The 115,343-nt window shown below is 52.7% G+C and carries 104 protein-coding genes and 2 pseudogenes (2 of these 106 only partly in view); 31 read left to right on the top strand and 75 right to left on the bottom strand.

Annotated elements, in window-relative coordinates:
- The 8 genes from JOD55_RS04385 to pdxR form a co-directional block, all read right to left on the bottom strand.
- Window positions 1–115, bottom strand: partial view of an HAD family hydrolase gene (locus JOD55_RS04385; RefSeq protein ID WP_204398867.1) — the start only. The gene continues 791 nt to the left of window position 1, outside the view; the window shows 115 of its 906 coding nt (coding positions 1–115); the start codon lies at window positions 113–115; its stop codon lies beyond the left edge, outside the window.
- A gap of 9 nt (window positions 116–124) precedes the next feature.
- Window positions 125–1,900, bottom strand: a complete 1,776-nt coding sequence (locus JOD55_RS04380) for a glycoside hydrolase family 3 protein (RefSeq protein ID WP_204398866.1) — start codon at window positions 1,898–1,900, stop codon at window positions 125–127.
- Window positions 1,901–2,007: 107 nt separating this feature from the next.
- A complete protein-coding gene (locus JOD55_RS04375; RefSeq protein ID WP_204398865.1) occupies window positions 2,008–3,459 on the bottom strand; it encodes an MFS transporter in 1,452 nt (483 codons plus the stop codon).
- Window positions 3,460–3,930: 471 nt separating this feature from the next.
- A complete protein-coding gene (gene sucD, locus JOD55_RS04370) occupies window positions 3,931–4,854 on the bottom strand; it encodes a succinate--CoA ligase subunit alpha (RefSeq protein WP_204398864.1) in 924 nt (307 codons plus the stop codon).
- Window positions 4,855–4,866: 12 nt separating this feature from the next.
- Complete coding sequence (gene sucC / locus JOD55_RS04365) at window positions 4,867–6,039, bottom strand: ADP-forming succinate--CoA ligase subunit beta (RefSeq protein WP_204398863.1); 1,173 nt, start codon at window positions 6,037–6,039, stop codon at window positions 4,867–4,869.
- A gap of 167 nt (window positions 6,040–6,206) precedes the next feature.
- On the bottom strand, window positions 6,207–8,915 hold the full coding sequence (locus JOD55_RS04360; RefSeq protein ID WP_204398862.1) for a UvrD-helicase domain-containing protein: 2,709 nt from the start codon (window positions 8,913–8,915) through the stop codon (window positions 6,207–6,209).
- Window positions 8,916–8,966: 51 nt separating this feature from the next.
- The gene (purF, locus tag JOD55_RS04355; RefSeq protein WP_204398861.1) at window positions 8,967–10,415 is read right to left on the bottom strand and encodes an amidophosphoribosyltransferase; all 1,449 of its coding nucleotides are present in this window, start codon (window positions 10,413–10,415) and stop codon (window positions 8,967–8,969) included.
- Between the two features lie 77 nt (window positions 10,416–10,492).
- Window positions 10,493–12,094, bottom strand: coding sequence for a MocR-like pyridoxine biosynthesis transcription factor PdxR (gene pdxR, locus JOD55_RS04350; protein WP_204398860.1), 1,602 nt, complete (start codon window positions 12,092–12,094; stop codon window positions 10,493–10,495).
- A 171-nt stretch (window positions 12,095–12,265) separates the two neighbouring features.
- Between pdxR and pdxS the strand changes: the two genes are divergently transcribed.
- The 3 genes from pdxS to JOD55_RS04335 all read left to right on the top strand — a co-directional run bounded on the left by pdxS (window position 12,266) and on the right by JOD55_RS04335 (window position 17,355).
- On the top strand, window positions 12,266–13,141 hold the full coding sequence (pdxS, locus tag JOD55_RS04345) for a pyridoxal 5'-phosphate synthase lyase subunit PdxS (protein ID WP_204398859.1): 876 nt from the start codon (window positions 12,266–12,268) through the stop codon (window positions 13,139–13,141).
- A gap of 21 nt (window positions 13,142–13,162) precedes the next feature.
- Window positions 13,163–13,792, top strand: a complete 630-nt coding sequence (gene pdxT, locus JOD55_RS04340) for a pyridoxal 5'-phosphate synthase glutaminase subunit PdxT (RefSeq protein ID WP_204398858.1) — start codon at window positions 13,163–13,165, stop codon at window positions 13,790–13,792.
- 248 nt (window positions 13,793–14,040) lie between these two features.
- A complete protein-coding gene (locus JOD55_RS04335) occupies window positions 14,041–17,355 on the top strand; it encodes an integrin alpha (RefSeq protein WP_204398857.1) in 3,315 nt (1,104 codons plus the stop codon).
- A gap of 430 nt (window positions 17,356–17,785) precedes the next feature.
- On the opposite strand, the gene JOD55_RS09330 is transcribed toward JOD55_RS04335, so the two are convergent.
- Complete coding sequence (locus JOD55_RS09330) at window positions 17,786–20,374, bottom strand: hypothetical protein (RefSeq protein ID WP_204398856.1); 2,589 nt, start codon at window positions 20,372–20,374, stop codon at window positions 17,786–17,788.
- 435 nt (window positions 20,375–20,809) lie between these two features.
- Between JOD55_RS09330 and JOD55_RS04325 the strand changes: the two genes are divergently transcribed.
- A complete protein-coding gene (locus tag JOD55_RS04325; protein WP_204398855.1) occupies window positions 20,810–21,493 on the top strand; it encodes a copper homeostasis protein CutC in 684 nt (227 codons plus the stop codon).
- Window positions 21,494–21,497: 4 nt separating this feature from the next.
- On the opposite strand, the pseudogene JOD55_RS09325 reads toward JOD55_RS04325, so the two are convergent.
- From JOD55_RS09325 to JOD55_RS04295, 5 genes and pseudogenes are all read right to left on the bottom strand, one after another.
- A pseudogene (locus JOD55_RS09325) lies at window positions 21,498–22,202 on the bottom strand (nucleotidyl transferase AbiEii/AbiGii toxin family protein).
- A 116-nt stretch (window positions 22,203–22,318) separates the two neighbouring features.
- A complete protein-coding gene (locus tag JOD55_RS04310; RefSeq protein ID WP_239539107.1) occupies window positions 22,319–22,834 on the bottom strand; it encodes a type IV toxin-antitoxin system AbiEi family antitoxin domain-containing protein in 516 nt (171 codons plus the stop codon).
- Window positions 22,835–23,047: 213 nt separating this feature from the next.
- Window positions 23,048–24,619: a glutamine-hydrolyzing GMP synthase gene (gene guaA, locus JOD55_RS04305; RefSeq protein ID WP_204398851.1), complete on the bottom strand. Its 1,572-nt coding sequence runs from the start codon at window positions 24,617–24,619 to the stop codon at window positions 23,048–23,050.
- A gap of 139 nt (window positions 24,620–24,758) precedes the next feature.
- Window positions 24,759–25,160, bottom strand: coding sequence for a (deoxy)nucleoside triphosphate pyrophosphohydrolase (locus JOD55_RS04300; RefSeq protein ID WP_204398850.1), 402 nt, complete (start codon window positions 25,158–25,160; stop codon window positions 24,759–24,761).
- A gap of 68 nt (window positions 25,161–25,228) precedes the next feature.
- Window positions 25,229–26,191 carry a pseudouridine synthase gene (locus JOD55_RS04295; RefSeq protein ID WP_204398849.1) on the bottom strand — a complete coding sequence of 321 codons (963 nt, stop codon included), beginning with the start codon at window positions 26,189–26,191 and terminating at the stop codon, window positions 25,229–25,231.
- Window positions 26,192–26,491: 300 nt separating this feature from the next.
- Between JOD55_RS04295 and pta the strand changes: the two genes are divergently transcribed.
- From pta to JOD55_RS04275, 4 genes are all read left to right on the top strand, one after another.
- Window positions 26,492–28,123 (top strand): phosphate acetyltransferase, encoded by a 1,632-nt coding sequence (gene pta, locus JOD55_RS04290; protein WP_338022195.1) that lies wholly within the window; start codon window positions 26,492–26,494, stop codon window positions 28,121–28,123.
- A 20-nt stretch (window positions 28,124–28,143) separates the two neighbouring features.
- Window positions 28,144–29,316, top strand: a complete 1,173-nt coding sequence (locus tag JOD55_RS04285) for an acetate/propionate family kinase (protein WP_204398848.1) — start codon at window positions 28,144–28,146, stop codon at window positions 29,314–29,316.
- A gap of 182 nt (window positions 29,317–29,498) precedes the next feature.
- Entirely contained in the window at window positions 29,499–30,005 is a 507-nt protein-coding gene (locus JOD55_RS04280) for a GNAT family N-acetyltransferase (RefSeq protein WP_204398847.1), read from the top strand.
- Between the two features lie 127 nt (window positions 30,006–30,132).
- Entirely contained in the window at window positions 30,133–31,809 is a 1,677-nt protein-coding gene (locus JOD55_RS04275) for a fumarate hydratase (protein WP_204398846.1), read from the top strand.
- Between the two features lie 196 nt (window positions 31,810–32,005).
- Here JOD55_RS04275 and JOD55_RS04270 read toward each other — a convergent pair whose 3' ends face one another.
- Window positions 32,006–33,118 (bottom strand): GuaB3 family IMP dehydrogenase-related protein, encoded by a 1,113-nt coding sequence (locus JOD55_RS04270; protein ID WP_204398845.1) that lies wholly within the window; start codon window positions 33,116–33,118, stop codon window positions 32,006–32,008.
- A 116-nt stretch (window positions 33,119–33,234) separates the two neighbouring features.
- Here JOD55_RS04270 and JOD55_RS04265 point away from each other — a divergent pair, with 116 nt between their 5' ends.
- The 8 genes from JOD55_RS04265 (at window position 33,235) to JOD55_RS04230 (ending at window position 41,917) form a co-directional block, all read left to right on the top strand.
- Window positions 33,235–33,930, top strand: coding sequence for an exonuclease domain-containing protein (locus JOD55_RS04265; protein ID WP_204398844.1), 696 nt, complete (start codon window positions 33,235–33,237; stop codon window positions 33,928–33,930).
- Between the two features lie 23 nt (window positions 33,931–33,953).
- Window positions 33,954–34,946, top strand: a complete 993-nt coding sequence (locus tag JOD55_RS04260; RefSeq protein ID WP_204398843.1) for an extracellular solute-binding protein — start codon at window positions 33,954–33,956, stop codon at window positions 34,944–34,946.
- On the top strand, window positions 34,933–36,549 hold the full coding sequence (locus JOD55_RS04255; protein WP_204398842.1) for an ABC transporter permease subunit: 1,617 nt from the start codon (window positions 34,933–34,935) through the stop codon (window positions 36,547–36,549). The genes JOD55_RS04260 and JOD55_RS04255 overlap by 14 nt, the downstream gene beginning before the upstream one ends.
- The gene (locus JOD55_RS04250) at window positions 36,536–37,735 is read left to right on the top strand and encodes an ABC transporter ATP-binding protein (RefSeq protein WP_204398841.1); all 1,200 of its coding nucleotides are present in this window, start codon (window positions 36,536–36,538) and stop codon (window positions 37,733–37,735) included. The genes JOD55_RS04255 and JOD55_RS04250 overlap by 14 nt, the downstream gene beginning before the upstream one ends.
- A gap of 16 nt (window positions 37,736–37,751) precedes the next feature.
- Window positions 37,752–38,546, top strand: coding sequence for a sensor histidine kinase (locus tag JOD55_RS04245; protein WP_204398840.1), 795 nt, complete (start codon window positions 37,752–37,754; stop codon window positions 38,544–38,546).
- A complete protein-coding gene (locus JOD55_RS04240; protein ID WP_204398839.1) occupies window positions 38,543–39,271 on the top strand; it encodes a response regulator transcription factor in 729 nt (242 codons plus the stop codon). The genes JOD55_RS04245 and JOD55_RS04240 overlap by 4 nt, the downstream gene beginning before the upstream one ends.
- Window positions 39,272–39,449: 178 nt before the next feature.
- A complete protein-coding gene (locus tag JOD55_RS04235; RefSeq protein WP_204398838.1) occupies window positions 39,450–40,832 on the top strand; it encodes an MFS transporter in 1,383 nt (460 codons plus the stop codon).
- Between the two features lie 245 nt (window positions 40,833–41,077).
- Entirely contained in the window at window positions 41,078–41,917 is an 840-nt protein-coding gene (locus JOD55_RS04230; protein WP_204398837.1) for a formate/nitrite transporter family protein, read from the top strand.
- A 126-nt stretch (window positions 41,918–42,043) separates the two neighbouring features.
- Here JOD55_RS04230 and rbsK read toward each other — a convergent pair whose 3' ends face one another.
- From rbsK to guaB, 6 genes are all read right to left on the bottom strand, one after another.
- The gene (rbsK, locus tag JOD55_RS04225) at window positions 42,044–42,964 is read right to left on the bottom strand and encodes a ribokinase (protein WP_204398836.1); all 921 of its coding nucleotides are present in this window, start codon (window positions 42,962–42,964) and stop codon (window positions 42,044–42,046) included.
- 1 nt (window position 42,965) lies between these two features.
- On the bottom strand, window positions 42,966–43,985 hold the full coding sequence (locus JOD55_RS04220) for an aldose 1-epimerase family protein (protein ID WP_204398835.1): 1,020 nt from the start codon (window positions 43,983–43,985) through the stop codon (window positions 42,966–42,968).
- Window positions 43,986–44,004: 19 nt separating this feature from the next.
- A complete protein-coding gene (fucP, locus tag JOD55_RS04215) occupies window positions 44,005–45,366 on the bottom strand; it encodes an L-fucose:H+ symporter permease (protein ID WP_204398834.1) in 1,362 nt (453 codons plus the stop codon).
- Window positions 45,367–45,368: 2 nt separating this feature from the next.
- Window positions 45,369–45,995: a deoxyribose-phosphate aldolase gene (gene deoC / locus JOD55_RS04210; RefSeq protein ID WP_239539102.1), complete on the bottom strand. Its 627-nt coding sequence runs from the start codon at window positions 45,993–45,995 to the stop codon at window positions 45,369–45,371.
- Between the two features lie 211 nt (window positions 45,996–46,206).
- Window positions 46,207–47,190 carry a sugar-binding transcriptional regulator gene (locus tag JOD55_RS04205; protein ID WP_204398832.1) on the bottom strand — a complete coding sequence of 328 codons (984 nt, stop codon included), beginning with the start codon at window positions 47,188–47,190 and terminating at the stop codon, window positions 46,207–46,209.
- Window positions 47,191–47,295: 105 nt separating this feature from the next.
- Window positions 47,296–48,804 carry an IMP dehydrogenase gene (guaB, locus tag JOD55_RS04200; RefSeq protein ID WP_204398831.1) on the bottom strand — a complete coding sequence of 503 codons (1,509 nt, stop codon included), beginning with the start codon at window positions 48,802–48,804 and terminating at the stop codon, window positions 47,296–47,298.
- A 560-nt stretch (window positions 48,805–49,364) separates the two neighbouring features.
- On the opposite strand from guaB, the gene JOD55_RS04195 reads away from it, so the two are divergent.
- Together JOD55_RS04195 and JOD55_RS04190 are read left to right on the top strand one after the other, a co-directional pair.
- Entirely contained in the window at window positions 49,365–49,625 is a 261-nt protein-coding gene (locus tag JOD55_RS04195) for a WhiB family transcriptional regulator (protein WP_338022194.1), read from the top strand.
- Between the two features lie 284 nt (window positions 49,626–49,909).
- A complete protein-coding gene (locus JOD55_RS04190) occupies window positions 49,910–51,067 on the top strand; it encodes an SGNH/GDSL hydrolase family protein (RefSeq protein WP_204398829.1) in 1,158 nt (385 codons plus the stop codon).
- 296 nt (window positions 51,068–51,363) lie between these two features.
- Here JOD55_RS04190 and groES read toward each other — a convergent pair whose 3' ends face one another.
- Complete coding sequence (groES, locus tag JOD55_RS04185; protein WP_204398828.1) at window positions 51,364–51,660, bottom strand: co-chaperone GroES; 297 nt, start codon at window positions 51,658–51,660, stop codon at window positions 51,364–51,366.
- Window positions 51,661–51,897: 237 nt separating this feature from the next.
- Here groES and JOD55_RS04180 point away from each other — a divergent pair, with 237 nt between their 5' ends.
- The gene (locus tag JOD55_RS04180) at window positions 51,898–53,097 is read left to right on the top strand and encodes a THUMP-like domain-containing protein (protein WP_204398827.1); all 1,200 of its coding nucleotides are present in this window, start codon (window positions 51,898–51,900) and stop codon (window positions 53,095–53,097) included.
- A 98-nt stretch (window positions 53,098–53,195) separates the two neighbouring features.
- Here the strand turns inward: JOD55_RS04180 and rbsD are convergent, their stop codons facing one another.
- The 17 genes from rbsD to glmS form a co-directional block, all read right to left on the bottom strand.
- Window positions 53,196–53,591: a D-ribose pyranase gene (gene rbsD / locus JOD55_RS04175; RefSeq protein ID WP_204398826.1), complete on the bottom strand. Its 396-nt coding sequence runs from the start codon at window positions 53,589–53,591 to the stop codon at window positions 53,196–53,198.
- The gene (locus JOD55_RS04170) at window positions 53,592–54,509 is read right to left on the bottom strand and encodes a PfkB family carbohydrate kinase (protein ID WP_204398825.1); all 918 of its coding nucleotides are present in this window, start codon (window positions 54,507–54,509) and stop codon (window positions 53,592–53,594) included.
- Complete coding sequence (locus tag JOD55_RS04165) at window positions 54,506–55,453, bottom strand: D-ribose ABC transporter substrate-binding protein (RefSeq protein WP_131280920.1); 948 nt, start codon at window positions 55,451–55,453, stop codon at window positions 54,506–54,508. Before JOD55_RS04165 ends, JOD55_RS04170 begins: the two co-directional genes overlap by 4 nt.
- 46 nt (window positions 55,454–55,499) lie before the next feature.
- Window positions 55,500–56,492, bottom strand: a complete 993-nt coding sequence (locus JOD55_RS04160; RefSeq protein WP_204398824.1) for an ABC transporter permease — start codon at window positions 56,490–56,492, stop codon at window positions 55,500–55,502.
- Complete coding sequence (locus JOD55_RS04155; RefSeq protein WP_204398823.1) at window positions 56,492–58,099, bottom strand: sugar ABC transporter ATP-binding protein; 1,608 nt, start codon at window positions 58,097–58,099, stop codon at window positions 56,492–56,494. Before JOD55_RS04155 ends, JOD55_RS04160 begins: the two co-directional genes overlap by 1 nt.
- Window positions 58,096–59,208 (bottom strand): LacI family DNA-binding transcriptional regulator, encoded by a 1,113-nt coding sequence (locus tag JOD55_RS04150; RefSeq protein WP_204398822.1) that lies wholly within the window; start codon window positions 59,206–59,208, stop codon window positions 58,096–58,098. The genes JOD55_RS04155 and JOD55_RS04150 overlap by 4 nt, the downstream gene beginning before the upstream one ends.
- A 476-nt stretch (window positions 59,209–59,684) precedes the next feature.
- Complete coding sequence (locus JOD55_RS04145; protein ID WP_204398821.1) at window positions 59,685–64,601, bottom strand: beta strand repeat-containing protein; 4,917 nt, start codon at window positions 64,599–64,601, stop codon at window positions 59,685–59,687.
- A 361-nt stretch (window positions 64,602–64,962) separates the two neighbouring features.
- Window positions 64,963–65,694: a succinate dehydrogenase/fumarate reductase iron-sulfur subunit gene (locus JOD55_RS04140; protein WP_204398820.1), complete on the bottom strand. Its 732-nt coding sequence runs from the start codon at window positions 65,692–65,694 to the stop codon at window positions 64,963–64,965.
- Entirely contained in the window at window positions 65,691–67,661 is a 1,971-nt protein-coding gene (locus JOD55_RS04135; RefSeq protein WP_204398819.1) for a fumarate reductase/succinate dehydrogenase flavoprotein subunit, read from the bottom strand. Before JOD55_RS04135 ends, JOD55_RS04140 begins: the two co-directional genes overlap by 4 nt.
- 17 nt (window positions 67,662–67,678) lie before the next feature.
- Window positions 67,679–68,389: a succinate dehydrogenase/fumarate reductase transmembrane subunit gene (locus JOD55_RS04130; RefSeq protein WP_204398818.1), complete on the bottom strand. Its 711-nt coding sequence runs from the start codon at window positions 68,387–68,389 to the stop codon at window positions 67,679–67,681.
- 229 nt (window positions 68,390–68,618) lie between these two features.
- Complete coding sequence (locus JOD55_RS04125) at window positions 68,619–69,086, bottom strand: GNAT family N-acetyltransferase (RefSeq protein ID WP_204398817.1); 468 nt, start codon at window positions 69,084–69,086, stop codon at window positions 68,619–68,621.
- Complete coding sequence (gene tsaB / locus JOD55_RS04120) at window positions 69,067–69,786, bottom strand: tRNA (adenosine(37)-N6)-threonylcarbamoyltransferase complex dimerization subunit type 1 TsaB (RefSeq protein WP_204398816.1); 720 nt, start codon at window positions 69,784–69,786, stop codon at window positions 69,067–69,069. Before tsaB ends, JOD55_RS04125 begins: the two co-directional genes overlap by 20 nt.
- The gene (locus tag JOD55_RS04115; protein WP_204398815.1) at window positions 69,761–70,921 is read right to left on the bottom strand and encodes a hypothetical protein; all 1,161 of its coding nucleotides are present in this window, start codon (window positions 70,919–70,921) and stop codon (window positions 69,761–69,763) included. The genes tsaB and JOD55_RS04115 overlap by 26 nt, the downstream gene beginning before the upstream one ends.
- A 16-nt stretch (window positions 70,922–70,937) precedes the next feature.
- On the bottom strand, window positions 70,938–71,546 hold the full coding sequence (gene tsaE, locus JOD55_RS04110; RefSeq protein WP_338022193.1) for a tRNA (adenosine(37)-N6)-threonylcarbamoyltransferase complex ATPase subunit type 1 TsaE: 609 nt from the start codon (window positions 71,544–71,546) through the stop codon (window positions 70,938–70,940).
- A 22-nt stretch (window positions 71,547–71,568) separates the two neighbouring features.
- Window positions 71,569–72,720, bottom strand: coding sequence for an alanine racemase (alr, locus tag JOD55_RS04105; RefSeq protein ID WP_204398814.1), 1,152 nt, complete (start codon window positions 72,718–72,720; stop codon window positions 71,569–71,571).
- 1 nt (window position 72,721) lies between these two features.
- Window positions 72,722–74,458: a bifunctional ADP-dependent NAD(P)H-hydrate dehydratase/NAD(P)H-hydrate epimerase gene (locus tag JOD55_RS04100; RefSeq protein WP_204398813.1), complete on the bottom strand. Its 1,737-nt coding sequence runs from the start codon at window positions 74,456–74,458 to the stop codon at window positions 72,722–72,724.
- Between the two features lie 51 nt (window positions 74,459–74,509).
- Complete coding sequence (gene glmS / locus JOD55_RS04095) at window positions 74,510–76,369, bottom strand: glutamine--fructose-6-phosphate transaminase (isomerizing) (RefSeq protein ID WP_204398812.1); 1,860 nt, start codon at window positions 76,367–76,369, stop codon at window positions 74,510–74,512.
- A 148-nt stretch (window positions 76,370–76,517) separates the two neighbouring features.
- Here glmS and coaA point away from each other — a divergent pair, with 148 nt between their 5' ends.
- Window positions 76,518–77,483 carry a type I pantothenate kinase gene (coaA, locus tag JOD55_RS04090; RefSeq protein WP_204398811.1) on the top strand — a complete coding sequence of 322 codons (966 nt, stop codon included), beginning with the start codon at window positions 76,518–76,520 and terminating at the stop codon, window positions 77,481–77,483.
- Window positions 77,484–77,508: 25 nt separating this feature from the next.
- Here the strand turns inward: coaA and glmM are convergent, their stop codons facing one another.
- Both glmM and JOD55_RS04080 read right to left on the bottom strand, forming a co-directional pair.
- Complete coding sequence (gene glmM, locus JOD55_RS04085; protein WP_204398810.1) at window positions 77,509–78,843, bottom strand: phosphoglucosamine mutase; 1,335 nt, start codon at window positions 78,841–78,843, stop codon at window positions 77,509–77,511.
- Between the two features lie 155 nt (window positions 78,844–78,998).
- Entirely contained in the window at window positions 78,999–80,021 is a 1,023-nt protein-coding gene (locus JOD55_RS04080) for an L-lactate dehydrogenase (RefSeq protein ID WP_338022192.1), read from the bottom strand.
- A gap of 397 nt (window positions 80,022–80,418) precedes the next feature.
- Here JOD55_RS04080 and JOD55_RS09320 point away from each other — a divergent pair, with 397 nt between their 5' ends.
- Together JOD55_RS09320 and JOD55_RS09090 are read left to right on the top strand one after the other, a co-directional pair.
- A complete protein-coding gene (locus JOD55_RS09320; protein ID WP_204398809.1) occupies window positions 80,419–80,811 on the top strand; it encodes a helix-turn-helix domain-containing protein in 393 nt (130 codons plus the stop codon).
- A gap of 74 nt (window positions 80,812–80,885) precedes the next feature.
- Window positions 80,886–81,626: pseudogene (locus JOD55_RS09090) on the top strand (IS30 family transposase).
- A gap of 480 nt (window positions 81,627–82,106) precedes the next feature.
- On the opposite strand, the gene rpsI reads toward JOD55_RS09090, so the two are convergent.
- The 3 genes from rpsI to JOD55_RS04050 form a co-directional block, all read right to left on the bottom strand.
- Complete coding sequence (gene rpsI / locus JOD55_RS04060) at window positions 82,107–82,595, bottom strand: 30S ribosomal protein S9 (protein WP_204398806.1); 489 nt, start codon at window positions 82,593–82,595, stop codon at window positions 82,107–82,109.
- 34 nt (window positions 82,596–82,629) lie between these two features.
- On the bottom strand, window positions 82,630–83,073 hold the full coding sequence (rplM, locus tag JOD55_RS04055; protein ID WP_204398805.1) for a 50S ribosomal protein L13: 444 nt from the start codon (window positions 83,071–83,073) through the stop codon (window positions 82,630–82,632).
- Window positions 83,074–83,317: 244 nt separating this feature from the next.
- Window positions 83,318–84,313, bottom strand: coding sequence for a tRNA pseudouridine synthase A (locus JOD55_RS04050; RefSeq protein ID WP_204398804.1), 996 nt, complete (start codon window positions 84,311–84,313; stop codon window positions 83,318–83,320).
- On the opposite strand from JOD55_RS04050, the gene JOD55_RS04045 reads away from it, so the two are divergent.
- From JOD55_RS04045 to JOD55_RS04005, 9 genes are all read left to right on the top strand, one after another.
- The gene (locus JOD55_RS04045) at window positions 84,312–85,229 is read left to right on the top strand and encodes an ROK family protein (protein ID WP_204398803.1); all 918 of its coding nucleotides are present in this window, start codon (window positions 84,312–84,314) and stop codon (window positions 85,227–85,229) included. The two genes, JOD55_RS04050 and JOD55_RS04045, sit on opposite strands and share 2 nt — an antisense overlap.
- A 78-nt stretch (window positions 85,230–85,307) precedes the next feature.
- Window positions 85,308–86,189: a phosphoribosylaminoimidazolesuccinocarboxamide synthase gene (locus JOD55_RS04040; protein ID WP_204399702.1), complete on the top strand. Its 882-nt coding sequence runs from the start codon at window positions 85,308–85,310 to the stop codon at window positions 86,187–86,189.
- 201 nt (window positions 86,190–86,390) lie between these two features.
- Entirely contained in the window at window positions 86,391–86,879 is a 489-nt protein-coding gene (gene purE, locus JOD55_RS04035) for a 5-(carboxyamino)imidazole ribonucleotide mutase (protein WP_204398802.1), read from the top strand.
- 109 nt (window positions 86,880–86,988) lie between these two features.
- A complete protein-coding gene (locus JOD55_RS04030) occupies window positions 86,989–90,831 on the top strand; it encodes a phosphoribosylformylglycinamidine synthase (protein WP_204398801.1) in 3,843 nt (1,280 codons plus the stop codon).
- Window positions 90,832–90,852: 21 nt separating this feature from the next.
- Window positions 90,853–91,911: a phosphoribosylformylglycinamidine cyclo-ligase gene (purM, locus tag JOD55_RS04025; RefSeq protein WP_204398800.1), complete on the top strand. Its 1,059-nt coding sequence runs from the start codon at window positions 90,853–90,855 to the stop codon at window positions 91,909–91,911.
- Window positions 91,908–92,534, top strand: coding sequence for a phosphoribosylglycinamide formyltransferase (gene purN / locus JOD55_RS04020; RefSeq protein ID WP_204398799.1), 627 nt, complete (start codon window positions 91,908–91,910; stop codon window positions 92,532–92,534). The genes purM and purN overlap by 4 nt, the downstream gene beginning before the upstream one ends.
- 147 nt (window positions 92,535–92,681) lie before the next feature.
- Window positions 92,682–93,923, top strand: a complete 1,242-nt coding sequence (purD, locus tag JOD55_RS04015) for a phosphoribosylamine--glycine ligase (protein ID WP_204398798.1) — start codon at window positions 92,682–92,684, stop codon at window positions 93,921–93,923.
- A 207-nt stretch (window positions 93,924–94,130) separates the two neighbouring features.
- The gene (locus JOD55_RS04010) at window positions 94,131–94,709 is read left to right on the top strand and encodes a TetR/AcrR family transcriptional regulator (protein WP_204398797.1); all 579 of its coding nucleotides are present in this window, start codon (window positions 94,131–94,133) and stop codon (window positions 94,707–94,709) included.
- Between the two features lie 111 nt (window positions 94,710–94,820).
- Window positions 94,821–95,816, top strand: coding sequence for a DUF5692 family protein (locus JOD55_RS04005; RefSeq protein ID WP_204398796.1), 996 nt, complete (start codon window positions 94,821–94,823; stop codon window positions 95,814–95,816).
- Window positions 95,817–95,885: 69 nt separating this feature from the next.
- On the opposite strand, the gene JOD55_RS04000 is transcribed toward JOD55_RS04005, so the two are convergent.
- The 31 genes from JOD55_RS04000 to rplD form a co-directional block, all read right to left on the bottom strand.
- On the bottom strand, window positions 95,886–96,479 hold the full coding sequence (locus JOD55_RS04000) for a hypothetical protein (protein WP_131281001.1): 594 nt from the start codon (window positions 96,477–96,479) through the stop codon (window positions 95,886–95,888).
- Window positions 96,480–96,600: 121 nt separating this feature from the next.
- Window positions 96,601–97,146, bottom strand: coding sequence for a 50S ribosomal protein L17 (rplQ, locus tag JOD55_RS03995; RefSeq protein ID WP_204398795.1), 546 nt, complete (start codon window positions 97,144–97,146; stop codon window positions 96,601–96,603).
- 30 nt (window positions 97,147–97,176) lie between these two features.
- Entirely contained in the window at window positions 97,177–98,178 is a 1,002-nt protein-coding gene (locus JOD55_RS03990; protein ID WP_131281015.1) for a DNA-directed RNA polymerase subunit alpha, read from the bottom strand.
- A gap of 136 nt (window positions 98,179–98,314) precedes the next feature.
- Window positions 98,315–98,710, bottom strand: a complete 396-nt coding sequence (rpsK, locus tag JOD55_RS03985; protein WP_124054078.1) for a 30S ribosomal protein S11 — start codon at window positions 98,708–98,710, stop codon at window positions 98,315–98,317.
- 52 nt (window positions 98,711–98,762) lie between these two features.
- Entirely contained in the window at window positions 98,763–99,134 is a 372-nt protein-coding gene (gene rpsM, locus JOD55_RS03980) for a 30S ribosomal protein S13 (protein WP_131281017.1), read from the bottom strand.
- A 140-nt stretch (window positions 99,135–99,274) separates the two neighbouring features.
- The gene (gene rpmJ, locus JOD55_RS03975; RefSeq protein ID WP_131281020.1) at window positions 99,275–99,391 is read right to left on the bottom strand and encodes a 50S ribosomal protein L36; all 117 of its coding nucleotides are present in this window, start codon (window positions 99,389–99,391) and stop codon (window positions 99,275–99,277) included.
- A 50-nt stretch (window positions 99,392–99,441) separates the two neighbouring features.
- On the bottom strand, window positions 99,442–99,663 hold the full coding sequence (infA, locus tag JOD55_RS03970; protein ID WP_124054081.1) for a translation initiation factor IF-1: 222 nt from the start codon (window positions 99,661–99,663) through the stop codon (window positions 99,442–99,444).
- A gap of 299 nt (window positions 99,664–99,962) precedes the next feature.
- A complete protein-coding gene (gene map / locus JOD55_RS03965) occupies window positions 99,963–100,802 on the bottom strand; it encodes a type I methionyl aminopeptidase (protein ID WP_204398794.1) in 840 nt (279 codons plus the stop codon).
- A 3-nt stretch (window positions 100,803–100,805) separates the two neighbouring features.
- Entirely contained in the window at window positions 100,806–101,384 is a 579-nt protein-coding gene (locus JOD55_RS03960; RefSeq protein WP_204398793.1) for an adenylate kinase, read from the bottom strand.
- Entirely contained in the window at window positions 101,381–102,667 is a 1,287-nt protein-coding gene (gene secY, locus JOD55_RS03955; protein WP_204398792.1) for a preprotein translocase subunit SecY, read from the bottom strand. Before secY ends, JOD55_RS03960 begins: the two co-directional genes overlap by 4 nt.
- 479 nt (window positions 102,668–103,146) lie before the next feature.
- On the bottom strand, window positions 103,147–105,690 hold the full coding sequence (locus tag JOD55_RS03950) for a hypothetical protein (RefSeq protein ID WP_204398791.1): 2,544 nt from the start codon (window positions 105,688–105,690) through the stop codon (window positions 103,147–103,149).
- Window positions 105,691–105,847: 157 nt separating this feature from the next.
- The gene (locus JOD55_RS03945; RefSeq protein ID WP_204398790.1) at window positions 105,848–106,963 is read right to left on the bottom strand and encodes an IS1249 family transposase; all 1,116 of its coding nucleotides are present in this window, start codon (window positions 106,961–106,963) and stop codon (window positions 105,848–105,850) included.
- A gap of 248 nt (window positions 106,964–107,211) precedes the next feature.
- The gene (gene rplO, locus JOD55_RS03940; RefSeq protein WP_131278879.1) at window positions 107,212–107,688 is read right to left on the bottom strand and encodes a 50S ribosomal protein L15; all 477 of its coding nucleotides are present in this window, start codon (window positions 107,686–107,688) and stop codon (window positions 107,212–107,214) included.
- Window positions 107,688–107,867: a 50S ribosomal protein L30 gene (rpmD, locus tag JOD55_RS03935; protein WP_131278881.1), complete on the bottom strand. Its 180-nt coding sequence runs from the start codon at window positions 107,865–107,867 to the stop codon at window positions 107,688–107,690. The genes rplO and rpmD overlap by 1 nt, the downstream gene beginning before the upstream one ends.
- Window positions 107,864–108,571 carry a 30S ribosomal protein S5 gene (gene rpsE / locus JOD55_RS03930; protein WP_131278883.1) on the bottom strand — a complete coding sequence of 236 codons (708 nt, stop codon included), beginning with the start codon at window positions 108,569–108,571 and terminating at the stop codon, window positions 107,864–107,866. The genes rpmD and rpsE overlap by 4 nt, the downstream gene beginning before the upstream one ends.
- Window positions 108,572–108,596: 25 nt before the next feature.
- Window positions 108,597–108,968, bottom strand: coding sequence for a 50S ribosomal protein L18 (gene rplR / locus JOD55_RS03925; RefSeq protein WP_131278885.1), 372 nt, complete (start codon window positions 108,966–108,968; stop codon window positions 108,597–108,599).
- On the bottom strand, window positions 108,968–109,504 hold the full coding sequence (gene rplF, locus JOD55_RS03920; RefSeq protein WP_131278887.1) for a 50S ribosomal protein L6: 537 nt from the start codon (window positions 109,502–109,504) through the stop codon (window positions 108,968–108,970). Before rplF ends, rplR begins: the two co-directional genes overlap by 1 nt.
- Before the next feature lie 17 nt (window positions 109,505–109,521).
- Window positions 109,522–109,920 (bottom strand): 30S ribosomal protein S8, encoded by a 399-nt coding sequence (gene rpsH, locus JOD55_RS03915; RefSeq protein WP_131278889.1) that lies wholly within the window; start codon window positions 109,918–109,920, stop codon window positions 109,522–109,524.
- Between the two features lie 54 nt (window positions 109,921–109,974).
- Window positions 109,975–110,160, bottom strand: a complete 186-nt coding sequence (locus JOD55_RS03910) for a type Z 30S ribosomal protein S14 (protein ID WP_131278891.1) — start codon at window positions 110,158–110,160, stop codon at window positions 109,975–109,977.
- Window positions 110,161–110,162: 2 nt separating this feature from the next.
- A complete protein-coding gene (rplE, locus tag JOD55_RS03905) occupies window positions 110,163–110,729 on the bottom strand; it encodes a 50S ribosomal protein L5 (RefSeq protein WP_204398789.1) in 567 nt (188 codons plus the stop codon).
- Window positions 110,726–111,070 carry a 50S ribosomal protein L24 gene (gene rplX / locus JOD55_RS03900; RefSeq protein WP_131278895.1) on the bottom strand — a complete coding sequence of 115 codons (345 nt, stop codon included), beginning with the start codon at window positions 111,068–111,070 and terminating at the stop codon, window positions 110,726–110,728. Before rplX ends, rplE begins: the two co-directional genes overlap by 4 nt.
- Window positions 111,070–111,438 carry a 50S ribosomal protein L14 gene (gene rplN, locus JOD55_RS03895; RefSeq protein ID WP_131278897.1) on the bottom strand — a complete coding sequence of 123 codons (369 nt, stop codon included), beginning with the start codon at window positions 111,436–111,438 and terminating at the stop codon, window positions 111,070–111,072. The genes rplX and rplN overlap by 1 nt, the downstream gene beginning before the upstream one ends.
- Window positions 111,439–111,530: 92 nt before the next feature.
- Window positions 111,531–111,797 (bottom strand): 30S ribosomal protein S17, encoded by a 267-nt coding sequence (rpsQ, locus tag JOD55_RS03890; protein WP_131279557.1) that lies wholly within the window; start codon window positions 111,795–111,797, stop codon window positions 111,531–111,533.
- A 20-nt stretch (window positions 111,798–111,817) separates the two neighbouring features.
- Window positions 111,818–112,051, bottom strand: coding sequence for a 50S ribosomal protein L29 (gene rpmC / locus JOD55_RS03885; RefSeq protein WP_239538962.1), 234 nt, complete (start codon window positions 112,049–112,051; stop codon window positions 111,818–111,820).
- Window positions 112,048–112,464: a 50S ribosomal protein L16 gene (gene rplP, locus JOD55_RS03880; RefSeq protein ID WP_131278901.1), complete on the bottom strand. Its 417-nt coding sequence runs from the start codon at window positions 112,462–112,464 to the stop codon at window positions 112,048–112,050. Before rplP ends, rpmC begins: the two co-directional genes overlap by 4 nt.
- 5 nt (window positions 112,465–112,469) lie before the next feature.
- Window positions 112,470–113,300, bottom strand: coding sequence for a 30S ribosomal protein S3 (gene rpsC / locus JOD55_RS03875; protein ID WP_204398788.1), 831 nt, complete (start codon window positions 113,298–113,300; stop codon window positions 112,470–112,472).
- A 2-nt stretch (window positions 113,301–113,302) separates the two neighbouring features.
- Window positions 113,303–113,668: a 50S ribosomal protein L22 gene (gene rplV, locus JOD55_RS03870; RefSeq protein ID WP_131278905.1), complete on the bottom strand. Its 366-nt coding sequence runs from the start codon at window positions 113,666–113,668 to the stop codon at window positions 113,303–113,305.
- A 33-nt stretch (window positions 113,669–113,701) separates the two neighbouring features.
- A complete protein-coding gene (gene rpsS, locus JOD55_RS03865; RefSeq protein WP_131278907.1) occupies window positions 113,702–113,983 on the bottom strand; it encodes a 30S ribosomal protein S19 in 282 nt (93 codons plus the stop codon).
- A gap of 17 nt (window positions 113,984–114,000) precedes the next feature.
- Window positions 114,001–114,837, bottom strand: coding sequence for a 50S ribosomal protein L2 (gene rplB, locus JOD55_RS03860; RefSeq protein ID WP_204398787.1), 837 nt, complete (start codon window positions 114,835–114,837; stop codon window positions 114,001–114,003).
- 30 nt (window positions 114,838–114,867) lie between these two features.
- Window positions 114,868–115,185 (bottom strand): 50S ribosomal protein L23, encoded by a 318-nt coding sequence (gene rplW / locus JOD55_RS03855; RefSeq protein ID WP_204398786.1) that lies wholly within the window; start codon window positions 115,183–115,185, stop codon window positions 114,868–114,870.
- Window positions 115,182–115,343 carry the 3' end of a 50S ribosomal protein L4 gene (gene rplD, locus JOD55_RS03850; RefSeq protein ID WP_204398785.1) on the bottom strand. Its footprint extends 486 nt past the window's final position, so 162 of the gene's 648 nt are visible here — the last part of the coding sequence; its start codon lies beyond the right edge, outside the window; its stop codon occupies window positions 115,182–115,184. The genes rplW and rplD overlap by 4 nt, the downstream gene beginning before the upstream one ends.

Here is a 115,343-nt window from a genome sequence, read left to right as displayed (position 1 = left end):
CGTAGTGCTTAATATCCATCGCGTCAATCGCACAACCATCGGAGTCGATCCCGATGAAGAAATCCTTTTCAGGTTGGAAATCAAGAAGTACCTGAGCAGCAGCTGGAATATTCATTGTGTGTCCTCAGATCTGTGCGTCAATTTTTCCGCAGAAAGCATCAACAGGGCTGATCCCTACGAATTCAGACTTACCCTCGAGCTTGTCAAGTAGCAAATCCAGCGTGAAGTCTTTGTCGTCGTAAGTGTTGATGTACGTCTTGACCTGGGGAACGTCCACCAATGCATAAGGCGTAGCAGTAGAAACATAAATGGTAGGAATTTCGAATACGTACCATGGGATATCCACTGTGCCTTTAGTAGCGGGCCACATCACGCGCTCGGTTGGCTGCATCATGCCATCAATCTTTGAAATTAATAGCACGAGGTCATAGTTCTTCGTGAGATTAGCGATAGGTGCCTTTCCTGCGTAAACGTTCTTCACCGCCGTCGCCTGCTCCTCAGGGCTCATCTGCGCCAATTTATCGAGCAAAGACTCGTGGCGCGTCACCTCGTAACCGCGTTCGCGCAGCTTATCGGCAACACGATCAGCAGGGTGCACGTTTTCGCCGCCGCCGCCAAATGCGCGCGAGATCGGATTGCTTGGACCAGACACCGAAACTACCAGCACCCGCTTCGTCTTTTCCGGGCTAAGCGGCAAGTTCTGAGGCTGCTTGTTCTTCACGAGCGTGATCGCACGATCGGTGAGTTCGCTCGCAATGGCAACGTTTTGCGGCATACCAATCCGCTGCATAGCCTCTGCTTTTGGAGGAAGAATCTGTTCGCGCGGCGTCGAATGTAGACCTAATCGCGCTTTCAAGCCAAGGATTCGCTCCAGAGCTTCTTGCAAGCGCTCTTCGGTGATAATGCCGCGGCGGTAGCCATCAAACATCCACTCAAAGTCCTCATCCGGATCGTTGAAGAACAAGAAAAGGTCGCAACCAGCAGCAATAGCCGTCGGGAGCAGGTCGCGGCGTGGCATCGCGCCCGTGAGTCCTACCATATGCGAAGCATCTGTTACGACGACGCCGTTAAAGCCGAGCTTTCCGCGCAACAGATCCGTCAAAATTTCTTTGCTCAAGGTAGCTGGCAAGAGATCGTCAATCGTCATGTTCGGATTGAAATGCTGCTGGTAACTCGGCAGCATAATGTGCCCTACCATGAGCGAGGGCAGGCCGTCGTCGATAAGACCTTTATAAACTTTGCCAAAGGTGGCGTCCCATTCCTCAGTTGAATAGGAATTTACCGACGCCGAAAGGTGCTGATCGCGTTCGTCAATGCCATCACCTGGGAAATGTTTGGCAGCTGGCAAGATGCCCGATTCCATAATGCCTTTCATGTAGGCACGAGACATTTCTAGAACCAGATCAGGATCAGCACCGAAGGAACGATTAGAAATAATCGGATTGCGCCAATTGCGCATGATGTCCACAATTGGAGCGAAAGACCAGTTACAGCCGATGGCACTTGCTTCAATACCCGATACACGTCCCATTTCATAGGCCCACTTAGGATCGTTGGTAGCGCCTACTTTTACTTCAAAGCCCACATAGGTACCATCTGTGCAGGCACCATTGCCGCCGGCTTCAGTATTAGCGGCAATGAGCAGCGGAATCTTAGATTTGGTTTGCAGAATATAATTCTGCTCCCATACTTCCTCAGCAGTACCTGGATTGTAGCGAACTGCGCCAATGTGGTAGTTATCGAGCACCTCAGTGAGATATTCCTCGGTGCGCTGCGCACCCATATTGACGAAAAGCTGTCCAATCTTCTCCTCAATACTCATCGCGTTAATCGTCGAACGCACCCAAGCGATTGCGTCGTCGTCCAAATTAAACGGCGCGGCAGTTAGATCCACCATCATTGGCTCCTTCGAAAACCTTGTAAGTTATCCAGCTAGTAAAAACTTGTTATTGAAGAAAGGAGGGCCGCCTGAATTTTCCATTCACAGCAGCCCTCCGAAAGGTAGCGTCAGTCGACGGCGTTCGCTGCGGCAGCTGCGCGACGTTCGTTGAGCGTCGCCACATTTGCCTCGATCTGCTTCTTCTTCAACGGGTAGAGGAAGATGAGTGCCAAACCAACCAAGATACAGCCGATACCTGGGACGAGGTTAGCTGTGGTGTAGACGCCATCAATTACCTCTTGAGCTTGGGCCACGCCGGATTTGGCAGCTTCGGCGTTGTAGCCAATCCAGCCCAGTGCCCAGCCGGTAAGTCCGCCCGCGAGCGCCTGCCCGAGCTTGCGTGCCCAGGAGTAGACGGCGTAAACCGTAGCGTCGTCGCGCTGACCAGTACGCACTTCCTGGTAATCGATTACGTCGGTGATGAATGCCCACACAAGGTAGTTGAATACGGAGATAAAGAACATGGCGATACCGTAGAAAATGATCCACACAGTTGCGCTCTTGATGTACATGAAATTGGCCGCAACAAGCACGACGCCGGCAATGAGCATGGAAATCGCGCCCACTTCGGTCTTGCCCCACTTCTTCGACGCCCACGGAGCAATGAAGATCAACGACAGCGCAGGAAGCAGGCCAACCAGCGTGGCTGCAGACTGGATCTTTCCGTTTCCGAAGTACGACATGAACAAGAACGAAAGCATTCCGCCAAGGAACAGGTTAGCAACCAGCAAAAGAAGAGCTGCCACAATGAGACCGAGCAAAGCACGGTTAGTGAAAATCGCCGAAAGCATCTTGCCAATGCCATTGCCGCCTTCAGACTTCGATTTCACAGTTGAAGGTACGCGCTCTTCAACGTTGAAATAGCACAGCACGTAGCACACTACTGCAAGCACGGAACAGATAGCAGCGGAAACGGTCATGCTGGTGCCATCCATGACTGCGACGCCCTTGGCATTCTTCGTGAAAGCAACCAAAGGTAGCACCGTCATAATCACTAGCTGTGCGAGCGTCGCGCCGGTAGTGCGGTAAACGGAAAGCTGAGCTCGGTGATCTGGGTTTGAAGAAACCACCGACGCCATTGAGCCATAAGGAATATTAATCGCAGTGTAGAAGATAGATCCCCACAAGAAATATGTGGCGCACATCCACACCAGCTTCAGGGTGTAGCTTGAGAAATCGCCAACAAACGACATATACATCAGTGCCGAAGCCACAGCCACAGGAATTGCAATGAATTTGATCCACCGCTTGAACTTGTGTCCACCATCTTTGACCGGGAGTCGGTCCACCAAAATGCCCATGCCCACGTCAGTAAAACCGTCGACGACGCGCGCTACCAGGAGCAAAGTACCAACATGTGCTGGATTAATGCCTACAACCGTGGTGTAGAAAACCATGAAGAACATGGCTTGCAAGATGAACGTGAAATCGTTTCCGAAATCGCCAAACATGTAGCCGATCTTGTCTCGGAAACCAAATGGACGAATTGAACGTCCGTTGAGCGCAGGCGTTTGTGCCATCGTCTCTCCTTCTGAAATCACCGTTGATGGTGGTTGAGCATCAAGCATCACTGCTTGAGCGCAGCCCTTTTCTGCTATGAGGGCAGTTCACAACGATGTGTGGCCCTGTTGGCAATAATCCTTACACGGCACGAAACGGAGAAAATGATGTTGCCAAAAGTTGCCAGAAGTTCTCCTGCCAGCACGGCAACAAACGGCAACACCTGCGATAGAAGAGTGTTGCTCTCACCTGTAAGAGCAACACTGAGCGGTGGGGCGGCACTTTCTGCAGTCGGTAGAAAGTGCCGCCCCACCGCCAAGTGGCAATTGAAAGCGGGGTGGGAGCGCGACGCTAAGATGTCTCGTCGCGTTCCCACCCCGCCTTACGTTACGTCAAGCCAAGCTACTCCAAGCTAAGCTGAGCCAGTGTGTTCACTGCATTAATGCAGTGAACACATCACTTTGAGCTAATCAGCCCTTAGTCCTCAGCGCTCAGCGCTTATTAAGGATTTCCCGAGCTAGATTGGCAGTCTCAGTAGGAGTCTTTCCAACTCGAACTCCCACAGCTTCAAGTGCCGCTTTCTTGGCTGCCGCAGTTCCGGACGATCCGGAAACGATGGCACCGGCGTGCCCCATCGTTTTACCCTCCGGAGCTGTAAAGCCTGCCACGTAACCAACTACTGGCTTAGTCACGTGCTCTTTAATATAAGCAGCGGCACGCTCTTCGGCATCTCCCCCGATCTCACCGATCATCACGATCAATTCCGTCTCGGGATCTTCTTCAAAAGCCCGCAAAGCATCGATATGCGTGGTGCCAATAACTGGGTCTCCACCAATACCAATGCAGGTAGTGAAACCAATATCAGACAGCTCGTACATCATCTGATAGGTGAGCGTTCCGGATTTGGACACCAACCCGATCTTGCCTGGTCCAGTAATGTCTGGCGGGGTAATTCCCACATTGGACTGTGCTGGAGAAATGATTCCTGGGCAGTTCGGGCCAATGATCTGCACGCCATGCGCCTGCGCATATGAGAAGAATTCCGCGGTGTCTTTCACCGGCACACCCTCAGTAATCACCACCACAAGCCGCATACCAGCGTCCACAGCTTCAATCACCGCAGCCTTGGTAAATGCCGGCGGCACGAAAATTACCGAGACCTCAGCTCCCGTAGCTGCTTTTGCATCGGCCACCGTGCCATAGACCGGCACGGATACCACTCCAGCTTCCCGGTTTTCCTTGCCGTAGCCAATCGGCTCAACCTCAAAATCAACTGACGTTCCAGCTTTGCGAGGATTCGTTCCAGCGACGATTTTCGTGCCTGCTCCAAGCATACGACGCGTGTGCTTCGAGCCTTCCGAACCCGTCATGCCCTGAACGATTACTTTGTCGTTTTCAAATAAGAAAATTGCCATCGTTATTTCACCCTACTTCGCAGCTAATTCGGCGGCTTTAGCAGCGGCGCCATCCATTGTATCGACCAAAGTGACGAGCGGATGATTAGCTTGCGCCAAAATCTCGCGTCCACGCTCCACATTATTTCCATCAAGACGCACCACAATAGGCTTCTTTGCGTCCTCGCCCAAGATTTCCAGCGCCTTAACGATTCCTTGAGCTACCTGGTCACACGCCGTAATTCCGCCGAATACATTGACGAAAACGGAGTGGACGTCGTCGTCATTCAAAATCACATCGAGTCCATTAGACATCACCGTAGCATCAGCGCCACCACCGATATCGAGGAAGTTAGCTGGCCCAACACCATATTTCTCACCAGCATAGGCAACAACATCGAGCGTGGACATAACCAATCCAGCCCCGTTACCAATAATTCCGACCTGCCCGCCCTCGAGCTTCACGTAGTTCAAACCGAGCGCTTTAGCTTTGGCTTCCAGTGGATTTTCAGTAGCTTTGTCTACCAAAACTGCATGATTCTCGTGGCGGAAGCGCGCGTTATCGTCGACCGTCACCTTACCGTCAAGGGCGATAATTTCTCCCGACGCCGTTTGCACCAGTGGATTTACTTCAACTAACGTGGCGTCCTCACCCGCATAAACACTCCAGAGATTTTCGATCACTGGCACGATCTTTGCACCAAGTTCGCCGTCAAATCCTGCTTCGCGAACGATTTCCTCCGCTTTTCCTTTATCTATGCCTACTCGCGGATCAACCGGCACTTTTGCCAATGCTTCAGGGCGTTCAGCAGCGAGTTTCTCGATTTCCATGCCTCCTTCTTTGGAGCACATGGCCAAGTAACGCCGCTCAGAGCGATCGAGGAGTACCGAGAAATAGTACTCTTGTGCAATTTCAGCACCTGCAGCAATGAGGACTTTATGCACCGTATGACCCTTAATATCCATACCCAGGATCTCTTGAGCTTTCTCGCGGGCTTCGTCCACTGATCGCGCTAATTTCACGCCGCCAGCTTTTCCACGACCACCTGTTTTGACTTGTGCTTTTACAACGACGAGGTCGCCATGTTCAAGGAGCTGCTGCGCTGCTTGAGCCGCTTCGTCCGCTGTGGAGGCAACGATGCCTGCCAAGACGGGAACGTCGTATTCCGCAAAAAGATCGCGGGCTTGGTACTCATATAAATCCACGGAGATTCCTTCCGATCTACTTTACGTTTAGGCGGCATTACTCGTACGAGCTAACCGTTCAACACTTATAGCTTAGGACTTTTTGCCTAGCTTTTGGGAGTTTTTCGAATATTGCGTTCGTGAATGTCGAAATTCCACCACCACATGAATCGTTGTGATCAATGCCTTTAGCACTTCTCAAGCGGAGCAAACCGCAGCATTAAGCGCTTTGTAGCACCGTTCTTGAACTTGACTTTCGCCACTGTAGATTTGCCTTGCCCCTCGAAAGACACCACCACGCCTTCACCAAAGGACTTGTGCCGTACCTTATCGCCTACGCTGAGTCCGCCGGTATCTGCCACCGCCACAGACGCCGTCTGCCCCGCAGATCCCGCAGCGCTTTCGTCTCCGCGTTGCACTGCTCCTTGCCCTGAAGCACTGCCCGATCCCGTTTCTAGTTCAGCTTCACGATCCTTTTGTGCAGCATGAATGTCGATCTCTTCGCCGAGTTTGCCAGGCACAAATTTTCCGCTGCCAACGGGAGGAGCGAAATCGTCGTCGTCAAAGAAACGAGTAGAACGACCGCGCCCGTATCCGCTGCCAGATCCACTACCGTATCCACCTGCAGAGCGTATACCCCACGAACCATAACCTGATCCGCGCAAAGATTCGATTGACGACGTCTCGCGCTTCCATTCAATGACCGAGGCCGGAATTTCTTCCAAGAATCGCGACGGCGGAAGCTCTTGCGGAGCGCCCCACTGCGAACGCGTGGCCGCCCGGGAAATGTACAGGCGTTCACGTGCTCGAGTCAGCGCGACGTATGCTAGACGCCGTTCTTCGGCCAACTCCAAGCTCGATCCCAAAGAGCGAATATGAGGAAAAGTGCCATCTTCCATGCCAGTGACGAAGACTACCGGGAATTCCAAACCTTTAGCGGTATGAATGGTCATAAGCACCACTTCACCCTCAGATTCGCCACCGCCGTCTGGCAGCTGATCTGAATCTGCCACTAGCGAGATCTGATCGAGGAAATCGCCGAGGGTGCCATCAGGATTGAGTACCCGGAAATCAGATGCCACCGAATGAAGTTCAGCCAAGTTTTCCAAACGCACTTCATCTTGTGGATCAGCCGAAGTCTGCAAGGCTTCTAAATATCCAGACGCATCCATCACTTCGTCGAGAATATCGGCTGGTGCAGCGCCCGCAACAGCTTTTTCGCGCAGCTGTTCAAGCATCGTGACGAATGTAGACATCGCATTGCGAGCACGCGGAGTTAAACCAGACACTTCCCCACGTTGCGGATCAGGATGCACAATATCGCCGAGCGCTGCTCCAAAAGAAATATGCCAACGATTCGCATGAAATGCCACCATATCCTGGGCTTTTGCTCCAATTCCCCGCTTGGGTTCATTGATCACGCGGCGCAACGAGACCGTATCATCCGGATTCACTATCGCCTGCAAATATGCCACTGCATCTTTGATTTCTTTACGGTCGTAAAACTTGGTGCCGCCAACCACGCGATATGGAATTCCTGATCGCACAAGGAAGTCTTCTATCGAGCGAGACTGAGCATTGGCTCGGTAGAAAACGGCCATGTCAGAGTACTTATAGCCGCGATCGTGCAAGCGGTCGATTTCATCAATAACGAAGCTTGCTTCGTCCGATTCCGCATCAGCCACATAACCAACAAGTTTGTGTCCATCGCCCGAATCGGTCCAGAGTTTTTTCACGCGTCGGCTCTCGTTATGCGCAATCACCGAGTTAGCCGCGGTGAGAATATTTTGGGTTGACCGGTAATTTTGCTCAAGCAAAATAGTGGTGGCATTAGGAAAATCTTCCTCAAAACTCTCAATATTGCGAATCGTAGCGCCACGGAATGCGTAAATGGATTGATCGGCGTCTCCGACCACGGTGAGTTCGCCATGCACGGCCTCGTCTTCCTCGCCGACTAAAGCGCGCACGAGCTGGTATTGAGCCGTGTTGGTATCTTGATATTCGTCGATCAAAACGTGCCTGAACCTGCGCCGGTAGTGCTCAGCAATGAGCGGATTTTCGCGCAGCAAAACCACAGTTTGCATAATGAGATCGTCAAAATCCATCGCATGTGCAGCGCGCAGCCGCTGCTGATAAGCCATATACGCCTGCGCAAGCACCAGCTCTTCTTTATCGACTGCCTGGCGGGCAAATTCATGAGGATCAATCATCTCGTTTTTGAGATCAGACACCTTATGAGAAAGAGTTTTCGGAGGAAATTGCTTGGAATCTATATTTTCCTCAGCGCAAATCATCTTCATTAAGCGCTGTGAATCAGCAGCGTCATAAATGGTGAAGGTTGAACGCATGCCAATGGCTTTGTGTTCAGCGCGCAAAATCCGCACACACGCGGAGTGGAACGTCGAAATCCACATGCGCTGCGCGACCGGCCCGAGCATCGTTTCTAGGCGCTCACGCATTTCTTTAGCAGCTTTATTTGTAAAGGTGATCGCCAGAATTTCCCCTGCTTGAACCTGGCGCGTGGCAATGAGATAAGAAATCCTGGTGGTGAGAACGCGCGTTTTACCTGATCCCGCGCCCGCGATAACAAGTAAATGCCCGCCACGGTGGACCACCGCTTCACGCTGGCGCGGGTTCAAACCGGCCAGCATCGAATCAAGATAAGCCTGCTGAGCAGTCGATAAGTGCGCGCCTGCCGCGCTGCCATCCCGATCGTCCCTACCGTGATTCTGTCCCACACCATTTGCGCCGACGCCGCGATGAGTCGCCTGCGCTGGTTCGCGAGCCAAATCGGAAGGCGACGACGAACCCGCCGTCTCTTGAGCAGCTGCAACTCGCGCTCGGAGACGTTCCATCGCTGCCGAAAATGCATCTTGAGAATTCTGTGAAGCGTTCATAACATCTCTAAGAGTACGCTACTGCTCCTGCCAATTTTGATTGCGACTGTACTAGCAACCAGAAATGCGTGCGGTATGCACGTCAACTGGAATCGGATAATCCCCGTTAAAGCAGGCAAAACACAGTTTATCTACCGGCAACCCGATCGCCCGAACCATACCTTCGTGCGAAAGATAACCCAAGCTATCGGCTCCAATTTGCTCACAGATCTGCTCAAGATTCAAAGAATTGGCGATGAGTTCAGCTCGCGTGGGGAAATCGATTCCGAAAAAGCATGGCCACTGAACTGGCGGTGAGGAAATTCGCACATGCACCTGCGCAGCCCCTGCTTCTCGCAGCGTTTTCACCAAAGCGTACTGCGTATTGCCTCGCACAATCGAATCGTCAACTACCACAATCCGCTGCCCTTGGATCACCTCGCGCAATGGATTGAGTTTGAGGCGAATTCCGCGTTGGCGCATCTCTTGGGTGGGCTGGATGAAGGTGCGCCCAACATAAGCGTTTTTCACAAGCCCCTGCGCGTATGGAATACCAGATTCTTGAGCGTAACCAATGGCTGCAGGCGTACCCGAGTCTGGAGTCGCGATCACAATATCCGCATCGACTTTGTGCTCACGCGCGAGAATTCGGCCCATTTCATTGCGAACAGAATTGATATTTCGCCCAGAAATCACCGTATCTGGCCGCGAAAGATACACGTATTCGAAAGCGCAACCACGCGGTTTCGATGCTGCGAACGTACGCGAGCGCACGCCGTCGCCGTCGATCACCACAAATTCGCCCGGCGCGATTTCTCGCTCAAATTTTGCCCCGACGATATCGAGAGCTGCGGTTTCAGACGCAACTACCCAACCGTCGTCCAGACTTCCTAGCACCAACGGGCGAAATCCTTGCGGATCGCGAGCTGCGTACAGCTTCTGTTCATCCATAAAGACGAGCGAAAATGCACCTTTGAGCAGCGGGAGCGTGTCCATCGCTACGTCTTCAATGCTTGCCTTGCCGCGTGTGGCACCTAGTAGAGCGGTGACGACGGCGGTGTCGGTTGACGATCCATGCCCAATTTCTCCACGCAAATCGGCGCCAGAGATTTCCTGCACTTGTGCGATTAACTCAGGAGCATTGACCAAATTTCCGTTATGCGCCAAAGCGATTGTGCCAAATTCGGTGGCTCCTAAAGTGGGCTGTGCGTTGACCCACGAGCCTTGACCTGTGGTGGCATAGCGAACGTGCCCGATGGCGAGGTGACCATCTAGCGAAGCGAGGGCCTTTTCGTGAAATACCTGGGATACTAAACCAATATCTTTATAGATGAGGATATTTTCACCGTTGCTCGTCGCGATTCCGGCAGCTTCTTGCCCACGGTGCTGGAGTGCGTAGAGTCCGAAGTACGCCAGATGTGCGACTTCTTTGCCGGGCGCCCAAACGCCAAAAACACCACATTCATCTTGGCCTTTATCGCTGGGGTCTAAGACGTGGCTGAGACGACCATCGCCATTCATTGCTTACCTCTTAGAGTGTAGGAGTCCATGAGCACACCGAAAAGGCTAATCGAAGCACAGAGAAGATTCCTTACGTCTCATAAATCGGTCAGATTTTGGCCACTTCGTGGACTCATCGCTGTCTCGGAGGCGGACCGCCCCTCACTTCGCAGTACACAGCCCTCTCGCAGCTCACGCACAGCCTCGCTCAAAGAGTCCACCACATAAGGAATTTCGCTCTCCGCCAAGGATCCATAACTCACCACAAACCTAGATTCGCGCTGGTTATCGTCTATTTTTTGATAGAAACGATTCATCGGCATCAGCCGCACACCCCGTGCCAACATTCGTTCACAAATCGCATCTTCTGCAGCCGGCACTTCAACACGCAATTCGAAGTGCAAACCCGCATCTTGCCCCTTGACAGCACACAACTCACCAAGCCCGCTGGCAGCAATCTCACCTAACAAAGAGTCACGAATCGCTCGGTATTTTCCACGCAGCCGATTGATATGCCGCTCATAAGCGCCCGTCTCAATAAAACGCGCCAGCGTGAGCTGCTCAATCGTAGAAACTGTGCCGCTATAAAAGCTGAACTCTTTGCGAAAACGCTGCGCAAGCGGCATAGGCAACACCATATACCCGATGCGAAACATCGACCCCAAACTCTTCGAAAACGTATTTACATAAATCACACTGCCTGTGGCGTCCATACCAAAAAGGCTCGGGATCGGCCGGCCTGCCAGCCTAAACTCGACGTCGTAATCGTCTTCAATTAGGTACCTTTGCCTCTGCGCCGCCCAGGCCAATAACTCATATCGCCTGCTGATCGACGTCACCGTGCCAGTTGGAAATTGATGTGAGGGCATCACATGAGCTACGTCCACATCCATGAGCTGCAAAATATCGGTGCGTATACCGTCGTCGTCAAGCGGAACATAAGTGAGGGACACGGCGTTGGCCTGGTAAATCTCCGTTAATCGCCAGTATCCTGGGTCTTCAACCGCATAACTCCTGTGGCGCCCTAAGAGCTGAATGAGCAGACTATAGAGCGTTTGAGCGCCTGCCGCCACCACGATTTGCTGCGGATCGACGTCCATTCCCCGAAATTCGTAAAGATAACTTGCGATTTGCTCGCGCAATGCTGGCGCGCCGCATGGGTCTACCTGCGCAAGGATTTGCGTTTCTTCCGTTTGGCTAAGTACGTCGCGCACAGTTTTTGCCCACCTTTTATAGGGGAAGACGCCGGTAGGCATCGCGTTCGAGCGCAGGTCGGCACGAATGTCCACGGTGTTTTGCGCACACTCGGGCACTCCGTGTGCCAGAACCTCACTTCTGGCAGCGCTGGGCGAGTTACCGAGTACGTCGCCACTGTGCGGATGGCTATTCGTCGAGGCATGGAGATGGTGGGGACGGCTATTAATATGAGGCGCTTGCGCGTAATTTCCAAGTGAGACGTAATAGCCGCTGCGTGCCCGCGCATTCACATATCCTTCTGCAACCAGCTGGGCATAGGCGTTTTCAACAGTGATCACCGATATGCCAAGATGCTGGGCAAGGCGCCTTTTCGATGGCAATTTTTGACCAAATGCTAATCTGCCTGCTTCAATGTCGCCTTTGATCTGGCTATAGAGGAATGAGTACAAGCTTTCGCCGCCACGGCCTTCAAGGCTATACGTAAGGATTTTTTGTTCTGCCATCGCAGCCTACTTCCCACAGCAATCAAACTGACCACATAACTGACCTTATCAATTTTATCTATTCTGAATCTTTTCACAAGATCAGTTAGTCCATATACTTTCCGGTAATGGCCTGAGAAAAGTAACGCAGCCATACAACCCGAAGTGAATACTGCTCAACAAGGAAGTACCATGACCGAATCACGCTATGAACTCAACAAACAGCTTGCCCAAATGCTCAAAGGCGGCGTCATTATGGACGTCACCTCAGCAGAGCAGGCACGGATTGCCGAAGAAGCAGGAGCCTGCGCCGTGATGGCTCTCGAACGTATTCCTGCCGACATTCGCGCTGCTGGCGGAGTTTCTCGCATGAGCGATCCGCATCTAATCAAAGAAATCCAAGACGCCGTGAGTATCCCAGTAATGGCAAAGGTACGAATCGGGCATTTTGTGGAAGCCCAGATTCTCGAAGCCTTGGAAATCGACTATATCGACGAATCCGAAGTACTCTCCCCAGCCGACGGCGTCTTTCACATCAATAAAACAGACTTCAAGGTGCCGTTCGTGTGTGGAGCAAAGGATCTTGGCGAAGCCTTACGGCGCATTGCTGAGGGCGCCTCCATGATTCGCACTAAAGGCGAACCAGGCACGGGCGATGTAGTGCAAGCAGTGACGCATATGCGTTTGATCCAGTCACAAATGCGAAAAGCGCAAGGTTTGCGATCCGATGAACTTTTCGAGGAGGCAAAGCAACTGCAAGTGCCGCTTGACCTGCTGCGATTTGTGCATGAGCACGGCAAACTCCCAGTGGTGAACTTTGCAGCGGGCGGTGTAGCCACTCCAGCCGATGCCGCACTGATGATGCAGCTCGGCGCAGAAGGAGTTTTCGTTGGATCGGGCATTTTCAAGTCCGGAAATCCAACCAAGCGCGCCCAGGCTATCGTCAAAGCCGTGACAAATTTCAAAGATGCCAAGCTCATCGCACAACTTTCAGAAAATCTCGGCGAAGCCATGGTCGGAATCAACGAATCCGAGATCGAACTGCTCATGGCCGAACGTGGAAAGTAGTTATTCACTCAAGGAGTTCGCGTGAAAAGAATCGGAGTACTCGCCGTGCAAGGTGCATTTATCGAGCATTGCCGCCGCGTGGAAGATTTGGGGTTCGATGCCGTTGAACTGCGCAACGGCGCCGATGCCGCACAAGATTTAGATGGAATCGTGCTGCCAGGCGGTGAGAGCACCGTTCAGAGCAAATTGCTGCACGAGTTGGGCATGTTTGACGCGCTGCGCGCAAAGATTCTGGATGGCACACCAGTGCTTGGCACATGCGCTGGACTGATTTTGCTCGCACACAAGGTAGAACGCGGCAACGGAAGCGGATTGGCACATGTGGCAACGACGTCGTCGCGCGTTCCGATCACCGGTTTCGCGAGCCTGCCGGTGACGGTTGTGCGCAACGCTTACGGTCGCCAGCTGGGCAGTTTCCGCACCACAGGAATAGCTACCGGCACAGGATCTGCCGCACCCGAAAATTCTATTCCGATGACTTTCATTCGCGCTCCACATATTGCCGATATTGGCCAGGGCGTGGAAACTGTGGCACGCCTGGCCGACGGCACACCCGTAGCTGTTCGATATGAGAATCAGATTGGGGTCACTTTCCACCCTGAGCTCGACGATCACCCACACATATATTCACTATTCACCAGTTTAATCTAGAGATTAACCCCACATACTGGGCGGAGATCTGCTTAAGATAGGCAGATTTCCGCCCTTTTTGGTGCCAAGCGGCAGCACCAAGACCTGCATAAAACGCCAAAATCCATACATATAGGACTTTCCTCATAGACTCCCCCGCCCAACAAACCTAACCTATTACTTAGGTTACCCTTACCTAATTTTAGGGCATTGGTAACTCGCAAAAATTATCGAATACCCGCGCATATGTGAAAACTAGTTAGGAAGTTATGACGGTTAAGCGACGAGCTCATCACGCATGCTCATTCCTGTGTTCTGCCATATTTACCATTGGACTGCTCAGCAGCGCCCCCACAGCAGCACAAGCAACAAGCTCACCTCAAGAAGCCACCGTTGCCGATTCCGATGCCCGCATCTGGGGCGGAATTGACGGCACTCGCTATGGAGATTCGATTCGGAAAACTGCGCGCGTAACGTACACCGACGCCGGCACCGCACCTCCCGCGAGCTGCGACGTCGTTGCAGATAACCGAAACGACGCAATTTTCGTCAATTCGGAACGCAGCGAACTCAATATCATCCCTTTTATTCCATATGGTTCTGATTCCGACGACGTCTCCCACCCGATTTCCGAGCAGGCAAAAGTTCTTCGCTTCTCACTTCCCGTAGCGAATTCCCCTGCCTCAGAGAAATCTCAGCCGTGGCAAGTCAGCTGCGTGAAAATTGCTCGTGGAGAAAAACACGGGCTGCTTTTAGCTCACGATCATACGGTTTACGTGGCAAGCACTCGCGCAGATGGCGCGCTTACTACTCAAGATGGTTCGCTCGCTCCACAGCTCAAAGTGCACGCAATCCATCATTTTGACGCACCCGTGAAAGCAATCTCGGCAACGTCTCCGGCCTTTGAAGAGCCAGAATTTGCCGCTGTGGCGGGATCCAAGCTCCATTATTTTTCGAGCATCGAGGCTCAGCAGCCCGCTAAAACCTGGGAACTTGGCAGCAACGAACGCGCCACTCTTAGCGCGATAGGCAGCGTTTTCAACGATTCCAATACCCTTGGCCTAGGCCTGCCCGATCAAAATCTCGTCTATGCCCTTAATCCCAGCAGCGCACAAATCGGAGATATCAGCCAGGCAGCTGTGAAAATTACTGGCATGAGCTCGGAAAACAAAGACGCGTTTGGAACTTCGATCGTCGGCATTGCAGACGTCAATAATGACGACGTCGACGACTTCGCCATCGGTGCTCCCGCAGCAAATAACGCGACGGGAGCCGTCGCCGTCGTCTTTGGAAAGAAAAATCAATCACTAGAGAAGCCGCACGAAATACGTGCGCAACTCGATTCCGTCACCGACGTAACGGTCACTCACAATGGTGAGAAAGCAGGTACGCTCATTCGTCAAACGGTTAAAGGGCGCATTGGAATTTCGCTGGCGTATGTGCAAGGATACGACGTTGCCAATCCCGGCGCGCTCGTCATTGGGCGGCCAGACAACGAAGAACATCCCGGAGCTATTGTCGTCTCCAGCCCTGCTTTAAGCAAGGATTGGAATACGTCTCTGGGCTTGGATTCTATTCCAAGTAATCAAAGCGCCTGGCTTGCCAGTGATGAACACGAGGGAAGCGGCGGCACATTCGTAGGAACAATCCCAGCTTTCGATTCTGACGAAAATCTCACTGGAGTGCTTACCGCAGATTCTCACGGGAAAATCGACCTATGGACCGTCGATATGCGGCGCCAACACGAAAAGACTCCACCAGTGAAACCGCTATATCCGGCGCCAGTCACTCCACTACAACCCGCGGCAATTTCTCCGATAAACACACCAGTTCAAAAGCGCTGGGTGGGCGAATTTTCCAATGGATTAGGAAGTTCGATTGCGCGCGGAAGCTGTGACGTAACCGGAGACAGGGTGCCAGATATCGTAACTGCAAGCCCCGTGCGCTCCGAATGGAAATTTGACGTTCATTATGAGGATTCCACTCCCACTCACGGCTGGTTACTCAATGTGACTGGTCAAGTGCAGATTATCCCTGGCGGAACGGCCGGAAGCGCACTGCCAGATTCTTCGGTGATTACGATTTTGGGTCCAAAGGCTACGGAAGATCCGGCCGTTGACGCAGCAGTTGGCCTATCAGTTGCTTGCATTGGTGACGCCAATGGAGATGGCATAGACGATATTGCCGTCAATTCCCACACAATGGGAAGAGTGTGGGTGCTTTTTGGTGGCTCTACCTTGCCTTATGTGGATCTCAACCACCTCAATCCACGGCATGGATACTATGTGCAGATGCCGTTTGATAAGGGTGCTGCTGGTTATCAAGTATCGAAAGTCGGAGATGTTAATCATGACGGTTTGGCTGACGTAGGTTTCGTGATTTCCAATACTCCATACTCGCGTGGCGAAAAGGGAGCATACGGCACTGCACTAATCGTGGCGGGCAAGCGCGATGGAGAAATTATTGATCTGCGCGATTCGTACAAGAGCCGGTCGGTGCTGTTTGAGGCGCGCACTCCAGATGCACATACACTCAGCGCTTTTACACCGGTTGGAGATGTTAATGGGGATGCGCTTACCGATTACGCGCTGGCAGATTTCAATTCTTTCTCTGATCGAGCAACCGTTCCTGGAACTGCTTGGGTAGTGTTCGGTTCGCACGAAACCACATTATTCGACCTGCAAAAAGGAGCGCCTGGCTACACACTTTCGATTTCGGACGATGCTTCGTACCGTTTAGGTGCAGGAAATTCGATAGCTGCGGTTGGAGACGTCGATCATGATGGTTTCGGAGATTTCGTTATCGGTTACGACGGCGGTCAGATCACCAATACGACGACGGGTGGCGTTGCGTTGGTTTATGGTTCCGGTGCGGCCACAACGACGCTCGATCGGCGCATCGTACCCACTTCTGGAGCTTCACGAGTAGGCGATTCTGACCGCGCATATGCCAGTGGAGTCGAGTCTGGACCTTTTGACGACGGACGCATTTCCGTGCTCACCGGCTCTGAAACTGAAAGCGGTTTTGGTTGGGCAGTAGACGCACTGCCAGAGAAATCACTACTTGCGATAGGAGCGTGGGGTGAAAGCGGAAATGGAGCCGTATTTGTGCTGCATACCAGCGATATTCCGGCTGGTATCACGCATATCTCTGAGTTGGGCGCGAAAGTGAAGAGGATAGATACTGATGCGCAGCGTGCCCGATTTGGGCGATCAGTAGCTTTTATTGGTGATTTCCTCGGATCAGAGACGCTTGCGATTGGCGCTGACGGAGTGATTGATGATCCAGCAGCTGGTCAAGAGGGGTATTCGCATGCCGCACACCTTTTAGCACTGGATGTGAATACTCTCTTCGTAGACACGCAGCCAGTTTCACCGCTCGACGATCCCCATTCGGCTACCTCGCAGCAGTCCGAAAAGAATAGCTCTGGCATTGGCCCGACGACGCAGGGAAATTCTCAGAACCTTAGCCTTGCTACCAGCGGATCCAAGACTTTTGCGCTTGTTGTTCTGCTCGTGGCGTTGATCGGCGCAGGAGCGCTGATCTCAAGTAGGCATTGGCTACTCCTCCGACGCTCGGAGTAGTATTGCTTGCTTATATGAGGGGGTGGGAGTGGGCTTAGCCCACTCCCACCCCTGTTTTGGTTCTTCCTGTCCCCATGGCTGGTATGTTTCATGACCAAACCCGGTTATGACTAGGAATATTGTTGAGTGTGACTACTAAGAAACACACTGTGTCTCCTTGGGTGTAGCAGCCTCACACAACCAGACACACACCACACGCAACACGTTCCACGCACTACGCGCAATATGCGCCGTCATTAGCGCAGCACACGCAACCAGCCCCGCACCAGTAACAAACCAGCACACGCAACCAGCACGCACGCCACGCACACCATCAGCAACACCCACACAACACACACCACACGGCATGCACACCCCTCACAGGCGTTCTTGCACTACCAGGCATTGCTTCATCACACAACACAACTGTTGCTGATATCAGGTATAACACTCAGGCGTTTTTGCGGCGTGCCGTAACAGCTCCGACACCAGCAAGGCTAGCCATCATGGCAATCAGGCCAAGACCAAGACTGGTCGAACCAGTCTTAGCAAGACCACCAGCCACACCAGCACCACCGGCACTAGCATCGCCGAGTGCGATCGAGTCAGCAATCACTTCCAACTGACCTTGCTGCTGGACAAGATAACCACCAGCAGACACAGCCATCACATGATGTACACCAAGCTCAGCCGACGCTGGCACGGTAAAGGTAACTGTTGCCATTCCCTTTGCATCAATCGTCACGTTCTGAACCAGTCCAATAACGGAGGAGTGTAGTTCAAGCGATACCACTTCCCCAGCCTTGAAACCAGACAACGAAGCAGTCACCTGCTCACCACGATGAACACGGCTCTTATCAAGCGTCAACTGGTACGGGAAGGACCGTGAATCAAGCGGATCAGTACCATGCGTAATCTCATCACCATCATTGACACCATCACCGTCAGTATCAGGCTTCAATGGATCGGTACCCTTAGTGATCTCATCACCATCGTTCAGGCCATCACCATCAGTATCAGGCTTCAATGGATCAGTACCATGCGTAATCTCATCACCATCATTGACACCATCACCATCAGTATCAGGCTTGAGCGGATCAGTACCCTTAGCGATCTCATCACCATCATTGACACCGTCACCATCAGTGTCAGGATTCTTCGGATCGGTGTGATACTTATTGACCTCATCACCATCAGACAAGCCATCACCGTCAGTATCAGGCTTCAATGGATCAGTACCCTTAGCGATCTCATCACCATCAGACAAGCCATCACCATCAGTATCAGGCTTCAATGGATCAGTACCCTTAGCAATCTCATCACCATCATTGACACCGTCACCATCAGTGTCAGGATTCTTCGGATCGGTGTGATACTTATTGACCTCATCACCATCAGACAAGCCATCACCGTCAGTATCAGGCTTCAATGGATCAGTACCCTTAGCAATCTCATCACCATCGTTCAGGCCATCACCATCAGTATCAGGCTTGAGCGGATCAGTACCCTTAGTGATCTCATCACCATCAGACACGCCATCACCATCAGTATCAGCCTTGTTCGGGTCAGTACCCTTAGCAATCTCATCAAGATCAGACACGCCGTCACCATCAGAATCGAGCAGGTTATACACGTAGTACACCTCAGTCATACCCGAATCAGGGAACGCTACCGTACCAGCAGCAGTACGAATATTGGCCTGTGGTTGGCCGATAGCTGTAGCAGCTTTCGCCGCATCAGTTTCCAAAGCGTAACCATTGATGGTCTTCGGAGCAACAGCCTGATCAGGAGTCTTCGCACCTGTTGCTGGATCAGGATTCGATGCCGGGTAACCATAATAGTTATCCACCGTACCAATCGCATTACCTTTAACATCAACATAATGCACCTTCACAGCCGTCTGACCAACAGCCTGATTAAACACAGGAGAATCAGAAATTGTGGTAGACGAAGTACCTTTAGGAGTTGTTACCTCCATTGTGGCAGACTCTTTCAAAGCAGGGTCAGAGAACACAAGGTTGGTCGAAAGCAACGCGGTAGAAAACATCAGATTCTGCTGTTTCATAAGATTGAAAGCATTAACAGTGTTCGTATCCGTTGCCGGAATCGTATCACCATCAGCCGGGCTAAATGCTGTGCCGCCCACGCGCGAACCAAAGTTTACAGCGTACGTCCATGAACCATCAGTATTTTTCACGATTCCAAACTGACCTGGCTTCAATGCAGTTTGTGCTTGACTATAAGTCATATCCGGATTAATCGAGACTTTGGTAGGATTCACCGACGTTGAAACCTGCATCCACACGTTAGAGAGTGAATCATTGGTAGCAGATACTCCCTGCATAGCAGCTATGAAACCTGAATAATCCACAGATGTAATGGCACTTCCAGCAGCCGGAGTGAACTTGCCCAAGAGAACTTGATCTTGCGAAGAATCAGCAGGATACGGTTGGTTTGTAATCCCAGCAAGCAAAGTCACAGTCGAATCCTCGGTGGCATTAATTTGCACACTATTTGCAAATGTGTAAGGATCCATTACGATTTGATCGCGCGTCCAATAAGGGGTTGCTGGAATATTGTATGCAATCTTGTACTGATTAACACCAACACTGAGAGCAGCCGTTCCGGTAGCACCAGTATCAAACGTGCTATCAGCTACCCACAGCCAGCCAAGCACATCCGCGGTGAAATCAAGTGCCCCACCACCAGCAAGACTGGTACGAGTCAAGGTTATACAATTACCACTATTCACCGAAGCAGTGAAGATCGGATTCGTTTGAGGAATATTAGGTGCCACACTCTTGAAGTTCACGTTAAATACGCTAGATTTATCGTTGGCAACACAAATATTTACCTGATCGCCAGCCGCATAAGCTGAATAATCATTAATATGCGCCGAAATCTTGTAGCGCGCAGGTATGCGACCAGTAAATGGCGTGGTTTCCGTATACGTCGTAGCACCATCAAGAGACGTGATCGTGTCGATTTTCGCTGTGCCACCATTAGTAGCAACAAGATCATACGTGGCAGCGTGAGCCACTGGGGAAATCGAGAACAGACCCGCAAAAACAACAGCCGACGCAGATGCACCAGCTAAAAGCCTTTTACGAAGCCCCCCCCCCGCAATTTTCGTGTAAACATACACCCTCCATGTGGGAAACGAAGAATCGATTCCAAAATAACCATAACAATTGGAATCACCAATAAATCTATATGCTAATCAAATATTTATCTACTTATTTCAACATTTAATGACTAACGGCCTATAAAATAACCGACAAATTATCCATTACTATCCCAAACGAGTTCTCCCCGGCATCACAACACGCCAACGCCTTGTTTCCACCCCCCCACTGAACAGCGGGCATAAATACACAAAGCGAGATACGCCACTAGTTCCCGCACAAATGAGCAGATAGACTGAACGCCAACAACGCAACTCAACACCGGCGTCGTCCACAGAAAGGTAGCCACAATGCTCGAAGTTATTTGCCTCAACGCAACCGATGCCATCGCCACCGAAAAAGGCGGCGCCCACCGGATTGAACTCGTTGGCACAATGGACTCCGACGGTCTTTCGCCAACACCGGGACTCGTACGCGAGGTATGTAACGCCGTCGATATACCTGTGCGCGTGATGTTGCGTCATTGCGAGGGCTTCGAAATACGCAACCGGTCTGAGATCGCCGAACTTGCAACGCTTGCCCAAGATTTTTACGATGCTGGCGCGAACGGCGTCGTGCTGGGCTTCCTCAAAAACGGAACAATCGATAAGGCTCGTATCGACAACCTCTTGAGCTCGATAAATATGGCTGCGCCAAATTATACCTTCCATCGCGCCATCGACCACGCACAGGATTACGTGCAAGCCTGGAATGCATTGGAAAGCCTGAGCTATACACCAGATACCGTGCTCACGGCAGGCTCGGCGGCGGGAGTCACCGCGGGGCTAAATAACCTGCTCAGCCTGGCAAAAACAAACCACTGGGCAGCCGACCGCATACTCATTGGAGGCGGGCTGAGCCTCGGACTCGTCCCACCTTTGAAAGACGCCGGCTACCGAAACTTCCACATAGGGTCGAAAGTACGTGCAGGGGGCAGCTTTGATGAACCAGTATCCGCCGAGCTTGTGCGCGAGTGGGTTGAGGCAATCGGGTAAGTACTTAATGCGCATTATTGATTCGGTCAATAAGCAGATTGACCCATTCGATCGCTTCGTCGAGAGTTTGTGCTACTGACATCCCCTCAGCATGCTCCATATATAAACTTTCCCAGCCAGGCTGTTTGATAATTTCCGGCGGCCACGTCTGGGCTCTTCTGTAGGCAGATAAGCGTTCACACGTCTTTCGTGTCACTACGAGGTCTATCTCAGACCTATTAAGAATAAGTTGAAGATCTACAAGGTCTCGAGCCCTATCACCTCGGCTTGAAGATGCGTGTAGTTTCTGAGCAATCTGATGATCTAGTGACATGACTGCAATACGCCCTGGAACTAGAATACCTATCTTGTCAAAGATTGCAGCAATATCTGAGACTTGAATCCAATCTGGTGCTTGCGCATCACCTATCTCATCATGTCCAACTTCCAGCAGCACTGTACACCAAGATCTACCTAGGTACGTGAGCTTCACATCATACGGTTACATAATATAGTCTTCTGGAATTCCGGCAGGAGATGCGGGTTCTTTGGGGATTACGCGACCACCAAAGCCTTCCCAACCTTCGCGAAACGCTTCACTTAAATGTTGAATATATACAGACACATCCATGCTCGTAGCCGTGTCGAGGTCGGTGGTGAAGCGGGTAGTTGCATCGCCATAGCGTAGCTTAAGCGCACTTCCGCCCTTTATCACACCAGCTGGAAGCATACTCGCTACAATAACATTCGCTATGGCAGTACGAACACGAACAAAATCTTGTGGAGAACCACCGACAATTCTCCGTATAGCGTCATCCAAATGGCGCATACTATTTGGCTTTTTGCTCATTGCGTCAGCTTTCCACTAATCACCTTCATCTCCTCGTTGGTAAGAATTCCTTGAGCCAGTGCTTCGCGCGCCGCATCAAACGCCCTACTCACACCCATCGTTGGCGCAGCTGCTACGATCGCCTCCACAACCGACTGGCAAGGAATGCCTTCAATCCAACAAGGATTAACTTCATTTGTTCGAATCAGCACCGTGCCACTGCCTAAATTGCGCCTAATGCGTCTTGTGGAAGCAATCCACATCTTTGTCGGATTCGTTGGGGCAAGGCCCAAAAGTGCGATTACAGATTCACCATAAAGGAATGCATTTTCTCCAGCTGCCTTAACCGCAATTGCATAAGGAGCCTGCGGTTGGAAAGGCCACACCGGCATCCGATAGATTCCACGCGCAACGCGAACTAGCTTTCCCATGTGTGCATATTGAACAAGTTCCACATTGGACACGCCGAGTTTTGCAGCTTCAGCCGAGCTTATCAGGCCAAAGTCGTCTACCGCTTCATACACCGCATCCATTTTAGACACGTCAAAAGTATAGCGTATTCACTATAGTCTTGACTGTCTACATAACATTAGCAACTCTCATTCAACGTCCAACTCTCACTCAACGTCCATAAGATTTGTAAATAGTACTTAAACTCTGGTAGCTACCCCATATAAAAAGTGATTCTGGAGCCTTTCAACAACTCCAGAATCACTCAGAAAACTATCTCACAATAATATGCGGTCTTATTCCCACTCGATCGTCCCTGGTGGCTTAGACGTGCAGTCCAACACCACTCGGTTCACTTCGGCAACCTCATTGGTAATACGGTTCGAAATCTTGGCCAGCAAGTCATACGGCAGCCTGCTCCAATCGGCGCTCATTGCGTCCTCCGATGACACCGGCCGCAAAACGATCGGATGCCCATAAGTGCGCCCATCGCCTTGCACACCCACCGAACGCACGTCGGCCAGCAACACCACTGGGCACTGCCAAATCTCACGATCCAAACCTGCATTAGTGAGTTCTTCACGCACAATCAGATCTGCAGCGCGCAAAATCTCCAAACGCTCGCGCGTGACTTCGCCAATGATGCGGATTCCCAAACCTGGCCCTGGGAATGGCTGACGCCACACGAGCTTCTCCGAAAGTCCAAGCTCAAGACCAATAGCACGCACTTCGTCCTTGAAAAGATCACGCAGCGGCTCAATCAGTTCAAAATCGAGATCCTCTGGCAAACCGCCCACATTGTGGTGCGACTTAATATTGGCAGTACCTTCACCGCCACCAGACTCAACAACATCTGGGTAAAGCGTGCCTTGTACGAGGAACTTCACCTCGCGCCCTTCCGCGCCAGCTTCAGCAATCAACTTACGCTGTGCAGCTTCGAACGAACGAATGAACTCGCGGCCAATAATCTTGCGCTTTTCCTCCGGCTCCGTCACGCCCGCGAGCGCAGTCAAGAAACGCTCTGACTCATCCACAGCCATAATCTTCATGCCACGAGCTTCTGCATAGTCATTGATGACCTGCTCAGCTTCGCCGCCACGAAGCAAACCGTGATCAACGAACACACAGGTGAGCTGATCGCCAATCGCGCGGTGCACGAGCGCTGCCGCAACCGAGGAATCCACACCACCCGAAAGCGCGCAAATCACGAGCGAATCCCCCACTTGCGCACGAATTTTCTCGATCTGGTCGTCAATAATTCCCGAGGAATCCCAGTTCGTTTTCAATCCAGCACCGTCGCGCAAGAAGCGCAAAATCATCTCATTGCCGTGCTCAGAATGCACAACCTCAGGATGCCACTGCACACCAAACTGCTTCGCTTCAACATTCTCGAACGCCGCAACGGGCGCGCCCGGCGTCGTCGCAATTACGGTGAAACCCTGCGGCGCAACCGTGACAGCGTCTCCGTGGCTCATCCACACGTTTTCGACGCCGTCGTCGCCCGGGAGTAAAACGTTCGGGGCGACGACGCTCGCTTCAGTAGCGCCATACTCGCGCTGTCCGGTTTGGGCAACGACGCCACCCAAGGCTTGCGCCATCTGCTGGAAACCGTAGCAAATACCCATAACTGGGATACCTGCTTGCAAAAGCGCAGGATCAAGCGCTGGCGAACCTGGCGCATACACCGAGGCAGGACCGCCAGAGAGAATAATCGCCGCCGGATTCTTAGCCAAAATCTTTTCAACTGACCATGAATGCGGCACGAGTTCGGAGTAATAGCCCACGTCACGAACACGGCGCGCAATCAACTGGGCGTACTGGGCACCATTATCAACCACTACAACTGGGCGAAGTTCATCTAAAGTCACGGAACTAGCCTATCGGAGGGCACAGCTCAGCGCGAAATAATTTCGCAAAATCTCATATGTAAGCTTGGTTCAGTGTCAAAGAATGGACGGCGTTCGGCGCAGATTTCCGTTAATCTGCGTGGAGTTGCGTCAGCCTGCGTTAACCGGCCTGGAGCTTGCGTCGCAGCTCCTCAATAATCGGAATATCGGCCGGCGCCCACTGCACGTCGAACAGTTCGTCAGCGCTCAACCACCGCATCGCTTGATGTTCCGTGAGCTGCGGCGAAGAGCCGACGACGGTGCAAAAATAAGCGTCCAAACGCACAGTTCCGAACTCGTATTCGTGCTCAGAACGAGCAACGAACGCTCCAACGTCAACCTCCGTGAGCAATTCTTCGCGCAACTCACGCGCTAAGGCTTGCTGAGGGCTTTCGCCGTCTTCAATCTTTCCGCCTGGGAACTCCCAAAACCCCGCTAACGAGCGCCCCTCACCTCGCTGAGCCGCTAAAATGCTTCCATCACGGACGCACACTGCGCCAACAACGTGAATCAACTTCTTCAATCTCGCACCTCCTGAGCACTCGCCTTATCGTCTTATCGTCTTATCGTCTACAACCTCGCTTGATTTCCTCAATACCCGTTTGGTAACTCCAAACGCTGGCGAGACTCGAAGCAATATTCGCGTTTATCAACCGGGTCAATGAAACTCAAACGCGCAGCTAGCAGCTTTAAGAAATGTCCACGTTTCGCCTCATCTTCCAGGCTCAACCTCACCGGATAGAGCGGATCGCCAAAAATCGGCGCTCCCACATGATTCATCGTAGTGCGCAGTTGGTGGGTGTAACCCGTCGTCGGCTTCAAAATAAAATGGGCGTAACGCTTGGCTACATCGACGTATTCGAGCATGCGCACGTCCGTCACGCCATTTGCCTGCTCAAGCGGTGCGCAGTCATCAAGCACGTCCACATGCATTTGACCAGGTGGGCGGCCAAGCCGAAATTGAAAATGGTGCCAAGCGCCGTCGGCAAAAAGATCACTCGCAGTCGCAATAGCTGCATATTCTTTCGCGATTTCTCGGCGCTGGAACATATCTTGGTAGAGGCTGCGATACTCAATCTTTTTCGTAAGTAGCACCAAACCGGCCGTTTCCAAATCTAAACGATGTGCACATACCAGTTCGTCATTAGCAAACTGCCTGCGTGCGGCCACCGTCACCGTATTGGCAACGTGTGAGCCACGCGGGATCGTAGCCATCCCATGCGGCTTATCCACTACGATAAAACGCTCATTTTCTGCAAGCACATCGAGTGCAATCGGCGTATCGGGTTCATCAAGCACCGGGCGAAAAATCCAAATCCGCGAGCGCGCAACGTATGGCGTATCGGGACCGAGCACCACTGCACCGTCGGCAAGAAAATCTCCATGACGAAAGGCCTCCCACACGTCGTCGCCAAAACGAAAATGCGCCCACTGCCCCAGCGTGGCCCAATCTCCATCGGGCAACACGATCCGCGAAGCATTAATCCCTCGCCGCAACGGCGGCCGCACCTCGCGTATCCTGCGAGAACGCCGCACATTTCGCTTCTTACGCATACGCTCCCTTTCAAAACTCCCCCGAAGCGTATCACGCAAATCACACGCAATACGTGAGAAACTACAGATTTTTCAACTTAACACACATTTTGTAGGACATTGGTGCGAAGATGGAATAGAAATAGGAAATCGCACGTAGCTCCACCACTTGCATGATATATGCATAGTGGCGGCTGCCACCCAGCAGAGCACGCTACCTCAAGCAGAGCACAACGAGCGTGCCCGGCAACCAGGGACGTGCCTGGCTACCAGCGGTTTCACATTTATTGAAGCGCAACCCGCTTCAGGGAGGAAATTCTCGTGACGAAGAGCGTCTATTTGACCGCGGCAGAAGGAAACGCCGGAACCCGCGGAGTAGTTCAAGCTTGCCTCGAAAAACTCAATGAGCACTACGAAAACCTTGGCGTATTCCGCGCATTTACCAATGGTCCGATTGAGGACGATATCGCTTTCCGCGAGCTGCTCGAAGCCGTTGGTCGCCCACAAGATCTCGATCTGGCCTGGGGAAGCACCCGCCAGGCTTTAGTGGCAGACGAAAACGAAGCAATGAACGCGCTGGTCAAACGTTACACAGACTACGCACACAATTTCGACGCAGTGCTCATCGTCGGTTTGCTTGACGGCGATCCGCTCTACCCCGGCGTTCTTGCACGTACTGGACGCGCAGCTGCCAACCTTGGCACCTCCGTGCTGCCAATTCTTTCCGGCGCGCTTCGTTCCAGCGAACAAATCGGAACAATCGCGCACCTCATCGCCAACGAAATCTCGGACGAGCACGCCCCGATTTCCGGCATGATCATCACCGATGCGCCTGCAGATTTCGTAGAGAAAACTCCACAAGATCTCGATCACAACACCGTGATTTCGCTGCCTGACGGCGCGCCGCGTGAGTTCGGTGCGCAAGCCGTTGCAGCTCTCAAGACAGCGATGGAACACGGCTCGGATGTGATCACCCCACTGAGCTTCACTGCTTCGCTCATTGGCCGCGCTCGTGCAAACCGCAAGCGCATTGTGCTGCCAGAATCCACTGACGACCGCATCTTGCTCGCGGCCGATGAACTGCTGGCTCGCGAAGTCGCCGACATCACCTTGCTTGGCGATGCCGAAACAATTCACGCTCGTGCAGCTCAGCTCAATCTTGACCTCTCCCAGGCAGTGATCGTCTCCAATGAAGACCCTGAGCTGCTCGATAAATACGCCACTGAGTTCGCTCGCCTGCGCGAAAAGAAAGGCGTAACGTACGAGCAAGCTTATGAAACGGTCAAAGATCTCTCCTACTTCGGCACCATGATGGTTCATATGGGTGACGCCGATGGAATGGTTTCGGGAGCCATCAATACCACAGCTCACACCATTGTTCCATCGTTCCAAATCATTAAGACGAAGCCCGGCGCTGATCTCGTATCCTCCTGCTTCTTGATGCTCATGGAAGACCGCGTTTACGTTTATGGCGACTGCGCAGTTACCACTAATCCAACGGTAGAGCAGCTGGCCTCAATCGCCATTTCGTCGGCAGAAACCGCAGCTCAATTTGGCGTCGACCCTCGAGTGGCAATGCTTTCCTACTCCACCGGCACCTCTGGCAAAGGACCAGACGTTGACGCCGTCGTCGAAGCCACCCGGATTGTGCGCGAGCGCAAGCCTGAGCTCGTCGTCGAAGGTCCAATCCAGTACGACGCCGCTGTGGATGCGAAAGTTGCAGCTACCAAGCTTCCTGATTCCCCAGTTGCAGGCAAGGCAAATGTGTTCATTTTCCCGAACCTCAACGCTGGAAATATCGGTTACAAGGCCGTGCAACGCTCAGCTGGAGCTGTGGCTGTAGGCCCAGTACTGCAAGGACTAAACAAGCCTGTCAACGATCTCTCCCGTGGAGCGCTCGTTGAAGATATCGTCAATACTGTTGCCATTACTGCGATTCAAGCGCAGGGCTGAAAAATATAGAAAGTGTGTTCATGACTGTTCTCGTTATTAACTCGGGTTCATCTTCGATCAAATACCAGCTCGTAGACCCGCAGACCGGCGATTCGCTCGCTTCTGGACTCGTGGAACGTATTGGCGAAGAAATCGGCCACATCGAGCATAAATACAATGGCCAAGAGGTCAACATCGACGAAACCATTCCAGACCACGGCTATGGCCTGCGCAAGGTTCTCGATCTGTTCGATTCGGTTGGTCCAAAGCTCGCCGATGCGAATATTAAGGCCGTTGGGCACCGCGTCGTGCAAGGTGGCAAGTACTTTAGCAAAGCTGCTGTGATTGACGACGCTGTTCAAGCCAAAATCGAAGAACTGTGCCCGCTGGCACCACTTCATAACCCTGCCCATTTGAAAGGCATTGAAGTAGCTCGTGAGCTGCTTGACGTGCCGCACGTGGCAGTTTTCGATACGGCGTTCTTCCAGCAGCTTCCAGCCGAAGCCGCCGTCTATGCGCTCGACCGCGAGGTGGCAGAAAAGTACGAAATTCGCCGCTACGGCGCACACGGCACCTCACACAAGTACATTTCGGAAAAGGTTTCCGCGATTTTGGACCGCGAGGATCTTAAGCAGATCGTCCTGCACCTGGGCAACGGCGCATCTGTTTCCGCCGTCGTCAACGGTCATGCAGTAGACACCTCGATGGGATTGACGCCGCTTGAGGGCCTGGTGATGGGCACTCGTACCGGTGATATCGATCCAGCCGTGGTATTCCATCTCCAGCGCGTTGCCGGGATGAGCACCGACGAAGTGGACACCCTATTCAATAAGAAGTCGGGCTTGAAGGGTCTGACCGGCGATAACGATATGCGCAAGGTTTGGGAGCGCGCCGATTCGGGCGATGCCAATGCCATCGAAGCTCTTGACGTGTACGTGCACCGCCTGCTCCATTACATTGGCGCATACACAGCGGTTATGGGTGGGCTCGACGTCATCACCTTCACTGCCGGTGCTGGTGAAAACGACGATCGCCTCCGTGCAGCTGTGTGCAAGCGTCTCGCTGCATTCGGTATCAAGATCGACGACGCCCTCAACAGCGTCCGTTCAAAGGAACCTCGCACGATTTCCACCGAAGATTCATCGGTGCGCGTAATGGTCGTTCCAACGAACGAAGAGCTTGCTATCGCTCAGCAGGCAATGGAACTCGTCTGAGTTCTATAGCAACTGGGCCAGCTGACCTCTAGCAAAGCTGAGTTTGTACCGCTCGTGTTGATGTGCTTGCCTATGCGTTAGGCGTGGCATATTGACACGAGCGGTTTCTCTTACCAGAGTGAGCAGTAAGTGTAAGTAAGCCCTTGTGCCCACTTGACACGCACATAATTGAAAGGATCACTATGCCTGTAGAACTAGTCGAAGACGCCTCACCCGAGCTTGAAAGTGCATTTGCCAAGCTAATCCCACAGCTCTCACGTTCATCAGCGCCCATGAATATTGAACAGCTCGAAGATTTTTTGGCGCAAGACAATATTTACCTCTTTGTCTACCGAGGCGAAAAGGGCGACGACGAGCGCGGCGTCGCGACTGGTAGCGAGCATGACGTGACCTCTGGTAGCGAGGGTGGCGACGGCGTCGTCGCACCTATCTTGGGTATGCTCACCTTGGTGACGTTCGAGATTCCTACCGGCTGGCGTGCGTGGATTGAGGACGTCGTGGTTGATGAGGCAGCTCGCGGTCAAGGAGCTGGCCAAAAGCTTGTGGAAGCAGCGATTGACCTCGCGCAGAAAAAAGGTGTGAAGTCGGTTGACCTCACCTCTCGCCCGAGCCGCGAGGCAGCAAATCGACTATACCGGCGAGCAGGTTTTACGCAACGCGAGACTAACGTATATCGCTATAACGGCTAGATTGCACCGTTTTAAGCCATTTTAAGTGGCGTGCTCTTCGGCGGTGGGGCGGTTGTACCCAGTATTTCAACCGCCCCAGAATTATCCTTGTATATGAATAGATATAGAGCGTCATCAGGAGAGTTCCATGACTGAAATCAAGTACAAGGACATGCTTCCAGTGGGTCCGGATAAAACGCAGTACCGCCTCATTTCCACTGAGGGCGTGAGCACTGTAGAAGGGCCAGACGGAATGACTTTTCTCAAAGTTGAGGAAAGTGCACTTGAGCTGCTTGCAGAAACTGCTTTCTACGAGATCAACCACTTCTTGCGCACCGAACATCTCAAGCAGGTTGCCAAGATTACTGAAGATCCGGAAGCTTCACCAAACGACCGCTTCGTGGCAAAAACGCTGCTGCGCAACGCCAATATTGCAGCCCAGGGCGAGTTGCCAATGTGCCAGGATACCGGCACGGCGATTATCAAGGGCGAACGCGGGCAGCATGTGCTCACTCCTGGTGTAGATGAAAAAGCGCTCTCCCAGGGCGTGCAAAACACCTACGAAAAGTACAATCTTCGCTATTCGCAAAATGCGCCGCTGTCGATGTTCGAAGAAAAGAACACCGGCACCAACCTACCTGCACAAATTGAGCTTTACGCAGATACTCACCCTGGTCACGAAAACGAATACCACTTCCTGTTTATGTCTAAGGGCGGTGGTTCAGCCAATAAGTCGTACCTGTACCAGGAAACCAAAGCTATTTTGAATCCAGACTCGATGATGCCATTCCTTGAGGGCAAGATTCGCTCGCTCGGCACTGCCGCCTGCCCGCCATACCACTTGGCGATCGTCATTGGCGGCACCTCGGCAGAATTTGCGCTTAAGACGGCAAAATACGCCTCGGCAAAATACCTCGATGAGCTGCCCACCAAAGGTGGCGAAGAAGGTTTCGGCTTCCGCGATGTGGAGATGGAAGAAAAAGTTCTAGACATCACCCGCAAGATCGGGATTGGAGCGCAGTTTGGTGGAAAGTACTTCTGCCATGATGTGCGCGTGGTTCGTCTCCCCCGCCACGGTGCATCTTTGCCGGTGGCAATAGCCGTCTCTTGCTCGGCGGATCGTCAAGCTAAAGGAAAGATCACTCCTGAGGGTATCTTCATTGAGCAGCTTGAGCACAATCCAGGGCAGTTCTTGCCTGCCACCACTGACGCTGAGATCGGACATTCGGATAATAGCGACGTGGTTAATATCGACCTCAACAAGCCAATGGCTGAGATTCTGGCGGAGCTGAGCAAATACCCTGTTAAGACACGTCTTTCACTCACCGGCCCAATGATCGTTGCACGCGATATTGCTCATGCAAAGATTCGCGAGCGCATCGAAAATGGTGGCGAGATGCCACGGTATCTGAAAGATCACCCAGTTTACTATGCAGGACCTGCAAAAACTCCTGCTGGTAAGCCATCTGGTTCTTTTGGTCCGACCACGGCTGGCCGTATGGACTCCTATGTGGATCAATTCCAGGCGCTCGGTGGCTCAATGGTCATGCTCGCTAAAGGCAACCGCTCACAGCAAGTGACCGATGCTTGCCACAAGCATGGCGGTTTCTACCTCGGTTCTATTGGCGGCCCAGCAGCTCAGCTCGCTGAGGACTGCATTAAGAAAGTTGAGCAGCTCGAGTTTCCTGAGCTGGGCATGGAGGCTGTGTGGCGCATTGAAGTGGAGAATTTCCCGGCGTTCATCGTGGTAGACGACAAGGGTAACGACTTCTTCGCCGGCTCACAAGAAATTAGCGTTACGCTGGGCAAACGTCCAGGCATGTGAGCCTTAGGCCGCGGGGCGTATATGACTCTGGGCGCGGCATGTGTCGCCTTGGGTGACGTGCCAGCTCAGGCCGGGCATATCACCTTGGGCGTGGGAACGCGCACGAGTACGTGCGCGTTCCCACGTGCATAATTTTGGGGCGTTTTTGGCAACATCTCGATATATTTCGAGATGTTGCCAAAAACGCCCCAAAAAGTTACTGTCCTACGGAGATGGGCACTCGCTGGAATTCTTTAACGTCCGAATAACCAGTCATCGCCATGGCATGCCGCAATGCACCAATCAAGTTCGTAGTGCCCGAAGCATCGAGCGACGGACCGTTGATGATCGTCTCCAAACTGCCAACTTGCTCAACTTTCACTCGCTCACCACGCAGTAGAGTCTTATGGTGCGCTTCTGCTCCCCAATGATAGCCCCGACCAGGCGCTTCATCGGCACGCGCAAGCACCGTACCGAGCATCACGCCGTCGGCTCCGCAAGCAATAGCTTTCACCAAGTCACCGGACGTCGAAATTTGCCCATCAGCAATCACATGCACGTATCTACCACCGGTTTCGTCCATGTACTCACGACGCGCGGCGGCGACGTTCGCCACCGTCGTCGCCATCGGAACGGCAACACCCACCGTGCGGCGATTCGCCGTCGTCGCTCCTCCACCGAAACCAGCAAGCACACCCGCAGCACCCGTGCGCATCAGGTGCAGAGCAGCAGTGTACGATGCCGCCCCGCCAACGACGACCGGAACGTCAAGTTCGTAAATGAATCGCTTGAGATTCAAAGGCTCACGGTTTGAGGACACATGCTCGGCAGAAACCGTGGTGCCGCGAATGACGAAAAGGTCGACGCCAGCGTCGGCCACCGTGCGCCAATACTCTTGCGTGCGCTGCGGCGATAGTGCACCAGCAACCGGAACGCCTGCTTTGCGAATTTCTTCCAATCTTGCGGTGATGAGCTCAGCTTTTACCGGCTCTCGATAAATCTCTTGCATGCGCTGAAACACCTGGTGATCGGGCAATTGCGCAATTTCTTCCAAGAAAGGCTCTGGATCTTCGTAGCGAGTCCATATTCCCTCGAGATCGAGCACGCCGACCATGCCCATTTTGCCCATCGTGATTGCCGTGGCCGGCGACGTCACGGAGTCCATCGGCGCACCAATAATAGGAGCATCCAAAAGATAAGCATCTAGCTGCCATGATACCGATACATCGGCGGCGTCACGCGTGCGCCGAGAGGGCACAACGGCAATATCGTCAAAAGAATATCCAACGTTGGCACGCTTTCCGCGGCCGATTTCAACTTCATTACTCACATGATTAGCCTATCGTTTTCGCTGTCAAAAGTGGAGATGAGGAGGTCAGACAGGCGGCAACGAAATTTGGCAGGAGTTACGTCGTATACTTATTTACACGAAAAGAAAGAGGAATCATGTGGTCACACAATCCAATTGTTGGTTTTGATACGGAAACTACTGGCGTGGATCCTACCGAGGCGCGCCTCGTGACGGCATCTGTGGTCGTCATTGATAGCGAGCGCGTCACGAAACACTACTGGCTAGCAGATCCTGGTGTGGAGATTCCTTTGAATGCGCAGAGTGTACACGGCATCTCTACTGAGAAAGCTCAGCGTGAGGGACGCCCAATTCGAGAAGTGCTGAGCGAATTGGCTGAGCTGCTTCACTATCATCTCCAGCAAAACCATGCGATCGTGGCCTTTAATGCCTCGTATGATTTGACGTTAATCGAAACAGAACTGGCACGTCATGGCCTCCCCACACTCGAGGAACGGCTCGAAAGGTCGGTATCACCAGTGGTTGATCCGTTTATTCTCGATAAGACTCTCGACCGCTGGCGTAAAGGAAAACGCACCCTTGAGCTCGTGGCTCAGCACTATGGTGTCTGGGAGGACGACTCCTTCCACAACGCCGAAGCCGATGTACTGGTAACGTTGCGGGTACTCGGGGCTATGTTGCGCAAATTCCCTGACGCTGCCAGCTGGAGCCACGATGAACTCATGCGTAAGCAATCTGAAACGTATATCGAATCAGCAAATTATTTTGCCAAACGAGCAGCTGAACGCGGTAGACCCTATACGCAGCCAGTTGGCTGGCCTATAGCGAAGTAGCCAGCTGTGGATATGGTGCGGATATGGTGAAGTCTCGCTGGCTCCTGTCGATGATCCCGCGCTTTGCGATTGCGGCTGTTGTACTAGTGTTCTTCTTGGTGCTTGGAATCGTGGCGCGCCCAGCTGCCTCGGATCTTAAGGTTATGTGCTCTAATAACCTCGATTCATGTGAAGCTCTGGCACAGTCTTTTGAAAAACGCACGCATAAGAAAGTGTCAATCGTCCGTTTGCCCACTTCAGAAGCTCTGGCTCATGTGAAGAACGTGCGGTATCGCAATGACTACGACGTCTGGTTCGGCGGACCAACTGAAGCCTACGTTATTGCTGATGAAGCGGGCTTGCTTGACGTCAGCCGTGTTCAAGGGCTCAATCAGACCTGGGTTGGCATTTATGGCGGTATCTTGGCGTTTTGCGTCGCGGATACCGTTGATGCTCCTCATAGTTGGGAAGAACTCGTACGCACGGAAAATATCTCGCTGGCCGCTCCTAATCCCGCTACCTCTGGAACAGCAGGAACCATGCTTTGGGTGCAATACCTGCGGATTCATTCAACATATGAGATGAACCGTTTCTTGGAGCAACTTGATCAAAAAGTATCGACGTACACCGACTCAGGAATAGCCCCAGCAAAACTCGTTGCCCGAAATAAAGTCGACGTAGGCATCACATTCGCTCCTTATTGCGAGCGCGAACGCGCCCGAGGTGCCAAAGTCACCACTATCTATCCCCGTGACGGCACCAGCTATGAAATCGGAGGAATATCGAAGCTGCGCAACGCGCCCAATCCGGCACTGGCAGAAAAGTTTGTGCAGTATGCAGCATCTGATGAAGGACAAGAGATCAGCGCGCGTTCTGCACTGCAGAATCCGATCTCGCCGAATCTTCCCAACAATCTCAAAAATGCGCTCGATAACATGAACGCTCCAGTCTACACAGACCGTATTACTACAAGTGCGCATCTTCGTGAACACTTGATTTCTAATTGGATTAGGCAGGTGCGCAATGGTCAGTATTAAGCGTCCTTTAGCCTTGCCGCGATCATTAGTGACGCGCGTGCACCACGCACAAAAACTCATTACGGCACTTTTGTGCTGCTCTTTTGTACTCTTTATGGTGCTCTTTCTCTTCTTTCCGCAGTACTTTGGAAAAGCCTTCGCCCGCAATTTCGCATATTCACTCGCCATTACGTCTCTCACTAGTGCCATAGCTACCCTCTTTGCCTTGCCACTAGCGATTACTCTGCTCACAGTATCTGCAAGAAAACTCATTGCCTGCCTAGGGCTTTTATATGTTCCACTCACGATTTCTCCGCTCGCATTAGCTTCTATTTTGTGTGCGGATTTCATTCACTTATCGCCTTATGGAGAAGCAGTTATTTATGTAACTCAGTTCATCTCGATCTTCCCACTGGCAGTGTTGCTTGAGTTTTTCGTTTTCGATCGGCTCAGTTCATTGATGCTTCTTCACGGTTTGCAGCTTTCTCTAGGCTCCGTGCGATGGACCTGGAAAGCCCATCGTTCAGCCATTATCCGGGCAGGAATGCTATCTTTCGTTCTCGGCACAGGGATACTCCTAGCCGACCCATCGTTACATCTAGTTTTTGGCGGAACGACGCCGTTTTTGTCCAACCACATTTTGCACGTGTTGAGTTCGGGAGGTTCGCAAGCAGCTGCTATCCCACACGTCGTTTCGCTGATCGTGTTATCAGTTGTAGCCGCCGTGCTACTTGCAGACACGCTGCAACATTCTGGAAACAATAGCAAAGCCGTGTCCGACGACGAACGCGCAGCATTCGCAGCAGTGCCACTTACTCGCGGGATCGGTCGTGCCGGAATTTTTGTAGGAAGTATTTACGCTGCGTTAACGGTGTTTATCGTTGTCATGATAGCAAAAAACGGCATCGTGCACATGCTTTCGCTGGCTCAATCGAACGTGCCACAGGCGTTTGGTCAAGCAATCTGGTCCACTACTATCGCGGTGGTGCCAGTGATCCTTCTCGCTTGGATTTTCAGCCTCTATTCAGCATCAATAGCGTTTTGGCATCCGCGGTTTGCCGCAGTGTTTAACACCTGCATGGTTGTGTTTTTGCTGATTTCTTTAACTACTGGTGGAATACTCATAGCTTTTATCCATCAAGACTGGATTAAATTCGGCAGTTTCTACCTCATTCCACCATTGGTCGGAAATGCCGGTTATGGAAATGGCTATCTTGCAATAGCGATGTCTTATATGAGCATCGCATTTCCTATCGCCCACCTCGTGAGTTATTCAGTTTTTGAATCTTACCGGCCCGCAGTTCTAGCTGCCCGGGATCTTGGCGCAAAGCGCACCCGAATATTCTTCACAATCATTTTGCCAACAATCATTCCCGTGTGGATTCCTGCTTTCGCGCTACTCATTGGCTTGCTGATCGCACGCAATACGCCCGCCGTCTTTGTGAACTCTGCTTCGTTCCCGCAGGTAGGGCCTAGTATCCTCAATGCGGCCGAAGAAGGCCATGACGCCGCAGTTTATGCATTGACCACCAGCGCCTCATTACTATCAATCTTGCTTTTCATCGTAGGTATCGCCGGTGTACTTCTGTTCTCACATCGGAGGGGACACTATGAAACTATTTAAGAGTTCATCACAAGTTTCCCATGAAAGCGAACGTGGCTTGAGAGTTAATGGATTGACCGTCTTTCGAGGAGACCGATCAGAGCCTACTGTGAGCAATATTGATCTGGAAGTCGAACCGGGAAAAGTTTTATCGCTCGTCGGCCCATCTGGCTCCGGAAAGACGACGCTCGTGCAAGCAATAGCCGGATTGCTTAAAGCATCGTCTGGTTCTATTTCTATTGATTCACACGATATAAGTTTCTGCCCGATTGATAGGCGCCCCTCGGGGTACGTTTCTCAAGATCCGACTCTTTTCGAAAATATGACCGTTTGGCAAAACGTTGCATATGGTCTTGATGATCCAGCCATACCAGATCGTAAATATCGGGACATGATCGATATTGCGCTTGCCGAAATGAATATTTCGGGAATCGCACAAGCTAAGCCCCCGCAGCTTTCAGGAGGACAGCGCCAACGTGTGGCGCTAGCACGAACTTTAGTTCGACGCCCGCGGCTCTTATTACTTGATGAGCCACTGACCCATGTTGACGATGCCATCCGAAAAGTCATTCGCAAAGATATTCTCCTGCAAATCCAAAGACTGAATATTGCCGCAATCTACGTGACTCATGACGTCGACGAAGCCTGCGCTCTTGGTGATTCCGTGGCCGTTATGAACGCGGGGAAAATCGTTCAGTGCGCCAATCCACAACAAGTCTATGAGCAGCCGAATTCACGCTTTGTTGCGCGCTTTATGGGAATTCCCAATATTGTTGACGTATGCACAGATCCAAACTCTCCTGAAAATGGCGTGCTGCTCGGGCATAAAAAATGCATCTTCCCTGGACACACGCATGCGGAAAAATCCGCGCTATGTATACCTGCTGAACGAATTAGAATTACGTCGGCTGAGCAAGCTAGCACAGGTACGAGCGCTAAACTGAGCACCAGCCCCAGTAACCCGCACCCAAGCGCAAGCGTCAGCGCCCCAAGCACCAGCGCAAACAGCAGCAACCTCGCTCGGCTAACTGGAAAAATTATCAACAGATATTTCGTGCGCAGCTATTATCAATATGAAGTCGAAACAGAAGTAGGTACGCTCGTGGTACACGAAGTGTCACATCACGGAGCGAAACGCATTGGCGACGTCGTCCATCTCGATATCGAATACGGCTGGCGAGTTCCACACGAAGAATTTGGAGAATAAAACGGTGAATCCAATCATGATGGTATTAACGGCGCTGCTCGTCATGCTCGTGCTCGTGATTCTAGCTTCGCAATGGCGCAGTAATCGCGATTTGCATCGAGAAGTCCACCAGCTCAAAGAGCGCAACGATTACCTAGAAAAACGCCCGGCTATGATCTCACACGAGATTCGCACGCCGTTGTCGCTCGTACAAGGAGCTGCAGAGTTACTAGCCGAAGAAACGCCTGGGCCGCTCAACGATCTCCAAAGGTCATTCATCGAAACGATCTCCGAAAATTCCCGGCAAGCCATCGACATCGCCGAAAACTTTCTTATCGACCTCAATATGGACACTCGCCCGCTCCAACTCCAAGAGATTGATATTCGAGCTATTGTGGCTGATACTGCAAAAGAGATCAGGAAAATTTTCTCGATACGCATCGACGTCGATGCCGCCGGAGGACTACTGCCCATCCACGCAGACAAGCAGCTCATTCGGCAACTCATCTGGAATCTGATCAACAATGCTGCACGTCATGCCCATAGCGAGCATCCGATCATCGTCCGTATTGAAAACGGTGAAGGCAGTGGTGCTCATATCTCAATCACAGATCGAGGAGGCGGCATGAACAACCAAGACCTCGAAAAACTCTTCACGCCATTCTCCTCCGGAAGCACTCGCCGTCCAGGTAGCGGCATCGGAATGATGGTTTCAAAGAAAATCGTTGACGTTCACCACGGCAAAATACTAGTAGACTCAGCTGAAGGAATCGGAACAGTGATCCATATTCTCCTCCCCCAACATATTGTTGAAAGCAAAGGCCCTCAATGAAGAACCCAGTAGCATTGGTAGTCGATGACGAAGCGCAGATGGTATCCATCGTCAAATTTGCTCTTGAAACTCAAGGATTCGAGTGCCTAAGTGCTAAAAACACCGTTGAGGCCTGGAATATCATTCAACGGCATTGGATCGACCTCGCAGTTTTGGACGTCATGCTACCGAACGGTTCAGGAGTCGAACTCACGAAGAAAATTCGGCACAACCGATTGAAGTTCCCAATTATCCTGCTCACCGCACTCGGAGATGAAGACGATCGGATCGCCGGGCTTGAAGCAGGCGCAGACGATTACGTGACGAAACCGTTTTCTCCACGTGAACTGGCCTTACGTGCCTCAGTAGCAGTGCGACGTTTCAGCGATCACGACGTATTCCCAGCTGTAGACGTCGGTGACCTCAGTGTTCGCTCCGCCGAAGGTGCTGTTTACTGGCGAAACACGCGGATGGATCTCACTGAAACACAGGTTCGCTTACTTGACGTGCTGGCTCGCAACTATGGCGACGTCGTCAGCCATCGTGACATTCTCTCCCAGGTTTGGAATACAGCGGAAAGCAGCGGCGGCCGCGAAATGATCAAAACCTCTATATACCGCCTACGCAGGGATCTTGTGCTCCAGGGCATCACCGATATTGAAATTATTTCGGTGCGCTCACGCGGGTATACTTTGGAAGTTACGTCGGCGAGCGAAGAAAGCGAAGAATTGCAGCTGCCCCAATAATTTCTACCGCCATTCCAATAATTTCCAATGCCGTCCCTTTAATTTCTACCGCCACCCCTTTCGGTAACAGTTCTGTTACCATATGTAACCGAGCGACGGTAACACCGTTACCTATTGCCATGCATCCTTGAAGGTGTCATTGAAACATTGAGGTTTCAACCAATTTGAAGGAGCAAACATGGCAAGCAGCCTCGGATTTTTGTCCGCACCCGGACCAGCGCCGCGTTTACCAGAATCACAGATCGCGTCCGTTTACAAACGGGCACGCTTCAACGCCTTTATGGGCATTTTTATTGGTTACGCTGGCTTTTATCTGATCCGAAACAACGTTTCACTCGTCTCAGCAATGCTGAAAGAGTACGACATCCTCAACACTGTGGGAATCGGTATCGTAGCTAACGCGGTGTTGTTCTCTTATGGTCTGTCCAAATTCTTTATGGCAATGCTCTCCGACCGAGCCAACGCACGGTACTTCCTGCCTCTAGGTCTTGCACTGTCTGCGATCACAAATCTTGCAATTGCTTTTATCCCAGCTATCTCGGCCAGCGTGGGCGTATTTGCCACGGTCATGTTCCTCAACGGTTGGTTCCAGGGAATGGGCTGGCCTCCCTCGGGCCGCGTGCTCGTCCAGTGGTTCTCAACCTCCGAGCGCGGTTGGAAGACATCGATCTGGAACTGTGCACACAACGTCGGTGGCGCCGGCGTCGGCGTCGCTGCTGCTTATGCACTCGCACATTGGCAGCGTGACAAGGCTGACTGGACGCCAGCATTCTGGTTCCCAGCAATTATTGCACTCGTGGTTGCAGCAATTGCATTCCTGCTCATTCACGACAATCCTGAGGCTCTTGGCCTGCCTCCAATCGAGGAATACCATAACGATCCCGCTAAAGTATCGGATACTGGCGCGGAAGTCGAAGGCTCATGGTTGAAAGTGGTGTGGACGCATGTGCTCACCAATCCAGTAATCGTGCTGCTAGCAGTGGCAAATGTGTTTGTGTACACCCTGCGTTATGGCGTGCTGAACTGGATTCCGATCTACCTCACTACCGAGCTGGGCGTTACCAATACTGAGGGTGGCATTCTCGGATTCTCGATCTACGAAATCGCCGGAATTATCGGCACCCTTTTGTGTGGTTGGATTTCGGACAAGGTGTTCAAGGGCTGGCGGTCGGGAGCTGGAATGCTCTTCATCGCTGGCGTGGGCATCGCCCTCGTGATCTACTGGCAGCTGCCAGCTAGTGCACCGGCATGGCTGTTCTACCTCCTCATTGCAGTTATCGGCGGTTTGATTTACGGTCCGGTTATGCTCATCGGCCTGCAAGCTATTGACCTCTCGCCAAAGAGCGTTGCTGGTACTTCCGCTGGATTCACCGGACTTTTCGGTTACCTGCTAGGAGCATCGCTCGCATCGACCGGCGTCGGCCTGCTCATTCACAACTTCGGCTGGAACGTCACCTACATCTGCTTGGTGGTAGTGGTGGCACTGGCTTTCATCTTGATGATGATTGTGGGCAAGTACGAGCGCAAGCTCATCGACGAGCACGCAGCTCGCAACAAGTAAATACTCAGAGAATCACACCACGCTCTAATAATGTGATTCTTGGCGGTGTGGATTACCCACACAAATGGGGCGGTATCGGGATGGGGGTACCGCCTCATTTATTTGTTTGATGCCTTTATTTGCCCGCTGCTCAGAGTGCGCACTCACGACCTGCTGTGAACGACTAAGACCAATGTGAACAATCTGACCCTATTTTCAGCAAGGAGTCCTAGGCATTTCAGCTGAAAGTCAGAGAAAATAACTAGGTGATCTCGCTAAATAATAATCTTGCTATCCAAATGAAGTCCGGCCACCACAAGGCTCACGAAGTTCATAAGCCCCTAACCTTTATGATTTCCACGATGATGGCAGGTGCTCTTATCGGAGTTGCAGACATCGCCATGTTCGCAACCGCCGGTCCGTTTTACGTAGCTCATCAGCCTGCAGCTATGCTCATTGCCGGTTTGTCTTTCGGTGTGGGACTCATTTTGGTAGTCACTAGCGGTTCTAATCTTGCTACTTCGGCCATGATGGCCTTGCCCCAAGCAGCAGCTGGCAGGCTTATTACCTGGCGTCGCGCCGTCGTCGTACTACTCTTGATCTTCATCGGCAATTTGCTCGGCGCGATTGTGCTTTCGGCGATCGTCACCGGCACTCACGCTTTCCAAGGCGACACCCCTGCCCAGGGAATGCTGGAGATGCTCGTTGCCGCAAAGGCAGGGAAATCATCGTTAGCGCTGTTCACACGCGGAATTATGTGTAACGTCTTGGTATGTTTTGCTATCTGGAGTCAGTCTCGCACCAAGAATGATGCCGCAAAGATGATCATTATTTTCTTGTGCGTGGCAGCTTTTATTTCTTCGGGATTCGAGCACGTTGTAGCTAATATGACCACCTTCTCACTTGGACTGATGCATGGAATGCCAGCAGCCACCTTCGCCGAAGCGGCTCGAAACTTCCTGTTTGTTGGCCTAGGCAACCTCGTTGGCGGCGGTTTGCTTGTGGGCGGTTCGATGCTCGCGTTGTCTGGTTCTATCCGCGAGGCTGCGCAAAAAGCTCCGCATATTTCCGACGACGGCGTTGTCGCTGTTCCTTCTGAGGCGTAGTACTTTCCCAAAATCTAACAAAATACGACTGTGCCCCAGATACGATGCCAATCGCTCCATCGTATCTGGGGCACAGCCCATGCGGGCTCACGCCCTATTCCATCCACTAATGAGGATTAGCTATTCTCAGATTTCTTGATCAGGGAACGCGGCGAGGAACTCATCGCGCGTCGCGTAGGAGGTTTGAGTTCCAAGCTTAGTCACCGAATCAGCAGCATAGAGATTAGCCATCCGCAAGGAAGCCTCCACATCTCCGGTTTGTACCAGATGATGGCTGAAGCAACCGATGAAAGCGTCGCCTGCGCCAGTAGTATCTTTCGCGTTGACCTGCGTACCTGGAATGAGCACTTCTTTATCAGCACTCACCCACAGCACACCACGCCAGCCCAGCGTCACGATAACATTCTTCATACCAGCTTCTAGCAGTGCGCCAGCAGCATTGCGTACGTCGTCAACCGTATCCACCGGCATTCCAGTGAGCAGCGAAAGCTCCGATTCATTTGGAACGAAATACTCACAGTCTTTCACCTCAGCCAAAACTAAGTCCGGCTGTGCAGGAGCAGGATTAAGCAGCACTGGGATGTTGTGCTCCTTACCGAAGCGGATTGCGGCATACACAGTCTCAAGCGGCACTTCGAGCTGCAAAACAATCAGCTTACACTTGGAGATATCGTCTTTAGCATTTTCGATATCCTGCGGCGAAAGCTGCGCATTTGCGCCCTTAACGATAATGATCGAATTGTGCGATTCAGGATCGACGAAAATCGGGGCAACACCCGAGGTAGCGTCCGTGCGCAGCACATACTTCGTATCAATGCCGTTAGCCTCAAAATTTTGGATTGTATTATCAGCAAATACGTCATTTCCCACTCGGGTGAGCATAAGAACTTTCGATCCAAGACGCGCAGCTGCAACGGCCTGATTCGCTCCTTTTCCACCACACCCAAGCTTGAAATCCGGTGCTTCAATCGTTTCGCCCTCTTTAGGCATCCGGTGAATATAGGAAATCAAATCCACCATATTTGAGCCGATTACTGCAATATCCACCCTAGTTCTCCTTAATTCCGGTGGTCACTGAGAATGACTTTGTTGCGCCAGCCTCAAGTTCAATCAACATACCTGCTGCTTTCGCTGCCAAGAAACCTTCTGGACGCGACGTACCTGGAAGTACAAAAGCTGCAACCTGCTGATCAGCATTAACTAAAATCCAACGCGTTGCAACCGGGAACGAAGCGGTATCAAACTTAGTCACAAACGTGGTGCCATCTGGCGCTTCCAACTCGAACTCGGCCTTTTCACCATATTGCGGCAAGTCATCAGCAAAGAACACGATCTCTGGATCAAATTCGCCAGCTTGTGCAAGTGAATTCGCATCGATCTTCCCTGCCAAAATTTCCTCATTAATCTCCGTCCAACGCGGAGTCGGATTAACATGAGCTGGAACTGAACGACGCAACTGGAATGCACCCTCAGGCAAAGACTCACGCATCATGCCATCCTTGACGAACGCGTAGTTCATATGGCACATGTACTGTAGCGGCATCGACGCATATTCTGAAAGGTTGGTCACCTCAAGCTCAATGTCAAACAGCGCAGACTTAGCACTCATCCGTACAGATGGCTGTGCCCGGTAATGCGCGCCAAAGCCTTGCACGTACTCGTAGGACGAAACGATCCGAACGTCGTCGCCCTCGATCTCCAACCAAGCTTCATCCATCGTCGCCGTCGGGAATTCACCGTGCAACGGGTGCGTATCCTCAGGGCTTGGGCAGCCATTAGCGAGCAGACCGGAATGGAAAGCGAAGCAGCCGTACGTATCAACGATCTCCTTACACGGCTGAGGTGCTGTGAACATGTTCTTCATACGCAAGGACTTTCCATCGAAGAAAGCGTCCCAAATGATCTGCCCCATGAACGGCAAGACTTCAACATATCCGCGCGAGTTTTCAATACGTACCGACTCAATACCCTTAGGGTAAGTAAAGGCGACGACGTTAAACTCTTCGTTACGTGCAACAACACTCTCAGTTTGTGTGAACGAGCTGCGATGCAATGGAATACGTAGCATAATTATTCACCCTCTCCAATCATGCGTTCTTCGAAGCCTTGTAGCGGCGCAGGAAGTAAACCAGTACTGCCACGAAGCAAACGAGCGATACCGAGAATGCCATCTGCATCGAACCGAGCTTGTCCGATACAAGACCCTGGATAACTGGAATCACAGCTCCACCAATAATCGACATAACGATCACAGCTCCACCAGTTTCGGTGTGGCGCTTATCCTCAATCGAATCGAGGGTGCGGGCGTAAATCGTTGCCCAGCATGGGCCAAACAGACCAGAGGTGAGAATGGCTGCGTAAACAGCGGTCATATTAGGCACAGCGATCACGTAAGCGAGTGCGAGCACACCAGCAACCGAGTAACCAATGAGCACGAGATCAGCATTGAACTTGGTCATCAAGATATTTGCAAGCACCTTACCAAGGAAGAACGCGATAAACGCTGCCACCATGTAGTTCGATGCTGCACGTTCGTTGAGCGAATCGTCAAGGTTCAACGCAAGGCGAATCGTGAACGACCACACCGCCGTCTGCATACCAACATAGAGGAACTGTGCCAGGATGCCCTCGCGGAACTTCGCATTCTTAACCAGGTAAGACAGCGTTTCACCAATGCTGGCTTTCACTTCGTGATGTGCGCGCATCGGCTTGCAGTGTGGGAACTGCGTAATAGCCACGATGATGAACAAAATTGCGAGCACGATGATAATGAAGCGGTAAGGCTGCAAGGTGCGCTGAAGCATCTCATTAGCAAACTGCGTACGCTCAGCACCAGTGAGTTCACCGAGCTGCTTGTGCAATGCATCGCCCTCGGTGAAGATTAGGTACTTGCCCAACAGAATTCCGAAAATGGAACCGAGTGGGTAGAACGTCTGGGAAATGTTGAGACGCAGTGTTGCCAGACGACGTGGGCCAACCATCGAGGAGTAGGTGTTGCACGAAGTCTCGAGGAACGAAAGACCAGTTGCAATAGCGAAAAGTGCCGCCAAGAACACCGTGTAGGTAGCCATATGCGAAGCTGGGAAGAACAGCGTGCAGCCGATAATGTAGAAGCTCAAGCCCACCAAAATACCCGACTTGTAGCTCCACTTGCGAATAACGCGCGAAGCTGGGATAGCGAGCAAGAAGTAGCCGCCGTAGAATGCGGACTGCACGAATGCTGAAGCGAAATCAGACAGTTCGAAGATGGCTTTGAACTGGGTGATGAGAATGTCGTTCAAGCTCGCGGCTGCGCCCCACATTGGGAAGCAGATCGAGAGCAAAATGTATTGCAAGATCGGCGTCTTGTTGAGGTAGCCGTCCGATAGCTGTAGGGATGGATCTTTAATCAATCCAAAGGTTTCGTTCTTTACGCCCTCTTCAGGAGCGTTGGTTTCGATAGTTGTCATTTTCACTCTCCGATGAGTACTTTGCCAGCCGACGCACCAATGCGGTTGGCTCCTGCTTTTACCATTTCATTAAAATCAGCGGCGGTGCGGATTCCGCCAGAGGCCTTGACGCCGAAGTCAGGCCCAACTGTGTCCCGCATGAGCGCTACAGCATGTGCTGTGGCTCCACCGGTTGAGAAACCGGTGGACGTCTTAACGAAATCTGCGCCAGCAGCAACAGCAGCTTGGCTTGCACGCACGATTTCTTCGTCCGTCAGAAGGCAGGTTTCCAAAATAACCTTGACCAAAGCGCCTGCTGAGGCTTTTACGACTGCCGCAATATCGGACTCAACCAATGCCCAGTCGCCATCTTTCACTGCGCCGATGTTGATCACCATGTCCACTTCGGTCGCTCCGGCTGCTACGGCGTCTTTTGCCTCGCAGGCTTTCGCTTGCGTCGTCATCGCGCCTAAGGGGAAGCCGACGACGGTGCAGATGTTTACGTCCGAGCCTTGCAGCAAGTCGGCACAGGTTGTGATCCATGTTGGATTGACGCACACTGCGCCCATCCCCCACTCAATTGCCTCAGAGCACAATTGTGCTACCTGGGCGCGAGTTGCATCGGGCTTAAGTAGGGTGTGATCGATCATTTTCGATTTATTCACCGTGGAAACTCCTTTGTTCGTGATGGTTATCCACAACTTAACAAGGCAAAGCACGGTTGGGAAGAGCCAGCACACGGAAGCACGATCTGAGAAAAATAGCTGTTTATCAGTATAAACAAGCCCTAAAGCCCGATTTTTTCACAAAAACTCGCCCATAAGTTCCTAAGCAGAACATATGTGCCGCAGGGCAAATCGATTAAATAACCTGCAAATACGATTGAATACTTGAACTTTGAACGATGGCACGCGCAGTTTCTACATCGGTAACGAGCCGGTTTACGTAACCATTTTCGAGCGCAGCGCGAATAGCTTTCACTTTGCTCGGGCCGCCCGCCACAAGTATCTTCTGTTCCTTGTGACGCAAATCAGGCAAGGATATACCGAGCGTGCGGTTATTGAAATCAGGCAAGCACACTCTCCCTGATTCATCCACAAAACGGGAACAAATGTCGCCCACCGCTCGTGCGAAGAGTTCTTCTCGATCGTGCTGAGTGAGCGGGCTTCGCTCAATAAGGTGCCGATTCGTGGCAATATCCCCAACCGTATACAGCACAATACGCGCGCGAACTGCAAGATCTAGCACCCGGCGAAACTCAGGAATTTTCATCAATCGGTTCTGCACAGCAACCGAACCTAAAAAAGTCGGTGCAGTGAGCGCCACACATCGCGCGTCAAAAGCGTGTGCCAAGCGCTGCATCGTCGTCGGCTGCCCGTCGGCGGTACGCGGTTCAGATAGTCCATTAGAAACTTGCACCACAGTTACATCGCGGCGCGGGAGTCTCTCAAGATGATCCGCGAGCGCAGCGACCGTCCGTGAGGGCACGACGCCGATCATGTCGCCGTCGCGCACCAAAGATTTCAGCAGCTTCGCACCCGCTTGCCCGAGCGACTGACGCAAGGAATCTTCATCAGGGCGTGCTGGACTCACCAAAATCAGATCGAGCAGCTGGTAACGCTGAATCAACGTATCGACGAGCATCTCGTCGCGCTCGCGCGGATCAAGGACTTGCACCCGAATGAAACCGCGCTTTTCGGCATGAGCTAAGAGTTTGGAGACGGTAGGGCGCGCCACGTGCAGCTTATCTGCAACCTCGGCTTGCGTCATACCGGAGTAATACAATTTCGCCGCATCGATCGCTTGAATATCGCGCGGTTGTAGGGAAATTGATTTCTCAGACATGCTCTCTCAGCCCACTGAATTAGACGATACGACTGTGGGTGGGCAAGTCAAACTTGCCCACCCACAAATGACTTCTCTTAGTCAGTGTAGAACTATGCTCGAAATTTAGCGATTTGAGTGCGAATAGTTAGGTGCTTCAACCGTCATCTGTACGTCATGTGGATGCGATTCACGCAACCCTGCGGAGGTGATCCGAACGAATCGACCGTTCTCCATGAGTTCTGGAATTGTGCGCGCACCCGTGTAGAACATCGTCTGGTGTAGACCGCCAACGAGCTGGTAAGAAACCGCACTGAGCGGGCCACGGAACGGCACCTGTCCCTCAATTCCCTCTGGAATGATTTTGTCGTCAGTTGAAACATCTGCCTGGAAATACCGGTCTTTGGAGTACGAAACTCGACCACGCGAGCTCATCGCTCCCAAAGAACCCATACCGCGGTAATTCTTGAACTGTTTTCCATTCACGAATACCAGTTCACCTGGGGATTCTTCACAACCCGCGAGCAGCGATCCAAGCATCACGCTCGAAGCTCCAGCTACCAGGGCTTTACCGATATCACCGGAATACTGCAGTCCACCGTCAGCGATGATCGGCACTCCGGCCGGCTTACAAGCCAGTGAGGCGAGATGGATTGCGGTCACCTGTGGCACACCAATACCAGCGACGACGCGCGTTGTACAGATCGATCCTGGTCCTACGCCTACTTTTACTGCGTCCACGCCAGCATCAATGAGCGCTTGTGCTCCCTCACGTGTTGCCACGTTACCGCCAATAACCTGGATATTGGCAAACTTAGGATCGGCTTTGATGCGCGAAATCATTTCAAGAGCGAGCTTAGCTTCGCCATTGGCAGTATCGACGACCAGCACGTCTACGCCAGCTTGTGCAAGTGCTTCGGCACGCTCCCAAGCGTCGCCCCAGTATCCGATGGCGGCGCCGACGCGAAGCCTGCCTTCGTCGTCTTTCGTGGCATTGGGGTACTGCTCAGTCTTAACGAAGTCTTTTACTGTGATAAGACCAGCGAGTTTACCCTCGTCGTCAACCAGCGGCAATTTCTCGATCTTGTTCTTGGCCAGGAGCTTTGTAGCTTCTTCGTTGGTAATACCGATCTTTCCGGTGACGAGCGGCATTGGCGTCATCACTTCTTGAACGGTCAGATCACCCCAAGTAGCTGCAGGAATGAAACGCAAGTCTCGGTTGGTGATGATACCGAGCAACACATTCTCACTATCGACTACCGGCAGTCCTGAAACGCGGTATCGACCACACAGTTCATCTAGCTCAGCGATCGTCGAATCGGGACGAATGGTTACCGGATCGGTGACCATTCCTGATTCTGAACGCTTCACGATGCGAACTTGATTCGCCTGATCCTCGATCGAAAGATTGCGGTGCAAAATACCGATTCCGCCTTGACGGGCCATCGCAATTGCCATGCGAGACTCGGTGACGGTATCCATTGCTGCTGATAGCAAAGGGATTTTCAACTCAATCTTTTTGGTCAGTTTCGTAGTGGTGTCAACTTCCGAGGGCACAACATCCGTCGCGCCGGGAAGGAGGAGAACGTCGTCATAAGTTAAGCCGATGAGGGCAAAAGGATCTTTTTCAGTCACGATTCCAGTCTATTCGGATTTGCTCCAGATTCGTATTTCGCATTCTGGGTGTTCCACCACATGGTTGTTCCTCCGCGAAAATATTTCACATAATGATTGGCTCGATTTAATTTTGGTTAAGACGACGACGCGCGGGTGGTCACGTTCGAAAGCTGAGTTTTTTTGGGGGGGGCGAAGGTTGGGCACAAAGTTGGGGCATAGGTTGTGGCACGGTTTTGACAGGTAATTGGGCATGCGATTTGGTGCGAGGTTTGGCACGAAAATTGGTACGACATTTGGCACGAAACGAAAGAAATATTGAGAACTTCTTTAACCTCGACCCGGCTCCCAGATAATAATTTTGCTGATAGCGCGATTATCGCCCGAGATTCTTGCCAAAAACAGGACCAAGGAACTAATGTTAAGAACAGCTAGTTCAAAATTGAACAAAGTATCACCGATACCATATTTAGCGGCAAATGAGCCATAAGTATGTGTTTCAACGGTGGTAAGCATGCGCATCTGGCGCAGGAAGGACGTGACCATTGGTTGCTCACATCAGAGATGTGCAAGGAGCCCTTGTGGACTTTTGGGATTGGCAGATTCTTGGAAGCTGCAACAGCCTTGACCCCGAGTTCTTTTTCCACCCCGAAGGTGAACGTGGTGGCCCGCGTCGCCGCCGCATTGAGCGCGCAAAGCGTATTTGCCAAAACTGCCCAGTGATTGAACAGTGTCGCGATTACGCACTATCACACCACGAGCCTTATGGCGTGTGGGGTGGTCTTTCTGAAGAAGAGCGTGGACGCATTCTTCAACAGCGACGACGCACTAAAACAGCTTGATTTTTAGACAGCTAGATTTTACTCTCAGCCGAATCGACTCCACGGATTGGGCGATCTGAAATCTGAAGTAAGCCGGCATGAATTTCCCATCAATTCGCCGTTTCTAGATCGTTTTGCCTGGTCATTCTCAATCGAAAAACTACTAGCCTGAGCAGTTTTCTTATTTTGAAAATTGCTCAGGTTTTTCTTTTTATTCACTTTCATGACGTAAAGTACCTACAAGAACAATTCATTGTTCTTATTATAACACATGCCGCGGCACATTTGAAAGAAAGGTGCTCCCCATGAAAAAACAATGGAAAATCTTCGCAGCATTTGCAACATTTTCCCTGTTCGCAGGACTTGCTTCACCTCTTGTAGCACAGGGAGACGAAGCGTCATCAATACCGAAAAAACTCAATTTTGTCCAGCTAGGAGATTCGTATTCCTCTGGAAATGGCGCTAACAGCTACTATGAGCTAAATTGTCACCGATCGTCCGAGAACTATGGCATCAAAGCAGCCAGCACACTTGCGGCGTCGTACCGCAACGTGGCCTGTGGAAACGCTGTAGGAGCAAACCTAATCGACACTCCTCAACATTTAGGGAAGAAAGCCTTCATCACACGAAGCTATATGATTCCTACAGCCCAATATCCCGATCAGGCAGCCGAATGGTTGAGGCGCGTCAAAGCGGAACATTTGTGCGGCGATGTACCCCTCGATAACGGTTTTTGGGAATATCGCATGCTTGCACCCGCTCCTGCTGGAAACCTCTTCACTGCCTCCGTGGAATGTCACTTATATAACGATGCCCAAGTGAAAGCAGTCAACGAACAAACAGACGCAGTATTCCTAACCATCGGCGGTAACGATGCAGATTTTGCTGGAATCGTCACTCACTGCTTCGTTTTGCGCGCCGCTAACAGCTGTTATCAAAGAATTCAGAACGGGAAATACGTAGCGAGCACAAAAGGGCCTGATCTACTAGTTAATCTTCTACAAGAAATCGACAAGCGCTCCAAAGGACGAGCCCACGTTTACTTGCTGAACTATCCAGATTTGCTCAGTACCGAGTCTTACTCCCTCCCCGAGGGTAGCCCTGCTGGTTACGACGTGGGGCGCGATCTACGCGGACTGCAAGCACAATACGATAACGTGGAGAAATACGCAGTTGACAGGCTCAATGAACTCACAGATTCAAAACGTTTCCACTTCGTGAACGTGAAAGACGCTTTCGCCGGTCACGGACTCAATCCAAACCGTTGGGCCGATCAAAGCCATTCATGGATTGTGCCACCACTGAGCAATTTCACAATAGCGAGCTATATGCATCCCAATCAGACCGGTTGGAATGTTGAGGGAGCTATCTTGACTCAGCATGTGAAGCGAGATTTCGACGCCGAAAATGCGCCGAGTCTCAATTCAAACGACTCGGCTTTAATCGAGGGTTATCGGCCATAAACTCACAATAAATAAGACTGACTAAATACTGTTTGTAGGTTTGTGGGCTTGTGCGTGCACAAGCCCACAAACCAATCAGCCCATTGATCTATCAACCAGTCAATCCATAAGCTCAGGAACTCATAAGTCCGCTAATGCAGCTGTCATGAGTATGGGGTGCTGATAAATATAAACTGCCAGTGTATATGGGTTGCCCATAAATGCAGCCCAGGCATACATATGGGTTGCCCATAAATGTGGTTGAGGGGCGGCTTTTGCCGCCCCTCAACCACATAATTCTATGCTCAGCGCTATATTCAGCGCTCTACAATTGCGAGGATATCGCGTGCGGAGAGGATGATGTACTCATCAGCGCCGTACTTAACCTCGGTTCCTCCGTAGCGGGAGTAGATAACGACGTCGCCAACTTGGACATCAAGTGGAACGCGGTTACCGTTGTCGTCGATGCGACCTGGTCCTACAGCAACAACAGTGCCTTCCTGTGGCTTTTCCTGAGCGCTGCCCGGAAGAACTAGTCCAGACGCGGTTGTTTCTTCTGCCTCAACCTGCTGGATGACAATGCGATCCTCGAGGGGCTTAATGGAGACCGACATGCGGTTCCCCCTTTTCTAAACTCGTACCTTATTAACGAACCTAGTGGACCCGCCGTCGCGGGGGTCGAGCCCAATCCAGGGAGTAGCATTTGCTACATACATACTCAAGGTTATGCCGCTTCTGGCACTCGGTCAATTCGAGTGCTAACACGAGTGGAGAAACTCGCTATCTGCGAACGAGACACCGTAGCCCTCACAGAACGAAATACTTACCCCTATCTATGAGACACTTATACCGTGAGCATTAAAGATCTACTGAGCGGGCGCGGCGCCGAACTCCTCGCATCTCTACCACCCTACTCAGAGGCAAATGTTTTTGGACTCACCGATCAACTCCGCAAAGCCGGCTACGAGCCTCACCTCATCTCCGAAGCTCTCACCCAGTCGCGACTGCGTGCAAAAGCACAGGCAAAATTTGGCGATTTTGCACAAGGACTCCTTTTCACACCCGACGGTTTAGAACAAGCCACTCGACTCAATATTGCGGCTTTCCACGCGCAGCGATTCCGACATGCTCAGGCTCGCCACGTGCTTGACTTCGGCTGCGGCATCGGTGCCGATTCAGTAGCTTTCGCCGGCTTGAACCTGGACGTCACCGCCGTCGAAATGGACGACGACGCCGCGGCGGCTGCCAGCGCAAACTTACGTTATTTCCCTGGTGCGCGCGTGATTCATGCCGACGGAAACTCACTCGATTTAGACGCACTCAACGCAGATGCATTGTGGGTAGACCCAGCTCGGCGAAAAAATGGGAAAAGGATCAAAGATCCTGAGCAGTGGTATCCTGCGTTGAGCGAAGCTATCACGATGGCCGGTCAATTTGACAGCGCCGGGATCAAAGTTGCCCCAGGGCTAGATTATTCGTTACTTCCCCGCGCGTCTCATGTTCAATGGAGCAGCGCTGATGGCGATCTCATTGAAGCGGTTATTTGGCTCGGAAAGACTGCTCCCAGACCAGGGCGCAGTGCGCTCATCGTCAAAGACGGCAATTCGCATGTATTTGATTCAGGAAGTGCCGATCCTCGGCTGCCCGCGATCGAACTGGAACCTCGCCAACTCGGAAACTATATTTACGAGCCAGATCCAGCAATTATTCGGTCGGGATCAATGATGGCACTGGCACATCAGTACTCGATAGCACCCGTCTCAGCGCGCATTGCATATTTAACAGGCGAGGACGAAATACTTTGCCCGTATATGTCCACTTTCAAAGTAAATGCAGTGAGCGAACTAAATCCTAAAGTGCTGCGCAAAGCCCTTGCCAGCCTTGGAGTTGGACGTGTAGAAATTAAGAAGCGCGGCACGGATGTAGTGCCCGAAGAATTGCGCAAGAAGCTCAAACTCGATCCGAAGCTGCCAAACTCGGCTACTATCATCGCAACTCCCCTGCTCGGCAAACACCGAGCCGTCATATCAACTCGCATCGTAGGGCGTTAATAAGGCGATTTTGTAGGGCCGCGCGTTCAAGGCGCGCAATCCCTACAAAATCGCCTCATCTAGAGCAGGATAACCACAGAGGTTGACGATCCGCCTATCTAAAAAGGAACGCCACAGTGAAAAATCACGTTAGCATACGGTGTTGTTTCACCAGTCCTAATAACAAATGAGGCGCTCTCAACCTGCCGTTTCAAATCCTCGTGTGGCACATACTCAAGGGTGCATGCACGATCGTCAATCCGTTCATTTACCCATGTTTGTGCAACCGTGCCGGCGGCCTCCTGAGCCAAGGTTGCACCCTCAATTACGACCTCTTTTAGCACAGCATCAAGAACCTGCGTGAAACGAGGTATGCCGAACATCAAGGCGAGGTCGATGACCTCAACATGCTGCGGAATCGGCAATCCACAATCGGCTACCACAAATGTATCCATGTGCCCAAGCCGGGCAATTGCCCGATTGAGATCAGGGTTGAGGATCCCGTCTTTCTTCACCTATACCTCCTGAACTTCGGGAAGCTGCTCGACTGAATGCGCATAGGACGTCTGCGCACCATGCCCTGTACACGCAAACGCCCCCACTCGCACTGCGAACCGAGCGGCTTCCTCGAGCGAATCCCCAGCCGCCAAGCGATAAGCAAGCCCACCTACGAAGGCATCACCAGCGCCGGTGGTGTCCACGGCGTGCACGCGTGGCGAGGGGACCTCAACCATAGCGTCGTCGTGCGAAACAAGAGCACCGCGAGCACCGAGCGTTATTACCACCGAAGCGAAGCCCTGAGCCCGAAGCGCCGTCACAATATCGAAAGGAGAGGACGATTCTGCGATTGGCGCTCCGAGCTGCGCAAGTACCAAGACACCTTCGTGCTCATTGACTATCAGCGGATCTGCTTTGAGAAGCGCATCTCGATCAACTTCAACAACGGGAGCAAGATTGATAATCAGGCGATGCTGAGCGAGCCGGGCTGCGGTTTCAAATCCGGTTCGCGGAATTTCACCTTGCAGTACCACGATGGAAGCAGCGCCAATGAGATCTGCGCTTTCTTCCACCAGCCCACTGGTCATGTGTGCATTCGCTCCGCTGATCACGATGATGTTGTTCTCACCAGCGTTATCAACGGCGACGACGGCGAGTCCAGTCACTTCGTCTACCTCACGTACGCCCGCAAGATCAACGCCGGACTCTTTGAGGAACTGCAACGCAGGTGCCGCATTGGCATCCTGCCCTACGGCCCCTATCATCGCCACGTCCGCGCCTAAGGCTGCAGCAGCAACCGCTTGATTGGCACCTTTTCCACCTGGGGCGATATTGCCGCCCTGACCGTGCAATGTTTCGCCTGGCAGTGGATGCCTATCAACGCGAATCATCAGATCCGCATTGATAGACCCCACCACTACAATCTTGTTTGTCACTTGACTTCGCCCACGTTTTCCTTGGTCACGGTCACAACTGAAACTGGAACTTCAGCTTCTACCTTGCCACCATCGAGTGCTTTCTTTGCTTGCTGGATAGCAAGCTTACCAAGCTGTTCTGGTTGCTGTGCAATCGTTGCAACCATGCGATCAGCCTTGATAGCTGCAAGTCCATCCTTCGTACCGTCGAAACCAACTACCTTGATGCCCTTAGGGTTCTGTCCCAATGCCTCGATTGCACCCAGTGCCATCTCGTCGTTTTCAGCAAAAATTCCCTTGATGTTTGGATTTGCTTGGAGAAGGTTGTTGGTTACGTCCAAGCCCTTCGCGCGATCAAACTCAGCGGTTTGCTTGGCCGCAACTTTGATACCTTTGAACGCAGCAATTCCCTGCTCAAAGCCCTTGCCACGGTCACGAGAGGCAGACGAACCCGGCACACCTTGGAGCACGAGCACTTCACCGTTTTCGCCAATTGCCTTAGCCAACGACTCAGCAGCTTGCTTGCCACCTGCAACGTTATCGGAAGAGACGAAAGAGGTGAGCTGGGCACCCGTCACACCACGATCCACTGCAATCACTGGAATCTTGGCTTCATTGAGCTTCTTCACGCCAGGTGCAGCAGCATCGGAATCCACCGGATTGATAATCACGAGGTTCGCGCCAGTAGCGATTGCGTTGTCGATCTGGTTGGTTTGGGTTGCTGCGTCGTCACGAGCATCCTGAACTTGGAGTTCGACGCCGGCTGCATCCGCTTCTTTCTGAGCACCGTCACGGAGTTGGACGAAGAATGGGTTGGAGAGGGTCGAAACCAACAGCACAACTTTCTTCTTCTCGCCACCGGACTTACCGCCGTCGGCAGATGAATCGCGGTTACATGCGCTCAGGCTCGTAACTGCTAACGCACTCGCAGCGAAAATAGCTGCAACCTTACGGAACTTCTTCATCGGAGTTTCCTTTCTTGTTTTACAACTGATTTCAGTTGTGGTTTTCTTAATCGTTTTTCCGGCGTAGCACATCGATTCCTACCGCAACCGCGATAACACAACCGATCACTACTTGCTGCCAGAAAGAATTGACATTGAGGATATTGAGGCCGTTGCGAATAACGGCCAAAAGCAAGGCACCCACGAGCGTGCCCGAGGCTTTTCCGGAACCACCTGCGAGCGAAGCACCACCAATAACGACGGCGGCAATCGCGTCCATTTCATAGCCGGTGGCGGCGCCAGGTTGTGCAGAGGAGAGTCGACCCGCGATCAACAGTCCTGCAAATCCGGCAAATAATCCCGAAAGTGCATAAACCGATACCAAAGTACGCTTTACCGGTAGACCAGATAAACGCGCCGCCTCAAGGTTTCCACCAACGGCATACATCGAGCGTCCCAACACAGTGCGGCTGAGAATAAACCAGCACACCACGCCTGCCACAGCCAGCATAATCACAGGCACAGGCACCGGGCCGATATACGAACCGAGGAAATTCACCTCTGGAGCCGTTGGAATCGGGCGGCCATCTGAGAGCACCAGCGTTAAGCCACGAGCCACCGACATCATCGCGAGCGTTGCAATAAATGCGGGAAGTTTGCCGTATGCCACGCCGATACCCGAAATAACGCCTGCTAAAAGTCCCACGAGCAGTCCGATGAGCAGAGTAACGATGCCTGGCAATCCTATATTGGTGAACATATATGCACTCACCATTGCGCCCAAAGCAGCAATTGAGCCCACTGCAAGATCAATACCTGCAGTGACGATCACGAACGTCATACCAAAAGCCAAAATCGCCGTTGTGGCTGACTGGATACCCACATTGAGAAGGTTCTGCGTGGTGAGGAAGTTAGGCGTAGCAATAAACAGTGCGATGCACAGCACCACCAATCCCACAAGCGCACCGTTTTCGGCAAGGAAATGCCCAACTTTAGAATGTTTGGGAGCACTCAGCGACTTCTTAGCCGCCGGGTTCGTCTCAGTAGCTGTCGTCGTCATCAGAGTTCTCCTTCTTGCTTAGTTACTTCTTGTTCAGCTTTATTAGCTGCCAGTTCATCCTCTTGTGGAATACTTTCGCTTCGCACCGTGGCATCTTTTTCCTCGTGTACATGCACAGCCGCAGTCACGTTACGCACCGCCAAGGTCATGACGGCGTCTTGAGTCGCTTCGGCGGCATCGAGCTCGCCCGCAATCCGACCCCGGCTCATAACCAAAATTCGGTCGCTCATACCCAACACTTCGGGAAGTTCTGAGGAAACCATCAGCACGGCACCGCCACGAGCAGTGACTTCATTGATAAGCTGGTAAATCTCCACTTTTGCACCCACGTCCACGCCACGCGTAGGTTCGTCAAGCAGCAAAACTTCAGAATTTGCCAGCATCCAACGTCCAAACACCACTTTTTGTTGATTTCCGCCCGAAAGATTGCGAATTTTCTGCTCAACTGACGCCATGCGAACACGAAGTTTCTCCGCAACGCTTATGGCGCGACGTCGTTGCCCTCGCCTATCCGCAAGTCCCGCTTTCGCCGTCGTCTTCAACGTGGCGTAACCCAAATTCTCGTTCACCGAAGCGTCCAGTACGAGACCTTGAACCTTACGATCCTCTGGAACATGCCCAAGTCCAGCTGCGATAGCAGCAGCAACGTTGAAACGCGGCACAACTTTCCCGTGCACACGTACCGTGCCAGCATCGTAAGGATCAGCGCCTGAAATAGAGCGCACAACTTCAGTTCTCCCCGCACCTACGAGTCCGGCGATACCAACTACTTCCCCAGCTCGAACAGAGAAACTAATATCTTCAAACACACCATTGCGAGTTAGCCCCTGTACCTCTAGGAGCGTCTCGCCTAGCTCGCCGCGAACGCGTGGGAACTGTTGATCGATTGAGCGGCCAACCATAAGCTGCACAAGCTCGTTCTCAGGAGTACTTGCCGGAACTTCCTGCACAAACTGACCATCACGCAATACAGTGACCATATCGCCTATTTCGGCGATTTCGTCCAGATGATGCGAAATGAACACCATTGCCACACCCTTTGCACGCAGATCATTCATCACAGCAAAGAGCTGGGCAATCTCAGGTTTTGTGAGAGTCGCCGTAGGCTCGTCCAAGATGAGGATACGCGCATTTTGACTGAGGGCCTTGGCAATTTCCACCAGCTGCTGTTTCGCAACGCCTAGCCGATGGACGGGCGTGGAAAGATCAACGTCCAAGCCAATAATGTCCAGAGCTTCACGGGCTTTTCGGAAAGTCTCTCGCTTGTCAAAAAGCCCCATTTTGCTGGGCGTTCTGCCAAGCATAATATTCTCAGCAACCGACATATTCGGCGCAAGATTCAACTCCTGGTGAATGGTGGCAATCCCGTAGGATTCAGCAGCTTTCGTATTCGGCAGCTGCACTTCTTTGCCATCGATAAGAATGCGCCCGCCGTCTGGCTGATAGATACCAGACATCATTTTGATCAGCGTGGACTTACCTGCCCCATTTTCTCCAAGGAGAACTTGCACCTGCCCCGGACGCACCGGCACAGTGACGTCGTCGATCACAGTAACTGGACCAAAACGTTTCGTGACGTGATCCAGCACGAGCACAGCTTCTGTCATTGTGTTCCTCCTGTGGAATTGCGAATTACGAGTTCGCCTGCAAACTCGAAATCTTTCGTTGTATTTGCTTTGCCATCTGAATTAATAAGACCAATAAGGCACTCAACAGCGGCAGCGGTTATTTCTCGAATTGGCTGACGGTAGCTAGTGAGCGTAGGAGTGATCCATTGCCCCATGTCAAGGCCGTCGAATCCTGCAATCAACACATCGGTACCCACCACGGCACCAGCTTGTTTGGCTGCTTTGATCGCGCCGATTGCCATGAGGTCGTTATCGGCAAAAATCGCCTGTGGCCATTGATTTTTTTCACCTGCGAAAAGTTCGGCGACGACGTCGTGGCCAGATTGCGCTGTAAAGTCACCTTCTGTAGTTACGAGCGCCTCGTCGGGAATCTGCGCTTCTCGGCAAGCGGCGATAACGCCACGCTGACGCTGCTTGGTAATCGAAAAATTCTGTGGACCTTGGATATGTACAAACCGCTTTGGGTTGGTACGCAAGGCGCCGAGCATATGTTGAACCACTTCGAATGCACCACGCTCATTGGTAGCCGAAAATCGTGGCAGCGCAACGCCGTCAACCTCACGGTCGATTGCCACGATAGGCATCTTGTGGCTCGAGGAAAGTAATTGCTGTGCATCGAGTTCTGGCTGGCCACCAACAAGCAATACTCCATCGACCATTGGTGCGCGGAAGAGGTCATAAGCTGCCTTGAGCGGCGTGTGGGAAATGGTCACGTTCACTGCGAAGTTGTGGCGCTCGGCGATCTCTGTGGCTTGCTCGATCAGGGTTGGGAAGAACGGGTTTTGGATCGAACTCACGACGAAGCCAATTGTGTCGGTACGCGAACGTCGCAAGTTTCGAGCTACGCGAGAGGGCTGATAGTCAAGCTCTGTTATAGCTTTTTCAACACGACGACGTAGCTCATCTGCCACTGGCTTAGAGCTGTTGAGCACGCGCGATACCGTTGCAGGTGATACGCCTGCATGTTTGGCTATATCGCGTATTGCCACGTTCGTCATCATCGACTCCATGATTTTGCTTGTGAGCTGGGATTTTTGCGCCGGTACGTGGTTTTCGTATGTTTTACGCAAAACTGAAATATCGGTCAAAAATAATTCTCAGCGGGAAACACTGTTTGCGAAGACCGATTTCATTGACCGCCATCAGTCGGGAAATCGATTTCCTAGTCGTTAGCATAAACCCATGACCCAGATCACGTCAAGGGGTAAATTATTTTCTTGCTTTCATTCAATAGATTCGTGCAGCCCAGAATGACAGCTGGTTGCGGCTGTGGGTGATGGCGGCTGACAGTTGGGGTGGTTGCGGCGGCGATTGTAGCGGCAGTAGCGACGATGGTGGCTGACGGTGATGGCGGGATTGCGGCGGAGTTCGTCCGTCTGCTCGTGCTGATATACGAGCGCACGGGCGCCTATTCTCGCTTTCAGCGAGGGATTTTCAGCGCGCAAATGAAGGCTGGCCGATAAAGCATCGTGTTACACACGGTATGCCGTATCGGCCAGCCTTAAAAGCGAGACGTTCTAAAAGCGATAGCGTTGCGATAATAGCTAACGGCTAAAGCCTTGCGCTATGCTCGCTTCCGACGCAGCCCAACGCCCGCCCCAAGGAGCATAAGTGCCACAAAGACCAGCACCATCGATGCGCTTCCAGTCTTAGCAAGCACCGATTCAACCAGATCCAAAACTGGAGTTGACGCTTGTTCAGGTGCCTGTGGCACCGCGACTGGTTTTGTGGTTTCTTGTTCGAGGATCACTGGCGTAGTTTGTACCGCGACATTGCCACTGGCGATTGCTTTAGCCAGTAGCGCGGAACGGACTTTGCCAGCAGTGATGTCGGTTTTTGTTACAGTCACTGTTTCCTTACAGACCGCGCTCTGACCAGGGGCAAGGGCTGCCTTATCACAGTCAATCACCCGATCAGTATCACCAGCAACCAGACCAGCACCATCAACGGTTGGGTTGAGTACACCAGTTAGCGAGTCAACTGAACGCGTGCCAGTATTGGTCACTGTGTAAACGAACGTAACCGTTTCGTCCTCATCAGCTAGCTGATTGTCGTTTACGTCATTGAGCCACACTTGTCCACTCAGCGATAGCTCTGCCCGAGAATCGGTAGGCAAAGAAGCAGTTTGTTTGCCCGTGGTTACGTTAATTTTGTTCACGCCCACGCCTGTTGTTTCCACGCTTCCTTGAACGGTACCCGCATCAACATCAGCTTGCGTGACGCTAACTGGTTGCGAGGTACACGTTGCGGTTTGTCCAGCACCAATCTTGCTTGGAGTGCAAGTCATCGTGTATCCGCTCCCAACAGTAGCCGTCAGAGTATCAACACTTACTGCGCCAGTATTCGTTACAGTCATGGTCAGCTGCACAGTATCGCCGGCGTCAGCGAGACCATCACCATCAGCATCATCAACAAGTTTCACGGCCGTCACACCAGCGATTTGCGCGATTTGGTTTAAGCCAGTAGTGGCCTGATGGAATCCGCTCGTCACCGCCGTGCCGTCAGGATTCTTACCCGACACTGAGGCTGTATTAACAAACGTCGCGCCCGCATCAACATCAGCCTGAGTGAGCTTCATATCAACCGGGCCACAAGCCACGCTGGTCTTAGCACCTATCGTGGCAGGGCACGTCACCGTAATGCCACGATCTGCTAGGTTCTGATCTGCAATAACCGGGCTAGAGATGGTCACGTCACCAGTATTCGTCACCGTGAACGTGTAGGTTACCGTATCGCCAGGATCACCAGCACCATTACTATTCACATCGCCCGTGAGCTTGGCTGTCTTAACGAGCACCAAGCCACTAACTTGAGACGTGGCGAGGGAAACCGGGAAATCACCAGCGCTCAGCTTCGTACTTGCTGGGCTAACACCCGTGGGATTGAGCGTGGTAGTAATCTTTCCTGAATCAATATCAGCTTGCGACGCCGCATACACGCTCGACTCACACGTCGTAGTTTCACCTGCTCCAAGAGATGTCTTGACACATGTCATCGGTAGTGAGGTGTTCGTTGACGCAACCCCAACCGTGCTCAACGTGACACCGCCCGTGTTCACCACTGTAATCACAGCTTTGACCGTATCGCCAAGATCGATAACACCGTCACCATCAGCATCATTGACTAAAACCAGCGAGGCATCATTCGCAGCAATACCTGCTGCTTGGTTCGTTGCGGTGTTCGTCGTCGAAACATTAGACGTCACATCCGCATTCAAACCAGTTTTACCTGATACGCTCGCTGAATTGGTAATCGTGGCAAGCGTATCAACCTGCGATGCCGACACCATCATATCCACGCTCGCGCAGTTCACACTCACACCAGGACCAACCGATGCAGGACAAGTGAGCGTCAAACCGAGATCCGTAAGCATTTTATCGTCAAGCGTGAGGTTATTGACCGTCTGGTCACCCGTATTCGTCACCACAAAAGTGTAGGTAATAACATCATTAACATCAGCAAGACCATTGGCATTTGCATCGGTAGACAGCTTTGCTTGCTTATCAAGCTTCACACCAACGCCCGAGGCCAAAGGCACGCTGAGCGTGCGCTGCACAGAAGTCACAGTTTGACCCACACTATTCGTTCCAGACGCAGTCACCACATCCAGATAACTCTGCGCGTCCACATCCGCTTGGCTAATCGTCGACGTTGTACTACACGTAGCTTGTGCTCCACCCGCCAAGGTAGTTGGGGTGCAGGTGACCGCACGTCCGTTGATCACGATATTGTTGAGCGTAGCACCACCAGTGTTTTTCACAACGTAATTCCACGTAACAGTTTCGCCCGCGTCACCTTTCCCATCGCCGTTTTTATCATTCAACACAAACGACGACGTCACATCAATCGCAGAAGGCATCACCGTTGCCGACGTCAAAGCAGTCTCAGTAATTTCATAAGCACTCGAACCAACAGGCACACTCGAACGAGCAACCGACGCATACGCCGTGCCAGTTGCATTAGCAGGTGCAGTGAGCTTCCACTGGAACGAAACAGACTTTCCGGCAGGCAACACCGTAGCACCAGCCTTAAAACGCAAAGCCTTAACCGTAGAAAGATCAGCCGGAGCCGTCGACGTCCAATCGTTTACACATCCGGCAGCCGCGGTATTAACCTCTGTCCGGCACGGATTAGTGGAAGTGGAATACTCTACCGTATACCCAGCAGGAACACTCGATACACCCGCGAACACAGGCGCCCACTGCGAGCCATGAACAGTAGATTCGTTCGTGCCAAGCAGGCCATGATCACCTACGTACGGAAGCACCGCATACACCACAGCATCTTTGTAATCTACCGCAGTCGTATTACTCATCAACAAATCCTGCGCATAGGTACCGCCCGGTTCTATCTGAGCGTCACGCAGGGCAAGACCAGCAGGATTGGTCAACAAATTCGTCGTCATCTGAGTGAGAGGAATGTAAGTCAATACCCCTGAGCCCCAGGGCAGCACTGTTGTTGCATCATTTGAATCCACATTATAGGTGTCGTTCACATACATTCCAGGAGAAGGCTGCGCCTGTAATGGAACATTCGCGTTTTGCCACAACAAAGCTTGGTATGGCAGATTCGATGGGGTTACTGGAGCAGTGGGTATCACATTATAAGAAAATTTGAAATTTATAGGAGTCTTTGTGTCCACCAACGGCGGCATCACAATATTGCTCCAATCAATATCCCACTGCGTACCACCCGATACAGCTTTACTCGTGATAGACAACGGCGCAACATTAGGAATCCCAGCTGTACCAGACACGAAGCTCACAGATTTAGGATCAAATGCCAAATTTGACGGCACAATAAACGACACATGAGGCGCCAATGAGGCAGTATACGAGGCCTGAGATACCGTAAGTGAGTGACTAAATGGCACACCAACCATACTCTCGTTATACGATTGACCAGCAACAATGGTGAGACTTCCGCGCCATGATTCACACAGCGAAATCGTTTCATTATTAGGAATAGTTGTAGTGAGCACAGTACCGTCACCATAGGTGAGCTCCACTGAGCGCTGTAGAGTGGTGCTCGCGCCCGGCGTCATGCCGAGAGGGAACTTGCCACCATACTGAATCTGCAGATCATCGAGTGGAGAAGTAATGCCTCCGCCTACAATGAGACCAGTTGCAGTGACTTGCACCCAATCTAGTACACCACCAGAATCGGGCCATGCACCTGAATCAGTATTTGGCGCGATATGCTTCGTGCGAGTTACTGTATCCCCCACATAGCGGTATTCAATAACAAGATCAAGAGTAGTTTTGAATTGCGGAACCACATTTGTGAGCACCCAGGTTCCACCCGCGGGTTGAGCGAACTTGAACACTGCTTTTGTAACATCCGCACCATAGGTATCAAAACCGACTGATCCAGTATAACCTTGTTCAGGTTGCATACATTTCGTTCCAGAGCTCGCATGTACATTCGTATCCTGCGAGGTTTGATTCGGCACTGTACCTGACAACGTAGTGCTAAAAGTGGCAGTTTTCGTGACCTGGGTGCGCACTTGCGAACCAGAGGTCCAATCCTCAATATTTCCAACCCAGCGACCCGGAATCTGCACTGTTTGCCCAGGTGTGAAACGATCCTTTGGAAAAGTAATGTCTGCCGTACACCACGCAAAATTACCAGGATTATATCCATACATCCCTGAAAGCCCCGGCCTCGCAGGAACCGGGCATGTTAACGTTCCACCCGTTCCATCCGCGCCTGGGGTCCATACCGGAGTTCCGTTTGCAGTATTTTCCAAAAAAGGCAATACTGCACCGGCAGGAATATCGACGACGAATTGCGAATCATACAGGTACAGAGCACCCACATTGCTGCCCACCACCATATTAAAGGCATATTTACCGGTGTTCCCAACGGCTAGATTAGCTGGCGAATAGGCTAAATTAATCTTCGCCTGATCGGTAGCTTGCGCAGTCACAGCAGCACTAGTTGTAGCATTTGAGCTACCCGTGGCCGACATCGTAGCGCTTAGCGTGAGGGCTTCACTGTTTCCATACCCACCATTAGTAGTGGCTAGCTCCACCATAAAAGAACCTGTTGTACCAGCGGCTAGATTGCCGGCATTCCAATACATTGCCGAAGTATTAACATAAGATGCGTTAACATTGGCACTTGTAATTAGTTCTGAGAGAGTTTCTCCTTTTTGCCCTGCAACTTGAAAACTAATCTGCGCATTATCACAGCTCGCCACACTACAGGTGTACGAAACAATATATTTGACCTTCTCGCCAGGCTTAAAAGTGCTTTGTTGCGGGGTAACGGTAACGGTCATCTGACCGCCGGCTGCAAAAGCAGGAAGTGCCACACCAGAAAATGCTCCGATAATCATTGCGAAACACAGTGCCAAAATACCGTATTTTCTACCGTTAGCTTTACGGAAACCGTATTTGCCACTCAAAAAATGAACAAAGCTCGCCTTTTTCGGAGTGCCACTGAGAGAGGGGTGAGCGTACATAAAAATCTCTTTCAAATTATTAGAATAATCAATTAAACATTACCTTATTCGAACTACGTTTTCCACGTAAAATATTAGCTCTGCCGCACATATCGCTCTGCTTGCCTCAGTCTGTTAATCGCCGTCACGACCCCAACCGGCCCTAGAAACGCCCCGACACACAATCCGGCCTTTAACCCCTCGCCTTTTGGGGCGCTTTCGCAAACATCTCCACATATATCGAGATCATGCGAAATCCACACCAAAACTCGACGACCGCACCAACACACCCACCTCAGACACCGACCCCAACCTAGATATCCCAACACCCCTCAACGCCCCCACATACAAAAAGGGGCGCAGGTCATCGACCTGCACCCCTGCAAAGCAACCCCTGTTACATTGCTTTAATCAGATCGCGGTTGAGCATTGAGATGAACTCAAGTGGAACTTCTTTCGGGCAAGCCGAAGCACAAGCTCCAGTGTTTGTACAACCGCCAAATCCTTCAGCATCATGCTGAGAGAGCATATTTACAACGCGCTCTTTGCGCTCTGGCTGCCCTTGTGGGAGCAAGCCCAGATGCACAACTTTCGCAGATGTAAAGAGCATAGCCGAACCATTCGGGCAGGCAGCCACGCAAGCACCACAGCCGATACATGCCGCAGCCTCAAATGCCTTATCAGCATTCTCCTTGCGAACAGGTGCAGCATGCGCATCAGGAGCAGCACCGGTATTCACCGAGATGTAGCCACCAGCCTGCACGATACGATCCAAAGCCGAACGATCAACAACCAGATCACGCAGCACTGGGAATGCCGTCGAACGCCACGGTTCGATGGTGATGGTATCGCCGTCTTTGAAATGACGCATGTGCAACTGGCACGTGGTGGTCACTTCTGGACCGTGCGGATCGCCGTTAATAACAATTCCACACTGACCGCAGATACCCTCACGGCAATCCGAATCGAAAGCAACAGGTTCCTTGCCCTCGTCGAATAGCTCTTCGTTCAGCTGGTCAAGCATCTCAAGGAAAGATGCCTCTGCTTCAACATTCTGGATGGTGTGCGTCTCGAAGTGACCTTTATCTTCTGGGCCAGCTTGACGCCAATATTCGAGGTTAATTTTCACTTGTAGCTCCGCTGCTTCATATGGACGAATTCGTAGTTGAGGTCTTCCTTGTGTAGAACTGGGGCTTCGCCGTCGCCAGCAAACTCCCAAGCAGCTACATAAGCGAACTTATCGTCGTGGCGCAGGGCCTCGCCCTCTTCCGTTTGAGACTCCGCACGGAAGTGTCCACCGCAGGACTCTTCACGGTGAAGAGCGTCAATACACATCAACTCGCCAAGCTCGAAGAAGTCAGCCACGCGGCCAGCCTTCTCCAACGCCTGGTTGAGCTCATCAGCCTTACCGGTCACGCGAACGTTCTTCCAGAACTCTTCACGCAGCGCACGAATCATGCCGATTGCTTTCTTCAGGCCTTCCTCAGTGCGCTCCATGCCACAGTACTCCCACATGATCTGACCCAATTCCTTGTGGAACGAATCAACCGAGCGGTTTCCGTCGTTGGACATGAAGTGATCGATACGATCCGTATTCTCTTTCTGGATCGCCTTGAGCTCTGCGTTCTCTGGATCAACAGCCGGGAATGGGCCGTCGGCTAAGTAGTCGTTGATCGTATTTGGAAGCACGAAGTAGCCATCAGCTAGACCTTGCATGAGCGCCGAAGCACCCAAGCGGTTTGCGCCGTGATCCGAGAAGTTCGCTTCACCTGCCACAAACAGACCAGGAATCGTGGACTGCAGATCGTAATCAACCCACAGGCCACCCATGGTGTAGTGCACTGCCGGATAGATGCGCATTGGCACTTCGTAAGGATTCTCACCGGTAATGCGCTCATACATATCGAAGAGGTTGCCGTACTTCGCAGACACCTGCGCCTTGCCCATACGCTGAATTGGCTCAGCGAAGTCAAGGTATACGCCACGTGCAACGCCGTCGATCTCTGGGCCGACGCCGCGCCCTTCGTCACACATGTTCTTCGCCTGACGCGAAGCAATATCACGAGGAACGAGGTTACCGAATGCTGGGTAGATACGCTCCAAGTAGTAGTCGCGATCTTCTTCTGGAATATCGCGAGGATCTTTCTTGGTGTCCTCAGCTTTCTTTGGAACCCAGATACGGCCATCGTTACGCAGCGACTCCGACATAAGCGTCAGCTTCGACTGCGAGCTACCGTGCTGTGGAATACAGGTTGGATGGATCTGCGTGTAGCACGGGTTGCCAAAGAATGCGCCGCGACGGTGCGCACGCCACACAGCCGAACCATTACATCCCATTGCGTTCGTGGACAGGAAGAAGACGTTTCCATATCCACCAGTTGCAATGACGACGGCGTCAGCCAGGTGCGTTTCCATCTCACCGGTGATCATGTCGCGGGCGATAATTCCGCGGGCACGACCGTCAATAACAATCAGATCAACCATCTCGTGGCGGCTGAACAGTTCAACGGTGCCAGCCTTAGCTTGACGCATGAGCGCTTGATATGCACCGATGAGCAGCTGCTGACCCGTCTGACCACGAGCATAGAACGTACGGGAAACCTGCACACCACCGAAGGAACGGTTATCGAGCAGACCACCATATTCACGAGCGAAAGGAACGCCCTGTGCCACACACTGGTCGATAATATTCGCTGAAACCTCAGCCAAACGGTAAACGTTGGACTCGCGGGCGCGGAAGTCGCCACCCTTAATGGTGTCGTAGAACAAGCGATAGGTGGAGTCGTTGTCGTTCTTGTAGTTTTTAGCCGCGTTAATACCGCCCTGAGCAGCAATTGAATGTGCACGGCGAGCCGAATCCTGGTAGAAGAACGCCTTGACGTTGTATCCCATTTCACCTAGCGAAGCAGCGCCTGCACCACCAGCAAGTCCGGTTCCGACGACGATGACGGAGAGCTTACGACGGTTCGCAGGGTTCACCAAGCGCGCTTCAAATTTGCGCTGCTCCCAACGCTTTTCGAGCGGTCCTTGAGGAGCTTTGGCATCTACAATTGCCTCGCCCTCGCGGTACAGACCCTTAATCAATGTTTCTGTCATTTCTTACTTTCCTATTCTTAAAGAAGCCCGAACAGGATCATGGTCGGTGGAGTCATGAAGCCAACGATCAGCGCGAACGCGACAATATCGCCAGTTAGCTTGAAAGCGCGCTCACGCTTGCGGGTGGAAAGACCCAGCGTAGCCAGAGCCGACCACACACCATGACGCACATGCAATGCCACAGCCACCATCGCTACCAGGTAGAATGCCCACAACCACGGGACGGAGAATCCAGCCACAACGCGGTCATATGGTTCCATCGCTGCGTAGTTTTCCGCACCAACTGAAAGATGAAGCGTGGTGAACTGCAGCAAGTGGAAGACGATGAAGATCGCGATGATGATTCCACCCCAACGCATTGTGCGTGCGGTGTAGGTCTGGCCAGCACGCACCTTAGTTCCCGTGCTCACCTTGTAGGCATTGCCACGAGCTTTGTTAGCACGGCCCCAGAGCGCGATAGCGGAATACGCATGCCCCACAATTGCCAGCAGCAAGAACACACGCATAATCCACACGCCACCCTTGTGAGGGAGGATCGGATAGAGGAGGTCGTTCTGCAACCAGTGTGCATAGTGATTGAAAGCGTCTGCTCCGAGCAACATCTTGAGATTGCCATACATATGGAACAGCAAGAATAGGACGAAGATCAGGCCAGTACCGGCCATGAGCACCTTGAGTGCCACGGTCGTCTTACGGCCGCTTTTGTTAATTACAGTTGAGTTAGCCACACTCAAAAAATACCAGAATAGGCCGTGACGTTACCGGGCGTAAGTACCTAGAAAAGCCTATTTTTCGCCAATTTGAGCCTCAGAAAACATCGTGATTTTTCAATCATGTGCCGTATTCCGCGCCCACAAGCCAATTAGAACGACGGCGAATGCGGCAGCTATTTTTGTGAGACTTTGTTTGCGTATATCGTATTTGCCAAGACCGGAGCCAGTATTCACCCACGAAACGCTACAGCGCTAGGCGCATAACCACAGCGTCGTCGTCGGAATAATACTTTTTACGCACCGAAATCGGCTCGAAACCGAAAGCCTTATACAAAGCTTGGGCACCGGCGTCGGCCTTACGCACCTCGAGAAATACCCGATCGGCCTGGCGAGAACGAGGAATATCGAGCATGAATGCAAGTAGTTCGCGCGCTATTCCCCGACGACGATACGCTGCGTCAACGCCTATCGTGAGTAACTCCGCGTCCGGCCCGTGAGAAATACCCGCAATCGCGAGCAAAGCGCCCACACTCTCATGCGGTTGCGCATCGCACACAACCGCATAGTACGAGCGATCCGAGGCCACCAGCTCATCTTTCCACACGTCTATCGGCCAAGCGTCGCGGCCAAAATTTCGCAGGTCGAAACGCGCGCAACGCTCCACCCATCCGGCGGGAACCTCAATAATACTGCTATTTTCCGGCAGAGCCATACGGATTCTCAGTTGCAGCTGGTTGGGAGTGCGCTCCTCCATGCACGTCTGGACGGCGCAAATACTGCGGCTCAGTATCAAAACTAATATCTTCGCCAGCTTCTACACGGGCAATTCGTGAAAGAAGCAGACGCACCATCACCGCTGGCGCACAGTCAACAGTAACTCGTTCTCCCAGTACATCTGCATAAAGATCTCCATCAGCACAGGCCACGATCGCCCGATCGACGCTCAGCTCCTGCGCCAAATCCGCCGGCTTGAGCACGCGAACCGGTTTGATGATCTCGACGTCGTCTGCCCCCATCGCCCGAGCTTGCAGGGCATAAACTTCCTTACGGCGCGCATCAATGACGCCCTCAACGAGATTCAATCCAGCATCAGCCCCAGCCAGCGCCATCACTTCCGCAGAAGAAAGTCCATAAATTGGCATGTCCCATGCGCGCGCCAAGGTGCGCGCCGTAACCAAACCTGCACGCAATCCAGTAAATGCTGCTGGTCCGGTGCCCACCACAATAGCATCAGGTCGATCAATGCCAGCTTGCTGCAAAACCTGGCGCACCATCGGTGTCAATTGTTCAACGTGGTGGCGCGAATCTTGTGAACGCATCGCGCTCAACTCCTGCACAACGCCCAAGTTCACATCGCATACGCCCACAATCACATGGTGTGATGCATCAATCGTCAAGTATTTCATTTTCATCGTCTTTCTCAGTGGTTGTTGCAAATCCTGCGCTTTTCATAGGTGAGTCGGCAGCAGGCCTGGCGTCCGCGCCTGCCGAACCGGATTCGACTTTATCTAGATCTGCCTTGCGATAAAGGGAAATCTTGCCGCCTGAATCTCGAAAACGCATCTTTCGAGATTTCTTGGTGTGATCAACGATGCTCCACTTCCCCGACTCAGGGCGATGGATTTGGCGTTCGCCGTCATTTTTGCGCGCAGCGTTTTCGGCCTGTTCCCAACGCAGCCATACTAAAGATACTGTAACAACTGCCAATACGAACAGCACAATCAGCATGATTTGCAGCGGGCTAAGATATTGCGACTTTGCCGAGCTGGCCGGTGTTGCGGACGCAGTATCATCGGCGCCGATCACCGAGCCAGTTCCAATGAGTCGCTCTCGTTGGATTAAAAAAGTATCTAGTGGCATGGAGCCAAGCAAGATCTTCTTCGCTTGCGCATCAGCCGAGGTGACCACCGATTCTTTGACTGCAAACCACGCTTTGAGCGGTTCATCAAAGACAACGGCGCGTGCCGAGTCCACGATCGAAATGGCCGCACCCAGTGCCGGATCGCCATAAACGTTATCTTTTTTCGCTTTCCCGTCCGAAAAATCTGCGGAAATAGCACCTACTGGCTCATTCGTTTGGTTACGCACCGGCGCCACCCACACATTCGATTCGGTGATACCAACTTTGGTGCCTTTAGCTTCGAATTGTGCGGCGCGAATCGGCTTGCCCACAGAGAATTTTGCCACCTCACTAGCAGTGGCCTTTGGAAATGCATCTGGAGCATAAGCGAGAATTAACGACTGTGCATTTTGGTTGAACCACGCGTTAACCTCAGCCTCACCGGAAGTGAAGTACAGGTCGCGGGCGGTGTAGGCCGCGTGGGCAGCGGTAACGGACGCATCGCGCACGATAAACGTCCCGTGAACCGTGGTTACGGATGCGTCGTGTGCGGTGAACGCGGCGTCGTGTGTACGGTTTTGAGCAGAAATGAGCGTCTGCGACGTCGATGGCTCACTTATCTGGGCAGACGCTTGCGCCACGCCCACAAACCCTCCGCACACAATAAATGCTCCAAGAGCGGCAACCCACAAACGACGCATACTCATGGTAAAAATCCAAAACTTAATCAGAAAGAGCGGCGCTAGCAGCGCAGCCGCACTGCTCAGTTGCTCCAACCTGCTCAGCTGCATTAACCTGCTCAGTTGCTTCAATGAGCGAGCGGACGTCCGGATCAGCGAGCAACGCAGTCAAGAAAGCGTCACCGCGCTCACCAAAAGAATGCACTGTGAGCGTCCGCGGCGCATCAACGAAAAGATCCTCGGGATCCAAACCTGCCTGCGCCCCTTCTGGTCGCTCAATAGCAATCTCAAGTCGATCTCCGGAAAGCGCCTCAACCTTGCCCGCACCCCATTCGACTACCGTTAAAGAAACATCCAAAGAAGTGTCGAGATCAAGGGCATCAAGTTCCTCAATTGAACTCAGCCGATATGCGTCCACATGCACTAAATCGAGCTGCGCACCGCGATGAATCTGCGCAATGACGAACGTCGGAGAAGAAACTTTCCCTTTCACACCTAAACCGCGCGCGATTCCCTGGGTCATCGTCGTCTTACCTGCTCCAAGCGGACCGTTGAGCATCACCATATCGCCTGGTTGAGCGGCACGTCCCAGTGCAGCACCCACCGCTTGAATATCGCTTACCAGCGGAACACGAATTGAAACTTCCATCATTCTTCTCCTTTGCGGAACCCTCTTAGTCTACGAAATACCGCGGAACTCGTGTTCCTAAACGAGACACTATTTCATAACCAATTGTGTCACAATGCTGCGCCCAATCGTCCGCCGTCGGGAAACCGCTCGCAGACGCGCCAAAAAGAGTCACAGTGTCTCCGGCAACCGCATCTGGCGCTGCCACCACAAACTGATCCATGCACACTCGACCAATCAGCTTATGACGCTGCCCACCAATCACAACTTCCACACTATTTGAGGCATGACGCGGAATGCCATCTGCGTAACCGAGCGGAACCGTACCTAAGCGCATCGGCTCTTGAGTAGTGGCTGTGTGCCCATAACTCACGCCCGTACCTGCTGGCACATCGCGCACCGACACAAGATCAGCTTCTAACCTCATCACCGGCTCCAAGCCCATCTCTTCGGCCGTCGCTACCTCCGGCGCCGGGCTCAGTCCGTAGAGCATAATGCCAGGCCGCACCATTGAAAATCGGGTCTCCGGATGCCAGAGTAAGCCTGCCGAAGCGGCCAGATGGTGAAACTCAATTTCTATTCCGGCGTCGGCAAAAAGCTGAGCTGCGCGTTCGAAATCTTCCGTCTGGCGTTGTGTCTGCGTCGATTCAAGATCATCAGCGAGCGCCAGATGCGACCACAAGCCCACCGTCTCGATCAAACCACTTTCCGCATAAGCTGCAATCATCGGAATAATCGACGGCAATTCGGCAAGCGAAAATCCACCTCGCGCCATGCCAGTATCCACTTCGATATGCACGCGGGCGCGAGTCTTTGATTCATTAGCCGCGAGCGCAATCTCATCGAGAGCCCAGCTCGCCCCAACCGAAAGATCAATCCCCAGCTCAAGCGCTTCCCAAAACGGCGCCCCCGGTTCAGCAATCAACGCGAGCATTCGCCCGCGCTCGTGCAGGGTTTTACGCAGCGCAATCGCCTCTCCAAGCTGAGCAACAGCAAGCCATTCCACGCCAGCGTCGAGCGCCCATTCACCAATTTTTTCAGCTCCATGACCATACGCATCGGCTTTGATCACCGCCATGATCTGAGCTTCGCCAGCTAATTCTCGCGCTTTGCCAAGGTTATGCTCAAAAGCACTACGCGAGATAAGCGCACGCGATGGAAAATGTGGTTCTCCGTTGTACGCGTCTTTCAAGCTCATATCATCTCCCGTAGTTGAGAATTTCATCGATAACATCTGACAACGAATCGATAATATCGCTTGCAGTTATAGGAATGCCCAATCTGCGTTTGTCTTGTAATTCACGTCTCGCTAGCCGTTGGGTGTGCTGCTCGGGTGTTTTCGAGCATCGGGCAGTAGTTGCGGCGGCGCGAGAGTGGAGATGAACTCCTATCGCCGCAGCTAAGGAAAGATCAGAATGAGTCAGCTCTGGTTGCGAGTTGGTCTCGCTTGCGTCGTGGAGGTCCAGTTCTCGTTGTGCCTGGAACATGGTGACGACGCCGGCAATTACTCCCGCAAGTACGTCACCTGCTCCTGCAGTTCCCGTCCAAGCAGGTGCACCACTTTGGGCAAAGATTCCACCCACTGGGTCTGCGATCAGCGTGATGGATCCTTTGAGCACAACGCAGACGCCGAAAGTCTCAGCAGCTTGTTGGGCAAAATAGCGCGGTTTTCTCTCTACCTCACTGCGGGTGACCTTCCTGCCCGACTGCGTTAGCAGTCGCGCAAGTTCGCCGGCGTGCGGCGTGATGACGATCGGCCGGCTGGTAGGCGCCAGCGTTGCTGGTGCTGGTGTTGCAGGTGCCAGTGTTGCTACTGCTTGCGTTGTATCTCCGGGTGTCGCTGCTGTTTGTGTTCCTGGCGCAGCAGGTGCCAAAGACTTCGAAATTTCCGGTACTAAATCGATGCCACCGGCGTCTAGAATCAAAGGAAGCTGGGTAGGAGTTTGCGTGATAACTGTGCGAGCATCGCCCAGTTCGGTCACTCCCGAGCCCACAAGCAGAGCTTGTACGCGGCCAGGCACGTTTACTACCTCAGGAAAACTCTTCACCACAGCCCGATTCTCACCCAAATAGCGGATCATTCCTAAACCGAGCTTGTGTGCTCCCCCGACGCTCAAATTCGCTGCACCCGGATACTGCGCCGAACCCGTCAAAACGCCGAGCACTCCACGCGTGTATTTGTGATCCGAAAAACCTGGCACGAACCAATGATCGCGTACGTCAACGTCGTCTACTACCCGCACGCCTGCCGGCACATCGTCATTGGTAAAATCCCTATTGGCGAATAAGACCTGCTCAAAACCGAGTGGCACCACCTCGACGCTACCTGCCAAAAACGCAGCTGGTGGCTCAAGCAAGGCAGGTTTCAGGCACCCCATCGTCACGGTCATATCCGCAGGGACTACGCACTGCGGACTCTCCCCTGAATCAGCGTTCAATCCTGAGGGCACATCTACTGCCACAACCAGTGGTTTTGCTGGCGAAGTCGTTAATTCTTCGCAAAGCACACGTATCCACGCCGCATAAGGATCACGCACCTGCCCGACCGCACCGATTCCAAGTATGCCGTCGATCCACGTGCCACACGCGCGGGCAAGCTGACGCAAGGTGGTGTCGTCGGGATTCTGAACGATACGCAACCCGGCGCGATGAGCTGCCGCAACGGCGTCGTCATGAACACGATCACCGACGACGGCCGCAACCTGGAGTCCACGCCGCGCCAGCGTCACTCCTGCGAACAGCGCATCTGCGCCGTTATTGCCGCTGCCAACCAACAACAAAACAGTTGAGCCCGGAAGTCGGAAACCACGCTTTTTGAGAGCACGAATTGTGCTTGTGGCCAGCGCAAAAGATGCCTGTTCCATCAAAGGCACTCCCTGATCGAGAAGCCTTTGCTCTGCCATCCGCACAGCTTGAACACCAAATGCGTATTCCATGTAGTCTCAGTCTCCGATTCTTCGATGGGGCTCGTGCTGGTGCAGCAAGGGTTACTCGACCGTCACCGCCTTTGCCAGGTTGCGCGGCTTATCGACGTCGTACCCCTTTTGACGTGCCAATTCGCACGCAAAAATCTGAAGCGGAATGATGGTCACCAGCGGCATCATCAGCGTTGGAGTGGCATGCGGAACGCGAATAATCAACTCCGCAAGGTCGTCAACTGCGCTATCGCCTTCCTCAGCTACCACCACCACGCGAGCACCGCGCGTCTTGACTTCTTCCAGATTCGAAATCACCTTGGCATGGAGCAAAGGCCGGCGTGGAGTCGGAACGATCACGAAGATCGGCAACCCCTCCTCTACCAGCGCAATCGGCCCGTGTTTGAGCTCGCCAGCGGCAAAACCCTCAGCATGAATATAGGCCAGCTCCTTGAGCTTGAGCGCGCCCTCCAAAGCGATCGGGAATCCAACGTGGCGTCCTAAGAAAAGCACCGATTCGACGTCGCTCATCTTGCGAGCAAGCTCTTTTACTGCCTCTTCCTGCGCTAATACCGACTCCATTCGGCTGGGCATCATCGCGAGTTCATTGAGATACGTGGCGACTTCGTCAGAATACTTGTTTCCGCGCAGCTGAGCGAGGTACAGACCGAGCAGATACGCAGCAGCGATCTGAGCCGAGAAAGCCTTCGTTGAGGCCACCGCGACTTCTGGACCAGCATGCGTATAAAGCACTGCGTCTGCTTCGCGCGCAATCGTGGAGCCAAACACATTGACGATCGCCAGCACACGCGCTCCCTGCTCACGAGCATGACGCACCGCCATAAGCGTGTCCATCGTCTCGCCAGACTGCGAAATAGCAACCACGAGAGTGCGAGAATTGACCACAGGATCGCGGTAGCGGAATTCGTGTGCAAGCTCTACCTCTACTGGGATACGGCACCAATGCTCAATCGCGTATCGAGCCACATGACCAGCATAAGCAGCCGAACCGCAGGCGATCACAATGATTTTATCGATTGCACGCAAGTCCGCTTCGTCCATTCGTAGCTCGTCTAAGTGCAGTTCCCCAGTTTTGGTGCGGCGCCCTAGCAAGGTTTCTGCCACTGCACGCGGCTGCTCGTGGATTTCTTTCTCCATATAGGTATCGAAACCGTCCGTCATCGCAGCTTCTACGTCCCAATCGACCTCATAAGTGCTCGCTTCGACCGGATTACCAGCAAAATCTGTGACCGTTACTGAATCGGCGGTGAGCACCACCAGCTGATCTTGATCGATGGCCATAGCTTGACGCGTGTAGCCGACGAATGCAGCCACGTCCGATCCGAGGAAGTTCTCGCCCTCACCTATTCCGACGACGAGCGGAGAGTTGCGGCGGGCTGCCAGTATTTTCCCTGGTTCTTGGCGCGCTATTGCCACTAATGCGAAGGAGCCCTCAAGGAGATTTACCACCTGGCGCATAGCGATTTCTAGGTCTTTATGCTGGTCAAAAGCCTGACCGAGCAGGTGGGCAACGATTTCCGAATCGGTTTCGGATACGAACGTTGCGCCCTGTGCGAGTAACTGTTCACGCAGCTCTTGATGGTTTTCTACGATTCCATTGTGAACGATTGCTACCTCGCCATCTGGCGAACAGTGCGGATGAGCATTGACGTCGCTCGGCGAGCCGTGAGTCGCCCATCGGGTATGTCCAATTGCGCTGTGCGCTGCCGGAGGTGCAGATTGTTCGAGCAGCTCGTTGAGGTTTTCAACACGTCCTGCCTTTTTCCGCACTACGATTCCCGTATCGGTGGCAACTGCAATACCAGCAGAATCATAACCTCGATACTCTAAACGGGTAAGACCTTCAATAACTACATCTAGCGCTTTTGATGATGCGCTTGGCGAACCTATATATCCAACAATTCCACACATAGCTTCAAGACTAACGCATTGCGCATAAGCTCAAAAGCAGGACTCACACTGAGCGAAACGAAACTTGCTCGAGCTAACGTAACCCACCGACGTCGCCAGACGCTGCTAAAACTTGGTTGCCGAGCAAAATACTGGAAAACTAGTGGACATGAATTCTTTTTCCACGTCGAGTACTATTCCGGCACCTTCACCCTATGTCTCAATCCCCAGCGAAGAATGGCGCAAACTCGCAGACACTACCGAGCTTCCACTGAGCAATCGAGATATTCGCAATCTGGCCAGTTTGGGCGATCCAGTTGACCTGGCCGAAGTTGACGCAATTTATCGCCCGCTATCTGCGCTGATACAGATGTACGCGCGACACACGTGGCAGTTGCTCGGAGATGAAAACGTGTTTTTGAATCGCAAGGATACAAAAACGCCGTGGATCATCGGAATTGCTGGCTCCGTGGCCGTCGGGAAATCCACCGCCGCCCGCCTGCTGCAAGAACTCATGAAGAGATGGCCAGAAACACCGAACGTCGATTTGATCACCACCGATGGCTTCTTGCTACCAAACGAGCAGCTCGAACAGCTCGGAATTATGCACCGCAAGGGCTTCCCTGAGTCATACGACCGGCACGGACTCATCGATCTGCTCTCCGCGCTCAAAGCCGGTGAGCGGAACCTGCGCGTGCCCATTTACGACCACGTCACTTACGATATTGTGCCAGGTGAATACCTCACCATTGACCAACCTGACATCCTCATCGTCGAAGGTCTCAACGTGCTCCAACCGCCACGGCTCTCGACCACCGACGGCGAGTTCCACGCTGTATCCGACTACTTCGATTTTTCGATCTATCTCGATGCGAGCGAAGACAGTCTCGAAAAATGGTACATCGATCGTTTTCACAAGCTTCGGACCACGGCATTTACCGATGAGCGCTCATTTTTCAAAAACTACATGCACCTGTCGGATCAAGAAACTGATCAATTGGCACGAGACGTGTGGATGAGCATCAATCTTCCCAATCTGCGCGAGAATATTGCTCCCACTCGTACCCGTGCCACCGTCGTCCTCCACAAGAATGAAGACCACGTGATTGATCAGATACACCTGCGCAAGCTCTAATTACGCTGTGTATCTGGCACGCGAACTAGAGGCTCAGCTTATCTTTCACCACGTCAGCGAGGTACTGTGCAGCTTGATCGGCTTCCTCTTGGGTAGCCGCTTCCACCATCACGCGAATGAGCGGCTCGGTGCCAGACGCACGCAAGAGTACGCGTCCCGTTTCTCCAAGCTCAGCTTCCACTTTCGCTACTTCTGCAGCCACTGCGTCCACGCCGTTTTTGTCCACATTCGGCACATTGATGAGAGTCTGTGGTAAGCGCTTGATAAACGAGACCATCTCCTCGAGCGTCTTTCCACTCTTAGCAATCTCGGTAGCTACCAGCACAGCAGTTAAGGTGCCATCGCCGGTAGTGGCGTTGTCAAGGTTGATGATGTGGCCAGACTGTTCGCCACCCAAGTTATAATCTTTCGCGAGCATTTCTTCGAGCACGTAACGATCGCCGACCTTGGTGGAAATCGTCTTGACACCCTTTTCTTTCATGGCCAGATGCAGGCCCAAATTGGACATCACAGTGAGCACCAAAGTGTTGCGCTTCAAGCGCCCTTGTTCTTTCATCGCCACAGCTAGCATGCCCATAATCTGATCGCCGTCCACCAGTTCGCCCTTGTGATTGACGGCAAGGCAGCGATCGGCGTCGCCATCAAATGCGAAACCAAAATCGGCTTTCGTCGCAACAGTGAGCGCCTGCAGCTGTTCCGGATGGGTAGAGCCGCAGTTGTCGTTGATGTTTTTACCGTCCGGAGCAGCGTTAATAACGACGACGTCCGCGCCCAGCTTCTGGAAAACGCGCGGGGCGACGTCGGAAGCGGCACCATTTGCGCAGTCCAAAGCGATGCGAAGTCCGTGTAGATCCCCGCCGATTTTGATCAGGTGATCCATGTAGAACCGATCCGAAACCTCTGCACTCTCGCTAATAGCACCAACAGCTGCTGCAATAGGGCGATCCCAATCTTGGCCGAGCACTGCCTCGATCTCGTCCTCGATGGCGTCGTCAAGCTTGAAGCCATTGGAGTTGATGAATTTGATGCCGTTATCTTGCATCGGGTTGTGCGAAGCAGAAATCATGACGCCGAGGTCGTAGTCCTCTTCCGCGGTCAGGTAGGCGACGCCCGGCGTCGGGATCTCTCGCACATGCTCGACATCCACACCAGCACTAGCCAAACCTGCTGCTAACGCGTGTGAAAGCATACCCGACGACTGGCGAGTATCACGCCCGATGATTGCGCGCGGGCGATGCTTGAGTCCTTTTTTGTTAACGAGCACGCGCGCGGCTGCTTCGCCTAGTTGAAGGGCAAAGTCGGCCGTGATCTCTTTGTTCGCAAGCCCACGCACGCCGTCGGTGCCAAATAGTCGTGACATCTCATTCCTTAGCAGTATTCGTTGGGTATCTATCGTCAGCTTAGTTAGTGTGCTGCTGATTTGCTTCGTTGGTTTGTTGCTGTGCTGCTATGTTGCTGTATCGCTCGATTGCAGTATTGCTGCATTACAGTTATTGCTGTATTGCTTCGAGCGAGCTATTCAACTTTTCCTTCTGGAATCTTCACGCCCAGGTCCTCTTCCAATTTAGCGAAAGACTTTTCAATTGTATCTTTCAATAGTTTAGCTGAGGCTCTCATCGCTTCGTGTTCCGTCATCTCCAATGGAATACCAACAACCTGCTTAATGCCGTCAGCTCCCACAATGGCAGGAGTTCCGATATAAAGATCGTCAAATCCATATTCGCCATTCATATAACCGGAGACGGCGAGAATCGAGTTCTCATCCGATAGGATAGCTCGCGTAATTCGCGCCAACGCAGCGCCAATGCCGTAATAGGTTGCGCCTTTTGCCTCAATAATACGGTAAGCGGCTTGCTGCACGTTCTCGAAAGCTTCTTTGAGCGCAGCCGAAGACGTCTCTGGATTACGCATAATCCATTCGCTCAGCGCCATGCCACCCACATTAGCGTGTGACCACACAGGGAACTCTGAATCGCCATGCTCACCCATAATGTAGGCGTGAACGTTACGAGCGTCCACATCAAGCAGCTCTGCCAGCTCTTGGCGCAGACGAGCTGAATCCAGGGCAGTGCCCGAGCCGAGCACTCGGCTCGAGGGAAGTCCCGAGAAACGCCAGGTTGCGTAAGTTAGCACATCGACTGGATTGGTTGCTACAAGGAAAATGCCGTCAAAGCCCGATGCCATCACCTGGGAGATCATGTCGTGGAAGATGCGCAGGTTCTTATCAACAAGGTCGAGGCGGGTTTCGCCAGGCTTCTGGGCTGCCCCTGCCGCAATCACAACTAGACCAGCATCAGCACAGTCCTCGTAGGTAGCTGCGTAAATCTTCTTTGGAGAGGTGAATGAAAGAGCGTCGGCCAGATCCATTGCGTCGCCCTTTGCTTTCTCAACATTCATGTCGATGATGCCGAGTTCACGTCCGACTCCTAGCAAAGTCAGCGCATATGCATAGCTTGAGCCCACTGCCCCATCGCCGATGAGGATGATCTTCGAGTGCTTGGTAGTGATATGCGCAGTTTTGGTTTTCTTCGTAGCCACAGTTCTCCGATCGTTGTGCGGTTCTTTATCTACGAAGATTCTACCTGTTCAGCAATTATTCGTTGCCCTTTGTAGGTGGAATCACCTCATATTGCACATAAGGCCAGCCCAACGGCGCGCATATGGTGATCCGGCATGGCGCAAGGGAGTGGCGATCCGGAAAACCCGTGGGCCCCTGACAACCTCAACGTTTTAAACACAGCACACCTGGGCATGAGCACGAACCACCCCAGCAAAACCCGACGTTTTACATATAACGTACACACATATTCGGCAAAACCTGTGGGATCCGGCCGACCCCAACGTTTTTGGTGTGTTTTTGTGAACATCTCGATATTTGGTGGTGTCAGATGGTGAGTGCAATGTTTCTTTGTTGGTGAGAAGGGGTGTTGTGTTCATGGTTCGTTCGCATTCGGGTGTGGGTGAGCGGTTGTATGCGTTGGAGTTACTCGAGCGTGGGTATGGGGTTAAAGGAACTGCTCGGATGATGGCTAGGGCTGCTTCGAGTGTTCGTGTATGGGCGAGAATGTCTGGCATGGTTATTGATGTTGATCGCCGCACTCGTAAGAAGCGTGTTGTTGGTTATGTTGATAGTGCTCACCGGTTAAGGCATGGTCATGGTACTCGTCTTGATCTTGGAAATCGTCGTGTGATTAGTGTTTTACGTGCTCAGGGATGGTCTCAGGCTCGTATGGCGTCTTGTCTTGGTGTTCATCCGTTAACGATCTCGCCTGAGTTACGTCGTAATAGTGATCAGGCGGGGTATTTTCCTGCTTATGCCAGCGTTTAACTCATGAGCGTCGAGCGCGTCCGAAACGTTCTAAGCTTGGTCCGGGTATGCCATTGCGTGCTGTGGTTGTGTAGATGTTGAATATGCGTTACTCCCCACGTCAGATACAAAACCGGTTGCGGTTTCTTTATCCGTTAGATGAAGATAAGCACGTGAGTGGTGAAACTATTTATCAGGCTATCTATATTCAAGGTCGGGGAAGTTTGCGTCAGGAGTTAAGGGTTGATAAAGCTTTACGTTCAGGGAGAACGAAAAGGATAGCGGTCTCGAAATTACCTGCTCGTAAGGATCGTCCTTGTCTTGATGGTCACCATATCTCGTCTCGTCCTGCCCAGGCTGGTGATCGGGCTGTTCCTGGTCATTGGGAAGGAGATCTCGTGATCGGTAAGAATCATAAAAGTGCTCTGATCACGCTTGTTGAGCGAACGACTCGGTTCACGATGGTGCAGAAAGTCAAAGGATTTCATGACACGACAACGATTTGAGACCAGCTCATCGATATGATGCGTTCTGTTCCTGAGCAGTTGTGTAAGAGTCTGACCTGGGATCAAGGAGCTGAGATGGCTCAACATGCCCGTTTCACTCTCGCGAGTGGGTGTGAAGTATATTTTTGTGATCCTCATTCTCCCTGGCAGCGTGATAGTAACGAGAACACCAACGGTCTGATACGCGATTTCTATCCTAAAGAAACAGACTTCCGTACCATCTCCGACGAAGACATCGCACACATGCAACACCTACTCAATATCAGACCACGACAAACCCTGAACTGGTACACACCAGCAGAAGCCCTCAACATTACACTCACCACTTGACACCACCATATGTGCAGATGTTGCGAAAACCGCTCCAAAATATTGGAATCCGCAAGATCGAACCCTTCATAGCCCCGCCATACACGCCACGCTTCGACACCACGCACGGCGGTGAGCAGGCCAATCGCATGCCAATACACACGCCAAGCAGATCACCCCCAACGCTCCAACACGCACGCCAAGCACACCATCCCCAGCCCGCCCACACGCAGGACAAACACCCACACATTCCGGCCTTTGACCTTTAACCTCACATATGTCAGCCTCCACACCCGCCGCATACAAAAGTGGCTCGTCCCAACGGGACGAGCCACCCAAGTTTGTAACCGAATAATCGGCTTTACACTGATCAGCGTCACGCGCGAGCCACCCAAGCAACTTCGCAAGCCACCTGAATCACTTCGCAAACCGCCTAAGCGACTTCACTAACCGCCTAAGCACCTTACGAATCGCATAACCAGCGCTTCGAGTGCTGAATGATCAGCGCTTCGAGAACTGCGAAGCCTTGCGTGCCTTCTTGAGGCCGGCCTTCTTACGTTCTACGGAGCGAGCATCGCGAGTGAGGAAGCCAGCTTTCTTCAAAGCTGGGCGGTTTGCCTCACGGTCGATCTCGTTAAGCGCGCGGGAGATACCCAAGCGCAATGCACCAGCTTGACCCGATGGGCCGCCGCCGTTGATGCGAGCAACAACGTCAAAGCGTCCCTCAATGTCAAGAAGCACAAATGGGGAGTGCACGAGCTGCTGGTGCAGCTTGTTCGGGAAGTATTCTTCCAGCGTGCGGCCATTGATCTTCCATTCGCCGGTTCCAGGAATGAGACGGACGCGGGCAATGGCTTCCTTACGGCGACCAAGGCCTTGGCCCGGTGCGGTCAAGGATGCACCCTGACCAGTCTGCGGAGCTTCGCTCTCGCTAGTATACGAGCTCAGAGTCTCCTCGAGCTCTTCAGTTTCGACGGTGGTCTCAGCCACGGTTCTCCTTAAAATCTGTCCGGTTCATTCCGGATTACTGTGCGACCTGCTTGAGCTCGTAAACTTCCGGCTGCTGAGCAGCATGCGGATGCTCCGCACCACGGTAGATCTTGAGCTTGGAAAGCTGCTGACGTCCCAAAGTGTTCTTTGGAAGCATGCCAGCAACCGCCTTCTGCACAGCCCGCTCTGGGTTAACTGCAAGAAGTTCGGTGTAGGATGTTGCCTTCAAACCACCTGGGTATCCAGAGTGGTGGTAAGCAAATTTCTGCTCGCGCTTCGAGCCGGTCAACGCGACCTTGTCAGCGTTGATGATGATGACGAAATCGCCAGTATCCGCATGTGGAGCGAAATTCGGCTTATGCTTCCCACGGAGCAGGGTGGCAACCTGAGCTGCCAAACGGCCAAGAACGACGTCGGTAGCATCAATGATGTACCACTTCTTCTCTACGTCGCCGGGCTTCGGTGAATACGTGCGCACTTGCGTAGCCTTCGTTTCTTCATAGTGGACTTCTTATTAAGAATGCGCGAGGTTATGGCTTATAAATCAAACGCATCCTCAACCAGTCCAATGGTCAAGATATTTCATCGCTGTGCCATGAACGCGGCGAGTGGGATAGCGCCAACGCACAAGCTGCACAACATTACTCAACTCTAATCGCATTGACCCACAGCCGTCAAAGGGCAAGCATGCGCTGTGAGCCGATTCATTCCGTTAGTTTCAATTAGAGATCGCAGTCGTCACAGCCGTATCCACCCATGCCCTGTTCAGCACGCTCATACACGCCCTGTTCAGCACGCCCGTCCACACCTTGTTCAGCAAGCCCACCACCGTCTTGCACACCAGAGGATTCGCCACGGAATCTGCGCGCCGCCCGCGCTTGCGCTCCATATTCAGATTCAGCCGGATACCCCACGGCTTCTAGGGTGAGCGGGTGCGGCGGCGCCACAATCACATGGCTTGACCTACTTTTTTCTTCCAGACGACGCGCGGGAAAGTCCTCCCCTTGTGCGCCTCGCCCAACCTCGATGAGCGTCCCCATCAGCGTGCGCACTTGAGAATGGCAAAAGGCATCGGCACGCGCCAAGCCAAGCAAAACGCCGTCGTCTCCCCTACGAAAATCCAATTCCAACAGCGTACGCACGGTAGACGCCCCCTCGCGCGGCTTACAATACGAAAGGAAATCATGCTCTCCTAGCAGCGGCTGCGCAGCACGATTCATCGCATCAACGTCGAGCTGGTAATCCAGCCAGAGCACGTCCGTGCGACGCGGATCCCACAGCTCAACCCCATCGGCAATGCGATACGTATAAGAGCGCCACAGCGCCGAAAAACGCGCGTCAAACTCAGGCGAAACACGCGACACTTTGCGTAACACTACGTCACTATAGCCTCGCACTCCCGAGCAACCGTGCGAGAGCACCGCGTTGACGCGACGGCATAACACAACTTCCGGCGGCAGACTTGATCTGCCTTGCACACCCAGCCACAGCTCATAGGGCACGTCACAGTGCGCCACCTGCCCAGCGGCGTGCACACCGGCATCTGTACGGCCCGCCACAACGAGTTCTACGCTCGTACGCAGGACTTTTGCAAGCGCATTTTCCAGTTCACCTTGCACAGTACGCAAGCCCGACTGTTTAGCCCAACCGTGGAATTGAGCACCGTGGTAGCTTAAATCCAGCCTTAAGCGCACATTTTGCGATACTGTCGTCGTCATGGGAAAAGCATTGCACAGCCACGACGAACGATCAAAAAAGCCGCCGATACTCACGACGACGAACGACACGATTTTGGCTGCAAAAAGTTCTGATAGCGCTGGTGATATCCACACACTTTGTGTGGACTGTGGTGGCGGTGGAATCAAAACGACCGTCGTCAATAGCCAAGGGGAGACGACGACGCTTCCCGTGCGCACCGCCGTTGCCTACCCTTTCACCCCACAAGATCTCGTGGCAATTTTGCGTGAGCAGATCACGACGCTCGGAAACCCTGATTTTCAGCGCATTACAGTTGGACTTCCCGGCGTGATTCGCGCAGGAATTGTGGTCTTTACCCCTCATTACATTCGCGAGCGCGGGCCTCATTCGCGCGCCGACGCCAAGCTCGCGCAAGCGTGGAATGGCCTGGACGCCGAGGCCTTGTTCGTCAACGAGTTCGGCGTGCCAGCATTAGTTGTGAACGACGCCGAAGTGGCGGCTTGCGCTGTTATCCGCGGCTATGGTTGTGAGTTAGTACTCACGCTCGGCACTGGTTTGGGCTGTGCTTTCTTCGTCAACGGAACGCTTGTGCCGCATATTGAGATGTCGCATGCACCTTTCCTCGGTTCCACGTTCGACGAGGTGTTAGGTGAGCATGCGCGGGAATTTCTCAGCGATGAGCAGTGGTCTGACCGCGTTTACGATGCTGTTATGGCACTTTGGCCGGTTTTCCGGTGGGAGCGGGCGTATATTGGTGGCGGCAACGCTGCGCGTATCACCGCTGAGGTGCGCGAGAAGCTGAACGTCTCGAAAAACGAGATTTTCGGACCTCCGGCACAAACTGTGGCTTTCATCGACAATTCTGCTGGTCTTATGGGCGGAAATGCCGCTTGGGAGCTTCTCACTCCCTCCTCAGAAATCTCAAGCGTCTCATAATCCGTATAAAAAACGTCCGCGATTCAATACAGACAAGAAATCGTTGGCGGCAATTACTAGGGTATTTTTGTGACTTTAATGAAACACAGCCCAGTAACTGAAGTTCCCCTTCTCTCCCAAGGTAAGGTCCGCGACCTTTATGACTTAGATGAGAATCTGCTAATCGTCGTGACGGATCGTGTTTCCGCTTTCGACGTCGTCTTTGAAGAGACCATCCCGGACAAGGGAGGCATCCTCAACAGCATTTCCGCATTCTGGTTCAAGAAACTGGAACACATTATTCCTAACCACATGATCTCGGTTGACCCGGCCGACTACCCTGAGCCATTTTCCAATTACACTCAGGATCTCGCTCGCCGCTCAATGCTCGTGCGCAAGCTCGAGATGGTCAACGCAGAGTGCATCGTCCGTGGATACCTTGAAGGTTCCGCGCTGAAGTCCTACCAAAAAGACGGCACCATCAATGGCATGAAAATGCCAGCCGGTCTCAAACAAGGCGACGCCTTGCCAGAACCGATTTTCACGCCGTCCACCAAAGAAGAAAACGGCCACGACATCAATATTTCCGTAGCTGAGCTGCGCAACGTCGTCGGCACCGAAACTGCCGAAGCGCTCGAATCTGCATCACTGCAGCTCTTTACTGAAGCTTCGAATTACGCACGCGAGCGCGGCATTCTGCTTGCAGATACCAAGTTCGAATTCGGTTATCTCGACGGCGTTCTCACACTTGGCGACGAAGCGTTCACTCCCGATTCGTCCCGTTTCTGGGCAGCAGAAAGCTGGGAGCCAGGACACGCACAGGCAAGCTTTGACAAGCAGTTCCTGCGCGAGTGGCTCGAGACTCTCGACTGGGATAAGACTCCGCCAGCCCCTGCCTTGCCACAAGACGTGATCGACAATACCGCTGCACGTTACCGTGACGCATACGAGCGTCTCACCGGCACACCGTGGAACGCTTAATTTTCTGACCGCCTGCCCGTTTTAGCAGGCGGTCAGTCATTGCGTTCCGCCATCCCGGCCAATCGCAGCGGTGACCCACCCACGATCTCACGTCGTATCCCTCGCCCGCTGCGCGAACATCAATAAGCCTGTGCACGAACACCAACGAACTTGCGCACGAATATCAACGATCTGTGCAAGAAAATCAGCTAAGGAGTCATCATGACCGCAAAAGTTGCAATTATCATGGGATCTCGCTCCGATCTCGAAGCAATGAATGAAGCTCGCAACGTGCTTGAAGAATTCGGTATCGAATATGAGATGCGCGCTCTGTCTGCGCATCGCACTCCGGCCGCCGTCGAAGAATTTATTTCGGGCCTCGCCGACCGTGGGTTTGCCGCCGTTATCGCAGGTGCAGGCGGCGCTGCACACCTTGCCGGCGTTTGCGCTTCCCACACGCACCTGCCAGTATTCGGCGTGCCCATGCGCACTTCCCTCGCAGGTGGTTTAGATTCCCTGCTTTCGACTGTGCAGATGCCACGCGGCATTCCAGTTGCCACCACTGCAACTGGCGGAACCGGAGCATATAACGCCGCTTTGCTCGCGGTATCCGTCATTGCGCTCTCCGATCCTGCCATCAACCAGGCATACCAGGAATTCCGCGCAAACCAGACGCAGAAGGTGCTCGATCAGTCGGTCATCACCGACTAATTCCCCCTCTGCCTCAAAACGCGTTTTCCGAGCTAACCGCTCGAAACACCTCATAACCTGCGGCTTAGAATCTGCGCGATCGCGCACTCACACATGAAGGAATTATTTTATGGATAAGCGTTTGTTGATCCGCAGAAAGCCGAATTTTCGGGCTGAAGAACGCGCGCTCACGCACACATTGAACACTCTTAGTGGCGTGAGCGTGCGTGACCTCGCCGTTTACAACGTCTACGACGTCTTCAACGCCACCGCAGCTGAGATCGACAAGCTCACAGCATCTGTGTTGCGCGATCCACGGGTGGACGACGTCGTTCCCACCGAATCTCTTGCAGAACTGTTGTGCCGCCCTCACCTTGGCGTCCAGTTCCTACCGGGCCAATACGATCAGCGCGCAGACGCTGCAATCCAAGCTTTGGGGCTGGTTTCACCAGGCACACAGGCACAGATTTTTTCCGCTCACCTCTACGTTTTCAATGAGGATTTGAGCAGCGAAGCTCTCGAAACAATCACTGCACACCTGATCAACCCAGTTGAAGCAGGCAAAAAGAAGTTCGACGAGCTTGCGCTCCCGCCAGTTTCTCAGGTCAAGCCTTTGACCGAGTTCCCAGATTTCCTCGAACTCAACGCTGAGCAACTCGAGGATCTGCGACTTCGCCGCTCAATGGCGATGTCTTTTGAAGATCTCGCCCTCATTCAGGAGCACTTCCGCACTGAGCAGCGCGTACCTACCGAAGTTGAACTCGCAGCTCTCGATACCTACTGGTCTGACCACTGCCGTCACACCACTTTCGGCACCGAACTCATCGAAATCCGCAATGATTCAGCTCGCTTTGCCGCCAATTTTGACCGCCTCCTCCAGCGTTGGGACGAACTGCGCGGACGTTGTGGGCGCGAAAGCAAGCCGCACACTCTCATGGATCTGGGCACTATCGCAGCTCGCGATATGCGCCGGCGCGGCGATCTTGACTCCCAAGAGGTTTCCGAAGAGATCAACGCTTGTTCGGTATTCGTCGATGTGAAAACGGCGCATGGCAAAGAGCCATGGCTGCTCATGTTCAAAAACGAAACCCACAATCACCCAACCGAAATCGAGCCAAATGGCGGCGCAAGCACGTGTCTCGGTGGTGCCATTCGCGATCCACTATCGGGACGTTCTTGGGTTTACCAGGCGCTTCGCCTTTCTGGTGCTGGCGACATCACCACAGCTCGTGAGCACACCCTTGACGGCAAGCTCCCTCAGCGCGATATTTCCACCCGCGCCACCGCTGGCTATTCCTCTTATGGCAATCAGATCGGCCTAGCTACAACACATGTGCGCGAGTACGTTCACCCTGGCTACGTGGCAAAACGTATGGAGCTCGGTGCTGTTGTGGCAGCCGCGCCAGTTGAAAACGTGCGCCGCGAAGAACCTCGCCCGGGCGACGTAGTCGTGATCCTCGGCGGACGTACCGGCCGCGACGGCATCGGTGGAGCAACAGGCTCTTCGAAAGCTCACGATGAAGAGTCGCTTGAGACTTCCGGCGCCGAGGTACAGAAGGGAAATCCGGTCAATGAGCGCAAGATTCAGCGCTTGTTCCGCCGCGCCGACGTTGCGAAGCTGATCCGCCGCTGCAATGATTTTGGCGCTGGTGGCGTGGCTGTGGCAGTGGGCGAATTGGCCGATAGCCTCGATATTCATCTTGACCGCGTGCCGTTGAAGTACGCGGGTTTGAATCCGCTGGAGATCGCTATTTCTGAGTCTCAAGAGCGCATGGCCGTCGTGGTCGATGCCGCCGATGCACAGGCCTTTATCGCAGCCGCCGAGCAGGAGAATCTAGAGGCTGTGACGCTCGCGGAAGTCACTGATACTGGCCGGCTGCGCATGTATTTTGGCGAGGAGAAAGTGCTCGATCTTTCGCGCGAGTTCCTCAATACCAACGGCGCCCATCGCACCCAGAAAGTTGTGTTGTGTGATCCGAAGCCTGTTGAGGGCGACGACGCCGGTGCCAGCAGCTCCCAATCGGCCTGCGGTTGCGATTGTGCTTGCGCTGAGGCCCCACAGCTTGATCGTGAGACTGTGTTGGAGGTATTGCGCCAGCTCAATATCGGCTCCCAGGAAGGGATGGTTGAGCAGTTCGATTCTAGTATCGGCCGTTCCACAGTGCTGATGCCTTACGGCGGTGCCACCCAAAAATCGGCCGAAGACGTTTCAGTGCAAACACTTCCGGTACCTGGAGGAACATCAACAGCTTCGATCATGGCAGCAGGCTATTCGCCTGAATTGGCTGACGACTCCCCGTATTTGATGGGTGCATATTCTGTAGTTGAAGCCCTAGCACGCCTCGCAGCTGCGGGTGCTGACGTCACCGAAGCCTGGCTGACCGTGCAAGAGTACTTCCAACGCCCCACCACACCTGAGGTCTGGGGTGTGCCGGTGCAGGCATTGCTTGGCCTACTGGAAGCGCAAGACGAGTTCAACGTAGGCGCAATCGGCGGCAAAGATTCGATGTCCGGTTCTTACTCGGACGAACTCCACGTACCACCTACCCTCGTGAGCTTCGCCGTTGCAGTGACCGACGCCGAGGACGTACTCAGTGCCACGCTCCCAGCTCAAGAACTTGACCTCTACCTATTGCAGCACGATGCCTGCGCAGATGGATCGCCGAACTACCCGCAGTTGCGCGCTCATTTCGCAGCGCTCCGTTCGTGGAACACCCTCGGATTGATCCGCAGCGCCCGCGCAACTACCTCTGGTGGAACTTTGGCAGCGCTGGTTAAGTCGGCGCTTGGCAATAACGTCGGTATTGAACTTGATGCGGACGCACTTGCCCAGCATAACCTCCTCGATACCGCGCTCGGCAGCATCGTTATTGCTGTGCCACGCGGCACCACATTGCCCGACGCCGGAAACGATGTCACGCTCGCATTCATCGGAACGACAAACACCGGCGTCGCAGGAATAAAACTAGGCGATGAGCTGGTCGAATACACCCAAGCACAAGATGCGCTCGAAAGTGGATACCGGCAAGTGTTCCCGATCAATGCGCACAAGGCCGCAGAGTTGCCCGCATTTGCTCGCGAGCTGAAGGCACACGAGGTTGAGAAAACTGCTGCTGGCGGCACGCAAGAGGCGCTCACACCGCAGCGCCCGGTTCACGTGCTCTTGCCGGTTTTCCCAGGTACGAACTCTGAATATGACACCGCAGAAGCTTTCGAAGCAGCTGGTGCTACCACTGAGTTCCATGTGATCAGGAATATCACCTCTGACCTGCTGTTGCAGGACACCGCGAGCTTCATCGACAAGCTTCGTCACGCCGACATTTTGGCTATTTCGGGCGGCTTCTCGCTCGGAGACGAACCTGACGGCTCTGCCAAGTTCATTGCTAACTTCTTGACCAGCCCAGATGTGGCCGCTGCTGTGAAAGATTTTGTAGCTCGCGACTGCCTCGTGCTGGGAATTTGTAACGGTTTCCAAGCGTTGGTGAAGTCGGGCTTCCTGCCCTATGGCGACCCCGCTCAGCTCACTGAATCCTCACCTACTTTGACTCACAACGCCCAGCTGCGGCACGTATCGCGCATTGCAACCACCCGCGTGAGCACGGTTAAGTCGCCGTGGCTGGCAAGCTTTGAGCTTGGCGATTTGCACCGTATTCCGGTTTCGCACGGAGAGGGGCGATTTGCGGTAGACGAGACGACGGCGCGCGAGCTGTTCGCTGCAGGTCAAGTTGCGTTCCAATACGTTGATGCCGACGAAGTGCCGACGGCGTGCGCTCCAGCTAACCCCAACGGCTCAGCTTACGCCATCGAGGGTATCATTTCCCCTGATGGCCGTATCCTTGGAAAGATGGGACACCCCGAGCGCTTCCGCCCAGGTCTGATGAAAAACATCCCTAATATCGCCATCCAAGACATTTTTGGCAATGCAGTGCGCTACTGCGCAGGCCGTGCGCGTCAAAACGAAAACCTCAACTAAATCACGACGGAGGAAAATACAGTGGAAGAAAACAAGGAACACACTCCACAGGTTGCCGCAGCTGCAGCTTATGCTGCCGCAGGGGTTGATCTCGAACGTGGTTATGAGGTAGTTCGCCGCATTCGATCAGATGTAGCTGCGACCAAAACACCAGGGGTCATGGGTGGAATCGGTGGATTCGGCGGCATGTTTGACCTCAGCTCGCGCGGTTATCGCGAACCTGTGCTCGTATCAGGAACCGACGGCGTGGGCACCAAGCTCTTTCTCGCATTCCAAACTGGAATCCACAATACAATCGGTATCGACGCCGTCGCCATGTGCGTCAATGATGTGGTAGTGCAAGGTGCGCAACCGCTGTTCTTCCTTGACTACCTGGCGATTCCGAAAGCAGATCCACAGATCGTGGCCGATATCGTGCACGGTGTAGCTGTGGCCTGCCAAGAAACGGACTGCGCGCTCGTCGGGGGCGAGACGGCCGAAATGAATGATCTGTATGAACCCGACACCTACGATATTGCAGGTTTTTGTGTTGCGGCTGTTGAGAAATCGCAGATCATCACGGGTGAGAAAGTAAAACCAGGCGACGTACTGCTCGGCTTGGCTTCGTCTGGTCCACATTCGAACGGTTACTCGCTGCTGCGTAAAATCTTCTTCACCGATCACGAATACACTGTTGATTCCCAGCTTGATGGGCTGATCAAGCCACTTGGCGAAGAGCTGCTAACTCCCACCAAGCTGTATGTGCGCCCGGTAATGCACCTGCTCAAGACGGTGCAGCCACATGGCATGGCCAATATTACTGGTGGCGGCTTTTTTGAAAATATTCCACGAATGAACGGCGATCTGGGTTACGAAATCACGCGCGACACCTGGCCTAGCTTGCCGATTTTCGACGTCGTGGCCCAACTTGGCGAGCTTTCGGAAACGGAACTGTTCAACGTATTCAATATGGGCATTGGATTCGTGATCGCTCTCGATCCAAACGACGTGCAGGCAGCACAACGTGCACTGAACGAGGCCGGAGAAGAATCCTACGTCATTGGTAAGGTTACCGAGTCTGGCGGAGTTAAGCTGGTATGACGGCGGGTAATCAGCTACAGCCGGCTGGTCGCGCTATCGCGCTGGGCGTATTCGCCTCAGGTAAAGGCACAAACTTTCGGGCAATCTGCCAAGCTGCACGCAACCAGCAGCTCGGCGCTGCGCAGCCAGTGGTTCTGATTTGTGATCGCGATTGTGAAGCAATTGCGGTTGCGGAAGAATTTGGCGTGCCGGCCATACTGATCCAACCTCGGGATTTTCCCAATGCGCAGGCATGGGAAGAAGCCCTGATCAGCGAGCTATACGTGCACGGGGTTGAGCTCATTGCATTAGCTGGCTTTATGCGGCTACTCGGCGCAAAGTTCCTGGAAGTCTTTGAGCGGCGAGTGCTCAATATTCACCCCTCGCTATTACCCAATTACCCCGGTTTGAATGCTATCGCTCGCGCGTATTGCGATGGTGTAGATTCGGGCGTAACAATCCATTGGGTTGATGTGGGTATGGATACTGGCGAAGTGATTGCGCAGCAGGTAGTGCCAATCAACGGAGCATCTTTACGTGATTTTGAATCGGAAATCCACCGTATCGAACACACGCTGTACCCGCGCGTCGTCGCCCAAATCGCAGCGAACATGCTGAATGAAAGCAACGCAAGCAACCGATAACCAGAAAACGACGTGATGACTGAACGTCCGCCTATACCCCACCTGTAACCCGCCTATAACCCACTTGTATCCCACCAAGTCCATTCATAACCCGACAAATTCACTCAATCCGATCCTGTGAAACCCAACCGAAGAAAGACGCACAAAATGAAGATTATGATCGTTGGCGGCGGCGGCCGCGAAATGGCACTAGTTGAGGCAGTTGCTCGCTTCCACGAAGTGGTGTCGGCCGGCGGCTCTGATGCGATTGCGGAAATCGCTTCCCACGCTTTTCCTTTGCTCAGCTGGGACGAACTAGCCGACGAAGCCGTCCGCCTCGGCGTTGACCTCACGATCATTGGGCCCGAAGCACCACTGGCAGGCGGGATTGTGGATGTGTTCCAAGCGCGTGGTCTGCCGATCTTCGGCCCAACCCAAGCTGCGGCTCAAATCGAAAGCTCAAAGGCGTTTGCCAAGGAAATCATGACCGCAGCCGGCGTTCCGACTGCCGCTTACCGGGTATTTACTGATTCGCAGGCGGCACGAGAATACCTGGCAGCGGCGTCGTTCCCACAGGTTTTGAAAGAAAATGGTCTGCGTGCAGGCAAAGGAGTGACTATCTGCAAAACGCTCGAAGAAGCTGACGCCGTGTTGCGAGAGATTGAACTTGATCACGAGAATCCCCTGCTCATTGAGGATTTTTTAGAGGGCTTCGAATTTTCACTGATCGTGATGGCCAATGGCACGAATTTTGTGGCTCTTCCGGTTGCCCAGGATCACAAGCCGATCGGTGAGGGAAATATCGGGGCAAATACAGGTGGCATGGGCGCTATTTCCCCAGTTCCTCGCGTTACTCAGGCAATTTACGACGAAGCAGTAGAGCGCGTTATCGTGCCCACGTTGGCACAGATGGCGGCAAACGGTACGCCATTTACTGGCTTCTTGTATGCAGGTCTGATTCAGACGGCGGCAGGGGTGCGGGTGATTGAGTTCAATGCACGCCTGGGCGACCCTGAGTGCGAGGTCATTTTGCCACGGATTGAAAACGATCTCGCTGGAGCAATCCTCGATTTGCTTGCAGGTAACACTCCACACGTGGAAGTGAGCGAGGAGTTTTGCCTTGGAATCGTGCTCAGTTCGCCGGGTTATCCTGGCGCGATCTCCGAGTTTCCACAGATTCCCAGCAGCTTGCTTGCAGCCGTGGACGCACATCCACAAGCTGGTCTTACGCATATGGGCACGCGTTGTGAGCAAGGCGCTTGGATCGCTACAGGCGGACGCGTGGCGATTGTGACGATGAAAGGCAGCAATATCGATCAATGCCGAGCAGAGCTGCTAAAACTCATCAGTGATGGCTTGGGCGATTCGGCGCTATACTGGCGCCGCGACATCGGCGCTTTCGCCAGCTGAACTGATTTTCCCTTTTGAGTCCCTCCCGCCCGACACCTGAGTTAAGGAACGGCACTATAGGAATTAAGTCCCCACACGTGGGGCCTTTCCTTATATTTGCGCCATTTGTGTCAATATTTCGCAAATTTGACGCATATCCTATTGGATATTTTATTGACGCAGTGTCAATAAAATTCCTAGATTATTAATGAACAGGAGTGTGATGGCATGGTTATGCAAAAACGCGGCGTTGCGAGCCGAGCCGATATTATCAGTGCTGCCCGCGCCGAAATCATGGACGTAGGCTTTGAGAAAATGTCGATAACGTCCATTGGCGCACGCACAGGAGGGTCTCGCTCGCTGTTCTACCACTACTTCAAGAACAAAGACGAAGTTGCGACCGCCGTCTTAGACGATGTGATCGACGAATTTTTAGCGAAACTTACCGAATGGAACGACGCACGCGAGCCGGGAGACATCTCACGCGCACTTGACGAGGCGATAGAACTCATGCGCTCCATTATCAACGACGACGGCCCTTTCCATCACCAGCTAGTTTCCGGCCCGAACGCCTCACTGTACATGGCGTTCACAGATCGTACCGCTCGTAAAGTAGCAGATTACATCTCCCGAACCACCGTGCGCGACTTCGCAGATAAGCATCCTGTTGAAATCGAATACGTGCCCGAAACGTTCTACATGCTGGTCGTAGGGCTGGTATCGCTGATTCGCTCAAATCCCAGCATTTCGAATCGCGCTATCAAGCAGATTGCGGGGCAGACTCTTCACCTCGACAAATACCTATAAAGCAGACCTAAGCAGCAAAGCCGGTCAAGACAGCAAACAGAGCGAACACGCCACACCACCTCAAATCGTTCAACTTTAGTCATTCACTCCACGTACAAGAAAGGTAGACCGATGTTGTTCAACGTTTATGGAGACGCCGCAGCCTATCAGTGGCTCGGCTGGATCCTCGTATTTTGTTCATTGATCGGCGCAAATGAAATCGCTCGCCGCTCAAAAGCTGGTGGCATCTTCTGTTTCCTCGTTATTCCAGCAGCGTTGTCTATTTACTTTATTGCGATCTACGTTGGCGCAGCTGCCGGCGCGGATTGGGCACTCAACAACCCAACGTACGTGCACATGAACAGCTGGTTCCATTACGCCAAGCTCTATGCGGCGACGGCGGGCTGCATCGGTTTCATGATGCTCAAGTACAAGTGGGGCTCAATCGGCAAATCCGAATGGTTCAAAGTGTTCCCGTTCGTGATTGTTGCAATCAATATCCTCATCGCCGTGGTGTCCGATTTTGAATCGGCAATTCGGGCATGGAACACCACCTGGGTATCGTCGGAAGGTGTAACGCTATACGGTGGCTGGCATAACGTCTTTAACGGCCTTGCAGGAATCCTGAACATCTTTGTTATGACCGGCTGGTTCGGCATTTACGTAGGCAAGAAGAAGCAAGATATGATCTGGGCCGATATGACCTGGGTATTTATTATTTCCTACGATTTGTGGAACTTCTGCTACACCTACAACTGCCTGCCAACCCATGCGTTCTACTGCGGATTTGCCCTGCTACTTGCCCCAACGGTGGCCAATGCTTTCTGGAACAAGGGCGGCTGGATTCAAAACCGCGCTAACACTCTGGCACTATGGTGCATGTTTGCCCAAACCGTGCCAATGTTCCAAGATTACTCGGTGTTCTCGGTGGAATCCGTCAACAATCCAAATATCAATTTGACGGTATCGCTAATCGCATTTATCGCGAATGTGCTGGCTGTGGGATACGTTATCTACCGCGCACGCAAGCTCAAGGTCAACCCATATAAGCACGAAGTCTTCGTTGGTACACGAGACTTTGAGCAGGCAATGGCTCGCCGCGAAAGCGCTAAACGCATAGCAGCTTAGGAACCTATCAGAAGGTGCGGATCGATGTCACAGACGACGCGTCAGTTGCGTTGCATTACAGGCACCACGTCACAGACGACGGTCCGCACCTTTCTTTTGCGGAAACTCCCCTATTCGTTGTGCGCATGTCCATTCCACATCCGGCTCAAACGGCATCGTGCCGATGCGTGAGCATACCTCGTAGCCTGCGAAAGCACCGTCGTCACCTTCCAAAATAGACAAAGTAACTGCGCTTCCGTATTTGGTGCTGGGATAGCTTGCGCGCGTTGAATACTTTTCGCATTCGTGCAAAATAACACGCCAGGTCATTGCGCTAGAATCGACGAATCGTTCAATCGCGCATTCGACGCCGTCGTGATCAGGGAAAGTATCTTGGTAGTCGCCGATCCACAGATAAATGATGTTGCAGTTTTCGTCCAGATCAACGGTGATGCAGGGGAACTCGTCGAAATTTGCGGTCGGATACATGGGATTCACGCCTGGCACGAAGAAGTACAAGCCACTGCCATCAAACCACCATCTAAAAGCGAGTTTGCGTGTGTCTGGTTGTTGAGGCGTCTCGGTTTGATGAGGTAGCTCGGTTTGCTGCGGGACCTCGTTCTGGTGACCGGTCTCGGTTTGATGAGGTATTTCGTTCTGGTGAGACATTTCGTTGTTCGTCATGTTGTACTCCTCGTCGAATGCACTAGCGAATTGCTGTTCTGCCAATATTGTAACGGGTGGGCTGGGATCAATTGATCCCAGCCCACCCGTATAGGTATGTCACCAGCTAATTAAGCTAGATTCACTTGGCTTCGTCAGCTGCCTCGGTTTCCTCAGCAACTTCTTCTGCTGGAGCTTCGGCCTCAACAGCTTCTTCAGCTACTTCGGTCTCTTCAACAGCAGTTTCTTCAACCTTTGCTTCTTCTTCCTTAGCTGCAGCATGCTCGGCAACCTTCTCGGCTTCCTTCACAACTGCCTGCTTTGGCGAAACTGGCTCAAGTACGAGCGAGATCTCAGCCATTGGGGCGTTGTCACCGCGGCGGTTTGGAAGCTTCACGATGCGGGTGTAGCCGCCGTTGCGCTCAGCAAACTTTGGAGCAAGCTCTTCGAACAGGATGTAAGCGGTTTCGCGGTCGCGCAGCACCTTGAGAGCGAGACGACGGTTGTGGGTGTCGCCCTTCTTTGCCTTGGTGATGAGCTTTTCCATGTATGGGCGTACACGCTTTGCTTTAGCTTCGGTTGTTACAACGGATTCGTTGTGGATGAGCTGACGGCACATATTTGCAATGATTAGACGCTCATGCGCCGGGGAACCACCCAGGCGTGCACCCTTTGTGGGCTTAGGCATTGTTTCTCCTAGAAATTATTGTGCAGAACCTTAGCCCTGCAGATCGTCACTGAAAGTCATTGAGTAGTCGTCGCCGTATGCGGAAACGAAACCAGCTGGAGAATCCTTCAAACGCAGATCGAGCTTTGCAAGTTCGTCCTTGACGTCTTCGATCGACTTAGCGCCAAAGTTACGGATATCCAACAAGTCAGCTTCAGAGCGAAGTACCAGTTCACCGATGGTGTGGATTCCTTCACGCTGCAAGCAGTTCTGCGAACGTGCCGGCAGGTTGAGAATCGTAATTGGACGCTGCAGATCAGAGGACTGAGTCTCCTGAACTGGGGCTTCCTTAAGCTCAAGGCCTTCGACTTCTTCGTTGAGTTCAGTGCAAAGACCGAATAGCTCGACGAGCGTCTTACCAGCAGACGCGAATGCGTCGCGTGGAAGCATCGATGCCTTAGTTTCAACATCAACGATGAGCTTGTCGAAGTCGGTGCGCTGACCAACACGAGTTGCCTCAACCTTGTAGGAAACCTTCACAACCGGCGAGTAAATCGAATCAACCGGGATGCGTCCAATCTCGTACTCTGGCGAGTTGTTCTGTGCCGCAGAAACGTAACCACGTCCACGCTCAACAGTCAGATCAATCTCGATCTTGCCCTTTTCGTTCAAAGTGGCGATCACAAGATCTGGGTTGTGGATCTCTACCCCAGCAGGAGGCGTAATATCCGATGCGAGCACCTGCCCTGGACCTTGCTTGCGCAGGTACATGAGTACTGGCTCATCATGCTCAGAGGTTACAACCAAATCCTTGAGGTTAAGGATGATCTCCGCTACGTCTTCCTTGCATCCCTCGATGGTAGAGAACTCATGGAGCACACCATCAATGTGGATCGACGTAACAGCCGAACCTGGAATCGAAGAAAGCAATGTACGGCGAAGCGAGTTACCCAGCGTGTAACCAAATCCTGGCTCCAGCGGGTTTAGGGTAAAGCGAGAGCGAGTCTCGGAGACCTTTTCTTCGGTCAGCATTGGACGCTGTTCGATGATCACTGTGTTTTCCTTTCGCAGACGCCCACTATATGACGTCTATTTCCGTTTCCGAGCTGGCGTTCCCGCCAGCGGAATGGGTAACTACTACCCGAAATAGGTAACTACTACCCTGGAAGGGGCATAACACCCCAAAGCATCAAACGCGACGGCGCTTGGGTGGACGGCAACCGTTGTGAGCCTGTGGAGTCACATCAGAGATCGAGGTAACTTCCAGACCGGAAGCGGTCAGAGAACGGATTGCGGTTTCGCGACCAGATCCTGGACCCTTCACGAAAACGTCAACTTTCTTCATACCCTGATCCATTGCACGGCGAGCAGCGTTTTCAGCAGCGAGCTGCGCAGCGTACGGTGTGGACTTACGGGAGCCCTTGAAACCAACCATACCGGAAGAGCACGTTGCGATAACTTCGCCCTTTGGATCGGTGATGGAAACGATTGTGTTGTTGAAGGTCGACTTAATATGAGCCTGACCCGTTGTTACATTCTTGCGCACATTGCGGCGCGGGCGACGCGCCTGTGTCTTAGGTGGCATTCTAAATTTCTCCTGAAATAATCGTCGATTCGCACCCTACCGGGCGGAACTACTACTTCTTCTTCTTACCTGCAACGGTACGCTTTGGTCCCTTACGGGTACGTGCGTTCGTCTTGGTGCGCTGACCATGTACCGGCAGGCCACGACGGTGACGAAGACCTTGGTAGCAACCAATCTCGATCTTACGGCGAATATCAGCCTGAACTTCACGGCGGAGATCGCCTTCAACCTTGTAGTTCTCATCGATGTGGTTCTTGAGCTTGACCAAATCGTCTTCAGAGAGATCCTTCACGCGGGTATCTGGATTAACTCCAGTTGCGGCAAGAGTTTCATGCGCGCGCGTGCGGCCGATGCCAAAAATGTATGTAAGCGCAATTTCTACTCGCTTTTCGCGAGGCAAATCAACGCCAGATAGACGTGCCATTCTTATTGGCTCCTCATTGTCCATTCCGAAGGTGTGGAACACTGCAACCCCAGATAAGGGCCTCGGCCTTCGGACCGAGGGTTGCGCTGTGCGCTAGCAGTGCTAGTACATCTCCCCCGCCAAAACGAGGGATGCCAGAATTAACCCTGGCGCTGCTTGTGCCGCGGATTTGAGTCACAAATGACCATAACGCGACCGTGACGACGGATAATCTTGCAATGTTCGCAAATCCGCTTCACGCTTGGTTTGACCTTCATAGTGTCTTTCCTTTGCCGATTTCGAGAATCAGCAGATTGACTCGACGGGCTTACTTGTAGCGATAAACGATCCGACCACGACTTAAATCGTAGGGCGTGAGCTCTACGACGACGCGATCTTCTGGAAGGATCTTGATGTAGTGCTGACGCATCTTACCTGAGATATGAGCAAGCACTTGATGCCCATTCTCTAGTTCGACTTTAAACATCGCATTTGGGAGCGCCTCAAGGACGGTTCCCTCTACTTCGATGACGCCTTCTTTTTTCGCCATGTTACCCGCTTACTTTGCATTTTCTTACTTTGCCAGCTGGCATTCGCCAACCGGTAGGCACTTTGCAAAATATACAAAGCACCAACGATCAATTCTACGGTATCGATAGGCTTTTGGAAAAGGGGAAATAGCGTGCAGCTCGTCACGCAGTAGCGGAGCCTCCGAGAGTCGGGCTTCAGTGGCGCGTTCCAGCTCTAGTTACATACCCGAGTTCAGTCGCGCACCCTGCTCCTGTCGCGAACTAAGCTTAAGCCGCGAACCGAGTTCAGTTGCGTTCCGGTTTCAGTTGCGAACCGAGTTCAGTCGAGGGGGACGACGTCGATACCGTACCTTGCAAGCTCAGCCGCACCGCCGTCGTCGGCAGAAAGCACCCACACACCACCTGGATGCAAAGCAACTTGATGTTCCCAATGGCAGGCGTCCCCTCCATCGAGGGTAACGACGGTCCAACCGTCAGAAAGCGTGCGATACGCCTGGCTCTTTTGCGCGAGGATCGGCTCGATACACAACACCATTCCCGCTTTTAGCTTCGAGCCTTTGCGCGAAGTACGGAAATTGAGCACGTCCGGCTCCATATGCATTTTCGTGCCGATGCCATGCCCGATAAAGTCCTCCACAATATCTGGGCGAATGTCCGCATCAAGGCTGACGATATAATCATCAATCGCATTGCCAATATCAGACACGTATTTTCCGGTGGCCATCGCGGCGATCCCCCGCCACATGGCCTCTTTGGTGATTGCCGAAAGTTTCTCGCGACGCTCGCGCACGGCGTCGTCTCCACCTGGAAGAACGCGCGTGAAGCAGGCGTCTGCGTGCCAGCCGTTAAGCACAGCTCCACAGTCCATCGACACAATATCCCCTGCTTGGAGCACCTGCTCACCTGGAATCCCGTGCACTATCGTGTCGTTGACCGAAATGCAGGTTTGGCGAGGATAGTCGTAATAGCCGAAAAAGTTCGACTTTGCGCCGTGTGATTGCAGCACGTCACGAGCGATATCATCAAGTTCACCAGTGGTCATACCAGGTGCGATTGCGGCGTCGAGAGCCTTGTGAATACTGGCGACGACGAGCGCAGACTTGCGCATCTGCCGGATTTCATCGTCGGACTTCAGCTCGATTTTTGCGCTATTAAACATGACTCAGCCGAGGAATGACTCAAGTGCCGATACGAGGCGGTTGAGCACGTCGTCGATCGTGCCGGTGCCATCAACTGGCAGCAGAATGCCACGTTCGCGGTAGACGTCGGTGAGTGGCGCTGTAGCGGCGTGATATACCTCGATGCGGTGCCGGATTACCTCTTCGGTATCGTCAGCACGATCTTCGACCTGTGCGCGGTGCAGCAGGCGCCCCACGATTTCCTCATCAGGAATCGAGAGTTCAATGACTGCATCGAGTTTTTCTCCACGCTCATTGAGCATCGCGTCAAGGGCGTCAACTTGGTGGAGATTACGTGGGTATCCGTCGAGTAGGAAACCGGCCGCGACGTCGTCTTGACTCAAACGATCGCGCACGAGCGCGTCGGTCACTTCGTCCGGAACTAAGTTGCCGTTGTCGATATAAGAGGCTGCGAGTTTGCCAAGTTCAGTTTGCTCGGCAATATGCGAGCGGAAAATCGCACCAGTTGAAATATTAGGAATGTTGAGTTTTTCAGTAAGAACTTTTGCCTGGGTGCCCTTTCCCGCTCCGGGAGGACCAACCATAACAAAACGTGCTTTCATCGTAAGAAACCTTCATAGTGACGTTGCTGGAGCTGGGCGTCAATGTCTTTGACTGTCTGGAGACCCACACCAACGAGAATGATAATCGACGTTCCGCCAAAACCACCGGCCTGAATGCCCATCTGGTTGAACACGATGTGCGGAATCAACGCGATAATTGCCAGGTAAAGCGCGCCAACCCAGTTAATGCGGTTGATCACGTAACGCAAATAATCTGCAGTAGGCTGACCAGCGCGGATGCCTGGGATGAATCCACCGTAACGCTTCATATTGTCAGCGACTTCTTCAGGGTTGAACGTGATCGAGGTGTAGAAGAAAGCGAAGAACACGATCAACAGCGCGTATGCAGTCATATACCAAGGCGAAGTCCAGCTGAAATGCGCGTGCAGCCACTGCACCCACGAGGAACTCTGATCACCGAACTGGGAGATCATTTGTGGCAAGGAGAGAATCGAGGACGCAAAGATCACTGGAATAACGTTCGCCATATTGATCTTGAGTGGAATATAGGTGGAGGTACCGCCGTAGGTGCGGCGTCCGACCACGCGCTTTGCGTACTGCACTGGGATGCGTCGCTGCGACTGCTCAACGAATACCACCACAACCGTGATTGCCAGGAACATAATGACGACGATCGCCACGTCCATCAAGCCACCGGCCGACTTCGACACAGTTGCGAGCATTGCTGGGAAGTTTGCGGCAATGCCAGTGAAGATGAGTAGCGACATTCCATTGCCCACACCACGCTCAGTGATGATTTCGGCAAGCCACATGACTAGGCCGGTACCAGCGGTCATAGCAAGGATCGTGAGCAGCTTGACACCGATCGTAGCATTTGGAATCGGCTGTACGTTACAGCCAGCGAAAAGACCAGTGTTTGCTACCGACACAATCACTGAGGACTGCAAGACAGCAAGGAAGATCGTGAGGTAACGAGTGTACTCCGTCAACTTCGCTGTGCCAGACTGCCCCTCTTTGTGAAGCTCTTCGAAGCGAGGGATCACTACACGCATCAGCTGCACGATAATTGACGCCGTAATATAAGGCATGATTCCCAATGCGAACACCGACAGGTGCAGCATGCCGCCACCTGCAAACATGTTCATCATTGTGAGCAAATCAGCCGATCCAGCCTGATCCAAACATGTTTTCACGTTCTCATACGAGATAAATGGTGCAGGTACGTAAGTACCAAGGCGGTAAATCGCCATGATGAACATCGTCAACAGCAATTTGCGCCGCAGGTCTGGTGTACGGAACGCCGATCCAAGTGCTTTCAGCAAGAGATTTCCTCTCGGTCAGGCCAATTACTGGCTATTCGGTTTTGTGAGCCGAATGTCGGTGCGTGAGCATATACGCCAAGTAAACATTATACCTGTAATTGAGCAATTCTTTATACGCAATTTTGAGAGACTTACAACGCGTTTGGAGGTATTTTTAGCTAAAATCGGTCATTTGCGACTCAAAAATAGGGCGCTTTGAGTTTTTTACATGACCTAGGGCTTATAAGTGGCACGTTTTTCGAATGAGTTTGGTGTTGCATTTTGAGAGTTTGGACTGCTCGGTAGTGGCTGGGTAGCACTGTGGGATTGGAGGCCGATGTTTCGGCTCCAATCCCACAGTTTGTGTTTTGGGTGTTTAATGTGTGTTTGTCGATTACTCACCCAAGTTACATCCCCTTGCCCCTGGTAGCCACGCACGTTAGCACGGTTTCAGTGCCCGCGCATTATACGTGGCTACCAGGAGATCATAGGGAGCTTGTTTAGGCGTTTTTGCGGCGTGCCGTAACAGCTCCGACACCAGCAAGAGTGGCCATCATGGCAAGAATGCCCAGGCTGAGGCTGGCAGAACCAGTCTTAGCAAGACCACCAGCCACACCAGCACCACCGGCACTAGCATCGCCGAGTGCGATCGAGTCAGCAATCACTTCCAACTGACCTTGCTGCTGGACAAGATAACCACCAGCAGACACAGCCATCACATGATGTACACCAAGCTCAGCCGACGCTGGCACGGTAAAGGTAACTGTTGCCATTCCCTTTGCATCAATCGTCACGTTCTGAACCAGTCCAATAACGGAGGAGTGTAGTTCAAGCGATACCACTTCCCCAGCCTTGAAACCAGACAACGAAGCAGTCACCTGCTCACCACGATGAACACGGCTCTTATCAAGCGTCAACTGGTACGGGAAGGACCGTGAATCAAGCGGATCAGTACCCTCCGTAATCTCATCACCATCAGAAACCCCGTCACCATCAGTATCAGCCTTGTTTGGGTCAGTACCATGCGTAATCTCATCACCATCAGAAACCCCGTCACCGTCAGTGTCAGGCTTCAATGGATCAGTACCCTTAGCGATCTCATCACCATCGTTCAGGCCGTCACCGTCAGTGTCAGGCTTCAATGGATCGGTACCCTTAGCGATCTCATCACCATCGTTCAGGCCATCACCATCAGTATCAGGCTTCAATGGATCGGTACCCTTAGCGATCTCATCACCATCGTTCAGGCCATCACCATCAGTATCAGGCTTGAGCGGATCAGTACCCTTAGTGATCTCATCACCATCGTTCAGGCCATCACCATCAGTATCAGGCTTCAATGGATCGGTACCCTTAGCGATCTCATCACCATCGTTCAGGCCATCACCATCAGTATCAGGCTTGAGCGGATCAGTACCCTTAGCAATCTCATCACCATCAGAAACCCCGTCACCATCAGTGTCAGCCTTGTTCGGATCAGTACCCTTAGCAATCTCATCAAGATCAGACACACCGTCACCATCAGAATCGAGCAGGTTATACACGTAGTACACCTCAGTCATACCCGAATCAGGGAACGCTACCGTACCAGCAGCAGTACGAATACTTGCCTGTGGTTGGCCGATAGCTGTAGCAGCCTTCACCGCATCAGTCTCAACCTTGTAACCATTGATAGTCTTCGGGGCAACAGCCTGATCAGGAGAAGCCAGACCAGTGGCTGGATCAGGATTTGATGCCGGGTAACCATAGTAGGTGTCTGTCGTGTCAAGAGCCTGCCCGGTGTTATCTACATAGTGAACCTTGACAGCAGTTTGGTTAGTGACCTGAACACTGATCGGAGTATCCGAGATCGTGCCCGTTCCACTGTAGCCGCTACCTAGGTTGTGAAAAGTTTCGACAGTAGCGGATTCTTTCAATGCAGGATCAGAAAAGTTTACGACATACCCATTTCCAATCTTCGGAGAAATCAAGTCCAGCTGCTTGGCCAGAGCGAACGCGTCCGTCGTGTTCTGGTTAGGTGACGTAATGGTATCACCATCGGCCGGGCTTAGAACCGTATTGCCTTGAAGTGGACCATAGTTAGTCACATGCGTCCACGAACCATCGGTATTTTTGACCACACCGTACTCGCCTGGCTTCAGAAAAGCTTGCGCATCGGCAAACGTCATGTTTGGAGGAATTGTAACAGATTTACTCGCCGTGCTCGTTACGACCGCAATTTCACCCGTGATTGTATTGGACGAGTCAAACACAGCAAACGTATTAGCCGCTATCGGATTGCCTTCAGTCACTGAAAGGATTTGACTTCCCGGGTTAGCAGTATACCGTTGCATAATCACGACGTCTTGATTCGGATTCGTCACTGGTGTACCGTTCACTGCTGCTTCCAGTGCCCCAAATGACAACAGATAGTTGTCGATGAAAACGCCATTCGCACCAGTATAAGGCGTACCAGTTACGTAGTTGGATCGGTCAATTGACGGGGCGGAACCTGTGGAATAAGCAATCTTGTAGTTCGACGTGCCGATACTCAAGGTTGCTACACCAGTGCTGGAATAGTCGGTATATTGCGCGCCTGAAATTTCAGCAGTGAACTTAAGAACTCCGCCGCCACCAATGTTGGTCTTGGTCAAGAATAGGCACGTTCCCGATACTACGGCGGTGAAAATCGGATTCGTGGCAGGAATATTCGGCGAAACTTCACTAAAGAACAGGTCAAAGGCGGCCGAATCATCAGTCAAACAGGCCTTGACCGTATCGCCGGCCGCAATTTGACCGTAGTCAGTAATATTCACCGATAGCGTGTACTTGAGTGGATTCCAGTTACTAACTGGTGTTGTTTCATTATAAGTGATAGAGCCATCTTGAGAGGTGACTGAATCAATCGTCGCAGTGCCTTTTGCGTCGTTGATAAGATCGTAGGTCGTGGCTGCGTTTGCCACTGGGGAAATAGAGAACAGACCCGCAAAAACAACAGCAGTAGCAGATGCACCTGCTAAAAGCCTTTTACGAAGCCACCCTCCCCGTACTTTTCGTGTATTCATACACCCTCCAAATAGGAAAAGAAGAACCAGATTCCAAATAAATATAACGATTGGAATCATAGATAAATCTAACCAATAATTGAACATTTAGCTACTTATTTTATATGGCATCCCACATAGCAATCTCGCGGGTTATAGGACAAATCGTGTTGGTTTTTTATACCGGTCCTTGCCATTGGCCGTTGTGGTGGAAATCGGTCCAGTTCACTGCTGTTCCCCATCGCTGGATTTCTTCTTGGGCATGGTGGTGACTGGCTCGGGTGAACATGGCTTCGATTTGGCTATCCGTGTAGGTAGTTTCCAGTAACTGCGCTGGCGTGTTAGGAAACTCCGTGTGTTGATAACACCACCATAAAATCGTCTTGACCTGGTGATCGATCGGCATTCCACGATGCGATCTCAACACATGTCGTAAACGCGAGTTCAGGGATTCAATCAGGTTAGACGTTGCAGGAATCGGGTCATCATCAATACTCAGACTCGGATCAAGATAGGTAAATAACGTTCCATGACGTACCAGAGTATTAAGCGAATTTTTAGCACGAATAAGCCGTGCATGAGTGGGAACAATCTGACCGTTCGCAAGGCGAGTTTTCTCAGCAAGGAACGCCTTCCATGCCGTATTCCACACCGCTAACTGACCCATCCATGCAAGCGCTTCCTCACGCGTGTGGATGTGTAATAAGTCTTTCGCAAGACCATAAAGCTCAACACCAGCACGAGTACGTGGCCGGCTCGTGGTATAGCGCTTGACAGTGCTAAAAGCGTGAAAGACACAGCGTTGAATACGGGTAGTGGGCCATGAAATTTTCACAGCCGAAGCAATTCCTGGACCACCATCACATACAACAACATCTGGTGGTGCAATACGTGAAAACAATGCTTGCCACGCAGCCGTTGTCTCACGACGTGCTACATACCAGCCAAGAACATGTGTTTTCGTACAAGCGATCAGCACAACAAGTTTGCGTGACAGATATATCCCATCCACAAAAACCACGTGATGAACCTCCTCAACAACTGGACTCACTGGCCATAACTGCCAAAACTGGTGGAATCGACGCCGAGCATTTCGCCCCTGACCAGGCAGATCCCGATAACGCAGATCCGAGGTCACGAAATTGAGAAAAGCTGCGAAATAACGAGCAGTGACATCATTAGAACGACTTTGACTCGCCCGGCACGACGGACAACGGAATCGGGGCCGACCAGAACCACTCTTGCCCCACTTTTGGGTAACTGAACCACACAATGAACAACGAGGATTTCCCATACCCTCAAGTCAACCGAGTTCAAACCCTACTTTCACCCGCAATACCAACAAAAAACCAGGCCAAAACCAACACGAAATGTCCAACCAAAAACTCGAGCCAAACCGACTTCAAACCCGACTATTGCTTACCACACCAACAAAAACACACCCAAAAACCAACACGATTTGTCCTATAGCCCAATCTCGCCACAAAAATACAAAAATGTGGCTCCCACATTTGCGGGAGCCACACTTAATGCTTTGAAACCTTATGCTTCGCGCTTCTCTAGAGAACCACCAGCAGCTTCGATCTTCTCCTTTGCAGAAGCAGACCACGCATCAGCAGTTACCGAAACCTTCACAGAGATTTCACCGGTGCCGAGGATCTTCACAAGGTGCTTCGGGCGCACAGCACCCTTAGCCACGAGATCTTCAACAGTCACGGTGCCACCCTGAGGGAACAGCTCTGCCAACTTGTCCAAGTTAACTACCTGGTACTCAACACGAGCAGGGTTCTTGAATCCACGCAGCTTTGGAAGGCGCATGTGCATTGGCATCTGTCCACCTTCGAAACCTGCAGGCACCTGGTAGCGAGCCTTCGTGCCCTTGGTACCACGGCCAGCGGTCTTACCCTTGGAGCCCTCACCACGACCAACACGAGTACGAGCTTTCTTAGCTCCTGGTGCTGGACGAAGATCGTGAATCTTGAGAATATCGACGGATTCGGTCGTCTTCTTTTCTGACATCAGTCAACCTCCTCCACGGTAACAAGGTGTGCCACCGTACGAATCATTCCGCGCACAATCGGAGTATCCTCACGCACTACGGACTGATGAATCTTACGCAGACCGAGGGAACGCATGGTGTCCTTCTGGTTCTGCTTGGCGCCAACAAGGCCCTTCTTTTGCGTAATCTTCAGCATCATGCACCAACTCCTGCGGCAGCTGCCTCATTCTCTGCCTGCTGGGCAGCGATTTCAGCATCTTCGCGTTCCTTGGCTTCGTGCTCAGCGCGGGCGCGGAGCATCGATGCTGGAGCAACACGGTCAAGTGGGAGTCCACGGCGAGCAGCCACAGCCTCAGGCTGTTCGAGCTGCTTGAGCGCAGCAACTGCACCACGAACGATGTTGATCGCATTGGAAGAACCGAGCGACTTGCTCAGCACATCGTGAATGCCAGCGCACTCCATGAGAGCACGCACAGGACCACCAGCAATAACACCGGTACCAGCGGAAGCTGGGCGGAGCAAAACTACGCCAGCAGCATCCTCACCCTGAACGAGGTGTGGAATCGTTGTGCCAATACGTGGAACCTTGAAGAAATTCTTCTTAGCATCCTCAGTGCCCTTAGCAATTGCTGCGGGAACTTCCTTTGCCTTGCCGTAGCCAACACCAACGGTGCCATTGCCATCGCCAACCACTACAAGAGCGGTAAACGACATGCGGCGTCCACCTTTAACGGTCTTAGCAACACGGTTGATTGTAACGACGCGCTCGATGTAAGCGTTCTTCTCCTCGGCGCGACGATCGGTGCGACGGTCGCCACGGCGACCATCACGGCGGTCATTGCGCTCGTTGCGCTCTCCGCCATTTTCCGAGCCCTTGGCTCGTCCTCGCTGCTCTGCAGCCATCAGAATATCCTCTCGTTTTGCCTTATTACAGGGTCAGTCCGGCATCGCGTGCGCCGTCTGCTACTGCAGCAACGCGACCGTGGTACTTGTTACCGCCACGATCGAAGACGACGGCGGAAACGCCAGCTTCAATCGCGCGCTTTGCAACAAGCTCGCCAACTTCGCGTGCCTTGTCTACCTTGTTAGCTTCCTTCGCACGAAGTGAAGCTTCCAAAGACGAAGCGGACGCGATGGTCTTGCCTACGGTGTCGTCGATAACCTGCGCAACCATGTGACGGTTGGAGCGGGTAACGACGAGACGTGGACGCTCTGCGGTACCAGAAATGCGCTTGCGAAGGCGTGCATGACGACGTGCGCGAGCAACAAACTTGCCCTTGCCTTTGATTGATACTGCCATCACTTACCAGCCTTTCCAGCCTTGCGGCGGATAACTTCGTCAGCGTACTTAACGCCCTTACCCTTGTAAGGTTCAGGCTTACGAAGCTTACGAATACGCGCAGCCATTTCACCGACCTGCTGCTTGGAGATACCGCTCACTGCGAACTTGGTTGGGCCCTCCACTTCGAAAGTAATACCTTCCGGAGCCTCAACGAAAATCGTGTGCGAGTAACCGAGGGAAAATTCGAGATCCTTACCCTTTGCCACTACGCGGTAACCTGTACCAACAATCTCCATCGCCTTCTTGTAACCTTCGGTTACGCCGATGATGTTGTTGTTGATGAGAGTGCGAGTTAGACCGTGAAGCGAACGCGATACACGCTCGTCGTTCGGACGGGTAACTACAACTTGGTTATCCTCAAGAGCTACTTCGATCGGAGCAGGAACAGCCTGGGACAGTTCGCCCTTTGGCCCCTTAACGGTTACAACACCGTTATCGATCTTCACTTCTACGCCGCTAGGAATAGCGATAGGGAGCTTACCAATACGAGACATTGTATAACTCCTTTCGCTTACCAGACGTAGGCGAGGACTTCCCCACCTACACCCTTGTCCTTAGCCTCACGGTCAGTGAGGAGACCTGAAGATGTAGACAGAATTGCTACACCCAAGCCGCCGAGCACCTGAGGGAGGTTTGTTGACTTCGCGTAAACGCGAAGACCTGGCTTCGAAATACGGCGCAGACCAGCAAGCGAACGCTCGCGGTTTGGACCGAACTTCAAGTTGAGGATGAGGGTCTTTCCAACCTTGGCATCTTCAACTTCGTAATTTGCGATGTAACCCTCACGCTGGAGGATATCGGCGATATTCGCCTTCATCTTCGAGTACGGCATAGATACCGACTCGTGGAATGCCGAATTAGCATTCCGCAGACGCGTTAACATGTCTGCAATTGGGTCTGTCATAGACATCGGGCAAAGCCCTTTCTCGTCGTGGTTTCCTTTTCAGACCTACGACGTAGATTCTTACCAGCTGGACTTCTTGACGCCTGGGAGTTCGCCTCGCAGGGCCATCTCACGCAAGCAAACACGGCATAGACCGAACTTGCGGTACACCGAATGAGGGCGTCCACAACGCTGGCAGCGCGTGTATGCGCGAACAGCGAACTTCGGCTTGCGAGCAGCTTTAACTTTGAGTGCGGTTTTTGCCATCGTCAGTCCTCCTTGAATGGGAAACCAAGGTGACGCAGCAAAGCACGTCCCTCGTCGTCGTTCTTAGCGGTCGTGACGACGGTGATATCCATGCCACGAACGCGGTCGATCTTGTCCTGATCGATCTCATGGAACACAGACTGCTCGGTAAGACCGAACGTGTAGTTGCCATGACCATCGAACTGCTGTGCCGAGAGTCCGCGGAAATCGCGAATACGTGGCAAAGCGGTGGAAAGCAAACGATCGAGGAATTCCCACATGCGATCGCCGCGAAGCGTCACGTGTGCACCAATTGGCATGCCTTCACGCAACTTGAACTGTGCGATAGACTTGCGAGCCTTGGTGACCTGAGGCTTCTGACCGGTGATAACGGTGAGGTCAGCAACAGCGCCGTCGATGACTTTCGAGTCACGAGCAGCTTCGCCAACACCCATGTTAACGACGATCTTAACCAGACCAGCGGTCTCGTTAACGTTTGCGTAGTTGAACTCGTCCTGAAGCTTCGCGATGATCTCTTCGCGGTACTTCGCCTTTAGACGTGGTAGGACCTTATCGGTTGCGGTGCTCACAGCTCGATCTCCTCTCCCGCGCGACGACCAATACGCTCACGCATGATCTTCTTGCGGCCATTGCGCTCTACTTCGACCTCACGGTAGCCAACGCGAACTGGCTTCTTGTCTGGGCCGAGGAGGGCAACGTTAGAAATATGAATCGGAGCTTCTACAGTTTCCTTGCCACCGGTAGCTGCGCCACGATCAGTGCGGCCAACCTTGGTGTGCTTGGTAACCATCTGAGCATGCTCAACGATCACGCGATTCTTCTCAAGATCAACCTTAAGAACGCGACCGGTCTGGCCCTTGCTCCGACCTGCGATAACCTTTACGAGGTCACCCTTCTTGATCTTCGCCATCAGATTACCTCCGGTGCCAATGAAACGATACGCATAAACTTCTTATCGCGCAGCTCACGAGCTACGGGACCGAAGATACGCGTGCCGCGTGGTTCCGTGTCGTTCTTCAAAATAACGGCAGCGTTTTCACCGAAGCTGATGTACGAACCATCAGCGCGACGAGTTTCCTTCTTCGTGCGGACGACAACCGCCTTTACGACGTCGCCCTTCTTAACATTTCCGCCTGGAATAGCATCCTTGACGGTTGCGACGATAACGTCGCCAATTCCGGCGTAGCGCCGGCCGGATCCACCGAGAACACGAATGCAAAGAATTTCCTTTGCGCCTGTGTTATCAGCAATCTTGAGCCGCGACTCCTGCTGGATCATTTATTTTCTCCTGTCGTCGTGCCGGTTCTCGTTAAACGAGCCTTGCCGAACGGATGGTTTTAATCGGCCGGCAATTGTGCCGGCCGACAAAATCACTTAGCCTTCTCGATAATCTCAACCACGCGGAAGTGCTTGGTTGCAGATAAAGGTCGGGTTTCCATGATTTTAACGAGGTCACCTACGTGAACCTCATTATTTTCGTCATGGGCTTTGACGCGCTTGGTGCGGGTCATGACCTTTCCGTAAAGCGGATGCTTACGGCGATCTTCAACCTCGACCACAACGGTCTTATCCATTTTGTCACTAACCACGTATCCACGGCGAACCTTACGGTGATTTCGCTGTGTGGTTTCGGTCATTTCTTCGCTCACGTTAGACCTCACTTCTTAGCCGTTGGGGCGGTGCGAATTCCGAGCTCACGCTCACGGGCAATGGTGTAGATACGTGCAATATTGCGACGTACTTCCTTTAGTCGGCCGGAATCCTCAAGACGGTGGGTCACAGCCGAGAAACGAAGATTGAACAGTTCTTCCTTCGCTTCCTTGAGCTTTTCAGCAAGCTCACCATCGGTTAGCTTGTCCAGCTCTTCAGTGGTGATGCCCTTAGCCATCATTCACCATCCTCACGGGTTATGAAACGAGTCTTCATTGGGAGCTTGTGCATTGCACGGAGCATAGCTTCACGAGCGAGCTCCTCTGGAACGCCAGCCAGTTCGAACATAACGCGACCTGGCTTAACGTTTGCAATCCACGTCTCGACTGGGCCCTTACCGGAACCCATACGAAGACCGAGTGCTTTCTTGGTCAACGGGCGATCTGGGAAGATGTTAATCCACACCTTACCACCACGCTTAACGTGACGTGTCATGGCAATACGAGCGGCTTCGATCTGACGGTTCGTAATGTATGCAGGCTCAAGTGCCTGGATACCGTACTCACCAAAAGCCAACTTGTTGCCACCCTTGGACATGCCGTGGCGATCGGGGCGATGCTGCTTACGATGCTTTGTGCGGCGGGGAATGAGCATGAAACTCAGGCCTCCGTTTCCTGGGTAGTAGCTGGCTCGGTTGCTGGAGCTTCAGCGGTTGCTTCTACTGCAGCGTTCTCAGCCTGCTGGTTATTGCGAGGTCCACGATTGCCGCGCTCACCACGACGACCGCGACGCTCGTTGCGTCCACCGCGACCACCACGTGGTGCTTCGGCGAGCGAACGGAAGTATTCCTTCTCGGTCATGTCGCCACGGTAGATCCATACCTTCACACCAATGCGGCCGAAGGTGGTACGAGCCTCGTAAAAACCGTAATCAATATTTGCACGAAGCGTGTGCAGTGGCACACGGCCTTCGCGGTAGAACTCAGAGCGCGACATTTCAGCGCCACCGAGACGACCCGAACACTGGATTCGGATACCTTTCGCACCTGCGCGAAGCGCGGACTGCATGCCCTTGCGCATTGCGCGGCGGAACGAAACTCGGGACGAGAGTTGCTCAGCAATTCCCTGTGCTACGAGCTGTGCATCAGCTTCAGGATTCTTCACTTCGAGAATGTTGAGCTGCACCGACTTACCGGTGAGCTTCTCGAGATCCTGACGCAGACGGTCAGCTTCTGCACCGCGGCGTCCAATAACGATACCTGGACGAGCAGTGTGGATATCAACCACAACACGCTCGGTACGGCGCTCGATATTGACGCGGGAAATGCCCGCACGCTCGAGGTTCTTTTCCATTAGGCGACGGATCTTGATGTCCTCGCCCAAGTAGTCAGCGTAACGCTGGCCTTGCTTCGTCGAATCAGCGAACCACTTCGAACGGTGATCAGTTGTGATACCTAGACGGAAACCAGTTGGATTTACTTTTTGTCCCACAATCAGGCTCCCTTCTCGTTCTTGCCATCGCTGACAATAACGGTGATGTGGCTTGTACGCTTCAGGATGCGATTCGCGCGGCCCTGTGCGCGTGGCTGAATACGCTTCATAGTTGGACCCTCGTCAACGTAAGCAGCGGAAACCTTGAGGTCGGCTTCGTCGAAACGAACGCCGTCCTGCTCAGCACGGTAACGTGCATTCGCAATAGCGGATTCCAAAATCTTCTTTACGTCGCGAGCGACAGCCTGTGGTGCGTACTGCAGCACGTCGACGGCATCCAGTGCACGCTTTCCGCGGATTTCATTAACCACGCGGCGCGACTTCTGGGGCGTGACGCGCACAAATCGTGCTTGCGCCTTAGCTTCCATAATTTTGCCTATCTCTTTCTCGTGCTACGTGCCTCAGCGGCGACGGCCCTTGCGATCGTCCTTCTCATGACCCTTGAAGGTACGAGTTGGAGCGAATTCGCCCAACTTGTGACCCACCATGGATTCAGAAACAAACACTGGAACGTGCTTGCGTCCGTCATGAACTGCGAAGGTGTGACCGAGGAAGTCCGGTGTAATGATTGACCGGCGCGACCAGGTCTTAATGACGTTCTTAGTACCCTTTTCGTTCTGCTCGTCCACCTTCTTCATGAGGTGTTCGTCAACGAATGGGCCTTTCTTCAAACTACGCGGCATTGCTCATCTCCTCCTGATCAGCGCTTCTTGCCAGTCTTGCGACGGCGCACAATGAGCTTGTCGCTGGGCTTGTTAGGATGACGGGTGCGGCCTTCCTTCTGACCCCAAGGTGAGACTGGGTGACGACCACCGGAAGTCTTACCTTCACCACCACCGTGTGGGTGGTCAACAGGGTTCATGACGACGCCGCGGACGGTTGGGCGAACGCCCTTCCAGCGCATACGTCCTGCCTTGCCCCAGTTGATGTTAGACTGCTCAGCATTTCCAACTTCACCAACGGTTGCGCGGCAACGGGCGTCAACGTTGCGGATTTCTCCAGATGGCATACGCAACTGAGCGTACTTGCCTTCCTTTGCAACGAGCTGCACCGATGCGCCAGCAGAACGTGCGATCTTTGCACCGCCACCTGGACGAAGCTCAACAGCGTGAACAACCGTACCAACTGGAATATTACGCAGTGGGAGGTTGTTGCCTGGCTTGATGTCGGCCGAAGGACCGTTTTCAATCATCATGCCCTGCTTGAGGTTCTCTGGAGCCAGGATGTAACGCTTCTCGCCGTCCACGTAGTGGAGCAGCGCAATACGAGCGGTACGGTTTGGATCGTACTCAATATGAGCAACGCGAGCCGGGATACCATCCTTGTCGTGACGACGGAAGTCGATCACGCGGTACTGGCGCTTGTGTCCGCCACCCTTGTGACGAGTGGTGATGCGACCATTGTTGTTACGGCCACCAGTCTTGTGTAGTGGGCGAAGAAGCGACTTCTCAGGCGTAGACCGAGTGATCTCGACGAAGTCGGCAACGCTCGCACCGCGACGACCTGGTGTCGTCGGCTTGTACTTACGAATTCCCATGAGTTCTTATCCTCAATATCCTCGCCGGCTTCAGCCGACGATCTCGCCGTAGATGTCGATCGTGCCCTCGCGGAGGGTAACGATTGCTCGCTTGGTAGCCTTACGACGACCAATACCATCGCGGGTCCGGCGGGTCTTACCTGCACGATTAATCGTGTTTACCGAATCAACCTTGACGTTGAAAATCTTCTCGATAGCGAGCTTGATTTCCGTCTTGTTTGCGCTCGGGTGCACGAAGAACGTGTACTTACCTTCATCCTCAAGACGAGTGGCTTTTTCAGAAGCTACTGGTGCAAGAATGATGTCTCGCGGATCTTTGTTCTTGAAAGCTGCGTATGAATCAGTCACTTCGTCTCCTCCTTGGAGTTGGCGCCAACCCAAGCTTCGAGGGCGGCCTCAGTGAAGATCACATCATCAGCAACGAGAACATCGTACGAGTTCAACTGGTCGCCGTAAATGCTGTGAACCTCTGGAACGTTACGGAGCGAAAGCACGTTAACGTCGTC

Source organism: Arcanobacterium pluranimalium, assembly GCF_016907845.1.
In the GTDB taxonomy this organism is placed as follows: Bacteria; Actinomycetota; Actinomycetes; order Actinomycetales; family Actinomycetaceae; genus Arcanobacterium_A; species Arcanobacterium_A pluranimalium.
This window is presented reverse-complemented; position numbering and strand designations above follow the sequence as displayed.

Bases quoted from the DNA above. Each gene is read 5' to 3' on its own strand.
- JOD55_RS04380 (WP_204398866.1), bottom strand. From the start codon at position 1,900: ATGATGGTGGATCTAACTGCCGCGCCGTTTAATTTGGACGACGACGCA.
- JOD55_RS04375 (WP_204398865.1), bottom strand. From the start codon at position 3,459: ATGGCACAAACGCCTGCGCTCAACGGACGTTCAATTCGTCCATTTGGT.
- sucD (WP_204398864.1), bottom strand. From the start codon at position 4,854: ATGGCAATTTTCTTATTTGAAAACGACAAAGTAATCGTTCAGGGCATG.
- JOD55_RS04360 (WP_204398862.1), bottom strand. From the start codon at position 8,915: ATGAACGCTTCACAGAATTCTCAAGATGCATTTTCGGCAGCGATGGAA.
- purF (WP_204398861.1), bottom strand. From the start codon at position 10,415: ATGAATGGCGATGGTCGTCTCAGCCACGTCTTAGACCCCAGCGATAAA.
- pdxR (WP_204398860.1), bottom strand. From the start codon at position 12,094: ATGGCAGAACAAAAAATCCTTACGTATAGCCTTGAAGGCCGTGGCGGC.
- pdxS (WP_204398859.1), top strand. From the start codon at position 12,266: ATGACCGAATCACGCTATGAACTCAACAAACAGCTTGCCCAAATGCTC.
- JOD55_RS04335 (WP_204398857.1), top strand. From the start codon at position 14,041: ATGACGGTTAAGCGACGAGCTCATCACGCATGCTCATTCCTGTGTTCT.
- JOD55_RS04325 (WP_204398855.1), top strand. From the start codon at position 20,810: ATGCTCGAAGTTATTTGCCTCAACGCAACCGATGCCATCGCCACCGAA.
- JOD55_RS04310 (WP_239539107.1), bottom strand. From the start codon at position 22,834: ATGGATGCGGTGTATGAAGCGGTAGACGACTTTGGCCTGATAAGCTCG.
- JOD55_RS04295 (WP_204398849.1), bottom strand. From the start codon at position 26,191: ATGCGTAAGAAGCGAAATGTGCGGCGTTCTCGCAGGATACGCGAGGTG.
- JOD55_RS04285 (WP_204398848.1), top strand. From the start codon at position 28,144: ATGACTGTTCTCGTTATTAACTCGGGTTCATCTTCGATCAAATACCAG.
- JOD55_RS04280 (WP_204398847.1), top strand. From the start codon at position 29,499: ATGCCTGTAGAACTAGTCGAAGACGCCTCACCCGAGCTTGAAAGTGCA.
- JOD55_RS04275 (WP_204398846.1), top strand. From the start codon at position 30,133: ATGACTGAAATCAAGTACAAGGACATGCTTCCAGTGGGTCCGGATAAA.
- JOD55_RS04265 (WP_204398844.1), top strand. From the start codon at position 33,235: ATGTGGTCACACAATCCAATTGTTGGTTTTGATACGGAAACTACTGGC.
- JOD55_RS04260 (WP_204398843.1), top strand. From the start codon at position 33,954: ATGGTGAAGTCTCGCTGGCTCCTGTCGATGATCCCGCGCTTTGCGATT.
- JOD55_RS04255 (WP_204398842.1), top strand. From the start codon at position 34,933: ATGGTCAGTATTAAGCGTCCTTTAGCCTTGCCGCGATCATTAGTGACG.
- JOD55_RS04250 (WP_204398841.1), top strand. From the start codon at position 36,536: ATGAAACTATTTAAGAGTTCATCACAAGTTTCCCATGAAAGCGAACGT.
- JOD55_RS04245 (WP_204398840.1), top strand. From the start codon at position 37,752: ATGATGGTATTAACGGCGCTGCTCGTCATGCTCGTGCTCGTGATTCTA.
- JOD55_RS04240 (WP_204398839.1), top strand. From the start codon at position 38,543: ATGAAGAACCCAGTAGCATTGGTAGTCGATGACGAAGCGCAGATGGTA.
- JOD55_RS04235 (WP_204398838.1), top strand. From the start codon at position 39,450: ATGGCAAGCAGCCTCGGATTTTTGTCCGCACCCGGACCAGCGCCGCGT.
- JOD55_RS04220 (WP_204398835.1), bottom strand. From the start codon at position 43,985: ATGCTACGTATTCCATTGCATCGCAGCTCGTTCACACAAACTGAGAGT.
- fucP (WP_204398834.1), bottom strand. From the start codon at position 45,366: ATGACAACTATCGAAACCAACGCTCCTGAAGAGGGCGTAAAGAACGAA.
- deoC (WP_239539102.1), bottom strand. From the start codon at position 45,995: ATGATCGATCACACCCTACTTAAGCCCGATGCAACTCGCGCCCAGGTA.
- JOD55_RS04205 (WP_204398832.1), bottom strand. From the start codon at position 47,190: ATGTCTGAGAAATCAATTTCCCTACAACCGCGCGATATTCAAGCGATC.
- JOD55_RS04190 (WP_204398829.1), top strand. From the start codon at position 49,910: ATGAAAAAACAATGGAAAATCTTCGCAGCATTTGCAACATTTTCCCTG.
- groES (WP_204398828.1), bottom strand. From the start codon at position 51,660: ATGTCGGTCTCCATTAAGCCCCTCGAGGATCGCATTGTCATCCAGCAG.
- JOD55_RS04165 (WP_131280920.1), bottom strand. From the start codon at position 55,453: ATGAAGAAGTTCCGTAAGGTTGCAGCTATTTTCGCTGCGAGTGCGTTA.
- JOD55_RS04160 (WP_204398824.1), bottom strand. From the start codon at position 56,492: ATGACGACGACAGCTACTGAGACGAACCCGGCGGCTAAGAAGTCGCTG.
- JOD55_RS04155 (WP_204398823.1), bottom strand. From the start codon at position 58,099: ATGACAGAAGCTGTGCTCGTGCTGGATCACGTCACGAAACGTTTTGGT.
- JOD55_RS04135 (WP_204398819.1), bottom strand. From the start codon at position 67,661: ATGACAGAAACATTGATTAAGGGTCTGTACCGCGAGGGCGAGGCAATT.
- JOD55_RS04125 (WP_204398817.1), bottom strand. From the start codon at position 69,086: ATGGCTCTGCCGGAAAATAGCAGTATTATTGAGGTTCCCGCCGGATGG.
- tsaB (WP_204398816.1), bottom strand. From the start codon at position 69,786: ATGAAAATGAAATACTTGACGATTGATGCATCACACCATGTGATTGTG.
- JOD55_RS04115 (WP_204398815.1), bottom strand. From the start codon at position 70,921: ATGAGTATGCGTCGTTTGTGGGTTGCCGCTCTTGGAGCATTTATTGTG.
- tsaE (WP_338022193.1), bottom strand. From the start codon at position 71,546: ATGATGGAAGTTTCAATTCGTGTTCCGCTGGTAAGCGATATTCAAGCG.
- alr (WP_204398814.1), bottom strand. From the start codon at position 72,720: ATGAGCTTGAAAGACGCGTACAACGGAGAACCACATTTTCCATCGCGT.
- JOD55_RS04100 (WP_204398813.1), bottom strand. From the start codon at position 74,458: ATGGAATACGCATTTGGTGTTCAAGCTGTGCGGATGGCAGAGCAAAGG.
- glmS (WP_204398812.1), bottom strand. From the start codon at position 76,369: ATGTGTGGAATTGTTGGATATATAGGTTCGCCAAGCGCATCATCAAAA.
- coaA (WP_204398811.1), top strand. From the start codon at position 76,518: ATGAATTCTTTTTCCACGTCGAGTACTATTCCGGCACCTTCACCCTAT.
- glmM (WP_204398810.1), bottom strand. From the start codon at position 78,843: ATGTCACGACTATTTGGCACCGACGGCGTGCGTGGGCTTGCGAACAAA.
- JOD55_RS09320 (WP_204398809.1), top strand. From the start codon at position 80,419: ATGGTTCGTTCGCATTCGGGTGTGGGTGAGCGGTTGTATGCGTTGGAG.
- JOD55_RS04045 (WP_204398803.1), top strand. From the start codon at position 84,312: ATGGGAAAAGCATTGCACAGCCACGACGAACGATCAAAAAAGCCGCCG.
- JOD55_RS04050 (WP_204398804.1), bottom strand. From the start codon at position 84,313: ATGACGACGACAGTATCGCAAAATGTGCGCTTAAGGCTGGATTTAAGC.
- JOD55_RS04040 (WP_204399702.1), top strand. From the start codon at position 85,308: ATGAAACACAGCCCAGTAACTGAAGTTCCCCTTCTCTCCCAAGGTAAG.
- purE (WP_204398802.1), top strand. From the start codon at position 86,391: ATGACCGCAAAAGTTGCAATTATCATGGGATCTCGCTCCGATCTCGAA.
- JOD55_RS04030 (WP_204398801.1), top strand. From the start codon at position 86,989: ATGGATAAGCGTTTGTTGATCCGCAGAAAGCCGAATTTTCGGGCTGAA.
- purN (WP_204398799.1), top strand. From the start codon at position 91,908: ATGACGGCGGGTAATCAGCTACAGCCGGCTGGTCGCGCTATCGCGCTG.
- purD (WP_204398798.1), top strand. From the start codon at position 92,682: ATGAAGATTATGATCGTTGGCGGCGGCGGCCGCGAAATGGCACTAGTT.
- JOD55_RS04010 (WP_204398797.1), top strand. From the start codon at position 94,131: ATGGTTATGCAAAAACGCGGCGTTGCGAGCCGAGCCGATATTATCAGT.
- JOD55_RS04005 (WP_204398796.1), top strand. From the start codon at position 94,821: ATGTTGTTCAACGTTTATGGAGACGCCGCAGCCTATCAGTGGCTCGGC.
- JOD55_RS04000 (WP_131281001.1), bottom strand. From the start codon at position 96,479: ATGACGAACAACGAAATGTCTCACCAGAACGAAATACCTCATCAAACC.
- rplQ (WP_204398795.1), bottom strand. From the start codon at position 97,146: ATGCCTAAGCCCACAAAGGGTGCACGCCTGGGTGGTTCCCCGGCGCAT.
- rpsK (WP_124054078.1), bottom strand. From the start codon at position 98,710: ATGCCACCTAAGACACAGGCGCGTCGCCCGCGCCGCAATGTGCGCAAG.
- rpsM (WP_131281017.1), bottom strand. From the start codon at position 99,134: ATGGCACGTCTATCTGGCGTTGATTTGCCTCGCGAAAAGCGAGTAGAA.
- rpmJ (WP_131281020.1), bottom strand. From the start codon at position 99,391: ATGAAGGTCAAACCAAGCGTGAAGCGGATTTGCGAACATTGCAAGATT.
- infA (WP_124054081.1), bottom strand. From the start codon at position 99,663: ATGGCGAAAAAAGAAGGCGTCATCGAAGTAGAGGGAACCGTCCTTGAG.
- map (WP_204398794.1), bottom strand. From the start codon at position 100,802: ATGTTTAATAGCGCAAAAATCGAGCTGAAGTCCGACGATGAAATCCGG.
- JOD55_RS03960 (WP_204398793.1), bottom strand. From the start codon at position 101,384: ATGAAAGCACGTTTTGTTATGGTTGGTCCTCCCGGAGCGGGAAAGGGC.
- JOD55_RS03950 (WP_204398791.1), bottom strand. From the start codon at position 105,690: ATGAATACACGAAAAGTACGGGGAGGGTGGCTTCGTAAAAGGCTTTTA.
- JOD55_RS03945 (WP_204398790.1), bottom strand. From the start codon at position 106,963: ATGGGAAATCCTCGTTGTTCATTGTGTGGTTCAGTTACCCAAAAGTGG.
- rplO (WP_131278879.1), bottom strand. From the start codon at position 107,688: ATGTCAGAAAAGAAGACGACCGAATCCGTCGATATTCTCAAGATTCAC.
- rpmD (WP_131278881.1), bottom strand. From the start codon at position 107,867: ATGATGCTGAAGATTACGCAAAAGAAGGGCCTTGTTGGCGCCAAGCAG.
- rpsE (WP_131278883.1), bottom strand. From the start codon at position 108,571: ATGGCTGCAGAGCAGCGAGGACGAGCCAAGGGCTCGGAAAATGGCGGA.
- rplR (WP_131278885.1), bottom strand. From the start codon at position 108,968: ATGGCAGTATCAATCAAAGGCAAGGGCAAGTTTGTTGCTCGCGCACGT.
- rplF (WP_131278887.1), bottom strand. From the start codon at position 109,504: ATGTCTCGTATTGGTAAGCTCCCTATCGCTATTCCTAGCGGCGTAGAA.
- rpsH (WP_131278889.1), bottom strand. From the start codon at position 109,920: ATGTCTATGACAGACCCAATTGCAGACATGTTAACGCGTCTGCGGAAT.
- JOD55_RS03910 (WP_131278891.1), bottom strand. From the start codon at position 110,160: ATGGCAAAAACCGCACTCAAAGTTAAAGCTGCTCGCAAGCCGAAGTTC.
- rplX (WP_131278895.1), bottom strand. From the start codon at position 111,070: ATGGCGAAGATCAAGAAGGGTGACCTCGTAAAGGTTATCGCAGGTCGG.
- rplN (WP_131278897.1), bottom strand. From the start codon at position 111,438: ATGATCCAGCAGGAGTCGCGGCTCAAGATTGCTGATAACACAGGCGCA.
- rpsQ (WP_131279557.1), bottom strand. From the start codon at position 111,797: ATGACCGAAACCACACAGCGAAATCACCGTAAGGTTCGCCGTGGATAC.
- rpmC (WP_239538962.1), bottom strand. From the start codon at position 112,051: ATGATGGCTAAGGGCATCACCACTGAAGAGCTGGACAAGCTAACCGAT.
- rplP (WP_131278901.1), bottom strand. From the start codon at position 112,464: ATGCTCATTCCCCGCCGCACAAAGCATCGTAAGCAGCATCGCCCCGAT.
- rplV (WP_131278905.1), bottom strand. From the start codon at position 113,668: ATGGAAGCTAAGGCGCAAGCACGATTTGTGCGCGTCACGCCCCAGAAG.
- rpsS (WP_131278907.1), bottom strand. From the start codon at position 113,983: ATGCCGCGTAGTTTGAAGAAAGGCCCATTCGTTGACGAACACCTCATG.
- rplB (WP_204398787.1), bottom strand. From the start codon at position 114,837: ATGGGAATTCGTAAGTACAAGCCGACGACACCAGGTCGTCGCGGTGCG.